Source organism: Mesorhizobium sp. WSM4815, assembly GCF_055811575.1.
This window is the reverse complement of sequence record NZ_JBVVQS010000089.1, coordinates 56,231-171,573: the sequence shown is the minus strand read 5'-3', so window position 1 is coordinate 171,573 and position 115,343 is coordinate 56,231. Positions and strand designations below refer to the sequence as shown.

Genomic DNA, 115,343 nt, shown 5'->3' with positions numbered 1-115,343 from the left:
GCCGCCCGCAAGGCTCTTGGCGACAGCTATCAAATCCGGCTGAACGTCGAAATTTTCTATCGCGAAGAGTTTGCCTGTGCGTCCGAACCCCGACTGGACCTCATCAGCCACGAACACTATGCCGTGAGCGTCACAGATTTGTCTAAGAGCTTTCAAGAAGTCGGCAGGCGCCGGCAGAAATCCACCTTCGCCCTGGACTGGCTCGATGACGATGGCGGCAACTTCTGATGCCGCCAGTTCCGTCTCAAACAGATTGCGAAGGGCAGAGAGGGCGTCCTGCGTGCTTATTCCACGATATGAGTAAGGGTAGGGAACACGATAGATTTCCCCTGGGAATGGACCAAAGCCCTCCTTGTAAGGGTTCACCTGAGCGGTCATTCCGAGTGTCAGGAGTGTTCGTCCGTGAAAGCTACCGCTAAAGACAATAATTCCCCGGCGACCCGTGTGATAACGAGCGATCTTGACCCCGTTCTCGACTGCTTCGGCGCCGGTTGTCACGAGCAGGGTTTTGGCCGGACCCATCGGCGCAAGAGCATTTAGTCGCTCGGCCAGGGCAACGTAGCCTTCGTAAGGGGCAGTTCCAAAAAAGGTGTGAGTGAAGCGATTCAGCTGATCGCGAACCGCTGCTACGATTGCAGGATGCGAATGACCGACAGCGAGGGCACCCATTCCACCCACGAAGTCGATGTAGCGCCGTCCGTCAGCGTCCCAGAGCTCTGCGTTAACAGCTCTATCGGCGAAAATTGAAAATGCGCAGGCTACACCACGGGGAACGGCCGCTATGCGCCTGCTCTCGAGTTCGCGGTTTGTCACGCTCATGCCTTGTTCCTCTATAAATGGACAAAATTCCGGCTGCGGCCCTGTTTTAGGCGCCAACGTGTCTGGACTTACTGATTAGCAGCGTACGATCAAAGAGTTAGCGTCGAATAGCACGTATCGAATGCTTGCTGCGATGCAAAAAACTAGTCTGTCGGTTGACTTTAATGCGGATGGCTTCCTGCGCCGGATTGGTAGATTTGCACGATTAGGGAACGCTCCGTGGGATGGGTTGCGCATGTGCGGGGAGGGGGCCGACCGGGGTGGAAGCGCTGCCTGCGTTCGTCAGATTGCCAGCCTTCGGGCATGCTGCTCCCGCTCGCCGACACACCGCGCACTTGGACCGACTGGACAAAAGGCAGAAACGCAGAGATGAGCGGAGCGGCTGGCGCAGATGCGGATATGGTCTCGCCAGCGACGTTTGCGGCGCTGACCAATCGCACCTTTCGTTCAATCTGGCTCGCGACTCAAGACTCCAGTCTCGGCTGGTTGATGGCTACGATTTCGACTTCCGATCTTGTGTTTGCGCTGGTGCAGGCTTCATCGACGGTGCCCGCATTCATCCTATCTGTGTTCGCCGGGGTTCTCACCGACAATTACAGCCGTCACGGTGTCATGTTCGCCGGCTGGTGCATTATGGCGGCCCCGTCTGCGATGCTGACCGCATTAGTGGCGCTGGGCTTCGTCGACCCATGGATGATCCTCGGCTTCAACACTGTCCGGACCGTGGGGCCGGCGCTCGGCGGCATAGTGGTTGCTTCTTTTGGCCTTCTTACGGCTCTCGCGGTGACCACGCTCGGCTACCTGGTCCCTCTTGGGACCATATGGCGCTGCAAGTGGAAGGTTCGCTCCTCACCTCTTCCGCGCGAGTCGATGAGGACGGCGATCTATGACGGGCTCCGCTTCACGGCCATGTCTTCGGAAATCAAGACGGCGATCGCTCGCGGAACACTCTTTGGCCTGGCGAGCATTGCCATTCTCGCGCTGCTGCCGCTCGTTGTGCGTGATCAGCTTGGTGGAGGGCCGCTGGCCTATGGTGCGCTCATGGCAGGCTTCGGGACAGGCGCGGTGAGCGCCGGCATCTCCAGCAGCCTGTTCCGGCGGATATTGTCTCAGGAACGACTGATGATGCTCGCATGCCTCGCCTGCGCGGCATGCTCCCTGGCTCTTGCGCTGACCTCCTCAATCGCAGCGGCCGCAATTGCGCTCGCCCAGGGCGGCGCGGGTTGGGTGACGACCTGGTCCGGGATTGGTGTGAGCGTGCAGCTGGCGAGCCCGCGCTGCGTCGTGGGACGCACGATCTCGATCTACTATGCCCTGATAGACGGCGGCATCGCGACCGGCAGCTGGGTGTGGGGCACGGTGGCCCAGAACCATTCTCTCACCTGGGCGCTGGAGGGCTCCGCTGGGGCCTTGCTGCTCGTTGCTGCAGCCGGTGTCCCGTTTCCTCTTCGAGAGCGTCGCGACTTCGAGCCAGATTCTCTGGAACAGTTCGACGCCCCGGCTGTCGCTCTCAATCTGAAGCCGGGAAGCGGGCCTATCGTCGTCAAGGTTGAGTACCTGGTACGAGAAGAAGATGTCGATGCTTTCCTGGACCTCATGAGCGCTCGCCGGCATGTACAAAGCCGCGTCGGCGCCCGGCAGTCGGTGCTCCAGCGCAACCTTCAGAGGCTTTTGCACTGGACTGAGACATTCCGCACCCCGACCTGGACGGACTACCTTCGCCTGAACCATCGCCTCACGCCCTCAGACAGGGAACTGGACCAGCGTGTCTGCCATTTGCACGCGGGGAAGCTTCCACCTCAAATGACACTTCTGATCGAGCGCCCGACAGGCTCTGATCGTAAAACCGAGTCTTGGATGCCTTTCTTTCCTCGCCGGTGAAATAGCCGACCAGTGTATATTTGCGAAATTAGCCAGGAGGGGACTATGAAGGAAGAAAAACGAAAATTCGCTCTTCATCTGGGCGCCGCAACGGCGACGCGCCAGACGATTCTCTCTGCGTCATTCCTTAAGAAGATTGAAGCAGGTCAGGTACAGAAGCTGCAGCCACACAACCCCGGTGACGTCGTTTATGATGCTTACTTCTTGGTGTCTCAGGCGAAGACGCCACGCTGGATGCAGATTTTATCCGGTACGTTCAATGTGCCGCAATTCAGGAAGGGAAGTCCGGCCTCCGTGATCGTTTTTGAGGAGGCGGGACGTATATTCGCGGTGACCTTCGGATATGGCTCAAAGCTCTTGAACGAATACCAGGTCGAAGGCGACTTTGGTATTAAGGTAGCTATTAACGCTGTTGCGGATACGGCATTGAAAGCCGTCCATAAATCAAATGTCGCCAGCGCTATTCAGCAGTTCGCGCAGTCTGCCTTCAAAGCCCGCTTCGGCTCATTCGGCGGGCAGAACAAGTTCGAGATTCTGAAACGCGTATCCGGCGCGGTGGCTGCGGACGACGACCTGAATTCTGTGGTGGGCGCGGCGGGCCTGTCTCTTACAACGAAATTGAACTTCGCTGATATCAAACAGATCGCAGGCAAAGCTCTTACTTTCTATACCTCAGACGCATACAAGAAGACCGCATTTTCAGTGGTTGACGAACTTAAGCCGGTGCTGGCTTTGGCGGAGGTAGAGCGGCTCGATGCCCTGCTATTGCAGAGCGTTCAGAGTCAGCAGAGTACCTTCGAAATATGCCTCCCCCAGTTGAATTTTGAAGATAACGGATACGTAAAAATATATGGCTCGGGTTTGAAGGGGGATTTTCCGGACGTCAGTCTCGATCTTTATAAATCATCGTTCGACAATCTGGCCGATATGACTCTTGCGGACCTGAAGGACGATAGCGTCTGTCTTTACAACGATGAACACGTCAACGTGGGGAACTGGTCGGTTTACAAGTGCCTGATAGGCGGCCTCGATGATGCTAAGGGGACCCGCTATGTACTGAACGATGCGCACTGGTACATTCCATCGCAAGCTATTGTTCAGTTGGTGGAGAAATATTTCGAAGATCGTAAGACACCCTCAGACCCGAAACTCGCGACCTTTGAGGTTACGGAATGGGAAAAGGAGATAGGCAAGACGGGCAAGACCAAAGCCGTGCCCGTTTACGAGCGCGAGGAGGTTTATAACAAGCGGGTCGCGAATGATGCAGGATATGTGCTGTTCGACCAGATATGGCATGAGGCAGCCGATGGCGCTTTTCAAAAGCTGGAAGTCTGCGATTTATACGATCCTGAAAACCTTCGGATGATCCATGTGAAGCGCACATCGCGTCAGCCGAGCATGGTGTCTTACCTGTTTGAGCAGGGACAACGCGCTGCCGATCTGTGGCAGCGAGATGACGTAAGAACTCAGTTTATCGCCCGTGTCAGAGCCGAAGCAGGCGATAACGCCGCTGACAGGCTGGCTGCAGTCGCCCTTGAACCTGGCGCATTGATCATAGAATTTGCAATTGCCGATCATGAAAATGCGCAAGGGCATCACACCATTCCGTTCTTAGGCAAGCTCTCTTTCGAGAACAAGGCGCGCGATGTGGAGCTTCGTGGGTTCAAGTCGCGGGTACGGTTCATCACATTAGAGAAGCCTCACGGGATTTGAAAGCAGAGCCCTTTAACCCTTGTGCACGTAGACACGGACCTGCTCGAGATCGGCGTAGCAGTCCCGGATTGTCAGACTGAACTCGTACGCATCATCCGAAGGATCTATTGCCTTTACCGGTCGGCCGTCCGCGGAGCTGCCCAGGTTGCCGTCGACGTCGACCAGCTTCTCTGCGATCTCGTCAATCATTCCTCGTGCCGGCGCATACGAAAACATGTCCCGCAAGCTCACATACTGCGGATGGAGTTTTTCGTTGGTGACGATCTGATCAAACAGTTTCATTGGTTAACCGTCTAGTGAAAGCCAAATAGCTACCGGTCATCAAAGCGGGTCGTTCGAGTGCACTCGGCGTATACCCGCTAGGGCTCAAAACACACGGCCACGTACTCCGGTCGACCATCTCGCCGTCGTCACTATAAAATTTCACACACTCGCAGAGGCAGGGCGCGGCAGGTAGTTACCCGCCATCAAATCGACGGGCAAGCCTTGCGGATCATAGCTCGAACCGCAAAAAAGTTGCCTCAGAGGTGACTTTATTTCGGCTGTCCAGCCCTTCAGGCTTGCATATAACACTGACCTTGTAGCCCACATTGGAGCGAGGCAGATGTCGTTCAAAGGCGTTATTCCGCCCGTCACAACGCCCTTTCATGCGGACGGATCGATTGACCGCGACGGCTTCTGCGTCATGGTCGAGCACCTCGTCGCGGCTGGCGTTCACGGCATCATTGTCGGTGGCACGACAGGCGAGTACTACGCCCAGTCACGCGATGAGCGCGTCGTCCTGCTGAAGCTTGCAAGGAGCATGGTGAAGGGGAAGTTGCCCCTGATTGCGGGCGTCGGTGCCATCCGCACGGAAGACTGCATCGAATATGCGCTGGTTGCAAAGGACCTGAAGTACGACGGCATCCTGATCGGTTCGCCCTACTACGCTGTCCCCACGCAGCTCGAACTTGCCAATCATGCCCTTGCGATCGACAAGGCCGCCGATCTGCCGGTGATGCTCTACAACTATCCCGGACGCACCGGCACGATGATGGATTTCGAGTTCCTGGACCGCGTCGGTCGCAGCTCCAATTTCTGTGCGATCAAGGAGTCGAGCGGCAGCATGAATCAGCTGCACGCCCTGGCTCGTGACTATCCGCATATCGACCTGTTCTGCGGGATGGACGATCAGGCGCTCGAATTCTTCGCCTGGGGCGCCAGGGGCTGGGTCTGCGGAGCTGGCAACTGCCTGCCGGCTGAGCACCTCGCCCTGTACGAAGCGTGCGTTATCGAGAAGGATTTCACCAAGGGCCGGCAGATCATGTCGGCCCTTCTGCCTCTGATGAGGCTTCTCGAACAGGGCGGCAAGTTTGTCCAGAGCATCAAGTTCGCGTGCGAGCTGGCTGGACTGCCGGCTGGGCCCGTGCGCCGGCCGATGCGGGCACTGGACGACCAGCAGAAGCGGGAGCTCGAGTCGACGGTCCGCACCCTAAAGGCAGCCATCGCGTCGATCACTGCCAAATCCCAAAAGAGGGCTTCCGAAAATGTCATCGCTATTAACGCGTGATGAGTACCAGAACCTGGCCGACAGCTTGCCACTGCCGACCAACGCAGTGATCGACGGCAAGGCGCGGGCAGCGCAATCTGGGGATACTTTCGAGACTGTCAACCCCGCGACTGGACTAGTCATAGCGAGGATAGCTTCCTGCGCCCAGGCCGACGTCGATCTTGCTGTCGAGAAAGCACGACTGGCGTTTGAATCGGGCGCCTGGTCGCGTGCGCATCCGAGCGAGCGCAAGCGCGTTCTGCGGCGGCTCGTGAAATTGATGAAGCGAGACGCCCATGAGCTTGCAGTGCTTGAGACGCTCGAAAGCGGCAAGCCAATCTATGACGTCGTAACCATAGACATTCCTGAGGCCCTGCATTGCCTGGAATGGCACGCCGAAGCCACCGACAAACTCTACGGCCAGACGTCGCCTTCCGGCGATGATGTCGTGTCGATGATCGTACGCCAGCCGCTGGGCGTGGTCGCTTGCGTTCTGCCTTGGAATTTCCCGATCCTGATGCTCGCATGGAAGATCGGGCCGGCTCTTGCGACCGGCAACTCCGTCATCGTCAAGCCGGCCGAGCAAACGAACATGTCAACATTGCGCATTGCCGAATTGGCGCATGAGGCGGGGATCCCCGCCGGCGTTCTTCAGATCGTAACCGGTCCCGGCGAGATCACCGGCAAGACACTCGGCATGCATGCCGATATCGATATGGTCGCATTCACGGGATCAACCGACGTCGGTCGGAAATTCCTGGAATATTCCGCCAGGTCCAACCTCAAGCGCATCGTGCTCGAATGCGGCGGGAAAAACCCCTGTATCGTTCTGGATGACGCCGAGAACCTCGATGTTGTAGCGCAGCATGTCACCCAGGCGGTCTTCTGGAACATGGGCGAGAATTGCTCGTCCAATTCGCGCCTCATCGTGCACGAGAAGATCAAGGACCGTCTGGTGGAAGCGGTCCTCCACAAGCTCAGGGAATGGCCTCTGGGGGAGCCGTTGGACCCAGGCAACCGGCTCGGTGCCATTGTCTCGAAGGAGCAGTTCGACCGCATTATGGGCTACATCAAGAAGGGGCGGGCGGAAGGCGCCAGGATCGTGACGGGCGGGAACGCCCACAAGCACGGCAAAGGCTATTTCATCGAGCCGACTGTATTCGACGATGTCACGCCCGCAATGGCGATCGCTCGAGAGGAGATTTTCGGACCGGTGCTTTCGGTCATTAAGGTCACCAACTCTGATGAAGCGGTCCGGGTCGCAAACGACACGCAATATGGGCTTGCAGCCTCGATCTTCACAGCCAATCTTGGCAAGGCACATCGTATCGCGCGAGACATCCGCGCAGGAACGGTGACCATCAATTGTTATGGCGAAGGAGACATCTCGACACCCTTCGGCGGCTTCAAGTTGTCAGGCTTCGGGGGACGAGACAAGTCATTGCATGCCCACGACCAATATACCGAACTCAAGACCATTTGGGCGGACATCTCCGATCCTAAGGTCTCGCGTTCGGTAGACTAGCCCGATCGCATCGATGAGCGACCACGCGGCTGTCCGCACGCCTGCGGACACGTCCCTGTCGGGCTGGTACGGTATTCTGCCGCCTCCCAAGGCACCTGAGGTGCTGCGCGGCCGTCACAAGGCGGACTGGCTCATTGTAGGAGCTGGGTTTGCCGGTTTGGCGGCCGCGCGGCGCCTCTCACAACTGGTGCCGAACGAGCGCATAGTAGTGGTCGACGCTCAGCGGGTCGGCTGGGGTGCTGCCGGACGCAACTCCGGCTTCATGATCGATCTTCCGCATGAGCTCGGTGGCGCGCACTACGGCGGAAGCCAGGACCACGACCGCAAGCGCATTCGCACGAACCGGGCCGCGATCGAGTTCTCTGCCTCTACGGCGGATGAATACGGATTGCAGAAGTTCTTTGTTCGGGCCGGCAAATTTCATGGGGCGGCAACGGACCGCGGTCTCTCTGTCCTGCGCGAATTCGAGGAGCACCTGACGGGGTTATGCGAGCCATTCGAGCGGCTCGACGCGTTGCAGTTGAAGGAAATCACCGGAACCGACTTCTTTGTCGGCGGTACCTTCACGCCGGGAACAGTAATGGCACAGCCGGCCGGCTTCATCCGCGGGTTCGCCGAAGGCTTGTCTGGCGGCGTTCACATATTCGAGAATTCGCCGGTGACATCTTTGCAGACCGGAAAACTGCACACTGCCAAGACAGTTGAGGGTGAAATCACTGCGCCGCGGTTGATATTGACGGTCAACGGTCATCTTGAAAGCTTTGGCTTCTTCAGGAAACGCCTGCTGCATGTGTTCACCTACGCCAGCATGACAAGGCCGCTCTCCAAGACCGAACAGGCGCTTCTGGGCGGGGAGCCGCATTGGGGCTTGATCCCGGCCGACCCGATGGGGTCAACTATCCGGAGGATCGGCGACCGGATCGTAATCCGCAATACATTCAGCTATAATCCGGATATGTCCACCAGCGAGAAGCAGATCCGTCGGATCGGTGCTGCGCACGATCGATCGTTCCAGGCTCGCTTCCCGATGCTGGGTGAAATACCGATGGAATTTCGCTGGGGAGGTCACTTGTGTCTCTCCCTCAATTCGGCGCCCGCATTCGGCGAAATTGAGGAGAGGGTCTTCGTAGCCGGATGCTGCAATGGCCTTGGAACGGTGCAAGGCACGCTGTACGGGATGCTGGTTGCCGATCTTGCCGCCGGCAGCAACGAGCCAATGGTTGCAGACGCCCTGAACGAGCCAGCCCCGGTTCGGCTGTATCCAGAACCCCTGATGTCGATCGGAGCGCCGTTGAAGCTCTGGGCGATGCAGAAGCGCGCCGGCAGAGAGCTCTAGCTTTCTCGTTCTTGCGCCGCCGCTTCCCGGATCCAGTCACGGAGGCTTTGCGCGGCAGGGGACAATGTGCGATTTTCATACCAGGTGAGATAGTAGCTGCCAGGGGCGGGCAGCTCGAGATCCGTCAGTCTGACGAGTTTCCCTTCTTCAATCTGCGCCTTGACAAGGCGGTGCCAGCCGACAGCCACTCCTTGATCGGCTTGAGCAGCCTGAAGCGCCACGAAGAACTTGCCGAAGCGCCGGCCGCGGGTCGGCCCATGTGAGACACCCGCGCGCCGCAAGACCTCATCCCAGCCAGCCCAGTCGGGATCCACCCAGTCAACGTGCAGCAAGGGAAGCTCGGCCAACGACTCCGCCGTTGCGTCGCGATGCCTACTTGCAAATCCGGGCCCGCATACCGGGTAGATAGTTTCATCGAAAAGGAGCTCCGCATCTTCATTCGACCAGGATCCGAACCCGTAGCGGATGCGCAGTTCGACTTCGGCGCGGCGGTAATCGCGAGGATTGTCCGAAATCAGGTGGTCAACAGCAATGTCCTGATATCGCGTCCAGAAGTCCGGCATTCGTGGTATCAACCACATCGATGCGAAGGCATCAGAGCAGGCGAGAGTGACGTTCTTCGCCCGATCGCCGCGCTTCACATTTCGCACGATGTCTGCGGCCCGCGAAAAACCGCTAGCCAACGCACCATAAAGGTCTTCGCCGGCGCCTGTCAGCACCACGCCTGTTCCCAGCCGAGTGAAGAGCGGAACGCCGAGCTCGTCCTCGATCGCTTTGATCTGCCGGCTGACAGCGCCGGGTGTGACATTCAGTTCCGCAGCAGCCAACTTGAATGACAGGTGCCGGGCAGACGCCTCGAAAACAGCCAAGGCAGTCAGGGACGGCAGGTCGTAATAGCGGCGAACCATCTCAAGCTCCAAAACACTTCGGTAATCGCGCCGTGCGACAATAGAGAAAGCAATGCTCAAGATGTCGTAAAACTATTAACAAGGCGATGCGCTGGCCTGCGTTTCGACTGATTATGGCTGCGATCCCTAACCCATTTGCAGCGAAACATAGCCAGACTGTGCGAACATGCTTCGCGATCTGCGACACTGTCCAATCAATGTCCGACGCGGCTTCGGCGTAGCATACACAGCGCGATGTCTGCGCTCGGCAACTCAAGAAGGGGGTGAGACTTTTGCAGGGCTGCCCCACTGGTCTTCGGCAGCTGTTCATAGATTATGAGCCGCACTTCCCCGTCAAAGATTGGCTTGAGCTATGACTGGCATTGAGAAGAAAACTGCGGTCATAACAGGCGCGGCGGGAGGCATCGGGCAAGCGATCGCTAGGCAGTTCGTTGCGCACGGCTTTCGGGTGGTTGCGGGCGACGCCGACCAGGCTGGCCTGGACACGCTCGAGGCCGAACTTAACCGAACCGGACAGAATGTCTGGAGCAAGGCCGGCGACCTCAGAGACAAGAGCTCTTGCGAGGATTTGATCGACTACTCCGTTCAGGCCACAGGGCGGCTGGACGTACTCATCAACAACGCCGGAATCATCACGCGAGGAAACATTCTCGAGACGACCGACGAAGATTGGCAGCGGACATTCGAGATTAACCTGACATCGATTTTCTATACCTGCCGGAAAGCCATAGGTCACATGAAGGGCCGCGGCGGCGCGATTGTGAACGTCGCATCCTGCTGGGGACTTTATCCCGGGCCTGGGCACGCAGCGTATTGCACCAGCAAAGCAGCCGTGGCGGCGTTTTCCAAGTGTCTTGGCCGAGACCATGCAGGTGATGGCATACGGGTAAACGCCGTGTGTCCGAATGAAGTCAATACCCCGATACTGCGTACCGGTTTTGCCCGCCGTGGCTTCAATCCGGACACAGCCATAGCGGAGCTCAACAACACCGTGCCGCTAGGCCGGATCGCTGAGCCGCAAGACATAGCCGACGTGGTATTCTTCCTATGTTCCGACGCCGCACGCTACATCGCTGGCACGGCGATCGAAGTGAACGGCGCCAAGCCTGTCTATTGAGGTTCTCCATGGCTGACAGACTCGCGGGTAAGATTGCAATCATCACCGGAGGTGGACGAGGGATCGGCGCCGGCATTACGCAGCGCTTTGTGGAGGAGGGGGCAAAGGTCGCCATCCTGCAGAGGAATCCGCCGGCTCACGCGTTGCTCGATGAACGAACCATCTATGTGGGGGCGGATCTCGCGAATTCCGAACAAATTCGATCAGCTGTCGAAACTGTTGTCGAGCGCCTTGGCGGCCTGGATATCCTGGTCAACAACGCTGGTATTATGTTCGAGAAGACGGTCGATGAGATGACTGAGGCGGACTGGGATCAGATGATGGATATCAATCTCAAGGCCCCATTCCTGCTGACGAAGGCGGCAATGCCTCACCTCCGCAAAAGGGCCGGTGCGTGCGTCGTCAACATAGGGTCGATCGAAGGCCTGGCGTCCAACCCTGGGCATCCTGCATATTCCGCCTCGAAAGCGGGGATTCATGGTTTCACCGCAGCAATAGCGGTCGACCATGGGCATGAGGGCATCCGGTGCAATGCCATTGCGCCTGGTTGGATCAATTCGGACCTCAGCGAGATCTACCTCGACAGCATGCCAGACAGTACTCGTGTTCGAAGGGAACTTCTCGCGATGCATCCGGTAGGACGTCTGGGAGAACCGAGCGACGTCGGCAATCTCGCTGTCTGGCTTGCCTCAGAAGAAAGTACCTTCGTAACCGGTCAGGTCTACGTCATCGATGGTGGGCGGACAAAGAAACTTCCGCTTCCAATCTCCTGAAACCGATGCGAGAGCCGCATTCTATCCCGGCTCCCGCTTCGGTTCAGGCCGTGGGATCCAGCTTCTCGCTAATTCGCCTGGTAATGCGATCGATAAGGATTGCCAGAACCACGACGGCAAGCCCCGCTTCGACGCCTCTCCCAACCTGCAGGCGAGAGATCGACCGAATGATTTCGTCGCCCAATCCACCGGCGCCGATCATGGATGCGATGATGACCATCGACAACGACATCATCACGCACTGATTGACGCCCGCCATAATAGAACGAAATGCCAGCGGCAATTTGATCATGAACAGCACGGCTAGTCGGCTCGCGCCGAACGCCTCGCCGGCCTCGATCATTTCCGGCTCGACCATCTTGAGACCGTGGGCGGTTAGCCTGATCGGGAGCGGCATGGCGAAGAAGATTGTAGCGACAATGCCAGGGACGGTGCCGACACCGAAGAAAAACACAGCTGGGACGAGCAGTACGAATGGGGGCATCGTCTGCATGAAGTCGAGGATTGGCTCGGCAACAGCATTCATGCGTTTGGATTCGGCGATCAGGATCCCAATAGGTATGCCGATGGCCAGCGCGGCAATTGCGGCTGTAAGTACTAGCGAAAGTGTCACCATCGCAGGAGCCCAAAGATTCATGACGAAGATGAAGGCCAGTCCGCACCCGCTCAGAACAGCCAGCGAGAGCCTGCCGAGCAGGCCGCTGCCGACCACAAAGATCGTGATGATCAACCAGGCCGGCGCGCTCGTCAGGATCGTTGCCAAGGGCTGCTGAATGCCCAGGATCACGGTTGAGATGAAGTCGAAAACAAATCCGAAGTGCGTTGAGAGGTAGTTGGTGAAGTCGTCGATCGACGCGGCAACCGTGCCTGCAAACTCCGAAAAATCCATCATGGTCACCCGTCGGTTGCTTTCTGGTCAGCTATTGACTGCACGTTCGGCCGTGGGTCTCCCGAACTGCGTCGGCAGCCGGATTGAGTTTTTCCGCCTTGGATGTCGTGCCGCCTATTGACGAATGGGCTGCAAGCGCCTTGAGCACGGATTTGCTGGTTACGGTCCCAACCGGAGTTCCGTCGTCCTTAACCACGACCAAAGTGCGTTGTTCTTTGGACAGCTCGTCGAGATAAGGCGCAATGAGATCGTTGGGCGACAGTTTGATGAGGTCGTGGGAAAGATGCTTCGTCCATTCCGAATTCACCAGCTCTATGGGGGGGCGGACAGCGTCCATGACCTGGCCGGCCGAAAGCACCTTGAAGACATCGATGCCCCGCACGAAGTCCCTGACATAATCGTTGGCAGGGGACAGGACCACGTCCATGGGTCGCCCTTCCTGAACGACCTGTCCCTTGAGCAGAATGGCAATACGGTCGCCGATGGTTGCCGCCTCATTCGGATCGTGAGTCACGAACACGATCGTCTTGTTCAGCGTATTCTGAAGCCGAAGCAACTCCTGCTGCATTTCTTCTCGAATGAGAGGGTCCAGCGCGCTGAAGGGTTCGTCCATAAGCAGCACCGGCGTGTCCATCACCAGGGCGCGCGCAAGGCCCACGCGCTGCCGCATTCCACCACTGAGGTTTGATGGCTTGCGTTTGTCCCAACCGCTGAGGCCGACAAGCTCAAGGGCCTTGCCCGCGCGCTCCCACCTCTCCTTGCGGCCGATGCCGGCAATACGCAATCCGAACGCGACGTTATCGATAACCGACATGTGAGGCAGCAGCGCGAAGTGCTGGAACACCATGCCGATCGTCGTCGATCGTATACTGCGAAGCTCTTTCTTGTTGGCCTTGGTGATGTCCTGTCCATTAACCAGGATCCGGCCGGCTGTCGGGTCGATAAGTCGGTTGATGCAGCGAAGCATGGTCGATTTCCCGCTGCCTGACAAACCCATGATGACGAAGATCTTTCCAGCCTCGACCGTCATGTTGATATTATTGAGAGCTACGAAACCGCCGCCTCCGTCAGGACCGATTGCGCCCGAACGCAATCCGTCCAGCTTAAGTTCGGGATTGTCGCCGTAGATCTTGTAGAGATCCTTAATCTCTATGGCTGGTTTTCGGGTGCTCATGCAAGGCTCCCGCGCGCAAGAACAGATGGCGGTGCAGGGGACGCGCCGACCCCTGCACCTGCACTCTTTGGGAGGATACGGGCTACCGGATCAGGCGAGCCACGGCTCGATCAAGCCCCTGCCTTTCATTTCGCCGATCCACTTGGCAGCGGCATCTTCAGGCTTCATGCCTCCGTCGATCCAGCCCATGATCTTCGCTAATTCATCATTCGGGATACGGAACTTCGTCAGAAATGCCTGGGCCTTCGGAAAGTTGGATTCGAAGTCCTTTGTCGTGACGTGAAAGCAATAGTATGGCTCTGCCATCATCGTCCTTTTCGGGTCTTCGAGGTATCTCATCTTGAATTTGCTCCACATCGGGAGCGGCTCCCAGGTGGTAACCACGATCGCCTCGTTTCTGGAGTAAGCGCGCCTGAAGGCCGCTTCCATGGCAGCTTGGCTGCCCGGGACCAGGTGGAGCTTGAGAGCGTAAGCCTTCACCGTCGCGTCCGCAGCCTGCATCAGGCCAGAGCCGGCGTCGATGCCGATGATACCGCTCGGAAACTTGTCGGCGTGATTGTTGAGCTCCGCGATGCTCTTGATGTCCACATATTCCGGAACGGCAAGCCCTTGCGTCATCGGGCCTTCCGAAACGCCAGCGACTTTGATGACATCGGAGACTTTCTTTACATAGTCGGCCTGGCCGCCCTGGTAATCGCCCTTCAGCGGGCCCATCCCCTGCATATAGGAGTTCGAATAGAGGTCGGCCTTCCCGGATTGAAGCGACGCATAGATCACGCCCGGCTCCGCCTGCAGCGGCTGGACCTTGTAGCCGAAATTGTCCTCGATGAGCTTTGCGCCGACATAGGTGATTGCAAGCGCGTCGGACCATGCTGCGAAGGCATAGACCAGCGGACGGGACGCCTCAGCCCTTGCGCCGGTCGTCAGACCAGTCATTGCCAACGCGGCGGCGCCGCCAACTTTCAGGAACGTTCTGCGGGACGTGCTCGTGCCGAGCATATCATTCACCAGATTTGTCTTTGGCATTCTAGTCCTCCTGCCGATACTCACTGATACCTGGATGAGTCCGAGGTTGTCGTTTCTGTTTCCCTCGCTTGATCCATGTTTGGGCTTTCCTGCATGCCCCATGCCAAGCAAGAATTGCTAGCACGGAACGGTAGAGGCCTATCGGCGCAAAAAAGTAGCCTCCCGATTGACTTAATTTCGGAGTGGGCCCGTCGCTCGCACCTCAGATTCTGCCTCGGGTGGAAGGTCAGTTCTGTCCGGGGTAATGGCTCTGGAACAAAACTGGATATGTGCTGTCGGGCGCTCGATAGCCCGCACGGAACTGCCCTCGACGCTCCCTCGACGCGAGTCACCCGATGAAGGGGCCCGACTGCCGCCGCGCTTTAGTCAACAGACGCGTGAGACTTTTGCACTAGGTCAAATCTTCGGACTCCGGCAATAGTTCCGGCCGGCTCAAGCGGGCCGCAGCGTTTGTTTGGAGGCCGGCATGACTGCTCAGCTACAACTTTCTCGTAGAGGAGGGCGGGAAGCGCGGAGGACGATCCGCACGGCGCCAAAGGTCGACATGTTGCCGACGCTGAAGCGCGGCCTCCCGGTGATAGAGCCGATGGACGCCGAGCAGGTTGAACGCATTCACCAGGCTTCTCTCGCGATCCTGGAAGAAGTAGGCGTGGTGTTTCGCGATCCGATCGCGATTGAGGACTGGAAGAGAGTCGGAGCGGACGTGCGCGCGGACGATCGCGTTCATCTCGACCGCGGCCTGGTCATGGAGCTCATCAAGACCATTCCCCCCAATGTCGAATACTTCGCGCGGGATCCAGCGAAGAATGTCGAGCTCGGAGGCGAAAACTCCATCTTCGTGCCGATGACCGGGGCGCCTTACATGCGCGACCTCGATGACGTCAGGCGTGGCCCGACCATCGCGGACCTTGGCACATTCCACAAGCTGGCGCACATGATGCCGGCGCTGCATTCGTCGGCGCATCACATTGTCGAGCCGATGGACATTGTTGTGGCGCATCGGCACCTGCACATCACCTATTCGTCAATGAAGCACTCTGATAAGATATTCATGGGCATGACCACCTCGCCCAAGAATGCCGAGGACGTGCTCGATATGTGCGAGATCCTTTTCGGCGAAGGCTTCCTCGAGCAGCATGCAGTGGCCACCGGGAACTGCAATGGCAATTCGCCGCTCGTGTGGGACCAGGTCATGCTGGGCGGCATGCGTGCTTTCTGCCGGCGCAATCAGCCGGTCTTGTGCTCGCCGTTCGTTCTCGGCGGCGCGAACACGCCGGCCTCGACCGCGGCGGCAGTGGCGCAGCTCAATGCGGAGGCGCTTTCGGCCCTCGCCTACACGCAGGTGGTGCGCAAAGGCTGCCCTGCGATCTACGGGCATTACCTGTCGACCGTGTCGATGCAATCGGGAGCGCCAATGGCGGGGACGCCAGAGATTTCGCTCATGAACTTCATGATCGGCCAGATGGCTCGCCGCTACAACGTCCCTTGGCGTACCTCGAACCTGCTCGGCGGCGCCAAGGTCTTTGATGCGCAAGCAGGCTATGAAAGTGCGATGACGATGATGGCCGTGCTGATGTCAGGCGCAAACTACATTTGGCATTCGGCTGGTTGGAATGAAGCCGGCATGCACTGCTCGATTGCAAAGTTCGTTGTCGACGCCGAAGTCTGCGCCATGGGCTATCGTATGACGCAAGGCATCCAGTGGGACGACTTTGATGAAGCCCTGGCTGCGGTCCGCGATGTCGGGCCGGGCGGCCATTACTTTGGACATCCGCATACTCAGGCGAACTTCGAGAAAGCCTTCTTTATCCCGAAACTCTTCGACAATAACTCGGTCGAGCAGTGGTACGCTGATGGCTCCAAGGACATCAAGCAACGCGCCCTTGAGCATGCGCGCCATCTCCTGGCCGAATATGAAGAACCTAAGCTCGATGTCGCAAAGGACGAGGAATTGCGCGCGTATATCGATCGTCGCTCGCGGGAAATTCCTGCCGTCGATGCGCTCAACGAGGAATACTGACCATTCTCATGCGCATTGACCAGATCAACGTCTATACGATCCAGCTGCCTGTCAAAGGCGGCACTTATCGAATGGCAAGCGATGACGTCGACGCGCTTGATAGCACCCTTGTCGAGGTTGTGACCAATGACGGGCTGACTGGCTGGGGCGAAACCTGTCCCGTCGGACCGGTCTATCAGCCGCATCATGCATTGGGTGCCCGCGCAGCGATCGCCGAAATCGCGCCGGGTCTTATGGGCGCGGAGATCACCTCGATCAGGCTTCTCGCCAAACGCATGGACGAGCGGTTGAACGGGCACGGATATGCCAAGGCAGCGTTCGACATAGCGTTCCTTGACCTCCTCGGCCAGCGGCTGGGAGTGCCGGTCTCGACACTGCTGGGTGGTGCGCTAGCCGACCGTGTTCCGGCCTACTATTCGCTGATTGTTGGCCCGCCTGAAGAAACGGCCAGGATTGCAGCCGACAAGGTGAAGGCGGGTTATCCACGCCTGCAGGTCAAAATCTCGGGGCGAAATCTCGAAGAGGATGTGGCTACGGTTCACAAGGTTTGGGAGGCGGTCGGCTACAGAGCGCGTATCGCAGTGGATGGTAACAGGGGCCTCACCATCGCTGCCGCGATTCTTCTCGACCGGCTTTGCCAGGCAATCCCCTTTGTTTTCGAGCAGCCTTGCAACACCATAGATGAAGTCGCCACGCTGAAGGGCAGGGTGATGCATCCGATCTATCTGGATGAGAACACCGAAGATCAGAATGCAGTGCTCCGGGCGATCTCCTTAGGCATCGCGGATGGTTTCGGCTTCAAGGTCACGCGCTTGGGCGGCCTCACGAAAATGACGACCGTGCGCGACCTTTGCGCCATCCGCTCGTTACCGCACAGCTGCGACGACGCCTGGGGCGGCGACATAATAGCGGCGGCCTGCGTGCACTTAGCTTCCACTGTGGAACCGCGCCGTCTTGAGGGCGTCTGGATCGCGCAGGAATATATCGAAGGGCATTTCGACGCGAAGAACCCGATCCTCATCGAAAACGGTCACATTGCCATACCGCAGCTGCCGGGCCTCGGTATCAAACCGGAACCCGGCATGTTCGGTGTGCCGGTAGCCACGTACGGATCCTAGTGAACGCACCCGCCAACATCAGCGCAATGACGTCCTTGGTCACGCCGAAAATTTCGGCGGAGGCCGATCGACCATTTGACGTGGTCGTTCTGGTTTTACCGGGGTTCTCGCACCTGGCGCTTCACGCCTATATTGAGCCCTTCAGCATCGCCAATATGGTGTCAAGACTGCCGCTGTTCCGGTGGCGAATCGCCGGACTTGACGCTCGGCCAGTCGAGGGTGCCAATGGCCTCTCGGTTGCTGTTGATGTCCCTATTGATGAACTGGTTTTGTCCTCGGACGATCGTAGACCGAACCAGCTCGCTATATTGACCGGCGAGCCGGTAGAACGGCAACTGACGGCTGAGCTCAACGGGTTTCTGAGAACGATGGCTCGTCGTGGGGTTCCGATATCTGCGGTCGGGACAGCGACATGGCTGCTTGCGCGGACAGGCCTTCTGGCAGGCACACGCTGCACGATCCACTGGTCGCGGCTTGCTGCTTTCGCCGAGGTGTTCAACCAACCCCGCATAAGCGATTCCCTGTTTGTGAAAGACGGCCAGTATTCAACCTGTGCAGGAGAACTGGCAGCCTTCGACCTGGCCGTCGACCTGATCGGCAGCCATGCAGGCGGATATATTGCACAGGAGGTCTGCCGCCACGCAATTGTCGAAGGCCAGCGCTCAGGATCAAACCGCCAGACCGGGCCGTCGGGTCTGGCTTTTGCCGGTGTGAGCGACAAACTCCTGATGGCAATGCGGATCATGGAAGAAAACGTGGAGTTCCCACTGGCAATGGACGAGGTCGCCCGACGGGCCGGAGTGTCACGGCGCCAGCTGGAACGCCTGTTCGCTTCCCATATAGGGCTTCCGCCGGTGCGTCACTATCTTCGAATCCGCATAGACCATGCGAAGCGCCTGATAGAAGGCACAAGGATGCCCTTCATCGACATTGCCATGGCGTGCGGGTTCATGTCTGCTTCGCACTTCGCAAAGTGCTTCAGAGCCTTCCATGGAATGTCGCCGCAGCAGTGTCGAGCGATAGTGCCGGCCTGGGTTGGGCCCGGCTTAAGATGATAGATTGGTATTGGAGCAAGGGAGAACAGCGGCACCTCAATCCATGCGAATGTCTGGAGCCGATCTGCCCACCAACAGACACGTTCCGGATCACAGCGGAAAGCGGCGGATTAGCTCATATCACTGGCCTCTTCCCGTGCCGACCGACGTTGGCCGTACCACTGGATTGATCGCGCGTTTCGCTGCCACCGACCATGATGTGACTCTCACCATTGAATGATGCAGGGGCGGCGATGTTGTCATTTTCATTGCGTAAGGATTCTCTGATTGAAACGCTGCATTGGAAAGGTGCTCCAGCATCTCGGAGATGGCCGTTCGAAGAGCCTGGCAGGTGCGGTTGGCGGTCACCGGCACGAAGATCGCCCAGACCTCGCGCCATTCTGCAGGGACGGTCAGTCGGCAAGTGCTGCGATCCGGGCCTTGGTCATGCGCGGGCTTTGTGGGTCTCCAGGCACGCGTGGTGCGCATTAACAGGTAGAAGGACAATGACAAAGGCCATGCCGATTGTCGTTGGGACACTCCTGGAAAGTCTGTCGGAGAGTGTCGACGAAACAGATTTCCGTGAAGCCCTGACCATCGCGGCATTGGGACTTGATCTACAGACGTTTGCCTATTTATCCCTGCGAGCCTAGGCTGATCTCGAATTATCCGCCTCCCTGGACAGCGCATTATCTGCGAAACCAGTATCAGAGAGTCGATCCCGTCATCATGCGTGCGCGAGTTGCCGATAGCCCCTTCCGATGGGAATCGGATCTTCGTGGCATTGAATTGTCGGAGGTTCAGCAAAGGCTGTTCCTAGAAGCGGCAGAGTTCGGCATCTGCTGTGGGTTGACGATCCCCATTGTTGACAGCAGGGGGCGTGCTGCAGCGATGACCTTTGCCGCGCGTGAGCTGTCCGGTTTGCTGCGCGCTGCCGAGCGGTATGATCAGGCGCTCCAATTCATGGCAACGTGCTTTCACATTCATGTTCGCCGCAAACTCTCGGCCAGTCGAATGGTGGACGGCATTTTGCTCACACCACGTGAATATGAGTGCCTGCAGTGGGCGGCTCGCGGCAAGTCCGCCTCGGACACAGCCTGCATCCTGGGCATCAAGTCGCGCACTGTCGCTTTCCATCTGGATAATGCCAGGAACAAGCTCGGCGTGCGCACAAAAGACCAGGCCGTAGCGCTGCTAGCTTCCTCACGATCTTCGTTTCTTTAGAAAACCGGCGTGCCTTGTGCCTATGCTTGGCCACTGGGCTGTTTCGGCTAGTGCACTCAAGTAGGCTTCTTTCATGATTCCACATATCGATCCCCGTGCTGTATGTTTTAACGTGAGCCAGGACACGCTCGGGCCGCGTTCCATTCGATCCTTTCCCACGCGGATCAGGACATCGGCAACTCGAGGAATTGAAGGCCTTTGCGTTTGCTGAGAGAACGCAAGGATTGGAGGGGCGTGGCGGACGTACCGTGCACCCGGCATCTACCCTTTGCCAGACCGCCTTTGCGCCGATTTCGGCGAGCAGCGGCCAACATAGGTGCTTTGTTTCCAGATTGCCTGCTGGCCTCCGCGCAGACCTTCACTAGGCACCCGAGGATGCAGCCCTACAAGAGCCCCGCGGCTAAGCTGGCCCGATCTCGCATCGCTGTCCAATGGTGATCACTGGGCAGACAGCGGGCTGGTCCGCAAGATTCAGGCCCCGGCGTGCGGCAAGCCAAAATCCATGGCGTGGATCATGAAGTTTTCAGAGAGAAACAGGCCTGAGCAGGTGTTTTACCCGCCAGTGCCAGCTTACGGCCGGCGACGGCAATACGGGAATGGAGATTCGCCGACATTAGGCTGGAATGGGATGCCTATTACCGCAAACGCTAGCAATGGAAGAACGCCAGAAGCAATTAACTTGGAAGCCGATCGGCGTGGTAACGCGTCCTCAACTTTCTCCAGGAGAGCTCTTAGGTTGTTCTGGGAAGATATTGAATTTATGACAGATTGCACCATAAACTAAAGGGGATTCTATGGCGAAAAATGTAAACGATGCATTCGAGATTCTAATTGAAAGGCTCAAGCCGTCGGAGGTCGAGACCATCAGTGCTGCCTCTCATAGGGCGAGTATCGACGCTTGCTTGAAAAACAAGTTCAATATGACGTCGATGTTTAGGTCAGGGTCGTTCGGCCACGGGACGAGCGTCAAGGGGTACAGTGACATCGACTATTTCGCGGTGATTCCTGCTGCTAACCTTTGGGGAAGCTCGAATTATTCTTTGCTCAAGGTCAAGGATGCGCTGCAAGCCCGATTTCCCCTGACGAACATTGCAATCCGCAGTCCAGTGGTGATCGTTCCTTTTGGTGGCGGTGCAGGAGGCGAGCATCATGAGATAAGCCCGGCTTACGCAAAGGGAAGCAACAACGGGCATACAGTTTACGCGATCGCCAATCGGGCAGATGGTTGGATGGATTCCAGTCCGAATGCCCACAACGCCTGGGTGAACGTGATAAACGACAAGCACTCAAAAAAGGTAAAACAGCTTATCAGGCTGATGAAGTATTGGAATTATGTGCAAGCGGCCGGAATAAGGTCGTTTTATCTGGAGTTAAGGACTGCCGAATATGCCAACACTGAGTCGTCGATACTTTACAGGATCGACGTGAAGCGTATGTTTGCCCGGTTGGTCAACAAGGGCCTTGCTGCGATGCAAGATCCGCAGGGCGTGTCTGGCTACGTCCACCCGTGCTCAGACGCTGTTAAGGAAGCCGCTCTCTCGAAGCTGAGAACAGCCCAGACTCGCGCGGAAAAGGCGTATGAGGCGGAAAATGCCGGCAAGCACTCTGAAGCTTTCCAATGGTGGGATTTGGTATTTGGGGGTAAATTCCCAGGTTATTATTGAGGGGAGTTGAAATGAAGCGGTCCGACCCTATTGGCGCTCGCTACTACAAACCACTGCGAGAACTCGAACGCTTCTCAGAGGCCCTTTTCTATGTCTCAGCGGCGTTATCAATTGGGACGCTGTTGGTCGACAAGGCGCTCTACCCTGGCGGCTACGCTGCTGTGCAGATTGCATTCGTCCTGACCGTCCTGGGCAATTTCGTTCTGGGCTTTGTTTCCCGCTTGTATTTGGCGCCGAGAGCTGAGGATAAGCGCCGTCAGGACCTCTTGTCGAACTCTTATCAGGTGAACCTGACCCACGAAAATGCGTCTGGCTACTACAATAACGACCAGGCCAATCCGGTGAAGCGATTGGCCGCCTCCGTCATGGAGAGCAGCTTCTTCACCAACAATATCCTCAGGGAAATGCTGCGGTTTGAGCGGCCCAAGGTGATTCTCTATTTCGCGATCTGGGTCGCTGCGTTGATGATCCGTTCTACTGATCTTGGAATAATCGCCGCCGCGGCTCAAGTCCTGTTCAGTGAACAAATTTTGACAAAATGGCTGCGGCTTGAGTGGCTTCGTATGCGGAGCGAGAGGGTTTATGAAAAGCTTCATAAGCTTATCAACACCGCGCCATCGTTCAACAAACTTGCCATGCACGCTCACGTCTTGGAGCACTACAGCGAGTATGAGACCGGGAAGGCTTATGCGTCCGTGACCTTATCTGACCGAAGTTTCCGAAAGCGGAACGCGGACCTATCGAAGGAGTGGGAGGCGATTCGAGCCGGATTGCAACTGTAATCCCGGATGGCTGTGGACAGCGATCGTCGCCCGCCGCCGCGTTCTGTTGTTGGACACCTGGACCTATCATTGCAAGTCCCGCCGCCGCGATCAGGCCGACATCGCAGCCCGGATCAAGGAACATCTGCGCCACACAGGTCCGCTATGGATACCGGCGCGTGCACGTAATGCTCACGCGCGAGGGTTGGACATAACGTGAAGCGAACCTATCGAATTTACAAGGACTTGGGCCTGCAACTCAGGAGCAAGACGCCGAAGCGGCGTGTGAAGGCGAAGCTGCGGGAAGGCCGGGAGGAAGCCGTCGGCCCGAACGACGTCTGGGCGATGGACTTCGTCCACGATCAGCTCGCGACGGGCAAGAAGATCCGTGTGCTGACGGTCGTCGACACGTTCTCCCGCTATGTGCCTGTGCTCGACCACGGTTCAGCTATCGGGCGGAGGATGTCGTCAGGGCACTGGAACAGGTCTGTCCGAAGATCGGCTATCCGAAGACTATCCGCGTTGACCAAGGCTCCGAGTTCGTCTCCCGCGACCTCGACCTATGTGCCTACACGAAAGGCGTGACGCTCGACTTCAGCAGGCCGGGAAAGCCCACCGACAACGCCTACATCGAAGCTTTCAACGGCCGCTTCAGGGCGCAGTGCCTGGACGCCCATTGGTTCCTGACCCTTGCCGACGCCGCTGAAAAGTTGGAGGATTGGCGCAGATACTACAACGAGGTGCGCCCGCATGGTGCGATCGGGCACAAGGTCCCGATCTCGTTGCTCAATCACAATGGCGCCGCCAGCCCGCCATCGTGAAAGGCCCGGAAACTCCACCTTCCGGCGGTCCAAAGAACGGTATCGGAGCAAAACGGCCGAGGCTCTAATCGCCACTGGATGAAGGTTCAGTGGCAGGTCACCTGCGCATGCTGTCGCCTCCTGTCGAGAATAAGCATTTTGGACGCGGGTGAGCTTGTCGATCCGGCGGGGGAAAGCGGCCATCGAGGCGAGCAAGCGCCAGATCCTAAACAGGCGTGGCACGCGCGCATAGAGCACGGAATGATCGAGCCGTGCCGCTTGCCGGCCGAAGGCGCAGGCCAACCACGACTTGCCGGTGACGATCTGGCCGGTGACGATCAGGTTGTCATGCGCTCTTGAGCCATTCGCCCTGGGCGAGCGCTATGGCGTTGTGCCGGTCGAGGCGCGCGCCAAAATCGATGTCCTCGATGCAGGCTTCGGGGGCATGAGGCCGATTAATCGCGACACGCTTTCGCCCCGAGCGCAGGCGTCATTCCTGCCGGCTCTCATGACGCAATTATTGCATCCGGTGGCATTGCAAGCCTGCACGCGAATCGATGATCGCTCGAGTTATTCAGCCGCCGAGGACTTCATCAATGCTCCTTGCGCGTAGCGCTGTCTTTGGCGAGCGGAACAAACCACGTTGATGGCGCACCGTTCTCGATGGCGGCGAGCGGATAAGGTTCGGTTCCTCTCGCAATGAGCATGCCGCATCCCGCGTCCATGGCTATCCTTGCTGCCATCAACTTTGTCACCATGCCACCCGAACTATGGCGGGCGCGGGAATGACCCGCCATGGCCGCTATCTCGGGGGTAATGCATCGTACCTCTGTGACCAGAGAAGCCAACGGATTGTCGTGTGGGTCTTCCGTGAACAGGCCATCGATGTTAGAAAGCAGAATGAGAACGTCGGCGTTTACCATCTGCGCGACCCGTGCCGCGAGCCGATCATTATCGCCAAAGCAGATCTCGGCCGTTGCGGTCGTGTCGTTCTCGTTGATGACGGGTACGGCGCCGAATTTGAGAAGCTGTCGAACGGTCGACCATGCATTGAGGCGGCGAGGCTCGTTCTCTATATCTTCGCTGGTCAATAACATTTGTCCCAACGCAAAACCATGGCGCTTTAAACTCTGTTCGTAGGCAAGCATAAGTCGAACCTGACCAATCGCGGCCGCCGTTTGCTTCTCCTCAATCGAAAGAGGCCTGTCCAAGCCTTTGAATCGGCTTGATCCAAGCGCGACAGCACCGGATGTGACGATGATCACCTGCTGCCCACGTGAGAAAAGGCGTATGATATCCGCAATCAGCGTTTCAAGCCAAGCACTTCGTATATCGCCGGTCACTTCATCGACAAGCAGTGCTGAGCCAATCTTGACTACCAGCCGCTGAGCCGAAACCAATTGGACCGATCGTGTGGTTGCTGCCACTGGGTGTCGCTGCAGTGACAGTGAAGACATGATTTTCCACTTTCTTCCTGGCGATACACCAGCGAGTGAGCTGTGTGGCCTCACGAGGACAACTAGCGTCTTGGACGGATCTAGCCGGAGTTGCGGCGACGCCCTGAATCTGGTGAGGAAACTACCACCCCTGGTCGATTGGCGGTCATGAAGATTGTGTAAACTTGTTGTAGCGGCAGTTCATGGTTCATCACCGAGGGGCCAACATGACTCGCTCCGCACTGAAGGGAATTGGCCGCAGCTAAAGCAGGACGGACGAGGCCGTTCTCGATGCTACCTGCAACCAGGGCGGTGGGGCGGGTGCTCTCGTGATTTGGGCGGATGGATGGTCTCCAACCCGATGCAGGTGAGGCGGCCGCCTATGCAAAGAGCAAAACCGTCGAATTCGCTGGCGCGGCTTCACTCCAGCAGCCTTCTACTGAGGTTTTGGTTGTGAGCGAACAAACCGGATTCGCAGTCTCGTCGCCCCGCTTAATCAGGTTTGCGGTATGGTATGCCTGAAGAACAGAGCAGCCAGGCCGGAACGCGCGCTCGGCAACATGCATCAGTTGCCGACTAGCTTAGCCGTTCTCGGTCTCATACGTTCGCTCGAGGGGTGACGGAGCGCGCAGCTCGATCATTCAGCGGCGAACAGCTCCTTGTAGCCGGTCGTCACCATCCAGTTCGCCCGATCGATATGGCTGCGAACAGCGTTACGGGCGCGCACCGGTTCAAGAGCCGGGTCGATGCCGAGAATGAGATCTGCCATCTCCTCTATGCTGGCATTGTCGGCGCAGGCGTCGAGGATCATCAGATAGACCTTGAAATGCTCCCGGTCATAGCTCGTGAGGCTCTCCGACCAGGGGACCTCGTCGCGCAGTGCTGAGCTTTGAGTCTCATCTGTTCCCGCTGATCGATTCATGTCTGCCGCGAACCTCGCATGTTGATCGCTGGATTCAAGACAGCATATCCCAAAATGGGATAATCCGGAACCGGGATTAGTGGCTGAGCCGGTCTTTACCTGACCGGTTCGCCTACATGCCCAAATCGCTTCGATCTCCCCGCCACCAGCGGTTTCTGGACCAGCTGATATCGCTGCGCAAGGCCAAAGGCATGACCCAGGCGCAGGTAGCCGAGAAGCTTGGCCGGCCGCAATCCTTCGTGGCCAAGTATGAGGGTGGAGAGCGACGTCTCGATGTCATTGAGTTTCTCGACGTCACCGTGGTGCTTGATGCTGATCCGTGCGAGATTCTGTTGAGCCTGCGGTCATAGCTGGCGCCGGCGCGCCTCCCGGAGCACGGTTGGCGGGCGGACCAGCCCCGGTTTTCTTCGGCAATCTCAGGCGCCTCAGCCATCCAGCTCGCGCCCTGGCGCCGGTCGTCAGACCCGCACAACTTCTCTGTTGGGCCTTTCCCGGCGGAGCAGGGCAGGCGGCACTCCCTTTTAGGGCCGCGCGGCATCCCGCAACCCTTCGCTCCCGCTTCGGGTCCTTCTCTTCGTTCCGGTCCTTCGGATGCGGTCCGCCTGGACGGCGGCCCTTCCGGTCGCAACTCGCCGCCCACCCCCGCTTCCGTCCCGCTTCCGGGCAAAGCCGCGATCGCGGAGGCAAAACGAAGCATGCAAGACACAAGCGTACCGCCATCGAAGGCAGAGGCCGGGCGCCATGTCCTCAATTCCTGCTTTTGCGGCCGTCGAGCGTCGGAATCATTCCCGTTTCCGTCTTGCTAAGGCCCGTTGCGCAGGAATCGGCGCAGGCTCTCGCGGCTCTCCGCTCGCTTGCCGCCTCGATCATAGCCAACAAAAGGGGCGCGAGGATTGCTATAGGCAGAAGCTGCCGAAGCCATCATGGTTACGATTTGCTTTTTTGCAGCTCGGTTCGTTTAGCGTTCCAGTCGGGTGGGGTCTGACCGAGAATGTTGCGAACGAAGAAGTCCAGGAGTTTGCGGTCAGTATAGATGCCTGGCGCGCCGTGATCGGCACCAGGCACATAGACCATGTCGAAATCTTTTCCCGCCTTGATGAGTCGGTCGGCAAGCTGGAGCGAGGAGGACGGGTCGACATTGTGGTCCATTTCGCCCACGACGATCATCAGCTTGCCCCGCAGCCTGTAAGCATTGTCGATGGCGGAGGATTGGGAATATTCAATGCCGACTGGCCACCCCATCCACTTTTCGTTCCACCAGATCTTGTCTATCCGGTTGTCGTAGCAGCCGCTGTTGGCGACCGCGACCTTATAGAATTCGGGATGGAAGAGTAGCGCGCTCACCGCGCTCTGGCCGCCTGCGGACCCGCCGAAAATGCCGACATTGGAGATATCGTACCACGGATACCTCGCGGCGGCCGCCTTGTGCCATAGAATGCGATCGGGAAAGCCTGCGTCCTTCAGATTTTTCCACGCAACGTCATGAAAGGCGCGTGAGCGGTTGTTGGTACCCATGCCATCGATCTGCACAACGACGAAGCCCAGTTGCGTGAGCGGCTCTGTCCGTCTTGAGAAGGATTTTGGGACGAAGGAGCCCTGGGGCCCGGCATAGATATTCTCCACCACCGGGTACTTCTTCTTCGGATCGAAATTGGCGGGCCGGTGGATCACGCCCCAGATATCAGTCTTGCCGTCGCGCCCCTTGGCGTGGAAGCTGAGTGGCGGCTGCCAGCCGGCGGCGACGAGCTCGGACATGTCGGCGGTCTCCACCTCCATGAGTTTGACATCGTCGCTGGCGCGGTAGAGCATCATGCGGGGCGGCAGATCGATGCGTGACCAGAGATCGACATAGTAGCGGCCGTCGGGAGAGAACTCGACATGGTGGTTGGCCGGCTCGGGCGTGAGCTCAGTCAGCCCCTCACCGTCGAAGCCGATGCGGTACGCATGGACGAAATAGGGGTCCTCCCCCGGGTTCCTCCCGCTCGCCTCGAACCAGATCTGGCGCTTGACCGGATCGACATGGTTGACCGCCCGGACCACCCATTCACCGAAGGTGATCTGGTTCTTGAGCGCGCCCGTCTGGCCGTCGAACAGGTACAGGTGCTCGTGCCCGTCGCGCTCGGACGCCCAGATGATCTCCTTCCCGTCGTCGACATCGTAACGAAAGATTTTCCCGGTACGGCGCTGGTTCATCACCAGCGGCCGGTAATCAACGAAGGTCGTGCTGGTCTCTTCGATCAGCGAGCGTGCGCGCCCTGTGGCGGCGTCTACCTCGACCAGCCGATAGAGCTGATGGCCGCGCTGGTTATATTCGAAAGTGAAGCCGCGACCGTCCGCCCACCATTGGAGAGCGGAAAGTTTGAAGGGGTTGGAGAACAGGGCGTTTTCGATCACGATCTGGCGGCGGGCGGCAATGTCGAACAGGACCGGCTGGGGCAGCGGAAGGACATCGCCCGGCTTGGGATAGACCATTGCCGAATATTCGCGCTGCAACCGGTCCGTCGACGAATTGAGGTAGGGGACCACCCGCTTGTAGCCGGGGCGAACGCGGTAGGCCGCGAGATGGCGCGAGTCCGGCGACCAACTCAGTGTCGAAAAGACGTAGTAATTGCCCTCTGATCCATCCCGGCTCAGCGCAACATTCTGCAATCCGTCCTTGCTGCGCAGGAAAACATTGTCGTTCCTTACATAGACGATCCATTTGCCGTCGGGCGAGACGCTCCTCTGGTCGGGGTTATTCTTAGCCGGGGGGGTGTAGTCGTGGCGGAGCTGAAAGTCCGGCGCTTCCACATCCAAGTTTGTGCTGGTGCAGGCATAGCTTGCAACGTCGCAGCTCCACCGGACCTGCTCAATCAGGAAGTCGAGCCTGCGACCATCCTCGGTCAGTTCGAAACGCTGGAAGGGAAGATCGCCTGCCTGATAGCTCTTATGGCTCGCTTCATTTAGCGCCGCCGCCAGACGGGCCTGATCGAAGGCGGCCCGTTTCAAACCCGTGGCAGCATCGACCCGCATGAACTGCTGCTCGCCATGGGTAGTCCGGCGGTACACGAACGCGTTGGCTCCAGTCAGCCAGAACGGCCCCTCGGGGACATTCACGGTGAGCCCGCGATAGCGATCGTTGATCGTCAGCGCCCGCTCCCAATCGCTCGGCGCTAGCGGTGGATGTGCACCGTTCGAACCGTTGGCCAGCGCCCGAGCGGTTGCCGATCCCGATGCCCCTTGAATTAATGACGCGAGCGCCAAAGCGCCGATCTTGACCATATCTGTTCACCGCTTTCGGTTTTCGGAAGGCGCATTGTTGGATCTGGCTTTTCATCGCCACTGTGCAGCAGCGCTGAGCGTTGCTCGAAGGGGGCAGCACGCGGGTGCAGCCGAGACGGCAGTCAACATGACCCGTGCGCCCTACGCGGATATCCAGGAACTGGCCGGGTGAGCCAGACTGAAGAGTTGGCAGCCGAGCCAGCAGGGTATTTTCCATGTCCACAATGATGGAAAATTCAAAGCCCGATGACGCTTGCAATCACACTCCCTTCCTGTTCCTGCACCGGAAACGGCCGGAACGGGGCCAGGCACAAAGCGTTGGCTATCGACATTCTCTGCGTGGCTGTCGTCAGTCCGTTGATCCGTGTCCGGATGAACGATCAATATGCGCGCCAAAGGAAAGTCCCTTTAGATCAAGGCGATCGGACCGGCTGTGTCGGATGACCGACATTAACGTCGCATATCCGACAGCTCGGATAACCCCAAGTCACATTGACCTTGGGTGTATGTCGGGTTGACAAGAGTGGACCGTCGGGCCGACGGCAAAGGGCGCACGAGGCGCCCTTCATTCGACTCGGGCTGCGTAAGCCGCCTTCGCCTTCCGTTGTCAGAAATGGTACGTGACGCCTGCGCCTATCAGCCAGGGATCGAGCTCCGCCTTTCCCGTCTGCTTCGCGCCGGCCACCGTGACGTCGAAGTCTGGCTTCAGGAAAAGCTTCTTCACGTCGAAGTTGACGCCCCAGTGCTGGTCGACCATGTAGTCGAACCCGACCTGCAGCGCGGTGCCGAACGTGTTCTTGACCTTGAGATCATCGGCGCTGCTGGCTTGCTGATGATAGAAGATCGTATAGTTCACGCCGGCGCCGACATAGGGCTTGAAGGCGCCGAAATCGGTAAAGTGATACTGCAATGTCAGCGTGGGCGGCAGCAGCCAAACCTTGCCGATATTCCCCAGCCCGCCAATCGAGCCTTGGCCTGTGATGTTGGCATAGGTGGTGCCGAGGATAAGCTCGGCTGCGACGTTGTCCGTGAAGAAATACGAAATATCGAGTTCCGGCGTTACGGTGTTCGAATAGGAAAGACCGGAGCCGGGCACCGCGTTAACGTAACCCGAATCCTCAGTGATAACCCCCAACGCGCGCAGGCGGATCTGCCAAGGGCTTGGCCATTCCGTGAACAAGGCACCCTTATCCGGGTCGCACGGTTCTGCAAGGTCTGCCGCGGCCGCCTGCTGTCCTACCAGCAACAGGACGACGGCCGCTGTGAGTCCCCGCAACACGTTCATTCGCTTTGTTGCCATAATGTTGTTTCCTTGCTCGTTAGACTTCACTGTGAATAGTCCTGCCGTGTTGATTGCTATCTACAGAATACTGGCGCGCATTATTCGCAAATTCTGCGCGCATTGTTAGACCTGTACTCACTTCGTCGAAGTTCGCCCTTGTTGACCTGCCGGTCGCCAATGAACGCTATCGGCGTGCGAGCCGATCGCGCTGCCAAGGAAATTGTCGCACAAGGCAATGAATGCGGGCCCCGCTCGGATTGTCCTTGCCGTAGCTTGTGCCCGCCTGCGCTGGTCCGTAGAAGTAAGCGGGATAGGCATCGTATTAACGTAGCCCGAATATGTCCCCGAGGCGGCGCAGGCGGAACTGCCCAGAGCTTGGCTCCTAGATTGGTGTCGTAGACGGGCACGGGTAAGGGGGAGGCGGAGGGGGAGGCGGAGAGGCGCAGGGGGCTTTTGGAGTCGCGATAGCCTGCTGTGCCAGCAGCATCAAGACGACGGCCGCTGTTACTCCCCGCGCCACCTTCACTCGCTTTGTTGCCATGATATTTCTCCTTGCTCTTCAGAAATGGTAGACTGCAATAGTCCTGCAGTACTGATTGATATCGACAGCGTGCGGGCGCGCATTTGCGCAAACCGTGCTCGCATTATTTGCACCTTTTCGCAGTCCTCGACCTCTACTCACTCATTCGACGCCCGCCTTTCTCGAGCTCCCGGTCGTCTATGAAAGCTATCGGCGTGCCAGCCGATCGCGCTGCGAAGGAAGTTGATGCCAAGACTGATGAATGCAGCGCGCTCCCGATTGTCCTTGCCGTAGCCGTGGCCGCCCGCGCCGGGCTCGTAGAAGTACGCGGGATAGCCAAGGGCCTGCAGCTTTGCCGCCATCTTGCGCGCGTGGCCCGGATGGACGCGGTCGTCCCGCTTCGTGGTCGCGAGCAGGATAGGCGGATAGGGCTGTCCGGGCGTCGCGGCGTGATAGGCGGAGACTTCCTTCAGGAAAGCCCAATCGTCAGCCTTGTCGGGATCGCCATATTCGTCGATCCAGCTCGCGCCCGCCAGGAGCTTGGTGTAGCGGCGCATATCGATAAGCGGAACCGTGCAGAACAGCGCGCCGAAATGCTCAGGATAGCGGGTAAGCATATTGGCGATCAGCAGGCCGCCATTTGAGCCGCCCTCGGCGGCAATCCGCCTCGGCAGCGTGATGCCCCTTCGCACGAGATCGGCGGCAACGGCGGCGAAATCGTCATGGGCGAGACGCTTGCCCTCCCTACGCCCGGCATCGTGCCAGCGGGTGCCGAACTCGCCGCCGCCGCGGATGTTCGCCACCACACACGTGCCGCCGCGCTCGAGCCACAGCTTGCCGAGCGGGGAGTTGTAGTGGGGCAGGAGCGATATGCCGAACCCGCCATAGGCGGAAAGGTGAACCGGGGCATCTCCGTTCCCATCAGCCGGACCGACCTGCGTATAGGGGATCATCGCACCATCGATCGAGACTGCCTCGTGGCGCGTGACCACCAGTCCGGATGCGTCGAAAGTCTCCGGGCTGCGCTTCAGGATTACTGAAGCGCTGAGAGGCGGCGCGGCATTGAGATCCAATAGGAAAAGCTGCGGCGGCGTGATCGGATCCTGAGCGCAAACCAGGACCTCTCCATTGGTCTCGTGATCTTCCGCATCGAGTGACCAGAGGTGAACAGTCCCTTGCTCGGGCACTATGTCAAGGGCTTGGCGTGTCCATTCCTGCGGGCCCGGGGTGAACACCTCGAATCTCGGAGCGAGGTTCGCCAGGTACCCGATAATGAGCTTCCCGTCGTTCCAGAAGAATGACTGCAGACAGCGCCTCTCGGCTGGTTCAAACAGCGTACTAAAACGACGCTCGCCGGCCAGGAAAGAGGAGAGCGAGATGCCGATCAGCGCGTCGGCGGCATAGGTAGTCCCTCCAACCGTCCAGGGTTTGCGCGGCTTTACCCCCAGCCAGTCATCGAAGCCATTCCACCAGGCGTCCCGAGGAAGGTCGATCTCAACCTTCGGCCCGCTTCTATCGCCAATGCGGACTATCTTCTCGAAGTAGGCCGGCTGCTCGACGAACCACAGGCGCTCGCTCTCGGCGGTACGGTCCAGATGGCCAGACACACCCAGGGTTTCGGAACCGGTCTCGAAGATTACCGGCGCGGTGAGGGGATCTGCGTCACGCTTCCACAGTCGCACGGTGCGTGCGTAGCCGCAGCGCGTGGCCAAACCATCACCAAGCGCGCTGGATAGCAGAAGAGTGTTGGGGTCGAGCCAATCAATGTCGCCCTTGGCCTCGGGGAGATTGAAACCGTCGGCGACAAAGCTCAGAGAGCTGAAGTCGAATTCGCGATGCACGACCGCGTCGCTGCCGCCGCGCGAGAGGCGCAGAACGGCTCTTTCCCGTCTCTCCGGCTCGATGGACGCGCCGCCCCAGACCCAGTCCTCTCCGTCGCTAGCCGCGAGGGCGTCCAGATCGATCAGTAGCTCCCACTGGGGATCCGCGTTCATGTAGACGGCAAGCGTGGTCCGGCGCCACAGTCCGCGAGGATTTCTGGCATCTTGCCAGAAATTGTAGAGGTACTGGCCGCGGCGCGTGACTAGGGGAACCCTGTCGGGTCGGTCGAATACCGCTGTCAGCGCCGCCCGGTCGCGCTCGAACTGCGCTCCACCGAAGTGCTTCAGGGTCTTTGCCGACTGGCCCGCCGTCCACGCAAGTGCCCGTTCGCCTTCTACATCTTCAAGCCAAAGATGGGGGTCATCGTCGGGTGCACTCACAGTTGGGCGGAAATCGAATTCGGTCATGTCCGGACAACCAGAGGAATGAAAGCGCAATGGCTTCCGTCTGCTCGAGAACGCTCAGTGTTGGCGGCGGCGCCCGCATGTTCGAAAAGCGTGATCATCAGGTTGGTTCTTTTCAGTCGGTGCGGCGTCGCAGTGCTTTTGCGCATAGGATTGCAACCGTCGTGCCAACTGGGAAAATCGTTTCGGAACAATGTGACCGCTCTGACAGCGCTGTGTCAGATGTCCGACATCGTCGAGAATCCGACAACGAGTGGACCGCGCAACCACCCGATCGACCTCCTGCGGGGAGTTCGGTGACGCCGCGTAGAGCTCAAGCAGGGAAGCTCACAATGAACTTGGTTGGCCTCCGCCATCTTCGCTCCGGAACGCTTCACGCAGCTGGATTCAATTGGCAGATACAAATGAGGTGACGGACGCCGTGAGTGACCGAGCCGGCTGCGCCTTTGAGTCTGGACACCGGCAGCGGTAAAATCGGAGATCCGAGGAAAGGGATGGGGCGCCGCTCGGCCGACCTGATGGTTGTCCAGGCCATGCAAGCAATCTTGGCCTGCACCGTCCTCTTGATTGCATTGTTGAAGTCTGCCGATCGCGCCAGCAAGCTGCTTTCCAACGGACACATTAGAGTGGTCACTAGGCCAACTTCGGCTGCTGGCGAACCGTCGTTCAATGCAAGCTACGAGGGTCAGGAGACAGGGAAGCTCGGGCTCGGCGTGCTCTCGGCGAGGCAGCCAATCATCGACGATGTCTCGCTGGCGCGCCGTATTGGTATACCCGCAACAACGGCAGTGCGGTGGCAAGTCTGCCTGGGAAATCGGCTGCAGCAGGGGCAAGCCGAGCCCGGCCGTGCTCCATCTCGAAACCGCCGGCAAAGAAAGCCCCGCGTTAGCACCGCCAAAAGAAGCGATTGCGCGCCTCGCCGGTTCGTTTTTGCGGTTCCCCTGAACAGTCGGCTTAACCTGTACAACTATACAGGCTGCCATAGGGTGAAACTTGGTCTCCAATGGTGGAAATTCCCCCGAGGAGACCCTGCGATGACTGAGCTTATAGCGCCGGCGCTACGACAACTTGCCGAAAACCAGCATGCAATCCACCGCCAAGCCACTGCACCTTCAAGGAACGTCTGGAACGGGATGCAGGAGCCGATCACCCGCGCGAATTCGATTCCCTTGGCGTGCTCAGGCCGCGCTGGCTGTCGCTGCGCGGGTTCGACGGTGTTCTTGCTGTTTGCGCGCGCCTTCTGCCCTCCAAGGTGCCAATGGCACATTCTTCGACCAAATGGCGTCATCGGGGTCTGGTGGCCCCGGCGCCGGTGCTTTGCCAGGTGGCATGATGTTTCGACCTCCCTGGGGGCGGGCAGGGGGGCACGGTCGTGCCTACAGTTCTCGTGACTGGCGTGGATGAGGCTGATTGGCGGGATGAAAGGTCATACGACTACACCACTGGTCTGACGCCGCGCGAATGGGCCTGGGAGTTCTTACGCCGCAATCCAGCATTCCGGTGTGACGTGTTCGCTGCAAGCGAGAAGGCCAATACTTTGTCCCACCGATCCTCGCTCGACGTGGTCACGCCGGCGGGTGACCTGTCACGCTGGGGTGTTCTGTTTCGCCGAGTCTTTTGGTCGCAATTCGCTCGTTTTCTGGTCTCCGTTCTGTTGCGTCCATGTGCTGCCAGTCATTGCAGAACAGCTGTCTGCATCGTGGGCGACATTGCCCTTCGAGCTCTCGGCATTGCCATGTCGTGCGACGGTCCTGCTGGCGCCCGACAAGGGCCAGCATGTTCTTCTTCGCAATGCGGAACATACGCTCCAGCTCGCCGTCTCTGGCGCGGATATCTTGCACCCTGTTTGCCTCCGCACTGAGGCGATCTGGCCAGCAATGCTTTCGAAGCCCCGCCTGAGGGCACTCGAGTGCCTCAATGCTCTAAGTTTGAATCAACACCTGCCTGCCCGATTGTTTCCGCCGGAAAGACGCGGTCCACGTCTAACCTTCGTTCTTCGTGCGCTCGACGGCTCACTTGCTGGGGCGTCACATCGCGAACTCGCCGAAGCGCTGGTTGGTCAACGGCGCGTCCATGCCGACTGGAGGGATCCTCGCGATCATCTGCGCGACCGCATTCGCCGCGCCGTCTCGCGTGGCCGCGTCCTCATGAATGGAGGGTACAGAGATTTCCTTCTTTAAAAAGTGACAGTCCGCCCTGTGCGTCAGCCGGCGAACAGTTCGGAGCTAAAACCCGTCACCACCGATTGGCCGCTCGACATGGCAGCGAACGGCCTTCGAGGGCGCTCTGGTTGAGGCATCGTCGATGCCAAGAGGCACGTTCGTATTGTCCGATAGCCGACAATGTCGGCTACGCAAGGTACAGGAACCTGACTCTCGGGTGTTTTTAAGCGCTTTTTGACCTGGCACGGTACATGCACGCTATTCAGCAAAACACGCGGACTGAGTGGTTCCCACCTCCACGAGAGTCGCTGAATTACGCCACCTCCCAAGGCGTACCCGGCCCGGCAGCGAGCTCAGTCTCCTGCCGGGCATCCGTGTTCAGATGTACTCGCGTTCAGAACTTCAAATTAGAGGCGCAATGTTTCGCTTCCGGCTATGCGAACTGGTGCAGAAGAATTGTCAGACTTCGAGCGCGGTCGTTGTGGCTCCGTATTCACGGCAGCGACTATTTCGGCCATTGCGAATTCGAGATCCGCTGGAGTAAATCTGGAAAGGCTCACTCGCAGCGTAGACTTAGCATCTTCATAGCTGATCCCTCATCGTCGTGAGCATGCGACGGAGCGGTGGAGCCAGCGCGGCAGGCGGAACCTGTGGAGAGACAGATTCCGCGCATCGCCAGGCGCTCGACAATCGCATCGGCCTCACACCACGGGATGGTCAAGAGCACGTATTTGGAAGGCGCGGAGCTTGAATCCCATTAATACGTACTTGCGGCAGGCGGATTGCAACTCCCGTTCAAAGTTGTTTCGAAGTGCGTCGATGCCACTCGCTACACGCAGCCGCCGAGCCGCCTGTTTCGCGGCAACGGCCAGTCAGGCGGCTGCTTCGAGGCTCAACCCCTCCCTAATGTACAACGCGCTTGTTTCGGGCCTTGGAATTTATGCGCCGATGGGAGAGCAGATCGACTTCGACGAACTCGTCTGTCAGATCGATGGGTATACGACCAACAACCTGCGTGGCGCCCACGTGTAGGATCGCCTCCGGAGCGAGGCTGGAGCGAGGCGGCGACGATATCGGTCAAACTCCAATGGGTTGAACGACACCCGTCTCGTTGTTCGCAGCCATGACAGAAACGAAGGCGGTGTCGGACGTGAGTGTCGCAGCGAACGCATCTGGCTCGATCCAACCTGACCCATTCGCTGGACGTAGCCTACTTCGGCGCGCGAGACTCTTCGGTCGACTCTTGCTTCTTAGAGGTCAAGACCGGCCTGCATTGGGCTGCATGGGTGTACTTCGACTAAGTTGTCACGCTTATCAGTTATTTTCTGGATGCGGACAGCTGTTCCTCCAGATAATTGCCCAGGTTGACGGCCGCCATTGGGAACGTAGAGGGAGCGTTCGGTCTTCGTGTAGGGGTGCGTTCGGCTTATTGGTTCACGATGATCTGGCCCAGATCGGCAAGGCACTCGACCACGTGGTCCGGTCTGAATGGAAACCGCTCTATGTCAGCCAGTTTGGTCACCCCAGTAAGCACAAGGGCTGTCCTCAGGCCCGATTCCAGCCCGGCGAGCACGTCGGTGTCCATGCGGTCACCGACCATGATGGTATCGCCAGCTCGCACTCCTAGCCGGTCGAGCGCGTTGCGCATCATGAACGGGTTCGGCTTCCCGACGAAATAGGGCTGACGGCCGGTGGCCTTCTCGATTAGTGCTGCGACTGCACCGCATGCCGGATGGGAGCCCCGCTCGGTCGGGCCAGTCGCATCCGGATTGGTGGCGAGAAAGCGCGCGCCCTTCGCTACAAGCTCGGCGCCAGTTGCGATCTGCTCGTAGTGGTACGAAGTGGTGTCTCCGAGGACCACGAACTCGGGGGCAAACTCCGTTATCCGGCAGCCTGCCTGCCGCAGGGCCTCGACCAGACCGTGGTCGCCGATGACATAAGCAGATGATCCGAGCTTTTGCAGTTCCACGAACCGCGCAGTGGCGAGCGCCGATGTGTAGATGTGTTCTGGCTGCACGGCGAAGCCAACCGCTCTTAGACGCTCGGCATGATCTTCGGGCGTGAAGCGCGAGTTATTGGTGAAGATCTGAAACGGCTCACCCTTGGCGACTAACCCGGCGACATAGTCGACCGAGCCAGCAATCGGTTGGCCGCCGCGGACCAGGACCCCGTCCATGTCGAGCAGATGCGCTATAATCATTGGATCTCACCCCTCAATGTCTCTGTGGATGCGCGGCCTGGGTACGTCTACTGTATTCTCCAGGCGAGCACGCCGGCGACTTTAGCGATTCAGAGCGATGCGCGAAGGGCGCTCAATTGCTTGTGCGGCAATAAGGAGGTTGCGGCGTAAACTTGCCGCGGTTAGATAGGATGAGCAACGTACCGTCCGGTACCGGCGCCTTGGCTCGTCGCCGTAGATGCGGTTCAACGTAGCTGGGCGCTTAGATGCACACTTAAGGCGCGCAGGCCGGGATCGCGATAGACGACCCGAATCAGCCGCAAGAAGGTTCGCCAAAGCGCTCGATCATCCCTTTGGTTCATTCTGCGCCTGAGGTGTCCATCCACATAGAGATCAGATTCCGCCTATGCAGAGATATTTCATTTCGAGGTAGTCTTCGAGCCCGTGGCGGGAACCCTCCCGCCCGATGCCGGACTGCTTCATCCCGCCAAAGGGCGCCGCTTCCGAAGACATACGCCCCGTGTTGATGCCAACCATGCCATATTCCAATGCCTCGGCCACGCGCCAGACACGCTTCAGGTTCGAGGCATAGAAATAGGCGGCTAGGCCGTAGATCGTGTCGTTGGCCTCACGCACAACCTGATCCGCCTCGTGGAAGCGAATGATCAGCGCCAGCGGCCCGAAAGTCTCCTCTTGCGCAACCGCCATGATGCTGGAGATTTCCGTGAGGACTGTGGGCTTGAAGAAGGTGCCATCCTTGCCAATACGTTCGGCCCCGCATCGAATTGTCCCACCCTTGGCAACGGCATCTGCGATGTGGGACTCGATCTTGGCCAAAGCATGCAAGTCGATGAGCGGTCCGACGTCCACTCCGGCGGCGAAGCCGTCGCCAACCGACAAGTACCGGACTTTCTCCACGAACTTCTCGACGAACTCATCGTGAACGCTCGATTGGACGTAAAGGCGGTTCGCTGAAACGCAAGTCTGGCCGGCGTTGCGGAACTTCGCCTGGATCGCGCCGTCAACCGCAGCGTCGATATCAGCGTCGTCGAAGACGATGAAAGGCGCATTGCCGCCGAGCTCGAGGCTGACCTTCTTGATCTGGTCCGAGCACTGGCGCATCAGCAGCCGGCCAACCTCGGTCGAGCCTGTAAAGCTGATCTTCCGGACCTTGGGATTGGAGCAGAGTTCGCGTCCAACGCCAGCACCTTCGGACGCATAGATCAGGTTGACGACACCGTCGGGAAAGCCGGCTTGGTGCGCGAGGGCGAACATTGCGCCTGCCACGAGCGGCGTCTGTTCAGCAGGTTTGAGCACGATCGCGCAGCCCGCCGCCAGGGCCGGCGAGATCTTGCGCGCCACCATCGACGCTGGAAAATTCCACGGCGTAATCGTGCCGACCACACCGATGGGCTGCTTGATCACCAGCATCCGACGGTCTGTCGATGGTGCGGGGATCGTCTCCCCATAGATGCGATTGGCTTCTTCGGCGTACCATTGCAGATACGCGGCCGCATGCGAAACCTCCGACTTGGCTTCGGCAAACGGCTTGCCCATCTCTGCAGTGAGTATCGCTGCAAGATCACCGGCGTGGTCAATGATCAGCTCATGCCATCGCCACAGAACGTCACTGCGTTCTCGGGCGGTCAGCCCCGCCCATCCAGGCTGCGCTACGTAGGCCTTGTCGATCGCAGCGCGTGTCTCCTCCACACCCATGTCGGGAAGTACTGCCAGCACTTCGCCGCTCGACGGGTTGAGGACCTCGATTGTCTGCTCGCTAACCGGCGTGCCGAGCGCCGGCAGGCGATCGAGGGCGCCAAACAGATCCGGGGATGTCAGGTGGCGGATCATCGGCAGGCACAGGGGCAATACCGGATTCCTCTCAAACGCGGCGGATATGTATGTCGACAGGGCGCCGGCGTGTACTCCGCACCTGCGGGTTCCTTATAGGGCCTCGGCCAGACGCTTGGTAGACCATTCCACTCAACTTGAGAGGGAGAATTCTTGAACTCTTCTGGTCGATGGCTTGCGGTTCTCACCATGTGCAAACTGAACAATGGACATCGGATAGGGCCCCTAGTACGGCCCCTCCACTGAGCATCTATCACTAGCCGGAACTTTTGAGCCCTTGCCAAGCTTTGTCCGGGAGGTCCCGTCTACCACGCTGGGAAGTGCGGTCCTTGGAAACCGGCATATCAGTTAGATCATCATCTACGCAAACCCATCGATGCGTTCGTGGACAATCGCGCGCATTTGCTCCGCCATCTTCGCGCCTTGAGAGCCGTCTGATAGAGGCGGCGGCAATTCGAGGTGGTTGAGAGCGCGTGAGAGGGCTGCAACGAGATCGTCGATGCTGCTATCCGCATCGGCTGCCTTGATGCCAGCCGTGCTCGCGAAAGCCTTGAAGTCGGCGCGCCGCAGACGATCGTCTCTGCCGTTCAGCTTGAGGGCCATCCGGTCTTTTTCGAGATGTGGAAACACGCGAGTCGTGACCGCGTCGTAGAGCGGAGCCATGCGGACTGAGCTGAACTGCGCGCTGCCGGGCTCTGCGATTTTCAGCAGTGCTATGTTCTTCAGGTGCATGTCGCCATCGGCGATCAGCCAGGCGAATAAGGATCGCCTGAGGACAAGCAGGACGTCGTCTTCGGGGGAGGTCGATAGCGGTCTTAGTGCCCGCGCGATTCGCTCCATTGTGCCGTCGTATTTTGCTTCCGTGGGCACACCGAGCACTGAGCAAAAATCCTCAAGCGCCAAAAGGTGCTTGTCGTCAAGGCTCGTTCTAATGTCGAACCGCTCGATGAGGAGCGCCGGAGGCATCCCGTCAGGCATGGGGACGAGCGCCGTCGCGGGCGTCTTGAAACCGGCCGCGCTGCCCAAAGCGAGCGACTGCCATTCGATAACCGGCAGGGGTTCAAATCCACCTGTACCGGCAGGCTTGAGGATATGGGTGAACGGTTTGCCGGTACTGGGGGAGAGAGTACCGTCGATATCGAGGAACATCGGCGCTTTGATCTGAACGCCCGATAAACGGGGCGTATCGGTACGCTCGAAAATCTGCGCCAGATTGCGCTCGAAGCTCTGCTCCAGATCGCCCCGACCCGGCCCTGCATACTGGCCAGTGAAGATAGAATTTCTAGTGAAGCCAGTGAGCCGGGTTAGCAGGAGGTCGGGCGGCAGGGCGGAGAGATCGCTCGCACGCTCGACGATGGTGATGTTGGACATGTAGCGTTTGCCCGAGCGCAGCGTCGCGCGCTCGTCGCGGTCATTCAACACCGACTCAAGCCAGCCTTCAGGCAGCAGCGAGAGGATGAAAGGAGGGAGCTTGCCCGGCGTGGTCTGGCGAACAAGTGGCGGGCCATCCTGATCGTCTGGATTCCAGCGCCACTCAAAACCATCATGTTTGAGATTGCCGAGCGGAGCGCCGTGCCACGCTACGATCAGATCGAACGCGGCTTCATTGCGCGCAGGCTCTGCGGTCACTGGACGGCGCAGCAGGAAGCGCTCAGCGTGCTCGCCTTCGCGATACCACTGATTTTCGCGGGCAAGCGCCCATGTCGCGTCGGCAGCGCCGTGGGCGCTGCCGTATTCTTCTATGAGGCGGTTCGCGATTGTCTCGCGCATCGTCTCATCGATGGATGCCGCGTGTTCGCTGCGCAGGCGGAAAGCTTCGAGGAAGCGCTGGCGCAGCGAGGAGACGTCGATCCGGAATTCTCCCATGCCATCATCGACATTCGCTTGAGCGACTGATGGGTGGTCGGGAGCTGCGTTCTGAATGATTTCCAGCGAGCGCAAGCGCGTGCGCTGTATTCGTCGCCCGCTCAGGAACAGACGGCCATCGCGGGTCGGGCCGAGAAGGACAGCGCTCGCCGCCGAGAGGTAAGCGTTGGGATACAGGTATTTGGCGATGCGGACGGCGTGTTTGAGTATCGTGGCCTCGATATCCTCCCCGGCATCGACATAGATGCCGCGCATTAGCTGGACGAGCTTGCCCGTTTCAGCCTGATAGTGGCTGCGGGTTTTATCGATGTTTTCCCCGACGAGGTGAAGGGTCATTTTCTAACTTTCTCGTATGTGAAGTACGGGAAAGTTAGCATACTGAGCTCCAGATGTTAAGAGAATTGAACTTTCACGTATTTCAAATACGCGAAAGTTAATACCTTCTCGGACGTCGACGGTCTCTCGCTCGGCAGTCGAGCCGCCGGGCGAGAGCCTAGTCTGCGGGCGAGCAGGCAGAAATCAAGGCGTTCATCCTGCCGCACCATAGTCGAATCAGCCAAACGTATGTGGGCGGAGTCCTTCAGCATCTATTCTTAGAGCGCGGGATTATTCGCTGTCACGGGACACCAGTTAGCCGCGGGCCAACGCCCATAATGGCGGGCTCGGCCGACAGCAGTTTCTTCGCCGCCGCCCTGACCTGGTCGAGCGTCACCTGCTCGATGAGGGCAGGGCGGTGCTGGATGTAGTCTATGCCGCGCTTGTCGAGCTGCAGCCTGAGAAGCGTGGCTGAAACCGCCGTGGAGGAACCCAGATTGCTCATAGCATAGGCCCCGATCAGATACTTTTTGCTCGCTTCGAGCTCGGCCGCTGTTGGCCCGGTGTCCACCAGCTCCTTGATTACTTGTCTAATCAGGTCGAGCGTCTCCGCCGCCCTGTCGGCGCGCGTCGACGTGGTCACGACAAGCGTGTTGGAATGCTGGTGGCCTTCCAAACTAGAGGACACACCGTAGGCCAGGCCACGCTTTTCCCGCACTTCCTGGAACAGACGTGAGGTGAATGGCGAGCCTCCGAGTATATCGTTAATCAGCTGCGCGGCATAGAATTCCGGGTCGCTGCGTCCGACGCCGGGAAAAGCCAGCTGGAGAGAAGTCTGGGGCAGGGCGTATGCGACCAACGTCCACTGGCCGAGCTTCGGGGTGACATCAGGTACCTGGGCGAGCGCCTGCTTCTGAGGCAAATCGCCGAACAACTGGTCGAGCCTTGCACTCAGGGCTTTGGCATCGATGTCGCCGACAACCGCCACGTGCAGCCCCTCGCGGGCGAAAGCGGCCTTGTGGAAGGCGCTTAGATCGGCGGGCGTTATGCGGGCCAGGCTTTCCTTGGTGCCCTCGGGCGGCCTCGAATACGGATGCGCGCCGTAGAGCCTGCGCCGCCATGCATCCCTGCCGATCGCGTGAGGTTCGCGCTCGTTGGCAATAATGCCGGAGAGAAGCTGAGCGCGGATTCGGTCAAAGGGTTCCTGATCGAAGCGGGGCCTGTTCAACGCGAGCCTGATGAGATCGAAAGCGGCGTCCTGGCGCTGGGAAAGCATGCGCACCGAGCCATAGATGCCGTCAGGCCGCGCGTGGAAGCTCATCTCAGCGCCGGCATCATCGAGCCGCACCTGAAAGGTGTCGCCGCCGTGATCGCCTGCGCCCTCGTCGAACAAGCCGGTCATCAAATTGGCAAGCCCCTCCTTACCGGCCGGGTCCTGGCTGGTGCCGCCGTCAAACACGAACTGGAGCGTGACGATCGGCAGCTTATGGTCTTCCACCAGCCAGGCGGTGATCCCCTTTTCAGATTTCACCTCCTGGATGTTCGCCGCAGCACGGGCGGTACACGCTGGCAGGGTGAGGAAGAAAATAGCAAGGCAAAGGACAGCCAGCCAGGAGGCGAGGCGCCAGCCTTGTCCAAAAGGAGAGGGCAATGCCTGTGGAATGGCCCTGCGGAATTGGTTCGTCATCATATCAATTTTCCTTGGGCAGGAGATAGCCGGTGGTCGAATGGTCGGACACGAGGTAGCGGGCGGCAACGGCCTTAACCTGATCGGCCGTGACCTTGCGGATGCGGTCCGGCCATTCCTCGACGTCTTTCACATTGCCGCCTGTGGCAAGCGTGGCGCCATACATGCCAGCGACGGAGACCTGCTCGTCATGGGCGAAGATGAACGAGCGGATATAGCGGTTTTTCGTCTTCTCCAGTTCGTCGCTGGTGATGCCGTTCCTGGCGATGCTCGCTATCTCGGCGTCGACTGCGGCCTCGATATCCGCAAGCTTCGCCTTGCCGCGCGGCCAGCCACGGATGCTGAACTTGCCAGCATCCAGCATGGTGCCATCGAAATCAGCGTCGGCCGCTGCGGCTATGCCCTGCTTCACAACGAGCTCCTGGTACAGCCGGCTGCGGTTGCCCCCGGCGAGAATCTGTGCCAGCAGGTCCAGCGCCTCGGCTTCGCCGGGCTCGGCGGTGCGATAGGACGGCACCACCCAATATCTGGAAAAGGTGGGGACCGAAACGCGGCCATCCCTTAGCGTCAATGTGCGCCTGGTGTTCTGCACCGGCTCAGACGGGCGTTCGCGTGGCGGCAGATCTGGTCCACGCGGGACCTTGCCATAGGTCTTCTCGGCCAGCGCCTTCACGGCCTCGGGCTCGACGTCGCCTGCCACCACCAGCACGGCGTTGTTCGGCCAGTACTTGTCATAAAAAGCCACGGCGTCGTTGCGGTCCAGCTTCTCGATCTCGTGCATCCAGCCGATCACCGGGATCCGGTAGGGTTGGCTCTGCCAGAGCGTCGTGACGACCTCCTCATCGAGAAGCGCCTCCGGATTGTTATCGACCCTCAAGCGACGCTCCTCGCGGACCACGTCCCGCTCGGTGTTGATGACGTCATCCGTGAGGGTGAGATTGCGCATGCGATCAGCCTCGAAGCTCATCATCTGCTCCACTGCCGAGGGCGCCACTCTTTCGTAGAAGGCAGTATAATCGTAAGAGGTGAAGGCGTTTAGCGAGCCCCCGATCTCCGCCACCGCGCGGTCCAACTCGCCGGCGCCGTGATTGGCCGTCCCTTTGAACATCAGATGCTCGAAGAAATGCGCGATGCCGGATTTGCCCGGAGGTTCGTCGGCACTGCCGACCTTGTACCACACCATATGGGTGACGATGGGCGCGCGGTGATCGGGTATGACGACCACCTCCATGCCGTTGTCGAGCAGGAAATTCGCTATGTCATAGGCGGCCGCCGGAGACGGCGCGGTGGTCAGAAATGCCAGCGCGGTCGCAAAAAGTGCGCCCCGCAGCCAAGCAGACGGTGGCTTCGGTTGTGGTGACCGGGCGATGGACAAGGTTCGCAGGGAAGTGAGTTGTCCCTCAATTTGAAGGTGCTGCGTCCCTGTCGCCCCCACTGGGAGAAGGTGGATCCGTGGGCAGCGCCGGTCCAGACGAGCCCTCACAATGCTGCCAGGCCCGGCTGGGATGTCAGTTTTGAGTAGGTCGGCGAAAGGTGGGGCGGCATTTTTCTGTGTGGGGATCATGGGACGACTCTCCTGCGCGTTTTGCATGACCCCGCAGGAACCGTGCCAGATGAGAAAGCCGTTTCGGCGATGCGATTCAACGGACTCTGTGTTGCCTACCTCCGACATTGTCCGACGTCAGACACCGCCGACTGGGGAGCCTTGCCGCTTAAAGAGGTGGCTAGGTGAAATACCCTTAGGACTGCGGCGAAGATGGTGGCGTTAGCGCGCGCCCGTAGTTGCTGGTCCGCGTACTCTTGCTCACATCGGCCGATCGCAGGTCCCTAACAGGACTCCAAACCAGCGATAGACGCGGTTCTGGAATTTACCGGAGCGTTTCAGAACTTGTGTTTGCCATTTGAAGCGCCAGCGCGGGAGACGCTGTCCGCGACAGGCGGTCATGATGGAGCTTGCGAGCCGCTTTAGCGATTTGACCGGGCTTTTGCTATTTTAGCTTTTGCTGCCCTAAAGTCTCGGATATGAAGCGGACCTGGCTTATGGCCTGCCTACATTGAATGGTTACAAAGGAATACACTATGGCGACTGGAACGGTGAAGTGGTTCAACAGCACTAAGGGATTCGGTTTTATCCAGCCTGACAACGGAGGTCAGGACGTTTTCGTCCACATTTCCGCTGTCGAACGAGCAGGCCTCTCGACCCTTAATGAGGGCCAGAAGATCAACTACGAGGTCGAACAGGACCGCCGTACTGGCAAATCATCCGCTGGCAGTCTCAGCAAAGCTGGCTGACCTTTTTCTGCTTCTGCCCGGCAAGAGCCGGGCAGAAGTGCCACTGACCGCGCCATAGGAGCGGGCAAGAACACGGATCCCCGCCGACTGGGGCAGCGGATTGTAGCAAGCTGCTAAATTCTACTGCCACACGATGTTGCAAGCGAAGAGGGGCGGGTCCCAGCCCTCTTAATTTCTGCAGCAGATGCTTATCGCATTCTCGATCGAGCGTGCCGGGGAATGAACGAGCAATTCAGCCAGCCTCCAGCGATCGACACCTCCTGGATCAAGCGGGCAGGGTACATTGGCCCTGAGGGGACCTGGACCCATCAAGCCTCGCTGGACCTCTTTGGTGACCAAGTTGAACTCGTTCCGTTCAGCGACGGATTGTTCGAAGCATATGAGAATGGCTGCGTCGACGTTGCATGCGTCCCAGCTACGACCTCTCTGGTCGGAGCCACTCCCTACCTCGACCAAGTCTTGAGCTTGAGGTCTCCCACGATTATCGCCGAGTACCCGAAGGTCCTGAGCTACAGCCTCATGGCCAGCAAGGATGCGAGTTTCTCGATGATCGCTAAGGTGGTGGGCCACCCCGTGGCCTTGCAGGAGGTGGCCGGGTGGCTCGACGAGAACATGCCCAATGTCGAGCGAGAGAGCTGTACGGGAGCGACATCTTTCGTCGCTAAGCAAAAATCTCCCTCGATAGCGGCATTTGGTCCTGCGCTTGGTGCCAAGCTGTACAATCTGCAGATATTGCGAACAGGAATTGAAGAAGGGCTGCATAACGTTACGCGGTGGTGGGTGCTCGGGCACAGGACCCCTGCGCCGACAGGATTTGACCGGACGACACTTCACCTCCGCGTTTCAGAGGAAAATCTCGGTTGTGTTCTGAACAGGTTCTCGAATGACAATTTAGCCGTTCTCAATGTCTATCAGCGTCCGACCTGCGAGCGGCTAGACACCCATCAGTATGTCATCGATGTCGCTGGACACGTTTTGACGCACCCGGCGCTGGCCGCGTTGGCGGAGATTGATGGCCTGAGAATTCTCGGATCGTACCCACGTCGCTATTAGTTGTGGCTAGGCTAGGCTAGTTTCCGTCCATAACCCCAAAACTGTTGATCTTATCACTGACGAATAAAAGCCTGCCGCATCGAACTTGATGCGATGTACACGTAATGCGCGAGCGATGGACGAGATCATCGCGCCGACGGTCTTGTCGTTCCGCCAGTTTCTTGCCTGCGAAACGGTAGTATTCATAGGCACAGATGTCGACCGGCCGGGCATCTCACAAAACCAGTGACCGTTGTATGACTGTGACGCGTTGTGGGCGGCACGCTCGTCCATTCGGGAACGTCCAACACTTCAATCCGCGCAGGGGCGCCGTGACCGGGGCCTGCGGCAGTTTTACGAGCGTGCCGTTTGGCACGAGCTTATCGCTTTGGCGCCCCTCACGCTGCTTGGCTGTGCTTATGGGACAACCCGGTCGAGAAAAGCATCGAATGCGGCAGCAACAGCGCGAATCACGAAGCGATGCTCCTGCCGCACCCGGATGAGACCGTTTTCGATGTCCACTACCCCGTCCTCGGCCAGCTTCGCCAGGCGTTCAGTTGAATCGAGAAAGCGGATTGGATCGAATCCATATGCCGCACAGATTGCCGGCACATCGGCCTCCAAATCGCACATCAGCCGCTCGATGATTGCGGCTCGCACGCGGTCTTCGTCTGTGAGCCGGTAGCCTTTTGACGTTGCCAGACGGCCACCTGCTATGTGCCGGCTGTAGGACTCGTGTGTCACCTCGTTCTGGACGTAACCATCGCCGACCCGCCCGATAGCCGACGCGCCGAAACCGATCACGGTTTTGCAGGTGTCGGCCGAGTAACCCAGCGAGTTACGGCGTAGCCGACCGCGGGTCTGCGCCAGCGTAAGTTCGTCGTCCGGCAAGGCGAAATGGTCGAGGCCGATCTCTCGGTAGCCGGCCGCAACCAGCGTATCTGCCACGGCCGCAGCCTGTTCGGCGCGGGCGACGCTGTCCGGCAGAGCAGTCTTCTCGATCAGGCGCTGATTCTTGATCACCGATGGAATATGCGCGTAGCCGAACACCGCAAGTCGGTTGGGACGCATGGCGGCGGTTGCCGCCGCAGTCTGGACGCAGGACTCTACCGTCTGATTCGGGAGACCGAACATGAGATCGACGTTGATGCCGCTTACTCCATGCCGGCGCAGCTCTTCGACGGCAGCGGCCGTCTGCGCCTCGCTCTGGACCCGGTTGATCGCTTTCTGAACAATTGGATCAAAACTCTGCACCCCGAGACTCGCGCGGCTCACATTGGCTGCTCCCAGTGCCTCGGCGATCTCGCGCGTGAACGTGCGCGGGTCAATTTCGACGGCGATCGTAGCGGGCTCCCTGAACGCGAAGCGGCGGCGCAGGAGTTCGATCATGGCCAAGAATTCCGCTGCCCCGATCAGGGTCGGGGTTCCACCGCCGAAATGCACGTCGTTCACGACGAGCCTCTGCGGCACTTGCTCCGAGACCAAACGGATCTCGTCACGCAGATCGGCCACATAGTCGAGGATCGGACCATGGTTGCGGGCAATCGTGGTCGGAAAGCCGCAATACCAGCAAATCGATCGGCAGAACGGAATGTGGAGATAGAGCGACACCGGATCGTCAGCCGGCAGACCTCTTAGCCATTCCTCATAGCTTTCTGCGCCGACCGCTGCGGAGAACTCCGGCACAGTCGGATAGATGGTGTACCAAGGCAGGAGAGCCTCGCGATGTTCTTTCAGGATAGAAGTCTGCAACAGTTTCCCTCCCAAGTTGACAACTGTCCTCCTTTTACCCCTGCGATCTCCTGTGTCTCTGCGCTATGTCAATTCCATTCCGCTTCGCGCCGTGTAATCACACCGTGCAAGGAAAAGGCGGGATTTGATCCCGCCTTTCGATGTTTCGCTCACATCATGCCGATCGAGCCGCCAGCCCCACAGCGGGTCTGGATGAGGAAGAAGTCACGCTGGTACCTTCTTTCTGGACCGCTTCTCCGGCGCCGAGACTTCAGGCTCTTTCGGTTTGCGGCCGAGTCCCATTGTCTTGGCCAACGCAGAGCGGGCAGCCGCATAGTTCGGCGCGACCATGGGATAGTCCGCCGGCAGACCCCATTTGGCGCGATATTCATTAGGGCTCAGCCCGTAATGGGTCGACAGATGACGCTTTAGCGATTTGAATTTCTTCCCATCCTCAAGGGAGACAATGTAGTCCGGCGTCACCGATTTTCTGATCGGGACCGCCGGCGTCAACACCGTCGGCTCTTGTGCCGAGACGCGACCGGCCGCCGTGCCCTTCAAAGCTTCGTGCACTTGGCCGATCAGGGCTGAAAGGTCCCCCACCGGAACGGGATTGTTGGAAACATAGGCTGAGACAACATCTGTGGTAAGCTGGATGAGGTTGTCGATGTTTTTGAAGTCTTCTTCTGGCATGAAACTCTCCGGTGGATTGGTCTGCGGAGCGTCGCTTCTAGTGGTGATTTCCGGTGAAAGCAACAAATGTCACGACAGGATTGTTCGTTGCTCGTCCAAGATTGAGGTCTATAGCACCACATCACGCGGTCGTGACACTGATCTGCCTGGTAGTCGCTGTCCCATAACTGCGCCAGTGTCCGCCTTTCCGTTCCGATCTCGTCCGTCTGAATTGCAGAGGGAAGACGCAGAAACCTTGTAAACCATGAGCCGTGCACTCGATGGGGGCAGAAAAGCTTGCGCGTATGAAACAGGCTGGCGTTGCGCCAGCATGTGGCGACAGGCCACAGAACCGACCAAACCCTCAGGCGAACAAACAGCGACTGCGCGCGCGCCACCATTGAATCCGCCGTCGGGCGATGAATCGCAGTCAATGTCTCCGCCGCTCGATTGGCTTGGTCGACAGGCACGATTCCCTCGATCCGCTGATCTAGCGCAGGGCGTTCGCAGGCCGCATGTGGAGAATGGTTTCCGTGCACATCGTAAGGACTCCATTTATGAAAATTCTATTCCCTGCGGTGGCTGTTGCGCTTGTGGCAGCCACAGCTTTTGCTGCGCAGTCCATTCCGCCAGACCTCAGAGAAACGGCACTGGCCACCTTCAAGCCCTTGCCATTCACGCCGGCGCTCGCCAACAACCCGAGCACGCCGGACAGGATTGCCCTCGGCAAGGCACTGTTCTTCGATCCACGCCTCTCGTCCTCAGGCGTTTTCTCCTGCAACTCGTGCCACAACCTGGCCACCGGGGGCGACGACAATCGTGAAACTTCGATTGGCCATGGTTGGCAGAAGGGGCAGCGCAACGCGCCGACGGTGTTTAACTCTGTCTTCAACAAATCACAGTTTTGGGACGGTCGCGCCGAAGACCTGAAAGCTCAGGCCAAAGGGCCGATACAGGCCGGTGTCGAAATGGCCAACACACCGCATCGAGTGGTCGAGACGTTCAAATCGATGCCGCAATATGTGGAGTTGTTCCATTCAGCTTTCCCGGATGAGGCCAATCCCATCACCCTCGACAATCTAGTCAATGCACTCGCAGACTACGAGGCGACACTGGTCACGCCGGCCCCCTTCGACGCCTTCCTCAATGGCGATGAGACCGCCATCGGTCCCAAAGAGAAACAGGGCCTGGCCCTTTTTATCGAAAAGGGCTGCTCGTCCTGCCATTCCGGTGTCAATATTGGTGGGGAAGGCTATTATCCATTCGGCCTCGTTGAGAAGCCTAGCGCCGACATTCTGCCGGAGAACGACAAGGGACGATTCGCCGTCACCAATGTACCCGAGGATTCCTATGTTTTCCGCGTGCCGTCGCTGCGCAACGTAGCAATCACCGCGCCATACTTTCATTCGGGCAAGGTCTGGGACCTGAGCGAGGCCGTCGCCATCATGGGCACCACCCAGCTTGGCCAAGAGCTAACGCAAATCGAAATCGATCGGATCGTTGCCTACCTTAATTCGCTGACCGGAAAGCGACCGGAGATCACATATCCCATCTTGCCAACTGAAACGCCCACAACACCTCGACCTCGATCCTAGGCATTGGGAAAACAGGCGATCGCGTCGGGGGCCAATGAGCATTCCTTGACCGATCTGGGCGAATGGCCACAAGCGCAGCCGTCCGATTGGGCCGTGATACGTCGCGGCACGATTGAGCGTCGCATGTTGGTGGCATGAGCCACTGCCTTGCACCAGCGATGCCCCTCGCGGGGAGATCGACGGCAGCCAGGGTGGCGTTCCCGTCAGCACCTCCGCAAAGTCACATCGACCAGTCGCCCTGCCAGTCCATCACCACCTTGCCGGAATTGCCGCTCTTCATCGCCTCGAAGCCGGAAATATAGTCGTCCACGCCGATGCGGTGGGTGATCAAACCACTGACGTCGAGCGGACCCTGCACCAGGGCGATCATCTTGTACCAGGTCTCGAACATCTCGCGGCCATAAATGCCCTTGAGATGCAGCATCTTGAAGATGACCTTGTTCCAGTCGATCTCGAAGCCGGTCGGCGCGATGCCCAAAATGGCGATCTTGCCGCCATTGTTCATGGTGTCGATCATGTCGCGGAAGGCGGGTGCCGCACCCGACATTTCGAGGCCGACGTCAAAACCTTCGGTCATGCCGAGCGCCGGCATGATATCGCGCAGCTTTTCCTTCGACGCGTCGACCACATGCTGGACGCCGAGCTTTTTCGCCAGCGCCAGCCGCACCGGGTTGATGTCGGTGATGACCACTTTTCGCGCACCGACGCACTGCGCCACCAGTGCAGCCATGATGCCGATCGGCCCAGCGCCGGTGACCAGCACGTCCTCGCCGACCAAATCAAAGGACAGTGCGGTGTGAACCGCATTGCCCAGCGGATCGAAGATTGCGGCGATCTCGTCGGGCACGTCGTCGGGGATCGGCACGACGTTGTGCTGCGGGATCGCCAGATATTCACCGAAGGCGCCGGGCCGGTTGACGCCGACGCCGAGGGTGTTGCGGCACAGATGCCCCCTGCCCGCCCGGCAATTGCGGCAATGGCCGCAGACGATGTGGCCTTCGCCCGAAACACGCTGGCCGACCTTGTATTCGGTGACCGCCGCGCCGAAGTCGGCGACCGTGCCGACGAATTCGTGGCCGGTCACCATCGGCACCGGCACGGTCTTCTGCGCCCACTGGTCCCAATTGTAGATGTGGACGTCGGTACCGCAGATCGCGGTCTTCCTGATCTTGATCAGAACGTCGTTCGGGCCGATTTCCGGCACCGGCACTTCTTCCATCCAGATGCCCGGCTCGGCCTTGGCCTTGACCAGCGCCTTCATCATGTTCGACATCAGAATCTCCTTACACGTAGTGTGGTGCGACCAACCGCTCGACCGCACGGACCGCCATATCGCCACCGTGCTTGCCGGCAGCCTGAGCAAGGAGCGTGAGCGGGCCACTTCCTCCCGCAGACCTGGCAGGCGCCTTCCCCAGCTGGTGAAGCTACCGGCAGGGCAGGAGGTTCACCGCTTCTACACAGCCTAGCGGGAGCCGATCTTCTTTGACCGCTCGACCGACGGGCGGTTCAGCGCTCCCGACGGCTCCTATGGCGTTCTGATGAGCCCACCAGCGCGAAGCCATGATTGGTCTTGGGATCTGCAATGTCCTCACCTGAAGCTGTTAGCTGGTTTCGGTTTGCACTCGCCACAAGCGAGCGTAAGCGCCTTCAGTTGCCACCAAATCAGCATGCCTTCCCTCCGCAACAACCCGCCCCTTGTCCAAGACCACTATCTTGTCGGCGCAACGGACGGTGCTGAGTCGATGAGAGATGATGACTATGGTCTTGCCGCCCCGACGCAGATCCTCAACCACTCGCAGGACAAACGCCTCGGCGACCGAGTCGAGAGAGGAGGTTGCTTCGTCGAGGATCAGGATCTCCGGATCCCGATACAGAGCCCGAGCCAACGCAAGGCGCTGCTTCTCGCCTCCGGAGAGGCGTACGCCGCTTTCGCCTAGATAGGCCTGGAAGCCACCGGGCCAGCGCTCGATCACCTCCCGCAGCCCTGTTTGATCGCAGATTTGGAGAATCTTTTCGACGTCCGGCTCGAACTCGCCAAGGGCGATGTTGTCGATCACCGAGCCCGAGAACACGTCGACCGATTGCGGCACCGCAGCCACAACCTTACGCAGGGATACGGTCGAGAGGTCCTGGAGGGCATAGCGGCCTATCCGTATGTGTCCACCCTCAAGCGGGTAGACATTCTGCAGCAGCGCCGCAAGGGTGCTCTTGCCCGAGCCGCTTTCCCCCACCACCGCTGTCATTTCCCCCTGACGGAAGGTGACGCTAAGATCCTGGAAAAGCTCGAGCTGGCTACCATGGCGGAACGTGACCTTCTCCAGGTGGATGTCGCCAATGTCGGATTTGTCGGCATTGATGCCGCCACCGCTTCCCGGCTCTAGGTCGAAGATCTCGAACAGGCGATCCGCCGCGATAAAAGCATCCTGAACGATCCGGTTGGTCTGAATCAGACTGGCAACCGGCCGGGTGACATAGCCCAGCAAGGTGTAGCAGGACAGTAATTCGCCGGGCGTGATGGTTTGATCGAGGGCAAGCGTCGTTCCGAACCACAGCAGCACGATGGTGAATAGAGTTGCGAGGAAAGTCGAGGTACTGTCTCCAAAGATCGAGATCAGGCCGGAGCTGTAGACGGAATGAAGCATCTTGATGAAGCGGGTCTCCACCTGGAAGTTCGCGAAGCTCTCCATGCCGGAGATCTTGATCGTGGAGACAGCTCCGAGTGACTCCACCAGTTGCGTTTCAAGTTCGGCAGCGTTCTCCATCATGGCGCGCTGTCGATTCCTATGCAGCCGGTTGATGGTCCAATAGACGGAGAGGTACAACGGGATGGAGGCCGCTACGACCAACGCGATCTTCCACGAGTAGATGAACATCAGTCCTAACGAGAACAGTATCATTAGCACGTCGACGAACATGTTGATCGAGACGTCGTTCAGGAAGCTCCTGATCTTCACCGCGTCATTCATGCGGGAAATGATTTCGCCCATGCGCATCGTGTCGAAGAACTTCTGAGGCAGGCTTAGGATGTGATTGTAATAGCCAAGGATTAGGTGGACGTCGATCTTCTGTCCCGTTTGCAGGACGAGCCGGTTTCTGAGGAGATTGATTACGACCTGTACAGTCAAGATCAGCAGCATGGCGACGCTCATCAGGTTGAGCAGATTTCGGTTGCCCGCTGTAATCACATGATCGACGATTTTCTGGACGTAAATGGCCGTCGAGAGCCCAAGGATCGTCGTCACCAGGGCCCCGGCGAGAGCCTGCGCCATCGCCGCCTTGTGTGGCGCAAGCAGACGTACGAAACGACCTAGGGGTGAGCTGGTCTCGTCGCGGCGCTTGAAGGTGTCTGCCGGAACCAGGAGCACCAGGGCGCCAGTCCATTGCTTTTTGAATTCCTCGTGCGCCAGCTTGCGGATTTCACCATAGGCTGGGTCCATGACGATGACCCACCTGGCATTGATCGCCTGGACTACGACGAAGTGATGCAGGACCTCGTTGACGATTACGTGCGCGATGGCGGGCTTGGGGATCTTGTATAGGCTGTCGAAGCCACCCTTTACCCCCTTGGCAACGAAGCCCAGCTTCCGGGCCGCTTCCATGAGGCCCAGCACAGTAGTGCCGGAGCGGTCGGTCGAGGCATACTGCCGGACGCGCGACAGCGGCAGCTTGTAGCCATAGAAGGCCGCGACAGAAGCAAGGCTGGCGGCCCCGCAATCGGTGATGTCGCGCTGCTTGAACTTGATGGCTTTGCTCGACATAGCGGCTCGCTGACTTTTTGGAAAATGAAGGATCAGTGGCTCGCCAGGAGCGGATTGAGCCAATCGTCGGCCTCGTTGTACAGGAGTCCCAGGACACTGCGGTCACCCAGGAGGAAGCGGGCCCGGACGGTCATGCCTTTCTTCAGGTTACCGATGACCCCGTGCTTGAGGGCGAGGTGGCGGCGAGAGAGCGCGCAGCGGACCTTGAAGACCGGTCTCCCGTCGTGCAGGGTGAAGTCGTGCGCCACGTCGAGCACCGTCGCGTCAATGACACCCCATTGATTGTAGTTGAAGGCATCCACTTGGAGACGCACCGACTGGCCCGGGCGGACAAAGCCGATGTCGTTGGGGGAAACGAAGATTTCCGCCACCAGTTCACCATCCGGCGAAACCCAAGCGACGGTTTGCCCGGCCTGGACGTAGCTGCTGGAAGCGAGGCCCGAGAATTGCTCGAGAGCGCCTGATACGGGGGCTCGAATGAGAGTCAGGTCCCGTTCGCTCTCAAGCTGATGCACGGTGGCCGTGAGTTCCTGGAGGCGCAGGTTAACGTCGAACAGCTGCTGGTTCCATTCGGCCAATTTGCGCCGGGCGAGGATCTCGCCCTGGATCTCGACATTCTGAAGTGCGAAGGCGTTTTCCTCAACGGACTTTGCCGGTGCTACAGCAGCGGAGAGCAGTCGCTTAGCACGCTCAAGTTCCGCGGCCGCATTATCGCGGGCATTTTGGTTCTCCCGCAGCAGGTTGAGGAAATGGGCGCGCTCGGCCGTGGCTGACTCGGTTAAGAGGCGGATCGGGTCCTTGGCTTGCGTGCCGGAGGAGATCAGGGTTTCGAGGTCACTGGCAAAATCGCTCTTCGCGCGAATATCGCCTTTAAGCGCCCTGAGCTTTTCCTCAACCACCCCATCATCGAGGGCGAGGATCTCTTGCCCCTGAGCAACCAGATCGTTTTCGGCGGCAAGGATGCGGGAGATGCGTCCGGAGACCGGCGCCACCAGGGGCGTCTTCTCGACGGCGGGTCGAATAATACCGGCACTTTGGAAAGATACCATTACTGTGATGAAAGGCAGCGAGACCAGCGCCGCAGCCACAGAGAGCAAAATAATCTTGTAGATGATCAAAGATCTATATGATCCTCGAGAAAGGATGCTCTCTGCAGTGCAGTTGGCAAGTTCAGGAATAAGTGAGATATTGATCACGGTCTCGCTGGTCACAATGATATTGATCTATGATGTTGCCAATCATCCACCATGTCTTCGGCGCGTACTACATCAACGAATCCTACAGCAGAAACTGAGGCTATGAACCAAGGGCCACCGGAAGTCGATGATCCCGCTTCTCGGGTTAACTCGGTCAAGCCGTATACTGATATGTCGGTATCCATTGTTTTCCTTTCCAACATTCAACGATGAAAGTCGGCGATCATTCTGCAGCTCGGCAGCACTCCCCCGCGCCTAAAGGCGGCAATACCCATGCCGACTACGCAAATAGAGGCCAAAAAGGCGTTCTGTAGCTTATTCCAAACCCAACTGAGAGTGCGTCGGCCGTACATCACGCATACGACAAACCAGGCGACATCTGCCTGGAGGTGACCGAGGTCAACCCCAGGCGGCGCGAATATTATGGATCTTCTTAATGATGCTTAATATATGTTATCACGGCTGCTATACCCAGTGCTATCGCAGCAACTCCGCCAAATACTGCCGACGCCAGCCAGAACCACCCTCCGGACGTTGCACATGCTTCTTCGCGCGTTAACTCGGTCACACCATAGGCTTGCAGATTGGTCTTCATTTTTTCTCCTTTCTTAGAGCTTGAAATGTAAGGGTGAATCAGTGATTTGGGTCGGCGACTTTTGCCCCTATGCTTACAGCTGCAAGGCCGAACGTCCCCAAAATCGCGAAAGCTATTGCCCAAAACATCCCTCCCGAAATTGCAGATGCTTCTTCGGGAACCAATTCGGTCACACCATAAGCTGACATTTCCGCCTTCATTTGTTTTCTCCTTTCCCAGAGCTCAAAATAATACGATGAATCAGTAATGCACGCTCGGCGGCGTGTGCCGCCGTCCAACGAGAACATCAAGAGTCGTGCCAACTGCACAGGAAGCTCCGGAACAGCGCTTATGCTTTTTTGTTTCGGCGGCTTAATTGAGAGCGCGGCGGCACGCCGGGCCGAACATCACGCTGTCAGCGCGACAAACCAGGCCACAGCTGCCTGGAGATGACAAAGGTCAACCCCAGAGCAGTCGCGAATATTATGGATCTTAATGATGCTTAACATATGTTATCACGGCTGCTATACCAAATACTAACGCAGCAACTCCGCTAAATACTGCCGACGCCAGCCAGAACCACCCTCCCGACGTTGCACATGCTTCTTCGCGCGTTAACTCGGTCACACCATAAGCTTGCATATTGGTCTTCATTTTTTTCTCCTTTCCTAGAGCTTGAAATGTAAGGGTGAATCAGTGATTTGGGTCGGCGACTTTTGCCCCTATGCTTACAGCTGCAAGGCCGAACGTCCCAAAATCGCGAAAGCTATTGCCCAAAACATCCCTCCCGAAATTGCAGATGCTTCTTCGGGAGCCAATTCGGTCACACCATAGGCTGAGATATCGGTCGTCATTGTTGGCCCATTCTAGTGCTGAATAAGAGCATGAATCAGTGATACCGGTCGGACGCGTATGCCGCCATACCACTAGAACATCAAGAGTCGTGCCAACTGGGTAGGAAGCGCCTCAGAAAAACTGTTCTGCACGTTATCAATGGCTTCACTGAAAGCGCGGCAACACGCCGGGCCCAAAATCGCCGTGTCGCTAACTCGACAAACCCGACAGTAGGGGCCAACCCAAGGTGCGTCGGTCTCCTTAGGTCGGCGCTGAGGTCCGGGTTCGTACGTCGGGCCGCGACCGGGACATCCATTGTGCAACCGAAGCTACGTCATCGAAGCGACGAGTCCGGCTGTAACGGACTCGACTGGATCGGCCGCTATCTCGATGGTGCCGGTGCTCAGGCGGCATCCTCAAGCGTTGGCCCTCGGTGAAGTGTCTGTTGGCCGCTGGCGCCTGTGAGAGGCTGCAGCTCATGGACAAAGCCGTCTTCCTTCATTTCGTGGCGAAATCATCCGTCCTTCGGACGACCAGAAGCGCTTCCAGATCCTGCCCGCCGCTGAGTCGTCGCGCGGACCTTCGGCTGGACGACAAGGGTGGGGGGCCTCGCACGCGTCTTCGAGCAGTGCGCGGCTTTTCGATGCCGTTCCTTCTGCCTTGAATTCGATCCGCGAATCCCGCTGGTCACATGTTTGCCGGTCACACTGGCCCAGCGACCTGCGCCCGCTCTTTCTCCCGCAGCGCGCATGCGGCAGCGACCATGTTCATGAGGGCAGGCCGGACCTCCTCCCATTTCCTTGTTTTGAGGCCACAATCCGGATTCACCCACAGTTGGCCGTCCGACAGTCGCGCGCGGGCAAGTTGGGCGAGATGTAAAATTTCGCCGACTTCCGGGATACGTGGTGAGTGAATGTCGTAGACGCCAGGACCGATGTCATTCGGATATTTGGACTTCGTGAAGGCGTCTAGCAGTTCCATTTTGGAGCGCGACGTCTCAATCGAAATCACGTCCGCGTCCAGTTCAGCGATCGAGTCGATGATCTCATTGAACTCAGAATAGCACATGTGGGTGTGAATTTGGGTCGCGTCCGCTACACCCGTTGAAGCGAGCCGGAAGCATTCGACAGCCCAGCCGAGATAATGTTTCCAGTCGGACTTCCGCAGGGGCAAGCCTTCGCGAAACGCGGCCTCATCGATCTGGATCACCCTTGCGCCAGCTCTTTCCAGGTCGGCCACTTCATCGCGGATGGCGAGCGCGATTTGGCGGCAGACCTCGGCGCGGGGTACGTCGTCGCGCACAAAAGACCAGTTAAGAATGGTCACTGGGCCTGTGAGCATGCCCTTTACCGGCTTTTTCGTCAGCGACTGGGCAAATTGCCACCAGAGGACCGTCATCGGATTGGGCCGCGATACGTCGCCGAAGATGATGGGAGGGCGCACGAGCCGGGAGCCGTAACTTTGCACCCAGCCATGCTGGGTGAAGGCGAGGCCGGACAGCTGCTCGCCGAAATGCTGCACCATGTCGTGTCGTTCGAACTCGCCGTGTACCAGCACGTCCAGCCCGATCTCCTCCTGCCAACGCACAGCCGCCTCAGTCTCCTTCTTCAGGAAGGCCTGGTAGTCGACATAGCTCAGCCGGCCCTTCGCGTGAGCGGAGCGCGCCCTGCGCACCTCGGGCGTCTGCGGGAAGGACCCGATGGTCGTCGTCGGGAACGGCGGCAGGCGGAGCGTGTCGGCCTGGACTCTCGAGCGCTTGGCAAATGCGCTCTTTCGTTGCTTCATGACGCCGTCAATGCTGCTAATTCGACCGTGGACGAGCGGATCATGGACCTTTGTAGACATTGCGCGCGCGGCGGCCGCCTCGGCAGAAGCTTTCAATGAGCCTGCTACGGCCTCCCTGCCTTCGGATAAGGCTTGGGCCAGCACGAGCAGCTCTTCAGTCTTCTGGGCGGCGAATGCCAGCCACGAACTGACGTCCACATCCAGCGCGGTCTCCATCCGCAGGTCCATCGGCACATGAAGCATCGAGCAGGAAGGCGCAATCTCGACGCGATCCAGCGGCCAGCCGGCAACGACCGGCTTGATGCGGTCGAGAATGGCAGCCAGGTTCGCGCGCCAGACGTTGCGGCCGTCGATCAAGCCAAGTGAGAGCACCAGATCCTTCGGTGCGAGCCGACCAACCGTCTCCAACTGCTCGGGAGCGCGCACGAGATCGAGATGTAGGCCCGCCAGGCGCAGCGAAAGCGTGGTCTCGAGATTGTCCCCGAGCGGCCCGAAATAGGTAGCCAGCATAATTTTCAACTTGGGCGCGGCTTTCGACAGCTGGCCATAGGTGAATTCGAAGGCAGCTCGTTCGATCGGGTTAAGATCGAGCACAAGCGCCGGCTCATCAATCTGCACCCAGTCCGCCCCCGAGAGCTCCAGCGTCCGCAGGAGTTGCTCGTAGACGGGCAGCAGCCGCGGTAGGAGCGCTATCGGATCGAAACCCTGGTCGGGAGACTTCGCCAGCTTGAGGAAGGTGACCGGTCCAAGGATGACCGGGCGTGTATGGATGCCAAGCTCTTTTGCCTCCAGAAAGTGATCGACTGGGTTCGTCGACGAGAGCGCGAATGTCTGATCCTGGCTCAGCTCCGGCACGATGTAGTGGTAGTTAGTGTCGAACCATTTGGTCATTTCCATCGCGGTTACGCGCTGCCCCTGAACTGCATGCCCGTGACTGGCGTGTCCACAACCCGCAGTATCGCCTTGCGTCCCGCGCGCCATCGCGAAGTAGATGTCGAGCGGGACCTCGCCGCCCGTCCAGCCGTAACGAGCTGGCACGGCGCCGACCATTGCTGCGGTGTCGAGCACATGGTCATACAGTGAGAAGTCGTTCGACGGGATTTTCGACACGCCGCGGTCGTGCTGCTCGCTCCAGCTGGCGGCACGGAGTGCCTTCGCCGTCGACAGAAGGTTGGCAGCAGAAGATTTTCCGGACCAGTAGCTTTCGAGCGCGAATTTCAGTTCTCGCCGGCGACCGACACGCGGCATGCCAAGCGTTGCTATGGGAACTTGCTGGGAGACATTCATTCCATACCCCGATGGTTGCGGCGGGGACAAGGAAGGCGCTAGCAGGCCGGCATAAACGCCGAGCTGCCGCGGCCACCAGACACCCCGCCCGTGACGTTGTTTACCGTGGCAGGTCTCCTGGCTCGCGGGTCACAGCCTCTGCCCCGTCTTCCCGGGGCAGTTCGCCCCAGTGACATTGATGGGTTTGGCTCGCCGCTTACAGTTGCGGGGGCAGCGCCGGCATTGCACCGGCTTCCCTCTTAGCTCTGCTACGGCAACGCCTAGCGGAGAACCACGACACGCGGACAATCGCAGCAGCCCGCTTTGTTGTCAATGAGGTATAAAGAAATGTTTATGTGTTTATGTGAACTGTTCACCTGCGGCTCCCAATTCGGAGGTCGCCGTAGAGCTGAGCCTTCTGCGCCACTCTCCGGTGTGCGCAGGCTGTGCCTGGCCGCTCGGGCAATCTGCCATTTGTACGATCCCGTCCCAAAACGACTTCGTCAAAAATGGCGCGTGTTGGCCATTCATGATCGGCAGTACTGGCCCGAAGTGCGACAACGTTCCTGAGCCTCAACAACCAGAAATTTGGAGAAAAACCGCCATCCTTCTCGGACTGGTACGCGTTCGATTTACACGCGCTCGTCTGGACAGCCTGCACAACAGGAAGGTGGGCAACACGTGGCGGAAATGCCGCCCTACAGCGAACCCGCCTGTTCAGCCTCGCGGCGCAAATTCTGCCGGGGTCTGGGGCCGATCTGCTGGATCACCAATCCGGCCGCCAGTGAGCCAAGGTCGCCGCAGGTCTGCAGGTCGCGGCCTTGCGTGTAGCCATGCAGGAAGCCGGCGGCATAGAGATCGCCGGCGCCTGTCGTGTCAACCAGTTCCTTGATCGCGGTCGCCTTGATCACCACGGTCTCGCCGCCGCGCACGATCACCGAGCCCTTTTCAGAACAGGTCACGGCGGCGATCCTGCAATCCGTGCGGATCTGCGCCAGTGCCTCGTCGAACGAGGCGGTCTGGTACAGCGACTTGATCTCGTGGCTGTTGGCAAACACGATGTCGACGGTGCCCGAGCGCATCAGCTCCAGAAACTCCTCGCGGTAGCGGTCGACGCAGAACGAATCCGACAATGTCATCGACACTTCGCGCCCGGCTGCGTGGGCGAGCTTCGCCGTCTGCCGGAACGCTTCCTTGGCGCGCGGCGGGTCCCACAGATAGCCCTCGAAATAGGTAACGGCGGCGCCCGACGCCTTGTCCGCCTCGACATCCTCCGGACCGAGCTCGACGCAAGCGCCGAGATAGGTGTTCATCGAGCGCTCGCCGTCCGGCGTGACGAAGATCATCGAGCGCGCCGTCGGCGGTTCGCCATTGAGCGGCCTGGTGTCGAAGGCGACGCCCTGGGCGTGCATGTCATGGGCGTAGATCTCGCCGAGCGTGTCATTCGAGACCTTGCCGAAGAAGGCGGCGCGGCCGCCGAAGCTGGCGACGCCCGCCGCCGTGTTGCCGGCGCTGCCGCCGGAGGCTTCGATGGCCGGGCCCATGCGGCTGTAGAGCAGCTCGGCGCGCCTCATGTCGATCAAATTCATCGCGCCCTTGATGATGCCGTTCGTCTCAAGGAATGCCTCGTCGCACTGGGCGATGATGTCGACAATGGCATTACCGATACAAAGCACGTCATAGTCCAGCATCTATTCATATCTCCGCCAAAAACCCACCCTCTGCCGCGCCGGGCGCGGGCGGGTTTTTGCAGGTGTGGAATGGAGTTGCCGTATGCCGCTGCATCCAACATCGGCGCATCACGCTGCTGCCGGTCCTGCCTCACGCAGCAGGTCCTCAGCTCTGTCCGTCCTTTCCCACGTGAACTCCGGCTCTTCGCGGCCGAAGTGTCCGTATGTCGCGGTCTTGCGGTATATTGGGCGTAAGAGATCAAGCATCTTGATGATGCCTTTCGGTCGGAGATTGAAAAGCTCAAGAACGACGCGCTCGATCCTTTTTTCGTCGATCTTTGCGGTTCCGAAGGTATTGATCAGGATAGACACCGGCGCGGCCACACCGATCGCGTAGGCAAGCTGAACCTCGCAGACATCCGCAAGGCCGCTTGCAACGACATTTTTTGCGACGTACCGCGCCGCATAGGCGGCCGAGCGATCAACCTTGGACGGGTCCTTGCCCGAAAAGGCGCCGCCGCCGTGACGCCCCATCCCACCGTAGGAATCGACGATGATCTTGCGTCCGGTGAGCCCGCAGTCGCCGCGCGGCCCACCGACCACGAACCGGCCTGTTGGATTGACCAGGAACCTTATCCCCGTCGTATCCAAGTCGTGGGGCAAGACCGGCCTTATGATCTCCTCAATGACGCCTTCGCGGACTGTGGCTTGTGAGACCTCCTCGTCATGCTGCGTCGACAGGACTATGGTATCAAGCGCTACCGGGCGCAAACCCTCATAACGGACGGACACTTGAGATTTAACGTCCGGGCGAAGCCAGCCAAGGCGTCCGGTTTGGCGCACCTCTGCCTGTTTTTTTGTCAATTCGTGAGCGAGTTGGATTGGCAACGGCATCAATGTTTCGGTCTCGTTGCACGCGTACCCGAACATGAGGCCCTGATCCCCCGCTCCCTGCTCGAGATCCTGCCCTCGTCCCTCGTCGACGCCCTGGCTGATGTCAGGCGACTGCTCGGTCAAGGCCAAGATCACGGCGCAACGCCGGCCGTCAAAGCCGATCGCATCGTCGTCATATCCAATGTCCAAGATGATATCGCGGGCAACTTGGCTGTAGTCGATCTGCGCGTCGCTGGTGATCTCGCCAGCCAGAACGACCATCCCTGACTTCACCAACGCTTCACAAGCAACACGAGCCGTAGGATCCTTGCGGAGGATCGCATCGAGGACGCCATCTGAGATATTGTCGGCCATCTTGTCGGGATGTCCCGCGCCGACGGATTCGGAAGAGAACACGAATTGTCTGGTCATGGAATGTCCTCGCTTCAAACGTTGGAATTGGATGTGACAGTTGATCTGGCCGTCTTACCTGTCGGAGATGCCAGGCACGTCGAACGCAGCGCAGAAGTCGGCAACGTCTCTGCGCACCCTGGCATGCACGTCCGAATCATCGGGCTGGCGACAGACCAGGTCGATGAAAGCGGCAATCTGCACCATTTCCGCCTCGCGCATGCCCACAGACGTCACTGCTGGCGTACCTAAGCGTATGCCGCTGGTGAGCGCGGGATGGCGCCGGTCGCCCGGCACCATGTTGAAATTCGTAATGATGCCCGCTTGCGACAAGCGCTCGGCATAGGCTTTCCCGGATAGCGGCCGGTCCCGAAGATCAAGGATCAGCATGTGATTGTCAGTGCCCCCCGTGACGAGCTCATAACCTCGCTGTAGAAGCGCCTGGGCCAGCGCCTTGGCATTTTTGACGATCTGCTGACCGTACACACGGAAGGACAGGTTCCCTGCTTCCTGCAGAGCGACAGCTAGCGCGGCAATCGTATTCATGTGCGGTCCGCCCTGGAGGAGAGGGAACACGGCACGGTCTATGCGTTTGGCCAGATTGTGTTTGCTCTTGGAATGATAGAGCGCCTGATAGCGGTCTTCATTCCTTGACAAGATGAAGCCACCGCGAGGGCCGCGGATCGACTTGTGAGAGGTGCTGGTGACCACATCGCAATGGCCAACAGGATTCGGATGCACTCCTGCGACAACGAGGCCGGTGATGTGGGCGATGTCGGCCACCAGATAGGAGTTCACCTCGGAAGCGATTTCGGCCATTGCCTCATAGTCAAAGATACGCGGATAAGCAGTTCCGCCGACCCAAATGAGCTTCGGTCGTTCCCGTTTGGCCGTCTCGCGCAAGCGGTCATGGTCAATCTGCTGCGTCTTTTCGTGCAGCCCGTACGGAACTCGCTGATAGTCAGTGCCGGAGAAGTTGACGACCCAACCGTGAGTCAGATGCCCGCCGCCGGGGAGGGTCAAGCCCATCATCTTGTCTCCCGGACACAACAGCGCTCGACAGACAGCCTGATTGGCCGGCGAGCCGGAATAAGGCTGCACGTTGGCGTGTTCACAGCCGAATAGCGCCTTCAATCGCCCGATGGCGAGGTTCTCAAGCTCATCGACGATCTCGTTTCCGGCGTAGTAGCGCGCGCCGGGATATCCCTCGGCATACTTGTTAGTGAAAATAGACCCGGTCGCTTCCAACACCGCCGAGGACGCGAAGTTCTCGGAGGCGATAAGTTTGAGGGTCGTCCGCTCCTGGCGCTCCTGTCTTACAAGCAGCTCGTGAACGCGAGAATCTACGGCAGCCAGGTGAGGCCACCCGTAAGTGTCAGGCTCCGCGATGGCGCCGCCAGTCGAATTGTTCATATCAGCTTCGCGCTCCATTGGGACTAAGTTTCAGGACAAGCAGGCGGCCACCTTGGACCGCGCCCCCTGTATCGCCTCCAGGCGCTGTAGGTCTTGTGTGTGATGGCCATCGCCGTGGGGCAGGAGATCAACCAGCAATTGAACCAAGCCGCCGTCCGAGCCTCCTGCTTCGAGGTGGTACGAAGGCCAGGGGCGCTGTTCGTTGCCGAGAAGAAAGCCGGCTCTGGCGAGCTGGCGGACGTGTGCGACCACGTGCTCGCGAGACAGACTCAGAACTTCCGCTAGCTCGCAGACGGTTAGGTCCGCATGCGCACAAAGGCCCAGGATTCGAAGTCGATCAAGATGAGCCGCGGCCTTTAGGCGCATGACCAGTGTCACCATCGGCCGGCACTCCTTGTATTGACTTCGTCCATTTGGCGTCCTCCCACTAATTTCAGAGGCAATCTTGCCGTCCGGCGAGGTCAATACGCCCGACCGCATCGCAGATCGTTTCCGATACGCCACGGTCTCGACCCGCGGCCCAAATGACAGGCTCAACGTACATATTCTCAGCGGTTTAGAGTGCTAAAAGTCCGCGATTTTCTTTGAAGGATCTGTTGCGACACGTGCATACCGGCTAGGATGCGCCCCAGCACAACGGCGGCTGCGCGGTAAGGCCGGCTTGCGAAGATGCGGCGAACGGCCGAGGCCTTCATGCGCTGGTCCCCGCGCGATGGGCAGGACGCTCAGCATCGACGGGGATGAAAAATCCATGTTGTCCATGGCTCCGATCTCTATCCCGATGGACCACATCCCTGGGAAACCAATATCCTGCTCGAAGTCGCCGCCGTCCACGGCGAACTCAAAGCATGGCTGCGGCGCAAGGCTCAATGCAGCTGACGATTGGCTTCATTGATTCTCAACAAGTGATACAAATCCTCGGACTGTAACCCCTTAGTCCCGAGATTTCGTATCAATGCCAGAGCCCGCTCCCCAGCGCCAAATCGCCCACGCACTTCTGACAGTGCGCGGAATCGCGCGTCTCGCGGAGCTGCGCAACGCCGGCGTAACAGCGGCCACGATGAGTCGCATGGAACGGGATGGGGAGGTGCTCCGGCTCGCACGCGGCCTCTACCAGCTCTCCGATGCGCCGCTCGACGCCAATCATAGCCTAGCCGAGGCTGCCAAGCGCGTACCCAAAGGCGTTGTCTGCCTTGTGTCAGCCCTGGCATTCCACCAGCTGACCGATCAGCTTCCGAGACAGGTATGGCTGGCCATCGGCCCAGAAGGACTGGGCTCCCAAACCCAACGGCACACCCATTCGCATCGTGCGTTTTACCGAAAGTCTGCTCAACGACAGCGTCGAAACTCATGTTGTCGAGGGCGTGACCGTAAAGGTCTTTGGGGTTGTCACAACAATCGCGGACTGTTTCCGATATCGCAACAAGATCGGCCTGTCGGTGGCGATCGAGGGCCTCCAGGAAGCGCTTCGCCAGCGCAAGGCCACGCCCGGCGAAATTGCCAGGCAGTCCGAGCGTGGCGGTGTCGCCACGGTCATCCGGCCGTATATCGAGGCGCTGACTGCCAACTGGCTAAAGAGATCAAGAACATCGGCGCCTCGGTGCGCGCACGTCTGCTGCAACTCGCCAAGGTAAGTGGCCAGAGCTTCGATCTGGTTCTGACCCGCTTCGCCCTCGAGCGGCTGCTTTTCCGGCTTAGCCAGTCACCCCACGCCGACCGTTTCGTGCTGAAGGCGCGATGCTGATGATGAGCTGGTTCGATGATCCGCACCGCGGCACCCGCGACCTTGACCTGCTGGATTTTGGCGATCCGAGCGCGGAGCCAATGCTGGCGACCTTTCGGGAGGTCCTGGCGCAGGACGCCGGCGATGGCGTCGAGTTCGACGCTGACGCACTCCGGGTCGACCGCATACGCGAGGAGCTGGAGTATGGTGGTCTCAGGCTGCGGACGACGGCCTCGATCAGCGGCGCCCGGGTCAGCCTGACGATCGACATCGGCTTTGGCGATGCGCTGGAGCCTGGTGCCGAAGAGCTGGACTATCCTTCCATGCTCGACTTCCCATGCCCCGGCTGCGGGCTTATGCGCGGGAAACTGTCATTGCCGAGAAATATCAGGCGATGGTGGCGCTGGGGCGGGCGAATAGCAGGATGAAGGACTTCTACGACATCTGGATTCTCAGCCGATCCTTCACCTTCGACGACGACGCCTCGCGGTCTTCCCGCACCACGCCATTCCACACCGTGCGCTTTCCCGTTTTACGGGTAAGCCCCGCATATTTCGCGATGCCCATGGCCTCAAGCCGTCTGGCCATCTCCATTGCATAACAATGGGTGCAGCCTGCCGTAACGATCGAGCACCCTGCGACCGGGTTCCAAGTGGAGTCTGTCCACTCTATCTGAGTTCAGTCATCTTACCCTCCCGAGCATTCCTTGACCCGCCGCCGCATCAGACCGCTCCGCGTATCGGATTGACGACCTCGAGCCCGGCAAAGTCTTTTTCGTTATCCGTTACCAGCACGCACTCGTTCGCTCCGGCGACAGCGGCGATGATCATGTCGAGCTGGCTGCGCGGCTTGCCGGCCGCTTTTCCTCCTGCCATCAGCCGCGCCCAGATCAGCCCGGCTTTGTCGTCGAACGAGAGGATGCGGCCCGCAAACAGCGCCGGCGGCCCCTCAGGCCCAGAGAACCACTTTTCAAGTGCGTCGCGTTTTTTCCCGCGCGGCTTCTCCAGAACCCCGCGAAGAATTTCCGCAACGGTCAGCGAAGCGATAAACAAATCCTCGTCACGCTGTCTCGACATCCATGCCAGGAGCGATTCCGACGGCTGCGATTTGACGACATTGCTGATGATGTTGGTATCGAGGAGGTAGCCTGTCACAGGTCGATCTTCCGCCCCTCTTCATGGGGGCGGGAAAGATCGAGGTCAGCTCCCACCAGCGGCGAACGACGCAATGCGGCGAGGATCCCGCCAGGCTTGGGTGGCTCGCCCGCGATGGTCTGGCTGACAGCAGCGCGCAGGCTAGAGGCATCCGGCCCATCTTCGGCCAGGCGGCGAGCCAAAGATCGAATGAGGTCGCGATCAGCATCGCGGCCAAGCACTTCGAAGCGCGCCAGGCCGCGCTCGCTGAGGCGAGATCGATAGTTTTGAATGGCGCGTTTTTGCGAGCTGCCCATAGTTGCCTCCGACATATTTCCAGTAATATAACCAGAACGCAGGGTTTGATCAAGGCGCGGGCAGTCCGGGCGGTGCTCCCTTGCGGTTGGATGGCATCGGTCTAGGATGCGTGATATATGTTGCGCGACGGTATTTAACGAGCGTCAAGCAGCCGCCGGGAGGCCGCGAGGTGCAAAATCGTCCAACTGGTCCCGATAGTTTACGAAACTTCAAAATTCTCTCGTTGCCAGAAAACATTTGGCAGTGAAAGGGCCGTCTGTCTCTGTCACCATCAGATCGATGGGCAAGTGCAGGCGAGAGAGCGGCCGCGATCCGAACGGGTCATCTCGGCTTTGACGGAGAAATAGCAGCCGAGCATCGCCGCACGTTCGAGACTCGCTTTTGCTTCCGGTGAACCGGTGAAGCACGACGGTGCCGCGATCCTGCGGGAGATATTGTTCCTGCAGGTGCCGCCGCTGCTCGCCTTAAAACTGTCAGAAATGTGTGGCGAGCGCCCAGACACCCGTATCACGATTCACTAAGGCTCAGGTGTTCAGCTCCGCGCTTCCGACGCGACCAGGCTCTGAAGCCGCACCTCCAAGATAATAGGTTTTCCGTTTGCCGGATGGAGGCGGTCAGAAACCCAACGCTTTGGCCAGCGTCGGTTCAAGAACCAGATGCGGCCGACCTCCCTTTTCGCGAAGCTCCATTGCCCTGATGATCTTCGTGCCTTCGTGGCTGTGCTTCCAGTCCCGAGACGCTTCGGCCGCGACGATGAGGTAGTCGGTCTGGCCGCAGACGGTGTCCTTCCAATCACCGCCGCGTTCGCAAATCATCGCAGCGATTACCTTTCGCGGGCCGATGACGAATTTTCCTGTCAGGACGAACATCCGGCTCGGAATCACGAACTGGCTTGCATCCTCCAAGGCGCCGTCAATGACACCCACATTGCCGAAGGTAGGCAGCCCCGTGTCTGTCGCGCTGTCGCCGACAAGACGGGCAATCCACCCGCATATGTCTTCTGCCTCGTCGGCGGTTATGCGACCGTCAGCAAAAGACCTTCTGGCAGTTTCTCCGAGAGATGCCACGCGGCTGTCTCTGCGCAGGACAACACTCGAGTCCAACCTGGACAGCAGTTTTTCGACCTCTGCTGCCGTGATGGAGTTGTCGCAGGCGATACCGGCACAGAATCCGTAGAACTCGTTGACTTCGTCCTTGTCGTCAGCTGCGACAAACTCCCGTGAGCGTATGCCGATTATTGTTTCAAGGACGGCGTAGATCTCTTCGGGCGCGTTACCCCAAATATCCAGATCTCGGATGAGCTCGGCAGCATCATCGTCGTGAAGAAGGGACAGGAACTGCTCAGCTTCGACCCTGAGTGGCGGCATCTCCGCCCGCTCGACCCGCTCGCTGGCCATCACGCCCTTCAAGAACCCGAGCCAGTACCCCAACGCCTTGCGGTGATTTGCCTGCGCATGGACTCTACCGAGCGCGGCCCCTTCGTGTTCGAGTTTACCGCTCCTTCCGCGGAACACTTCAACCATTGTCGCCCCCTCGACTCTACTTTTCGATTGTAGCAGACATCACAACACTCATCTATCCGACGACTAGACAACGCGTGCCGAAACCGGAAGACTTAATCCCGTTAGCTCGTTGCTTTCGACAAGGATAGGGCCAGGTTGCCACCCCCAGGAACGGCGTAAGCGGCCGACCAAAGAAGACGCTCTGGACACACCAAGGATCAGGCCGCCTGAACCCGCTCCCGCTCCGCCTCCGACGCGCTCTGTCCCTCGCGCAGCCGTGCTCGTCCTCAAGGGACGCTCCGCTCAAGCCCTTGCGGAGTGCGCGCGCCTGCGCTTGACGGGACGCGCGACGGCGGCTCCGGAGATCAGGCTTGGTTCCAGATCGCTTCGTGCGGGAAGCTAAAGCTCGGAAACCGCCTTTCGCCTACTGCGCCGACACTGTTCTGTCCCTGGCCCTGCCGTGCTCGACGATGTCACCTTGGATTGCATCTGCCGAATTCTCGCGTATCCTGCGGCTGCGCATGTGAGCACAAGGTGGCGCCTGGCGCTTCGACGAGCCACCCCAGCGAGAACCAGCGTCGGCATGGCGACCGAAAATGCTGAGGCAAGAGACCGCCACTCCAGAAGGAAACGTTCGTCATGGATTCCCATGCCGTTATTGCGTCCCTGCCAGTCGCCGGGGCCGACCGTACTGTGCTTATCGAGGCTGCCAACGCCGCGTTCGAAAGGGTCGTTGAGCGGATTGAGCCGGACAACGAGAAGCTGACTCGCACCCTTTGGGACGCCGAGTCCTATATCGATAATGAAATCACGGCAGACATGTTACCGATTTCACGGGACGAGGCTGCGTACCTAGTCGACGTGTTCCTGGTGCATCATGTCATTAGACTAACTGTCGAAGCAGACCAGGAGGCCGCTGAATCCCGGCCGTGAACCTCCCCGGAGGCAGCTGGATCTGCCTGCTGCAATCTCGCGGGCAGCGCGATCAATGCACTGACCTTTGCCGCCACCTCTTCAAGGGTGGCAGTGAGGCGGTTTATCTGCGAGGCGGTGGCGGCCCGTTCCGGGCCGTAGCGGGTGACGAGATATTCCCGGTTCTGGCTAAGGGACTGAAGATGCTTGGCCGTCTTCGCGCGAAGGCGCAGGCCCGCCTCCAGTGCGTGCTCCGTGCGTCTCGACAGGGCGTGCTGCAGTTTGCGGATCTGATTGGGATTGTGCCCACGATGGAGCAAAAGCGCGGTCAGGTGGAGTTCGATCGCATGAATCGCCGCCAATCTGAACGGCGCTCTGGTGAGCGGCTTGCCGGGTCGTCCGAGCTCAAGGAGGTGGTTTGCCGCCTTGCGGTTTTCCTCTGCCAGCTCGTGAACCTGCTGTGGCGACGCTAGCTCGCCGGGATATTTGCGTTCTTCGATAGCCATATAGCGCAACATAAAGATGCTGATTTCCTGTGCATATATTCAGCGCGAAAACAAATCGAGTTTCTTGCTGAGTGACCGGGGCCACTACACGCGTCGGAAGGCGGGGCGGCCCGTTCTGGCACTGCGGCGGTCAGGCGAGAAACGGCTGACGGAAAGGCGCTACAGCAGGCCGGATCCGCTCATCTCGCGGATCCTGACGTTGCCTCCCGTCCGGCGGCCGGCCATCGCGTTGGCTCCCGAGTAGCGGCGCGATGGAGTGGCCGTTCCGACAGTCCTCTACCTAGACTTAGACTACTAGGGAGACGGCGCCGCCACTTCGTCCTCCATGTCGAGCGATTTTTCGACTGCCTCCGGATTCCGGGCGATGGTCCAAAGGAGAGTATTCGCCGCTGCATCCGGTTCCGAGCGACCTTGCTCCCAGTTCCGAAGCGTTGCCAGATCGAGGCCATACCTCACGGAGAACGCCTCCTGGGACAGCTTGGTGCGATCCCGAACTTCGCGAACGCTTATCGGCCGCGGCGCATGAACCTTCGCGATCACTCCTGCGGACGAGAGTTCGTCCTTAAGTGCCCGCAGGTCGTCGACGCAAGGAACAGTTACGAACGCCTTGCCGTGATCGACCATTTCCGTGAGTACCGCATGGGCCGTCCTCAGCGGCAGCTGTCTCCTGACAAGAACCCGAGCAGCCTCAGGAGTATTCGCGCCGTGTAGAAAGCTGAGGCTCAGCCGGACGGGAGAGCCTGACGACACCCGGACGACGTCCCGGGTTCGCACCCGTTGTCCGAACCGCTCCATGAACTTCGATGTAGTCGACATTAAGCTTCTCCGCGATCACTCGACCGAGCTTGCGCAATTTGGATCAACCCCATTGGACCTGGGCATCGCCCCCGATATGCAGGTCACGGACAACCAGATGGTTGCTGCCCATCTCCACGTCCCCCAATAGCTGAAGCACGCCATCGGGCTAGACGACATCAAAGAGGAGGCAGGGTCCTCCGAAATGTCAGCGTCCACAATGAGTTCGATATCATAGCTGCACACGCGATCCCTACGCAAGTTGCTTATAGAAAGCATGTCAGGTGCTGGCGAGGGTCAAGGCCTCACCGATCTTCGAATTGGCGCGATGCTGGCAACACTCGCCGGCTATGTTGTCTAAAATCGATTTTTGTTAATGGGACCTGCGAGGAACCCCGATGACGAAGATAGCTGTACGTATGCGTCGCGGCCAAGGGTCGGTGGGCAAGCGGACGAGAACCTTTCCCAAACTGGCTGAGAAATTGCAGATGCGTCGCTTGGCCAGGATTAACGCCGTCCTGCAGAGGGCGGAAGAATCCGGCCTGCGCGCTGAGAAGGACGGCAGGATTGCGGGACGGGTGAGTGCTGATCTAATTAAGAAGGCCAAAGCTCGAAGCGGATTGACATCTGATACCGAGCTCGTCGAATTTGCGCTGGCAAACGTGGCTCTGGAAGACAACTTCGCCGAGACCTTCAGGAAAACACGGGAAACTGTGGATCCGACGCTGAAGCTCGGATTCTGAATTGACCGATTTCGACTTTGGTGCGGCCGTAAGATGGTCGCGATTTGATTCCCAAAAACCCTTGAGCCGCGGCCCCGAAATGGAGCTGCCGATCATCGGCAACCTCGTCGGGCCTGAAGTTGCGGGCGAGGGCGGCAATGACTCGGGCCATCTTCCGCAGTCGCCTTACCCGGATGCCTCATTCATCCATGCAGGAAGGTCGAAGACCTGCGGCAGCCTGATCCCGTTCCAAAAGCTCAATGCCAGACGTCCCGTTTGGACAGGCAGGCCGCGTCATAATTTGGGTGGGATATAGCGTCCAGATTTGGCCATAGCCCATCTTGATCTGTTTCTTTGCAATCAATATGATAAGAGCCAATTCGGTCAGAAACTCGAATCTTCTCTCTGACAGGAGCTAATGCCATGGAAGAGGTCACGCGAGCGGTTCAAATGCGTACGAAAAGAGCCAAGGAAGGTGCTTTGCTCACTTCGAAGGAATTCGTTGGCTCTGGAAACCGTGCGGCAGCCGATCAAGCTCTGAGCAGACTTGCGAAAAAGGGCGAACTGGCGCGCGTCTACAGAGGAATGTACACGCCCTCAAGGAAGACGCCGTATGGATATGTGCTGCCGGAAGCGGAAGCCATCGTGAAGTCGTACGCTTCCTTGTCAGGTGAGAAGGTCGTCAATTCCGGTGCTACGGCGGCGAACCAGCTGGGCCTGACGACACAAGTTCCGGTTCAAAAAGTCTTTCTCACGACCGGAAAGTCGAAGAACCTGAAACTTGGCCGCCGCACAATACGCCTCAAGCACGCGCCCGCTTGGATCACGAGCCTGCCAAAGAACAGGTCGGGCGAAGCCATCCGGGCAATCGCGCACCTTGGCCGAGCTAACGGTGTCCACTACGCGAAATTGCTCAAGAACAGACTGACCCCCGAGGAATGGACTCGCGTAGTCGCCCTCAAGGCGAAAGTGCCCGCTTGGCTCCATACGGCGATCTCGAAAGCAGAAAATGAGCGGTGAATCCTTCTTCGATTTGAAACGTGGCCAGCAAAGAGACGCTCTTCTGGCCGCTTCGGCAACATTGGGACGCGAGCCGCATATCCTTGAAAAGGATATCATGGTCGTCGCGACGCTTGACGCTGTCTACACCTCCGCATTTAGGGACCTCCTGTATTTCAAAGGGGGTACTTCGCTTTCCAAAGTCTATCGGCTGATTGACAGATTCTCTGAAGATTTGGATCTGACCTATGACATGACAAAGTTCCTTGATGGTGGGAACTTCGATGAGGACGGCATTCCTCCGAGCGGATCGCAGGCGAGCAAACTAACTGAGATGGTCAGGAAGCGCTTGCCGGAGTGGATTAAGGGCGAATTCGCTCCGATGATGGCGCGAGCCATGGCCGACAAGGGCATCAAGGTGACCTTGGCCTATAATTCCTCGGAAACGCTCAATGTCGACTTTGAGAGTCGTTTCGATGGTCACTCTTACGTTCGCTCATCGGTTCTCTTGGAGTTCGGCGCTCGGTCCACAGGTCGGCCGGCCGAAGAACACGCAATAATTTGCGATGCGGCTCAGGCGAACACAGGTCTCGTGTTTCCGACCGCGTCGGTCCACGCGATGGCGGTGGAGCGCACCTTTTGGGAGAAGGCGACAGCGGCTCACGTTTATTGTCTTCAGCAGAACCTCAAGAAAGACCGCTTCTCGAGGCACTGGCATGATCTCCATTATATCTACAAGTCGAAACATTGGGCATCTGCGCTCGAAGACGCGGAGCTCGCGAGGAAGGTCGCGCGCCACAAGTCATTTTTCTTCAAGGAGAAGGACAAGGACGGCCAGATCGTGGACTACGGCAAGGCGGTCTCCGGCGAGATCGTTATGGTGCCTTCTGGCACCGCCTTGAAAGAACTGGAGAAGGACTACCGCATCATGCAGGAAAGCGGCATCACAGCCGCAGACGCGCCGGATTTCGGGGCGGTCGTGCAGAGCTGCAAGGAGATGGAAGTTGCCATCAACAGTGCCTTGGGTTCGGCGAGGAAGAGGGCGTGAGCTGTGCAGGGCTGCCTGCTGTCCTTTTTGTATGAACGCGCCGGTCACCGTGGCATTGTCGGGAAAAGCATCTAGCGCGACGCAACTGGAAACGCTGGTCGGCAGTCCTGAAGCGCGGTTTCATCGCGATGATGGATGTGGATGCGCTGTCGCTCAAACAAGGCTTGACCAAGCACACCGACATAGGAAGCGTAATGAACCGCAATGCGAGGCGTGCCGCGCAAGCGCAGGCACGGACGGGAACTATTTGACCGTATCGCGGCGAGCAAAAGGGACACGCCCAGGTGCCGGAAACAGAAACGCCCGTGCTGCACGTCGACCTGATGCGTGCCGCAGGCCAAATATCCAGGAACCGCCTCATCGCCGGACCTCAGCCCTGTACCAGGCCGGGCCTGCTCAGGATCACGTGACGGACCGCCTCATAATAACGGACATAACCGGTGCAACGACAAATGTGCGGCGCAAGCGCCTGCTCGATTGTGCGTTCGACATCCGCCCTGCGGACCGGCTTCTCTTTGAGACGCTCAACCAGCACGGTTGCACCGGTGACAAAGCCCGGCGTGCAATAGCCGCACTGGAACGAAAAACGTTCGACGAAGGCCTGCTGAATCGCGGAGAGCCGAACGACATCGCCATTCGCGTCGCGTTCGGCATGCGCTTCGATGGTGCGGACAGACTTGCCCTTGAAGAAATGCGCTCCGGTGATGCAGCTGCGGATCTCGCGGGAACTTCCTTCCGGCCCATCGAGAATGATCGCGCAGGCGTGGCAGATGCCTTGGCCGCAGCCAAGCCGCGAGCCCGTAAGGTTGAGATATTCGTGCAGGAAGTCGATCATCATGAGATCGTCAGGTACGTCGAACGGACCGACCTTGCGATTGTTGACGGTCATCGAAAGTGGTCGTGTGGCAACGGTCACGGCAGGGCCTGCAGAATCTTCTCTGGCGTGATCGGCGTCTGATAAAAACGCTTGCCGATGGCATGGTTAACGGCATTGACGATCGCCGGAACGATCGCGATCATCACAACCTCGGCCATTCCCTTTGGTGGATCGATATCGGAAAGCGGCGCCAATACCTCCGATGTCTGTGTCCAGACCGCGACATCCCTGGCATGCGGCAGGCGATACCGGTTCCAGTTCCACGTCCCGTCGCCGGGACCGTCTTCATAGAGCGGCAACTCCTCGAGCAAGGCGTGGCCGACGCCCATAGCCATGCCGCCTTGGAGCTGACCCGAGACAAGTTCCGGCACGATCTGAGTGCCGCATTCGAGGATGGAATGATGCGAAAGGAGCTTCACGTCGCCTGAGGCGGTGTCCACTGCGACTTCGGCGATCGTCGCCACGCCCGTGTAACAGGTGCCAGCGGCGTTCTGGCGCTGTACCGGCGGATAGAAGACCTGGCGCCGGTCGAGAAAATGGAAGCCGCCGCAGGTCATCAGCGCCTTCAAACCAGCCGGCGCGCTTTGGCCATAGCAGACCGAAAGCGCGTCGACCGGCAAGCGGACGGCGCCGACGTTCGGCACATCGAACACCGCCTCGGCCCATTGCCCGCGATTGAAGACATGGACGCTGACCCCCGTGACCAGGCCGAGCCTGTGCGCCGCCGCCGCGAGTTGTTCCAGTGCGAGCGGCTCCATCCCTCCAGCCGTCAATTTGCCATCTGCGATCCGCACGTCCGCCATGTCAACAGCGAGCGGCCCCGCCCGCCCGCCGCCCGGTCCACTAGACCAGAGCGCGACCGCAGCCGGCCAGAGCGACAGGTGCAGCAGCGCGCGCGCCGCCATCCGCGTGGCGTGGCCGATGAAATAGGCGCTGTTTGAGGCGCTCATCGGTGAAATAAACGAGGGCGTCCAGCGTGGATTGCGTGCCAGCGCGTCCTCCCTGTCCTGCGGCGTCGTATAGGGCTCCTCGGTGGAGACGAGAGGCATCTCGGGCCAGTCGACGATCCCGAAGGCGCAGTCGTCCGGCACCCGGCCGATGATGTCGGCGACCATCACCGCCTGCGAGGTGGTCAGGCCCGTGCCAATATCATTGCCGTTCTGGCGCATGGTGAGCCGGCCGGACGGATCGAATGACAGCGTGGTCACCGCTGCCTCGGCTCCGGTGCCGTAATCCTTCTGCACCTGCGCGAAACCGATGCCATAGCGCTTACCCGGATTGGCGGTATCGAACGCCGCTTTGTTCGTATCGCGATCCCTCCACAACGGATGGGCACGAGCCCGCTCCAGGATCTCCTCGGTCCTTAGCGCCCCGCCGGCAATGGCGCCCTGCGAGTTCTTCATGCCGGTCTTGAACGCGTTCTTGAGGCGAAGCTCGATCGGATCGATGCCGAGCAGTTCGGCGGCCTCATCAACCATCATCTCGGTCGCGGCCATGGTCTGCAGCGTTCCGTACCCGCGCGTCGAGCCAGCATCGACAGCGCGCGAAGCGCGGACTTCGACCGAGAAATCGCTCTTCGGCAGATAATAGATGCTCTGCGCCGCGCTGGCCCCGACCTTGCCAACGTCGGGCGAGAAGTTGCGCCGCCCTCCGGCATCCATGCGATACCTGCCTTTCATGATGCGGAAGGCGTGCGTGGAGCGATCCACGACAAGCGTATTCTCCATCCAGAAGGCATGGCGCTTCAACCCCATCTGGAATTGCTCGAGGCGGTCGTTGGCAAGACGCACCGGGCGCCCGTCGCCATAGAGGCCTGCCAGGATAGCGTAGTAGGGAAAGATGGAATGATCCTTGGTACCGTATCCGACCGTGTAACCGATCGAAAGGTCGAGCGCCTTCACCGTGAACCGCGATTTCGACAGCATTTCCAGCGTCGAGGTCGCCACCTCATAAGGCGATTGGGTCGCGATGAGTGCGTGCAGGGTCGAACTGCCCGGCTCGAACCAGGCATTGCCATTGTCGGGTTCCATCGCGCAGGCGTCGGTCGACTGCGAGAAATAGCTTCGCTTCAGGACCAACGCATCGTCGCCGGTTGCTGTGATCTCACGCTCGATCTCGCCCGCCGCCCACAGGGCGCGGGCCGCCGCATCGCCGCTCTGATCCGGCTTCGGCCAGACGACCCGATCGCCGTCGAAACTGCCGTAGATGGTGGTGTCTTCGAGCGGATCGGTTTCATTCGATGTCGCGCCGCCGATGCGCACGAACCGGCTGGCGCTGTAATGGGGTGGCGTGTCGTAGCCGCCGACCGCGCCCCAGCGCACGATGCCCTTGGCGAAACGGACCAGCCGCTTGGCCGCGTCGAACCGCGCGAAATCCTTGTAGATCAAGAGCGCGACCGGCTGACCGAGCAGGCGCGGAATGCGTCCCTTCGGCACCAGGAACATGTCGCCATAGAAGCCGGGAGCCGTCGTTTCTGGCGGCGCAAGACCATCGCGCACAAGGTCTTCGCCGGCTATCAATTGGTCGGGCTTGAGACCTTCGCCCAGCAGTGAGAGGTCCAGCCCGTCCAACGGGGCGTCGGCCCAGGTGCCGCGGATCAGGAAGGCGTGGCTCTGTTGGTGCGGCCAGCCCGTTATGTCCCGGGCGCGAAAATCGCGGGTGAAGGTCTTGTCCCCCGTGACCTTGGCCACGGCGTCGATCCTGAAACGCGGCCGACCGTCCGGTCCGATCCAGTTTGGCGAATGGCCGGGCGAATTGGCAATGGGCGCAGCCGATGCGGGCCGGCCCAGAAAACGGATCTTGACCGCGATCCCCGCGCCAGCCGCCGCTGCGATGAACTGGCGCCGCGAAACCCTGCCGCTCATGCGGTCTCCCCGAAAGGCCGAGAGCCCGACCCTACACCCGGCTGGCTCGCCTCACCTGTATACTGCCGACTCGGGGCCGTTCCGCCATTCCGGCATCGCTGACAAACGGAACGGCCTTGCCCGGTCATGAAAATCGCCGGGCCTGTTGCATCAGTCCGCAATATTGAAGCGCATGACTTCTGCTTCGAATCCGAATGTTTGGATAGCATGTCCTCTGTTGTGAGCCCGTCCGAAGGATCTGGTCGAACTCGATGGGGTCGGGCGACGCAGGCTGGCTTGTGGTGGTGTGTCGCCAGGCGCCCCACGGAATCAACATTGCGAGTATTTTCCTTCCTGCATCGGACTGTCGTGATCGGGCGGCTAATTTCATAGCCAAGAGTGGCCGCCCACCGGCAGAGCTCCCGTCATACCCAGTAGCGTTGCGCGGTTTCCGGGACGTCCAGTCACGTTTGCAATGCGCGTGTTGGAATCGGTGAATCTGCGACACATCACCGCCGCGGTTTGGCCACGGAGTTGCCGCAATATCCCACGACATAGCCGGCGTTGCCTGAGACGGTTCGGTCCGGCACCGGCTCAACCAAGCCCCCCCGCTCTAGGGTCAGTGCCGGATCGAACCACTCTCTTCCGACCCCCGAAATGCGCTCAGCAGAAGCAAGCTGATCCGCTTCAACGATGCGTGGTCTCCCAAATCGCATGGGGCGGCAAAGACCTGCACAGCAAAATGGTTTGAGGCGCGCCTCGGCTTCAGGCGAGAGGCAACTCTGGCCGGCTCTACGATGCCTTCGTTGTGAGAGCTCGTTCAAAGTAGCAAACTGTTGCTGGTCGCTAAGCAGGCTTGCATACCCATCGCCTCTGTCGATGCTCCCATCATAGTTGGTGCCCTCAACCATGCCTGATGATCCAACGATTTCGTCATGGCGCAGTGATCGTGGTAAATCTCGGTCTCTGTGCCTGGGATCGGCCCCCCGTTCCCCAGGTCGTGGTCGAAATCAATGTTGGAACCGTGTACAGCCGCTTCTCAGGCCTTCACACGTGAAAACACGCTGACCGTCTACGTTGCTCTGCGTATCGGGGTCCCCCAGGACGTGGAATGCCGCTTTGTAGGATCGACCTCTAACGATATCAGGCCTGGGTCCAACCTCTGGCAGCCAGACAAAGTTGACAGCGCAACCGACGCAATGATGCCTGTCATGTTCATTTCCCCTCACTGTGTATCGCGGTTCCGTGCATCGTTTGAGGATCATCTGCTGCACTGAGCGTGCCAAAAAGAAAAGGTTTCAATTACACGGTTTAGGAGCCGCCCTTGTCCGTCGGACCTCTGACTTTGTTGCAAAGCCGACACTGGTCGTCATGGCTGGCGACAGGGCTTGGGATCTTCGGTCGCGACCACGCAAGCCCAGAGCCGACTCGGCGGTGAGGCGCGGGGGCATAGGCAAAAACGTCACAAGTACGTGCCCATGCTCCCTCTGGCGAATACATCATTGCGGTCGGATCCACTCGAGAAATCTGGCCTGACAGTTAGCGTAGATCGTTTGCTTTGGCATCGCGCAGAAATGTGGGTGGCGAGAGTGTCTAATGCCGATCGCGACGGTAAGCTGAAGCGTATTTGAGCCTTGATAGGGCTTTCAATTCAGGCTGCGCCCATGAACAGGCATGGTGGCGGCCAGGATGGCTGCATTCCGGCAGTAATGCCAATCGCTTCTCACAAGCAGAGCGCGTCGGCGCCACTTGCACCCTCATTCACCCCCTTGCACCCGATCGTGTAGGACCGTGCAAGGTTGGCCCCAGACTGCAGCGTGAAGAACTGAACCCGTCTTTAGGGAATTGAAATTTTCTGTGAGTCCTGCACCGTCGAGGGGCGTGGAAGGCGAGGGATGATGCAGCCAAAGCAAGTTATATCGATGGTGCGCCTGCAAAGATGCGATTGGGGCAGCGCGGCAATTGCAGCCGGTCATGTTGCTGCGGAGGTGGCGCTGAATATATGCCGTCCGTTCCGCGGTGGCTGCCAGGCGACTCCCGTTGAGAAAACCCAGGCCCAAAGGCATGGAAGAAGTCGCGATCGCTTAGGCGTTGGTTGGCTCGCCACCGGCTGGTGCTGACGACCGCGGCACTCATAGACGACACACGGCCGAGTGAAGGACGGGGCGGCATTGCGCGACCGTGCGGCCCGCCCACGCGCGATTTTTCCTCGTCGGACCTTTGCTCCTCGCCTAGCGCCGGCTGGGTCGGGAGATTGCCACGGGCCTCCAGCAGGAATGCCTTAGTCGCGGGCATGGCACAGTGATGCTATTGGCGCGGCGCTGCGCAAATTACCGGTCAGGTCGCGACTGTTTTCCTTGCCGAGGGAGCACGACAACTCGGCCGCGGCTGATCAGCCGGAGTGGGCGATCCTCGTCATGAAATCCTCGAGCATGCAAACCTGCGCTCAAAGGAGAAGCTGCTGCGGCGGACATCATGCCGGGCTCTTGCAAGGACCGGAAGCAGCCAAAGAGTCGGCGACGGCGTGCCATTCATGCGCTCAGGCAGAACTCACTCATCGCATTTGATGCCAGCCTCATCATCTTTGGCTTAGACGGGGCTGGGAACCCTCTGCCAGACTACAACTGTAACATCATATCGGTTCAGCAGGTCAAGCTTCGGTGGTAACCTCATTGCGTAGAATAACGACTTTGGAGACCGAGCATGGATCGCGATAACAAACGCGCACGCGCAGCTGCAAGTTCATCCCAAGGCGGGAGGGAACCCAGTAACATCCTGTCCCTTCCAGAGGGGCCATTAAGCGAGGTAGCAGAACGGCTGGTAACCGCTAACCCACGCGATACAGCGCGAAATCTTGCGGGCTTCAAAGACCTCGGGAGGCGAGCGCGAACAGCCGTTCGGGGCACTCAACCCGGGTCAGAAACTGAACTCGCAAAATTTGAAAGGCGGGGCAATCAGCTCGGACAATCAGCCAGAGAGCTGACCTGGAAATTGACATCCGAATTGGGGTACCGGCCGGATAACGTAGCATTGGAGCAAGTCAGAGCGGTCAGCAACATAGCCAATTACCTAACGCCACATATGCAAGATGCTGTTGTCAATCGCATTGGCAACATGGAGCCGGCCTCGCAAGCTCTCGGAGCTTTTAACGTTGCGCCAAACTTCGGTAAGTTCAATGAGGAAAACAAATCTCGCATTCTTGATCAGGCCGTTGAATTGGCTTCTGATCCGGATGGCAACATCAGGACGGTGGCACGCAATGCTATTATAGCCGCGTATCACCAGTTCGATGCAAATCAACAGGCCCAAGCTCACGCAGTTCCCGGCATGGAAAACATCTTGCGGCAAATGCCTCCGCCGCAGCATGAGGCAGAGGAACGAAATGCGAATCTGGACGGCCACATAGCAGGTCTTGAGGCTGCAGCCCGTGCGACAGGCGCGCAAATCTCCTATGAACAGCTGCAGCGGGGTGGTCTAATCGGGCAGGCCATAAACCGCAACTACAGTCACGCCCGAGCGGACCTACTGGAGGCCACCAGAAACAGGGATCGCGAGGGCCGTTGAGGTCTCGGCCACGGTATAGGGACGCTTTCTCTCCCGAATTCCGTTTACGGCCTTGCCGTTTCCAGGTCGCTGGCCGTTGACGTACCTGCTTAGTGTAACTTCAAAAACCACGTCTTCCGGGTGGTGCGATGCAAGCGTCGCACCACCCGCTGCGGCATCGATCTGTCGAGTGGCGACATCGCGCGCGACGTCGGTTCGGTGTCTGAAGCAAGCGCAGCATTAGCTACGGCTAATCGGCAATGGAACAATGCCTTCAACAAAAACGACGCCCCCTAACATAGCCGTTAGCATCGCCTGCTCACTCGCCTTGGGCTTCTGTGCGGCAAGTCTGTACGCAACCTTCCGCCACGGCGGTGGCGGCGAGGCTCTGATGACGTTTGATGTCCGTGCCTTTTGGTTTGAGACGCCCTTCTATCTGGGTTTCGCAACCCCCGTTTTCTATCGGGGCGCGGCTATCGTGCTCTCGACATCCGCGGTCGTCTTGCTGATTCAGCAGATCGTATTGCGCCGCAAGCTCGAACACCACGGGACGGCTCGTTGGGCTCGAGTGGATGAAATGCGACGCACCGGATATCTGCGACGATACCGTGGCGTGACAGGCCCGGTATTTGGGAAGACGAGTGGCCCTTTCTGGCCTGGCTACTACCTGACCAATGGCGAGCAGCCTCACAGCCTCATCGTTGCACCGACCCGCGCTGGCAAGGGCGTCGGCATAGTCATTCCAACGCTACTTACATTCAAAGGCTCAGTGATAGCTCTGGATGTCAAAGGGGAGCTCTTTGAGCTCACCTCGAGGGCGCGCAAAGCCGCAGGCGACGACGTGTTCAAATTCGCGCCGCTGGATTCGGAGCGGCGCACAAACTGCTACAATCCGCTGTTGGATCTTATAGCGCTGCCGCCACAGCAGCAATTCACCGAAGCCCGCCGCTTGGCCGCAAACCTGATTACGGCCAAGGGGGAGGGCGCGGAAGGTTTCGTCAGCGGCGCGCGAGATATCTTTGTCGCGGGGATCCTTGCCTGCATCGAGCGGGGCACGCCAACAATCGGCGCCGTCTATGATCTCTTCGCCCAGCCGGGGGAGAAGTTTAAGCTCTTCGCGCGACTCGCCATGGAGACCCAGAACAAAGAGGCACAACGCATATTCGACGACATGGCGGGGAACGACACGAAAATCCTGACCTCCTACACTTCCGTGCTCGGCGATGGCGGGCTCAACCTGTGGGCGGATCCCGCTGTAAAGGCAGCTACAAGTCGCTCGGACTTTTCGGTCTATGATCTTCGCCGTCGCAGAACGTGCATCTATCTTTGTGTTGGTCCGAACGACCTTGAGGTGATCGCGCCTTTGATACGCTTGTTTTTTCAGCAAATCGTTTCAATTCTGCAGCGGTCGCTGCCCCGCCGGGATGAAAAGAACGAGGTTCTCTTTCTGCTCGATGAGTTCAAGCACTTGGGTAAGCTGGAGGCGATCGAGACCGCAATTACGACCATCGCGGGCTACAAGGGTCGCTTCATGCTCATCATCCAGAGCCTCTCCGCACTGACGGGGGCCTATGGCGAGGCTGGCAAGCAGAATTTTCTCAGCAATACCGGACTGCAAGTGTTCATGGCCACTGCCGATGACGAGACTCCGAACTACATTTCCAAAGCTATCGGTGAATACACATTTCAAGCCCAATCGATTTCCTACAGCCAGGCGCGAACGTTCGATTGGAACATCCAGAATTCACATCAGGGTGCACCGCTGTTGCGTCCCGAACAGGTGCGGCTACTTAATGACGAGTACGAGATCGTTCTCATCAAAGGTCTGCCACCATTGCAGTTGAGGAAGGTGCGATATTTTTCGGATCGCATCCTGAAACGCATCTTTGAAAGCCAGACAGGCGCCCTCCCGGAGCCGGTACCCTTGACGATAGCAGACGAGGGGCTCTCCGCAGAATCTCAACTCGATGACCCGCTGCGTGGATCGGCGCAAGACTTTGACGATACAGTTTGATGTGAGGCTAGTGTGGACCCGCGAAATAGTAATCCATCCCGTGTAACAGCTTTGTCGCAGGTGCAGGACGCCGGGTTGGAAGAGGGGCAAGCGGACCAGGCCCGGCAAGTGGGCGATGAGCAGCACCTTGCCGAGGCCCGGAGGCTGTTCGATCAAGCTGACGAGTCGCCAACCAATCCAGAGGAGGTTCTGCGACTGGAACAGGGGTTGAGCGAAGTGCTTCAGCGACGGCAGGATAATCTCGCCGCCTCGTCTTTTTTCAGCGACCCAGGGATGCCCGCTGGACCGGGTGACCACAACAGCATCGTGGCGGACGCTTTCGTAGCGGCCGGCTCTGGGCACGCCGGAGTTGAGGCCGCCGCCCCGCCAGCGTTAGCTGCCAGCCAACAGCAGATCCGGCCCTGGCCGGATGCGCTTGACCAGGGCAACCATCTGCCACCCGGGTGGATCATCATCAACAATGAACATTCCACAGCGCTATTGAGGCCAGCGGAGAGGCAGAGGGCCCTGAATACGCCGCAAGCCGCCGCCATTCAGCAGCCGCTGAGCGAAATCGGCCATTCAGGCGGCCGCGTGCCGATGCAGCCCCCCATGCAGCAGTTGGGTGAATTGCCATTGGAAGGGGTACCCGTTCAAGGGACTGGGTCCGAACACATCGGAAGGCTGCATGCGGAGGCCGCGCCCTCCGCAAGGTTTGAGGCACCCCCCGCTGCGATCGAGAACTCCATAAACATCTCATTCGCCATCCCCGAAGGCTTCTCCCATGTGACTCAACGCGTCCCAGACGCAATGCTCTCTTTTCAACGCGTCCCAGACGCGATGCTCTCTTTTCAACGCGTCCCAGACGCGATGCTCTCTTTCTTGGGCCGCCATGACCCCTTGCCGGATGCGGGCCATGCCCGGCACGTGAGCTTTGAGCAGCACGTGGCCGAGCCGCGCCGAGCCGAACCTGTCGCGAGTGGCGCCCGTGCTACCCGCTATCGCCATCTGTCCGGCGAACACCGGGACGTGATTGATAAGGCGATCGCCCACGCTGCGGCTCAGCAACACCATAGCGCGGCGACGCTCCGAATATACTCGCATGCGCTTCGCCGATTGGCGAATGATCTCGGCGCTCGCGGCCAAGCGACTGATCTAAAAAATCACCAATCCCTGGTCGATCACCTAGATACTTTCTTTCCGCAAAACGTTGATATAAAGACGGCGTTGAACGTCCTGCGTGCGTATCATGAGCCGGGCTATTCAGCGACTGGCCGGTGGCCAGTGCCGGTGCCCTCAAAGGCAGACGCGCATGTCTTAGAACAAGTGACCAGTGACAGCAGCTTGGCCTCAAGCACCCGTGCTATCTATGGTCGTAATCTTCGCAAATTTTCTGAGGCGCTTGAGAGTCGGGGCCAGACGATCTCTGGGCTGGATCACTATTCGCGGATCGAATTCGCCGAGAGGTTGTTTCCAGGCAACCGCTATCTCCGCTTAGCGCTGGAACGGGTTCGCGATGCGGAGCCCGCGTCAGACGTTTCCGAGGCTCGGAGGCTGTTCGCTCAAGCTGACGAGTCGCCAACCAATCCGGAGGAGCTTCTGCGACTGGAACAGGGGTTCCGCGAAGTGCTTCAGCGACGGCAGGATGATCAAGCCGATTCGTCTTTTTTCGGCGACCCAGGAAATCTCGCTGGACCGGATAACCTCAACAGCAGCGTGGCCGACGCTTTCGCAGCGGCCGGCTCTGGGCACGCCGGAGTTGAGGCCGCCGCCCCGCCAGCGTTAGCTGCCAGCCAACAGCAGATCCGGCCCTGGCCGGATGCGCTTGACCAGGGCAACCACCTGCCACCCGAGCGGGTGTTTATCAACAATGAACATTCCACAGCGCTGTTGCGGCCAGCGGAGAGGCAGAGGGCCCTGAATACGCCGCAAGCCGCCGCCATTCAGCAGCCGCTGAGCGAAATCGGCAATTCAGGCGGCCCCGTGCCGATGCAGCCCCCCATGCAGCAGCTGGGTGAATTGCCATTGGAAGGGGTACCCGTTCAAGGGACTGGGTCCGAACACATCGGAAGGCTGCATGCGGAGGCCGCGCCCTCAGCAAGGTTTGAGGCACCCCCCGCTGCGATCGAGAACTCCATAAACGTCTCATTCGCCGTCCCCAAAGGCTTCTCCCATGGGACTCAGCCCGTCCCAGACGCGATGCTCCCTTTCTTGGACCACCATGGCCTCTTGCCGGATGCGGAAAACCCGAAATGGAACTACGAGATTAAAGGTCACGGCTACACCGCCGAGAGGCCAGAAGGGGGCAACGACTTTTGGCTCGTCGATCGCGGTCCGATGAGGGAAGCTGCAGCGGCAGCAGTACTGGCAAAGGCCCCAGAACCCGCCTCGCCAGCGAACGCCAGGCTGTCAGACACCTATCGCGGTGTTCCATTAGTCAATCTGACCACCTCCTCCGATGCACGGATCGCAGCGCTTCCGTCAGGTTCGTCCAACCTCCCCGAGGGGGTGGTGCTCGGTGCCGACCTGCTGAGCGACGCCCATATCCACAGGGATTACCGGTTGCTGGAGCAGGACCTGCAGGAGGCCCACCCAGCGCTCGCCGCCCGAACGCGGCTGGTGGATCCCTTGGTCTCCCAGCAACTGCGCCGTCACGACCGGGACCCGCAACTTACATTGCTGTCCATCTATCATCACAACGACGTCGCAGCCGACTTCGTGTTCCTGCCGGTGAACAGTGGCAACCCTTTGGCTACGGTGGCAACTGATGGACGCAACGAGCATTGGTCGCTGCTGCTCGTTGATCGCCGCGACCCGGAAAGAGCGGTCGCCTATCACTACGATTCCATCCATCAGAGCTATGGACGGGGATACAATGACGCGCCTGCACGAGAGCTCGCAACAACACTGGGCGCGACCACCCTGGTGACACCCGCCATGGCCCGGCAGAACAACGGTGTTGATTGCGGAGTCTTTGTGGTGGACGGCACGCGCGCGCTGGTTCAGAGATTGGCGAACCAAGAGTTTCCGGAACGGCTGCGGCCGCTGCACCTCGACGACCTCGTCGCCGATCGGCGGGCGCTGCAAAACCGACTGAGGCAGGGCCGCTTGCCGCACGAGCTTGCCGCAATCCCCCCGGAAGCTTTTGGAGCCGCGTCGCAGGTGCAACAAGCCGTGTTGCAAGAGCAGCAAGCCCGACAAGTCGCGCCAGCGCCGTTTGAACGGCGCTTGGGCAGGACTCGCGAGGCCCAGGACGAGCTGACGAGTACACTCGACAGGAGCAACCTCGTGAACAGCGGGGGCGTCATCATAAACAATGAACACTACACAGCGCTATTGAGACCGGGGAAGAGGCAGAGGACTGATAATCCGCAAAGCCTCGCCATGGGGCGGCAGCCGAGCGAAGCAACCACGACGTCCATCAACCAAGCCTCCGATCAAGCCCGAGCCGACCTAATGGCTTCCTTCAGAAGCAGAGAGCGCTCCGACGCGGGGCGTTGAGCTCCATGGCTGGGGTCAAACAGAACGGCTCTTTTGACGACAGAGGCGCTGATCCGATCTCCGGACCGGTAGCTCTCGCCGTAATTGATCAGGCTGGCACTGCTGGAAGGCGATGTAGGCCTGGAACTCGCCGATCGCCCAGACGCTGAGACGGATCGCCGACCTCTATAAAGATCGAGGACGATATCCGCGGCCGATCGGCCGATGAACGCCGCGCGATGCGTCAGGAATATAGCCGCGCTATTGTCGCCGATTTTGAACCTTGGCTGCGCGAAAAGCTCGGCCTGATCAGTCAGAAGACCAAGCTCGCCGAGGCAATCCGCTACACGCTCTCACGCTGGGAAGGCCTCTCGCGCTTCCTTGACGACGGCCGCATCGAGATCGACAGCAACACCGTCGAGCGCTCAAGCCGTCCGATGGCGCTCAACCGCAAGAACGCGCTCTTTGCAGGTTCAGACGGCGGTGCCGAAAACTGGGCAGTCATCGCGTCGCTGATTCGAAACCTGCAAGCTCAATGGTGTCGAGCCACTCGGCTATCTCGCCGACGTCCTCACCAGGATCGTCAACAGCCATCCGAACAGCCAGATCAACGACCTGCTGCCTTGGGCCTGCATCCGGGCGCCCGAGCTCAAAGCCGTAGCCTGAGAACAGCGCTCTGATGACCGCTGTCAACGCTGTGGGCGCACAAAATCATCCGATCCGGGGAGCGGCCGTCGTGCTGATGATCGCGTATGGGAGGAGGCGGGAACTGAAGGACGTCGGTGATCAAGCTCTGATGCGCGGGTTGGCTACCGCATTCCCGATGTGCGTCCGGGGCTGTTCCTATCTTACTGCGGGCGTCGGTCAATTTTGCCAGCCACAAAGCGTCTGACGGGCATTCCCCTGCCGTGGGCCCGCCTCCGCCCATGCGCGAGGTGTACACTGCCGCGGCGAGAGATCAGGTGGAGCGTGCCTCCCTGGCGACGGCCCACATGAAGCCGACTAGTTCGCGGGCGATCGCCGTGCAGACCACCGTCGTTCGCTTGCCTCGCCCGACCAGCTTTCGATAGCGGGTCGTCAGGCGGGCTTGAGCCTTCCATGCGATCTCACGGACTTTCGGCGGCGCCTGCTCCAGCCGGTACAGCTTCGCTTTGCCGATCCGGGGAGGATGTCGATACGTCCAGGCGCTCTCGACCAGCATGTGACGAACGCGGCCATTGCCTGCCTTGGTGATGCCGCCACGCCTGATTGTCTCTCCAGTCGATCGCTCGCCGGGAACGAGGCCGAGATACCCCATGAGCTGGCGAGGGCTCTCAAAACGGCTTACGTCGCCGATCTCGGTAGCGAACGTTACGGCGACGATCAGATCGACCCCACGCAATGTCTGGAGCGCTCGCACGATCGGCGCCAGCGACCAGTTCGGGATGAACTCTTCGATCACGCGCTCAAGCCGTTCCACACGCTCTTTCGAGACGCGCACCGCTTCGACCATCTCCTGGAGTGCGATCTGATGTGCAGGATAATCGATCCGCTGCTCCTGCAACCAACGCAGGTAGCGCATGGTCCAGTTCTTCGTGCGTGGATAGGCACGCCCATGCTTGAGCATGAAAGCGCCCACCTGCTGGCGATGGACCCGCAGCGTCTCGACCGCGGCCGCCCGGGCGCGAACGAGATCGTGCATGGCTTCGTGGTCTTCATCGGGGACCCACACCGCGGTCAGCTCGCCGGCGCGCAGCAGCCTTGCCAATGAAAGAGCATCCCGGCGGTTCGTCTTCACCCGATCGCCAGGTTTCCTTGGAATCAGCGATGGCGCGACTACGGTGCATTCATGGCCAAGGGAACGGATCAGCCGGTAGAGGCCATAGCCGGTTGGGCCCGCCTCGTAGCAGAGGTGGATCCGATCGAACCTGGCGGCGATCCGTAGGATAACGCGGCGCATGCTCGTATCCGATGCGTCGACCTCGCCGAAGAAGCGAACCTCTCCCTCCCGGCCGGCTTCCGCAATCGCGACGGCATTCCTCTGCTTCGCAACATCGATTCCGACAAATGCTTCCCTATAATCTGCCACGGCTCGTCCTCCTGCGATGAGGATCGGCTCGGCCCGCCCGAGCAACCCTCGGACGCGCAGTGTAGGGCGAGCCACCTCATCGGCAGAAGCGGACATACGGTCTTACGCTTGATCAGCCTCGTCAGCCAATCTCCAGAACGGCTCCTGTCACGCGGCCAAGGTGCCTCCGTAGCTAACGTCTACGTCAGCGTTGAAGAAGTACCCTGCACCACGGCATGTCTTGACTAGGCGAGGATTGGCCGCATCAGCCTCCAGCTTGCGGCGCAAGCGCATGATTAGGACATCGATACTTCGATCGTACACCTCTTCTCCACGCACACGGCTCGCGAGCAAAAGCCGTTCTCTGGATAGCACGTTGCGGGGGTTCTCCAGAAATGCGATCAAGAGATTGAACTCACATGCGGTAAGCTTGACCTCGCCACGCTCCGCACAGATCAGTCGCCGCTGCTTCACGCTGAGCTTCCAGGCCCCAAAGCGAAATGAGCGCTGATCTCTGGTCCGCGGACTAGAAATGCGCTCGCGTAGCGCTACTCGAATGCGGGCCAAGAATTCGCGCATCCCGAAAGGCTTGGGAATGAAATCGGTTGCGCCGAGCTCCAGTGCAACCACTTTTTCCGCCTCATCAAGCCGGTCGCCGCTGATCACTATGATAGGAACATCCGATTTTGTTGCCAGATTGCGGACGATCGCAAGTCCATCCTCCCGGCCTAGGTTAAGGTCCACAACCACGAGATCGACTGGCTCATATGAAAGAACATAGTCAAACTGCTTGCTATCGTGGACTGCGGTCACCTTCAGGGCATGCATCGTGAGATACTCGGCGATGAGGCGCCGCATTGCGGCATCATCATCGATAACAAGAACATGTTTCAACGGCACACCTTCAATCTTGAATCCCCTTGTCTAAACCTGTTTCTGAGCAACCCTGGGGCACCGACGCAGAACAGCTGCCCCTTGATATCACTCGCCGTTGCCTGCGGCCAATGTGAGGCCGTGCTCGTCCTGGTCTTTTCATCCGTGGCGAATTGACCGCACCCAGGCAGCCCGTGGCCACCAGACAGGTCCAAGCGCCGAGATGACCCTGCCGTGTGGTCCTTCGCTTTTTCGCTTCGAGCTCCCCCGTTGGTGCAGGCCTGCCAATACTATTCGAGTTCGACCTCATGGATGCCAAGTTTCCTGCTATGCCCTTGCATCCTTGTCATCCTGGAGTTTGCGGACCTGGATCATCTCGACATCCTCCGGCTCGTGGATCCAGCTCGGACATGGTTGAGCAGCGCGGCGTTTGGTTGATCGGAAAGGCGGTCGGCGGAAGAAGACCGTGATTCGCTGCAGCGGCCTTGTGCCAAATAGTATGTCTCCTGCCAAGCCGGCTTCGTCCAAGGTGGCCGGCGGCCCAAATGCTGTTTCGGGCGACCGGCAGGTCGCCGATTGCGGTGAACGTCCGGGCTAACATTTCTCAGTTACTGCAACTTCTCCATCTGGAGGGTGTCACTATGCTTGTCCATTGCGCCGTCGGACTCCGTTAATGGCGTGCGGTTTTCTGCCGATGGGACTGTGCATGATCCACCCGTTGGCGGCGCGACCGATCAGCTGAACCAGGCTCGCACCAGGTGGGCTGCGCCGCCACGTATTCCCAGTTGACCCTCGCCCCCGCGGATTTGCCCCTTCGAGCCAGCTTCGCGGACGAGCTCGCGGTCTCAAACAATGATCTGAGTGTGCAGGGCCGCGCATGGCTGTCTCTTAAAGCACCGGCAGCATATCGGCAAAGTTGGGCTGCTTTAGCGCCTTCGTCGATTCCCCACGGTGATCCCGAGCCTGAACAAACCCGCCAAGCTTCCCATTTTGTCCTTGGCTTAGCGCTGACAAAAGGTCCCATCACCATCCATGACGCCGAAGTCGCGGGCCACGGTCCAGGAGCAACGGACGGCCGGGACGAGCAATCCCGCACAGGAGTCATCGTACCAAGATGCTCCAGATGTCGCTGGCTGATCGGGCCGGCGCCACCCCACGCATGCGCAAGCTGCTCCACCCACGCTGACACCAACACGGTCTTTGCTTCAGTTGAAACCGAAAAGCTGAAATTGAACATCACAGAGTAACAAACCTCCCCGATAAGCGCGTGCCGGACAGGGGCAGAACTCGTGCGGCGGCTTGGAAAGGTAGGTAATAGGGAATGTTTATTGCAGCTTGGCCCCTGGCCATCGTCCTGTTGACATCCATGTCACTCCCAGCCGAGCCCGCGCCACTTTCTCCCCGTGAGTTCCACAGCCTGTCGCGCAAATGCGCTCCATGGGTTGCGCCGTCCACCCTCGCCGCGATTGCCAAGATTGAAAGTGGCTTTGAAACGCTGGTGGCTCATGACAACACCACAGGTGAGCAGCTTCGCTGGATAGATCACCTGGAAGCCACGCGGGGCATCAAGCACCGCCTCGAAGCACAACATTCTGTCGATGTTGGATTGATGCAGATAAACAGCAACAACTTTCCCATGCTCAATCTCACGCCGGAAAAAGCTTTCGAGCCCTGCGCCTCGCTTTCGGCTGCCGCCCACTTACTTGAAAGCCGGTATGCCGGCGGCACGACTGCTGTGGCACAGCAACTGGCGCTTCGCCGTGCCATCTCGGCCTATAACACGGGCGACGTCACGCGTGGCTTCACCAACGGTTATGTACGCAAGGTCGAGTCGGCCGCAAAGGACATGTCAAGTCTCCTTGAGCGAACGCTGGAGCCGACCGCTCAAGATGTGCCAGGCCTTGAGGCAGCCGGTCCGAAAACCGTGCCCCCTCTGCTCGAACAGAGCCAACAGACTAATGAAAAGCAGCCCGCACAAGATTCGTGGGACGTTTGGGGCTCCTATCAGCGAAACCGCTCCGGGGCCGATCCCTCCGGTCCGACAGGCAGCCAGGCTGCGGACGAGCGGGAACCCTCGAACCCGAACAAACTCGTATTCGATTGAAACATGGAGATACAATGATGAAGCCACTCAAAATACTTCGTGCACTTAAAACGCGTGTTCCTTCGCCTTTTTCCATGCTGCGCATGGCGGCTGAATATGTACCGGCCGCTGCTGCGGGCGTCGCGTGGACGGTCTTCTCCAGCGGGCCGGCCGCGGCCCAGGTGACCGGAGGGACGGATCCTGCCAAGATGGTCCAGAATATCTGCGCCTTCATACTTGGTCCCTTCGGACAATCACTGGCCGTGCTCGGACTCGTGGCCATCGGCATCTCCTGGATGTTCGGTCGTGCTTCACTTGGCCTGGTTGCGGGTGTTGTTGGAGGAATTGTCATCATGTTTGGCGCCAGCTTCCTGGGCAAGGCGCTCATAGGCGGTGGCTGATGAGCGACCGGTTGGAAGTGAGCACCCTCTATGTGGCGGCGACACGCCCCGCACTGTTTCTGGGGGTGCCGCTGACACTGGCCGGAGCGCTCATGATGCTGGCGGGGCTCATCATCATTATCCTTAAGAACCCGCTTTATGAAGTCGTGCTCGTGCCACTCTGGTTCGGAGCACGGCTGATTGTTGAGCGTGACTATAACGCCGCAAGCGTCGCGTTCCTCTATTTGCAAACGGCCGGCAGAAGCGTGGACGGGCCGGTCTGGGGCGGCGCGAGCGTCAGCGCCAATCCGATCAGAGTGCCGAAACGCGGAAGAGGAATGGTGTAATGTTTGGCGCCAGTGGCCGGACCGAGAGATCTGGCGAGATCTACCTTCCGTATGTCGGTCATCTAAGCGATCAGGTTGTCCTTTTGGAAGACGGATCGATCATGGCCATGGCACATGTGAACGGGCTGCCGTTTGATTTGGAAGACGCTGAGATGCGCAACTCGCGCTGCCGCGCGTTCAACACTCTCTTGCGCAACATCGCAGATGACAATGTCTCGATATACGCTCACCTTGTGCGACACAATGATGTGCCGGCGCCAGCGCCGCGCCAGTTTCAAAGTGCATTCGCTGGCAGTCTGAGCGAGGCCTACGAGCGCCGTGTGCTGTCGGGAAAGCTCTTTCGCAACGATCACTTCCTCACTGTCGTCGTGTTCCCCCGCAGCGCAATCGGCAAGATCGGCTTGCGGCTTTTCAAGTCCCCCAGCCGGAATGACAATGATCTAGCCGCCCAAATTCGAAGCCTGGAAGACCTCTGGCAGATCATTGCTGGCTCACTGGGCGGTTACGGTCTGCGCCGGTTGGGTATTCGTGAGAAAGGCAACGTGCTCTTCACCGAAATCGGTGAGGCGCTTCGGCTGATAATGACGTGCCGGTTTCTTCCGGTTCCGATGGTTACCGGCTCACTCGGCGCCTCGATCTACACTGACCAGGTCATCTGCGGGAAGCGGGCGCTTGAGATTCGAAGACCTGGGGATAGCTCCGTGGGATCATTGTTTTCATTCCGTGAATATCCGGCGACGACGCGGCCAGGCATGCTAAATCCCTTGCTGTCGGCCAACTTCCCGCTTGTGCTCAGCCAGAGCTTTTCCTTCCTCACACGGCCACAAGCTCATGCGAAGCTTAGCCTTAAGTCCAGCCAGATGACGAGCGCCGGCGACAAGGCTCTCACCCAGATCAATGAACTTGCCGAGGCAGAGGACGCACTGGCAAGCAACGAGTTCGTCATGGGTTCGCATCATCTGAGCCTGTGCGTCCATGCCGAGAGCCTCAACAGCCTTGCAGATCGCGCAGCCAATGCGCGCGCAAGGCTGGCCGATGCGGGCGCCGTTATCGTCCAGGAGGGTATCGGCATGGAGGCCGCATACTGGTCCCAACTTCCGGGCAACAACAGGTGGCGCACACGCCCCGGGGCGATCACCTCGCACAATTTTGCCGGGCTTGTGTCATTTGAAAACTTCCCAAGCGGTTCCACTTCCGGCCACTGGGGCAAAGCGGTTGCGCGCTTTCGCACGAACGGTGGAACTTCATTCGACTACATCCCCCATGAGAATGACGTCGGCATGACGGCGATATTCGGACCCGTCGGCAAAGGCAAGACGACGCTGATGACGTTTATCCTCGCGATGCTTGAGCAAAGCGTGGTCGATCGCGATGGTGCCATCGTATTTTTCGATAAGGACCGGGGTGGTGAACTGCTGGTTCGAGCCACGGGAGGGACATATCTGGCGTTGCGCAGAGGCACTCCGAGCGGCTTGGCCCCCCTGCGTGGACTGGACAACACCTCCGCCTCGTTGGATTTTCTGCGCGAATGGTTGATGGCCCTGATCGAGAGTGACGGCCGTGGTCCGATCTCGCCGGAGGAAAGCCGTCGATTGGAACGTGGCATTGTTCGTCAACTTTCGTTCGACCCCGTCATGCGCTCACTTGCGGGCCTACGCGAATTTCTGCTGCACAGCCCCTCCGAGGGCGCAGGAGCACGGCTGCAGCGGTGGTGTAGAGGGAATGCGCTTGGATGGGCGTTTGACGGCGATGTGGACGAAGTAAGGCTGGATGCCTCCATTACAGGCTTCGACATGACGCAGCTCCTGGAATTTGAGGAGGTCTGTGCGCCGGCCGCCGCATATCTTCTGCATCGCGTGGGCGCTGTTGTCGATGGCCGTCGGTTTGTCATGAGCTGCGACGAATTTCGTTTCTATCTGCTCAACCCCCAGTTCTCGGCTGTTATCGACAAGTTCTTGCTCACCGTCCGCAAAAACAACGGGATGTTGATACTCGCAACGCAGCAGCCTGAACACGTGCTTGAATCGCCCCTCGGAGCTAGTCTCGTTGCACAATGCATGACGAAGATTTTCTACCCATCACCGACGGCGGACCGAGCGGCGTATGTCGATGGCTTGAAGTGCACTACGCAGGAGTTCGAGGCAATCCGCCACGGAATGGCAATTGGCAGCCGCAAGTTTTTGCTCAAGCGCGACAGCGGGAGTGTTGTTTGCGAATTCGATCTTGGGCAGATGCGCGAATATGTAGCCGTACTCTCGGGGCGGGCCAACACCGTGCGCTTTGCCGACCAGCTTCGTGACCAGTACGGAGATGCCCCAAGTGGGTGGCTCGACAAGTTCATGGCTCGTTACCACGAAATTCAAGACTGACGGAGGAATATTCATGAGATTTGCCAAGCTTGCAGCAACAACGCTTGCTGCTTCCTTTCTGCTTAGCACACAGGCCCGGTCGCAATTTGTCGTCAGCGACCCGGTAACAGAAACACAAGTGACCTTAACAGCGATTTCCAATGCGGCGATCCTTGAGAGGTCAATCACGACGCTCGCTACCACGATCGAAATGGTGGATATGCTAAAGTCGTCATTCGGTGTCACGGGACTGCTGGGCACACTGAACCAAGGAAATCACTACCCGTCGAGCAATACGCTGGAGGGGCAGATGTTTGATGCTCGGGCGCCAGTTTCGACCATGGCGCGTAACATTGCGCAGGACCCAACTCGGAGAGTCACCGGCACCGATGCAGAAGCGAAACTGTTAGAGGGGCAAATCGCTGGTGCCGCCAATGCCGCAGCTCTTGCAGCCGACACTCTGGGCGTAATGGACAAGCGCCTTAAGGCTAACGACAACACGCTTGGTCAGCTTTCCAGCTCGAGAAATATTGTGCAGGCCACCGTGACCAACGGTCTGGTCCTCAAGCAGATTCATGATGCGATTATCCAAAATGCCCAGGCCACGAGTCTGCTGACGATGGCCACTGCACAAGGCAGCCTTCACGCCGCGGAGGAGGCCGCCACGCAGCGTCGCGAACGCCAGGACACCGCCAAGATGTTTAGCATCCTCCCGTAAACCACGCAGAGTTCATTCGGCTCAGCTGCGCTGATCAGGGACAAATCAGGCTCACGCCATGAATTTCAAAATTCCCGCGCCATTCACGGCTATACACACGATCTTTCATGAGGCCTTTACGTTAGGGCTGCACGAAGTGCTTGAAAAGATCCAAGAGGCGGTCAGTGCGCCTCTGGTTGCGTGTGTCACGCTTTGGATAATAATCCAAGGCTGTCTGGTCATGCGTGGTCAAGTCGATGCGCGCGGGGGTATCTCGCGCGTAATCATGGTATCGATTGTCGTTGCTCTTATCTTAGGGCAGGCCAACTACCAGCAGTACATTGAAGCGGTCTTCGACGACACGATCCCGAGGTTGGCTCACCACATCAGTGGCAGCGACTTGCCCTTCATGGCGATCCCCCAGAAGCTCGACTTCATGTTTGCTTCAAGTCAGTATGTCTTTCAGGTGATTGCTTCCGAAATTGGGCCTATGAACGGCCAGGACATACTTGCTTTCCAGGGAGCGCAATGGATTTTCTACGGCGCGCTGTGGACAGCGTTCGAGATCTACGATGCCGTTGGAATCCTGACGAAGGTGCTCTTGGCGATCGGCCCCCTGGTCCTTGTAGGCTACCTTTTTGATCACACTCGAGACATAGCCACCAGATGGATCGGCCAACTGCTCTCGTACGGGCTGCTGCTTCTCCTCCTCAATATCGTTGCAACGATAGTTATCGCTGCCGAAGCAGCCTCGCTGGTATTCATGCTGGGGGTGATCAAATTCTCGGGCACGACAGCAGCCAAGATCATCGGGCTTTACGAGCTCGACATGCTTTTCCTGGCTGGTGACGCTCTGATCGTCGCGCTTCCGACGATCGCCAGCAGCATCGCCGGCGGCTCTTGGGCAGGTGCGAACCAACCTCTTAACAACCTCAATCGCCACTTTGCCAAAACGGCGGGTGGTTAACCAATCGACAAGCGCGGTGCCAAAAATGAAACTTTATCTACTTTTGTCAATCCTCGCTTTGGCGGCCTGCAAGACAACCGATCGGCTTGCGACCTGCACGGGTGCGCCATTCCAACTGAACGTGGGACAATGGGAAACCACCCCTGAGGATCTTCAGGTCGAATGTGCGGAAGAGCCCAAGTGAAATTTCCTGAACATGCCCTTCTGGTGGAGAGAGAAACGCTAGCCGCCCACTACAAGAAGGTGGAAGCGTTTCAAACTTCACGAGCGAAGTCTGCGCGGCGCCTGTCAAAGGCCCTGATAGCCTTTGCCGCAGCGGCGGTCCTAGGAAATGTTGCCCAGGCATTTACCATCGCTGCCATGGTCCCGTTGGCCAAGCTCGTACCTGTGTTCCTCTGGGTACGGCCGGATGGGACCGTTGACAGCGAAGTGTCAATCTCTCGACTGCCGGCAACCCAAGATCGAGCCGTCATAAATGCTTCGCTGTGGGAATATGTACGCCTGCGCGAGGGCTACACAGCAGATACAGCCCAATATGGCTATGACCTCGTGTCCAGTTTCAGCGCACCGGCTGTGCAACAGCAATATCAAGATTTCTTCAACTATCCGAATCCCACCTCGCCGCAAGTCACGGTCGGCAAGCGCGGCAAGCTCGAGGTCGGGCATATTTCCTCAAACGACATCAGTCCGGACGTTCAACAGATCCGATACAAGCGTACGCTTGTTGTCGATGGGCAGATGCCGATAGTGACCACCTGGACAGCTACCATCCGCTACGAGCGCTTGACGGGTCTGCCTGGCCAATCGAGACTCACCAATCCGGGAGGTCTACTCGTCACGTCCTATCAAGCCTCGGAAGATAGCGTATCGAACCTGGGCTATGCGCAGCCATGACAAAAAGAGCATTTCTCGCGCTGGCCTGTTCACTTTTCCTAACCATGGAAGCGTGCGCGGAAGACACGCCACTTGCCGGCAAGCATGATGCGCGAATGCGCTACCTGGCTTACCGTCCCGACGAAGTGGTGCGCCTATCGACCGCAGTGGGGGCAACGCTGGTTGTCACATTCGCGGCCAACGAGACCGTCGCAGCCGTGGCCGTTTCCAACAGCAAAGACCTGGCTGCGCTCCCGCGCGCCAACTATCTCTTTTTTAAGGCTAGCCGGATGCTCCCGCCGCAGCCGGTCATCGTGCTGGCCGAGAGTGAGTCCGGTACACGGAGATACGTCTTCAGTATTTCAACGAAAGCGATGCCAAAACTCGATGAGCAGCAACCTGACCTATATTACAGTGTGCAGTTCACCTATCCTGCTGATGAGGCTGCTGCTCAGAGAAAGGAAGCAGAAAGGCGCTCGATTCTTGGTCAGGCCCGGGCGAAAGTGCTGCAAGACGAGAGAGTTCAGGATCTGTTGAATCGGCCCGCCGCAACTGCCAGTCCGGACGAAAGCAATTTCCACTACGTCGCAAAGGGCGATCGATCGCTGGCGCCGCTGGAAGTTTTCGATAACGGCTTTACGACCGTATTTGGCTTCGCAAGCAATTCCCGCATACCCTCCCTCTACGTTATCAATCCCGACGGCAAAGAAGCCGCTGCCAATTACACGGTCAAAGGGGACTATGTTGAAGTATCCGCAGTCGCCCGGGAATGGCGTCTGAGAGACGGCAATACGGTCTTGTCCATTTTCAACAGGGCTTATGATCCTGTGGGACGAGCGCCAGTGACCGGTACAGTGACACCCGACGTGTGGCGCGTTTTGAAAGGCTCGGGCCGATGAATGAAACCGGCCCACAGTCGGGACATGATGTCCATGCATCCGGATCGATGGTCTCGGAGCCGGCCCGCCGGCATGTTTCGGGATTGCAGAAGTTGGCCGTCGCTGCTCTTGTTCTCGTCTCATCTCTATCGCTCATCTGGCTCGGAGGTCGTCCCGGCACACAAGACGATCCGTCTCAGCCAAAACCGCCAATTGTCGCCAACGCCGAGCCATTCCGCCCTGTGCCAATTGAGATTGCTCCCGAACCTCCAGCACCCGTACAGGCGGCCCAGGCGGCAGATGCTGCGCCATCCACGCCGCCCCCACCGGCGCCAGCTGATCCGCCGCCCGAGGAAACGCCAATTTTCGCCTACAGTAGCAGCAGTCAAATGCCCAATGACGGTCAGCGGAGCGAAGACAACCATAAGGATACTCCCGCGACCGCGGATGAGATTTCAAACGGTGGCGATCTGTCAGGCCGATTGAAGCCAGATATACAGGAGCCGAGCCGGGCCACACTTATGCCGCACCCTGATCTCGTGATTACTCAAGGAACGATCATTCCCTGCATTTTGCAAACGGCAGTCGACACAAATTTACCCGGCTATGTGAAGTGCGTCTTACCAAAAGACGTCCGCGGCGCCACCAACAATGTCGTGCTCTTGGATCGCGGGACGACCGTGATTGGCGAGATCCAGCGCGGTCTCCAGCAGGGGGATGCGCGTGTCTTCGTGCTGTGGACGCGCATCGAAACACCTGACCATGCCCTCGTTTCGATAGCATCGCCGGGCGCTGACGAGCTCGGCCGCTCCGGAATGCCTGGCACGGTGGACAATCACTTCTGGCAACGCTTTGGCGGAGCGATGCTCATGAGCGTCATCCAAGGCGCGTTTCAGGCGGCCGGTCAATACGCGGCCAGCTCTGGCGGAGGAAGCGGCATCAACAGCTTCCAGAGCAATGGTGGACAAGCCGTCGAGACGACACTGAGAGCGACGATCAACGTTCCGCCAACCCTGAAGAAAAACCAGGGAGATGCCGTATCCATCTTTGTGGCTCGGGACCTCGATTTCTCAGACGTATACGATCTTAGAGCGACTGCCGTGGCGCCAGCCCCCCAATATCGCAAACGCCGGAGAGACAACAATGCAATCGGAGGCTGATCCTCAATTGCGTTTGCTTCTCGAGCCCGTTCTGAAATGGCTTGAGGAGCCAAGGACCGAAGAGGTCGCTATCAACCGGCCTGGGGAAGCCTTTGTCCGACAGGCCGGCGTTTTCACGAAACATCCGCTGCCGCTGTCTTATGACGATCTGGAGGACATCGCGATCCTCGCTGGAGCGCTGCGCAAGCAAGATGTCGGACCGCAAAGCCCCCTCTGTGCGACTGAGCTGCCGAACGGAGAGCGGTTGCAGATCTGTTTGCCGCCCGCCGTTCCCTCAGGAACAATAAGCCTGACGATACGGCGTCCCTCAAGTCGTGTGACTGAACTCAAGGAAGTTTCTTCTCGCTACGAACACTCGCGTTGGAATCAATGGCGGTCACGAAAAGAGCGCCAGGAGCGGCAGGACGAAACGATTCTTCAGCACTACGACCATGGTGACTTGGAGCAATTTTTGCGGGCCTGCGTCTGCGGGCGGCTCACGATGCTGCTTTGCGGACCTACTGGAAGCGGCAAAACGACAATGAGCAAGACTTTGATCGATGCTATACCCCCCCAAGAGAGGTTGATCAGTATCGAGGACACGCTCGAGCTTGCAATCCCGCACGAGAATCATGTCCGGTTACTCTATCCGAAGGACCGAACAGGCTTAGGTGCGGTGACAGCCGAGCAACTGTTGCAGGCCAGCTTGCGCATGCGCCCTGATCGAATATTGCTCGGCGAGATGCGCGATGATGCTGCTTGGGCTTACCTTAGCGAAGTCGTCTCCGGCCATGCGGGATCAATATCAACTATCCACGGGGCTGATCCGGTCCAAGGCTTCAAGAAGCTCTTTTCACTCGTCAAGAGCAGCGCGCAAGGAGCCGCTGTGGAAGACCGCACGCTTCTTGACATGCTGTCGGCTGCCGTTGACGTCATTGTCCCGTTCAGTACCCAAGGCGAAGTGTATGAGGTGGGAGAAGTATGGCTCGCCGCTGATGCCCGGCGACGGGGAGAGACAGTAGCCGACCTTCTCAACAAGCACTAAGGTTGAAACAACGTCTCGGGATCGATAAGTCGGTGATGTGACGCGTCATTTTATTCTGCTTCGATGTCTTTTGAGAGGCCTTCCCGGATTGCTTGAGGCCCGAGCGAGCCGGCGGCATCATGCCATCATCATTGTACGAATTGCATGCTCCATTGTCCTGGACGAGACCGGCTTCGCTAGCCAAAGGACGAAGGCCTGATTATCAGATGTGACCGGCATGGGGTCGATTTCACCGACGACTATGACAGGCACCGTCATGAGGGTGGGGCATACGGATTCGGCCTGTCCTCGCTCGAGGAAAGGCATTTTACCCAAGATTAGCAGGTCAGCTGCTTTCCCGCTCTCGATCCAGCCGCAAAGACTTTCGAAGGTCGCGAAGCCGACCGGCTTATAACCCAGCGCGGCGACCTTGTCCTTGTAGATCTCCAACTCTGCTGGATCGGGCTCCACGACTGCAATGATTTCTCCGTTGCCGAGTGATCCCTCGCAGGGACCGAAAGCGATGTCAGCGCTGACTGGCTCCTCCTCGGAGGCCGGTAAGTAAATATCAAAGCGCGTACCTCGGCCAACAGCCGAGGTGACGTCAAGGCATCCTGCGAGCGCGCTCACGTGCCTGTCAACCGCGGCAAGACCCAGCCCGGTCCCGCCGACGCAAGAGCGCGTGGTAAAAAAGGGCTCAAAGACATGCGGAAGTATCGAACTTGCGATTCCTGGGCCATTGTCGCTGATGGAGATGAGAACGTAATCTCCAGGTCTCAAGGTTCCCTGAGCCAGCGGCTTGGTTTGGCACACCTGGGCGCGAGAAACGCTAACCTCGACACGGCCCTCGTTCAAGACAGCCTCCGACGCGTTCTTGCACAGGTTCATGAGAATCTGCTGTATCTCGGTTGGGCTGCCCTCGACCACCGTTTGCCACTCGTTGATCTTGAAGTTCAACTGAACATCCGCACGAACTGTGACCCGCAGCAATGGCGCAAGATCCATAAGAATTTCAGAGACATTGAAAGGCACTGCCACGCGCTGTCGGTTTCGGCTGAGTGACAAAATCTGGTCAACGATCAGCTTGGCTCGGTGTCCAGCTAAGATGATTTGATCGATGTGGTTACGAAGTCTTGAGGGACGACGCACAAGACTTTGGGCAATCTCTGAGTATCCAATTATTGCTCCTAAAATATTGTTGAATTCGTGTGTGGCGCCGCTTGCGATTGTGCCGACAGTCCTCAGCCTTTCCACATGCTCCCATCGACTCACCAGAAGGTCGCATTCCGCATTTACACGTTGCATTTCAAGATGGTTGCTTAAACGCACAATAGCACTGGCAAGAACCCGGAGGTCGTCTGCTGAGGGGAGTGAGCGATCTCCTTCAAAAACAAGGATGCAAACCACAGCCTGCTGATCGGAGGCCCGGCATCCAACAATTTGACACACACCGGAAGTGCCTATGGCGGTCCGAACCATTTCCGCCGCCGGAATGACGCGAAACACTGGCCGTCCGGGGCGGACAAGTGAAACGACTTGATCAATATGCGCGACGTTCCAGACGGGTATGCACGTGTTGGCCATAAAGCACTCGGTATGCCTGCTGAGACTCGGATCCACCAGAGCAAGCGCGCATTGATCCGCATCGAAAACGCGTTGAACGAGTCTAAGCGCTGCTTCGGCGGAAAAGCGCGCCGAGGCGTTCTTTGCTTTACTATCGTTGAAGCGAGCTTCGATCTCATTCAACGCCTCTTCAAGCTCCAACCGCCTTTTCAACCGGTTCGTCCGCAGATGCTGCCTGGAGGACCGAGTGATCGCAAGCAAGCAAAGGCATATGGACACCAAGCCAAAGAAAAGTCGCGTACGCTGCGCTTGCGCGTTGGCCAAGCTGTAGCCTTTCAGATGCTCTCGCTCCAGTTCGGCTGCCATGGAGAACGTGTCGAGGGATGCGATCTGATTGGCAGCTTCGTCCAACCTCCATAAAGAAGACAGGAAATTACCCAAAGCATCCGCGGCAGCTCGGGCCTGGTTCGGAGCAAATCGGTCGAGAGGCTGATCCATCTGTGATGCGAGGGTGAGCCCCGGTTCAGCCGAAAACACGATCAGCTTCGAAAGTTCAACCCTGCCCAAGGGTGCCCCCCCGAGGCGACCAATCGAGCGAGCAAGATCTGCGAGAGAGCTTTGCATAAGCTGATTTTGCTTGATCAAGGCTGAGATGGCAGCCTCTTTGTTTTCGATCGAGTTTATGAGCTGCGCGAGCAATTTGGATTGCCCGGAGCTCTCATCGGGCGAAACGTCGAGAGGGCGTTGCAAGTATTCACGATTCCTTTGCAATGCCTGTCCGGTAGAAGCAACCGAACGGTAGTCCAATGCCATATCGGTCCGAGCGCGGGCGACGTCGCGCCCGAGCAATGCATCGTTGATCTGAATCGTTCGCAGCTGGCTTAGGACCGCGTCGTTGATCTGGGGCCCCTGCGTCCCGACCAAGAGCGCAATCGAGGCAGCTAGGGCGATTACAATTGCTTTGTCGGAACTGAGCCATGTTCCCCAAGGAAACGGCGTTTGATCCGTGGTGCACGCCTTGCGAAGGTCCGACCTGAATTCCAGCTCCTTATAGGTTCGGTATGCGGCCGGATTTTGCTGGAACAGGAAAGCCACGCCTACCTCTCCCCTTATGAGGACGGTTTAACACCGTTGCCAAACTTGGTCTTGGTCCGCTTCCAGGACGAGATGAGCTCCCAAAGCCTCCGCGACGCGGAGCACATCCTCACGATCTTGGAAGCAGATGAATATAGCTCGCAGGCGGTGCTTCGACCCCTCACGGAGGCAGGGGCCTCAGCTGAGCCGTGCTCGCCGACCACATGCGGTTTGTAGCAGCTATAATCAGGTAGATGGTCCCAGCTATCTGGCTGAATCCGTGCTCATTGTCTCCACGACCGCCGATTGCCGTTCGATTGCTGATCACATGGTCGACCTCACCGGAGATCGCCTCGGCACCCGGGCCACACTGGACAAACATTCCATGCAACTACTCCGATGGCGCCCACCACGCCAAGTGACGCTTCATATTCATCATCGGACAGCCAGAAAAATCGATTGCTTCGATAAAGAACATCCACGACATGGATGCAATCACGCACAATTTGCGGTGCTGCTGAGGACGCCGGCTCGATCCGCCATATCTCGGCGTCAAATCACGCGCCGGAGAACTAGGCAACGTAGCACCACCGTGGACTAAAGATCGAGCTTATGCTGTCACGCGTTCCGTTCGATCAGGACCAAAGGCTTGCGCGCCTCTGGACGGTCCGCTGCGACTCAGACACTAATCCTTCAAGATGACCCAAACAGAACAAGAATCTTACTGAACCGAACTGATTTTGCAATGACGGTCGTTCTGAACCACTGAGGAAACTTGACGAATGCCTGGACGAAGCTTCCAGGCATTTCTCAGCCGTTCTTGCCGTGCCTCCGAAGCTCTCGATCTCGAGCGCTCATCGCAATGAGGGTAGCACAACAGGGATGCAGATGGGGCCGAGAGACATGTCCTGGACGAGTTATTCAGTGGAATTGCTAAGCGCTCTATGGAAGCCTCGCTGATCAGGCTATGAAGTCCGGCAACCAATGTCCGGGCATGATCGTCCGGAACCACATCTTGAACATCGTAAAGCCAGACACCGAGGCCTCCAGTCGGGCCTCCGACATTCAGGTTCGCTCCGTTAGAACGAGCTTTGGAATCGCAGCACGCCGCCGAGGCTGTTCCTTTTGCCGACATGAGCCGGGTTCATTCCGGAACGGTCGACGGCAGCGAACTTGGCGTAATGGGCATAATCGACTTCGGCTGTGACTGTGAAACCTGGAATGACCATATAGGCGACGTTTGCAGCCAGTCCTGAGTCCCTGAGCTGATCACCCGAGACCTGAAGGTTGAACGAAGTTTTCTCGGTTAACGTGTAAGTGGCGCCCGCCCAGAAAGCCCAATTGCCGCTCCAAATTTTGTAGATGCCGCGACCGTGAGCGGCGACCGCGTTGGTTGGGTCATCGTTGAGATTGCCAATGGAGCCGTAGCCGAACATTCCGAATAGCGACAGGTCATCTGTGACATTGACATCGACTCGGAGCTTGCCGGCCAAAGCTTCGTAGTCGCTGTCACGAGCGATTACGCCGGTGATCGCGCCCCAGCCCTGCGTCTGTTTCACGCCGAAGACGACGTGCGGAACATGGCTGTCGATAGTACCGACTACACCCGACCCTTGTTCAAGTGAAACCAGAGCCGAAAAGCCGTTATCGGCATCGAAGTAATACTGAGCCACGTTGGTATCGAAATCGCCGTACGGAACGAGTACGTTATTGAGCACGTTTCCGGCGTAGCCTGTAAACGTGTCGAAGGCCGAATCGTCCTTGCCAACTCGGAGGCCACCAAGCTGGATCCAGGCGGAAGTCAACTTGACGCCGCTGTTGAAGATATAGTTGTGAGGGCTTTCCGGACCCGGATAAGCGTTGTGGTTGCCGAAGTTCACGCGAGTTTCAGTATAGGTCTTCAGTGCGCCTAGTTCGGTCTCCTGGCGCGTCCAAGTTTTGAACGTGAAACGCGTGTTGTTTCGCCAGGTGCCCTGAGCCTCGCCAGTTCTCACATCGGAGGTTCTTATCCCGTCATACGATCGGACATCGCTGAGGCCGACGTCGTAACGGATGTAGCCGCCGATGCGCACGCAGGTCTCGGTGTCGGGGATATGGAAGTAGCCCGAACCGTAGACGTCGCAGATCTTGACGTATTCGGTCGGAGCCGGCGCGGAGACTTCGTCCGTCGCGCGAGCGACGGAAACGGAGATCAGGGCCGCAACTGAGCCGAGAAGAAGGCTGCTTACGTTCATTCTGGATCTCCAGTTCAAAGAATAAAAGGCGGACGCGTCAAAGGGCGAACCGGCGGCCTATCCCAGGACCAAAAACATGTGCATCTCGCTTCTCTTTGAGGAATGCGCGATACTAAGTTGACTAGAGGAGTTCCGGTGTGAGTAAGCCAAGTGATACTTGTACTGTGCTTTATCGCAGTTCGATTTATGGAAGAAACAACTGTGGTTGGCTACCAACTGCCCGAACGAGGTGAGATTCGACCTCCGTCCGGATCCAAGAAAGGCAAAATCGCCTATTGCCTTGCCGCGCTTCCCACAACCGTTCCTCAAATTCTTTCAGTACACCGGGGGTTCAGCATTTCTGAACCAATATTCATCTCCGTTAGTTGTGGGTTGGCCGTCGGCGTTCGATGCGGAGCAGCAAGCGACGTGCCATCCTGAAGAGGTAGCTCCGCGCTGACACTTGAATTGGCCGGCGCAACTTCGTCGCGCTCCCTTCTTTTTGCTTTTTGGGGGTCAGGCTGAGCACCGAGCAGACGTTTTGGGACAGGCTCGTATGTTCGATATGTGACACTTTCGTGCGATACCGACAGCACCTGTTTGTTGTGAAGCTCGGGTCGAGACAGCATGCGGCGGCGCCGCTCGGTACGTCAGGCGGGAGCCCCGCTGCAGCACACATCTGGATCGTGCCAAGGATGGCCCGTTTCGTTTTGCAGCGGCGCAATCGTTCACACCCCCGTGCGACTCACCTAGCGCCCATTGCGGATCGGATGGATGCTGCTCACGAGAGTAGTGTGGTTGGTTGCAGGGCCACCGCCTTGTCGATCGGTCAAACAGGCAAACTCTCGACAGATCACGGTTTAGGTCTTATACAAGCGCCCTAGAATGAGTTAAGGTCGTTTGTATGAGACAAACATGCGCTCAACAGTGACAGATACATTGCCTCCCAGAGTCAAGAGGGCGCTTGGCAAGCTCGGCGCCGACATTGCGCTCGCCCGTAAGAAGCGCAGCCTGACCGTGATGATGATGGCGGAACGACTGGGTGTCGCAAAGAGCACCTATCTGAAGATCGAAAAAGGAGACCCGACTGTCGCTATGGGGGCCTACGCCATGACCTTTTTCGTTTTGGGCTTTGATGAGGCTTTGGCGCAGATCATCGACGCACATCGCGATGAGCAAGGCCTGCTCCTCGACGCCGAACGTTTGCCCAAGAGGGTAAGGGTGCGGAAGCCACCGGGTGCAATATGAGACGTTCTATTGCTGTTCACATTGGCGAAGAAGCGATGCCACTGGGTACGTTGCGCTATGATCAGCAGGGTGCGCGCGAGAGCGCTGCCTTTGAATATGATGGAGGTTGGCTGAGAGCAGCGGAAGGCTTCTCGATCGAACCCGGTCTGCCACTCGTTACTGGCCCTCAATTCCATCGAAAGACCGGCGACGGATCCGTGTTCCACAACGCGATCGCCGACACGGAGCCGGACGGATGGGGCCGGCGTGTCATCCAGCGCGACCACGCCAAGCGTCGCCAAGAGGTGCGCCGGGCGGGAAATGTCGCCGAAACGCGGCCTCTGAACGCGATGGATTACCTCTTGGCAGTGGACGACATGAGCCGCATTGGTGCGCTCCGGTTGAAGGACGAAGAAGGGCGTTACCAAAGAACGACCGAGGAGGGTCGACGCACTACGCCGCCGCTCATTGAAATCGGTCAACTCCTCGCAGCCACGCACGCCGTCGAGACGAACACCGAGACGGCAACGGATCTCGCCTATTTGCGTGGACGTGGCACGTCTCTTGGGGGCCTTCGTCCGAAATGCTCTGTCGTCGACGATGACGGACGCCTCGCTATCGGTAAGTTTCCGAGCGTTGCCGATGATCGATCTGTCACAAAAGGCGAAGTGCTCGCTATGAATTTGGCCAGAAAAGCCGGCGTGGATGCTGCTGAGACACGTCTGCTCGACAGCGACGGCGCCCCTGTCGCGCTCATACGGCGTTTCGATAGGACTCCGAACGGCAATCGACTCATGTATATCTCGGCCGCCACGATGATCGGCGCAGAGTCAGGGGACGTTGGCGAGCATAGCTATACTGAACTCGTGGATGTGCTTCGTCAGCACGGCAGCCAGCCAGCAGCCAACATCGAAGAGCTTTGGCGGCGCATCGCGTTCTCGATCCTTATCACCAATGTCGATGACCACCTCCACAATCACGGCTTTCTCCATGTGCATCGCGGGCAATGGCGCCTGGCGCCTGCATTCGACATCAACCCGTTCCCTGAGCGCGTGCGAGAGCTGAAAACCTGGATATCCGAAGAAACTGGGCCCGAAGCGACTGTCGACGCACTGATGTCGGTAATCGCTTATTTCCGGATCAGGAGCGATCGAGCGAAGACGATACTCGCAGAAGTCGAAAAGGCGGTCGCGTCATGGCGGGAGGAGGGGCGGGCGCTTGGGATGACCCCCCAAGAACTCGATAGCTTCACCGACGCGTTCGAACATCGGGAACGGCAAGCCGCCCAAAGGCGCAGCAATGATCCCTGAAAGCTCGCCGTTCGCGGTTAAGATGGCGTCCTGCAAGGGCGTCAAGGCGACTGGTGCTCCGTCGCCCACCCTCACTCCATGTCCGGCGCCGAAAGGTCGAGCGCCAGCGCCGTCTTCGAACAGGCCTGGTTCCGGCTGGCCCAGCGCCAGCCGGTAGCGAGTCAGATCCTCCTCTGCCAGTCTCTGAGCCGCACAGCGCTGCTCAAGCGCACGTCGAACGTGATGCTGATCGGCTTGTGCGCAGGCGCGACCACCAGCGCTCGAAACCGATGCCCTCCTTCTTGCCGTCGCGCGCCGCATCGAAGATGGCCCAGAACGGACCGTTCCTGCCCCCGGCCTCGAGCCCCGCGGCGGCATGGGTATTCGCGAGAGAGCGCCGGACGCATAGGCTCCGCGTACTGGGATGCGGCCTTCGCGCTGCTTCAAGTCGACCGGCGCGGCAGATCCCAATGCGCGATGCGATCGCTTTCGTGATCACGTCACCTCGGAGGACGAGAAAAGATTGTCGAGGCACGGGTACGAGCTGCCTCAGTCGTTCGTTCGATCGAAAGCACTGTTTGCGGAGGACGCTCTCCATCATGCAGTGCCAGGAGACGCTGGCCGACTTCCTTGTCCGCTGCCGTGAGCCGATGATTCAGGCGAAGAAAGTCCATCCAGGTTGGCGTGCGGAATGTCTCTGTCCAAATCGAAGGCGTTTGAAGATTTCGCTGGAGTGTCCAGTTTCGCGCACCGGCACGGCTCTGAACATGGCGCCTTGCGCGCATGTAGCCCAGAAAGGTCTCGATATTCTCTTCGGCTATAAGATACTCGACCTTGACGACTATGGGGCCACTCCTCGGCTTCAACTCGAGTGCCAGCTCCGGCGGGTGAAAATCCGAACTTTCCTGATCCGCTTCTTCCCATGGACGGACCGGGAACAGTATACCCGCAGCTGCAACCAGCAACAGAGCGCCTGCGGCGCCCTCCAGAGCCCAGGCTAAGGAGTAGTCCTGTGCGACAGTACCCCAGATCCAGCTGCCGGCCGCCATACCCCCTGCGCTCAGGGCGTAGTATATCGACAGTGTGCGGCCGACGACCCACCTTGGGCTTGCCAGCTGCACCGACACGTCGATGCCGGTCCAGGTGATAAGCCAACCCGCGCCACCAAGTGCCAGCGAAATGGCCGCCACGGCGACCGAGGATGTGAGTGCAAGGGAAAGGCAACATGCTGCACAAGCAACAGAGGCGAACGATACCAGCCTGTTTTGAGACGTGATCCGCCTTAAAAAGCTATTGCTCATGCCCGCGACGAAAGCACCCATGCCGAAGCCGGCCAGCAAGATGCCGTAGACGATTGGGCCGCTTTTCAGCTGATCCCGGACGACTAGTGGGAGTAGCGCAAGTATGGAGATGCTTGCCAGCCCGAAAAAGGTTGCACGGGCAATCGCTGCCCTGATCTCCAAGGACAATACCGTGAAGCGCACTCCGTCATGAATTGCCATCGTCATTCGCTCACGAGGGAGAGGCGAAGTGCGAACCTTCCATTTGGTACGCCATATCGCGCCGAGAGGGACCAGATCGCTCAGCGCGGCCAGGGCGAAAGCGGCGAGCGGCCCAAAGAAGGCCAGCATCGTCCCACCCAAAGCGGGTCCTATGCTGCGTATGATGTTATATCCGACAGACATCAGCGTCACTGCGGCCGGAATGTCGCGCTTGTCCAAGATATCGCCGACCGAGGCATGCCAGGCCGGATCATTCAGAGCGAAGCCGCAGCCAGCCAGAAAGCCCAATCCAAGTAGGAGCCAGGGATCGACAAATCCCAGGCCCACCGAAATCATCAGCGTCGTCGATGCCAAGGCTATCAGGAAGTGCCCCGCAAACATCACCCATCGGCGGCTGAAGTTGTCGGCGATGGCTCCGGCAAGAATTGAGAGGAAGAATACCGGCAATGTGGATGCGGCCTGCACGAGTGCAACCATCAGATCCGAAGCGGAAATCGTGGCCATCAGCCAACTGATGGCCACCGTTTGCACGAGCCACCCGAGGCTGGATATTTGTGTGGCCGTCCAGATCGAGCGAAACACCGGGTTCCGAAATGGAGCCAGCGTTGTTGAGACAGGCAGATGAGCATTTTTTTCGGACTGCATGACGGTTGATGCCTTCGAGGGGCCGGTTATTCAATTCACGGCTGCCACTACTGCCGTTACGATGTTGGCCAATAAGGGCCGACATATCGAGGATGACTTCATCGCAATGAGGAGTTGGATACCTCCGCTCTCTAGACTGGCGCAAACCACTCCTCGCCCAGCAAGGTAGCCTTGCCGATCGTCCTGCTCGAGAAAATCGTCTGCAGGGTTTTCGCTCTCGCGTCACCGAACCAGCGCCCATGCAGCTTGCCGGCGACTATTTTTTTCGCATTGGGCCCGTTTTGCTAGTGTCATTCGTGACAAATCCTGTGCATGGCCGTCGTACCGCTAAATTCCGAGGATGAGGGCGCCTCCGGTGAGACCGGCACCCGCCGCCGCAAGGAGAACCTTTTCGCCCGGCCGAAACGGCTGCGCCCGATGCGAAAGCGAGAGCGAGAGCGGGATGGTCGCGGCGGAAGAGTTGCCGTACTCGGCGATCGTCTTGACGATTGCTTCATCGGCGATTCCGAGGTTCCTCCCGACCACATCGAAAATGCGGGCATTGGCCTGGTGTGGCACGAACCTGTCGATGTCTTGCGACCGCATTCGGGCAGCAGAGAGCGCGTCCTGCGAGCAGCGAGACATCATCTCCACGGCCTTGGCGAACACTTCGCGGCCGTTGGCGATCGTCATCCGGGTCTGCCCGAGGTCCATGCCGCCGTGGAACGGTGTGTTGCTTCCTCCGGCGGGAATCTGGATCAGCCCATAGCGCGAGCCGTCCGAAGCCAACGCGGCACCGAGAATGCCCCGATCCGGCTCTTCGCACGGGGCAATCACCACGGCGCCGGCGGCATCGGCAAACAGCACCGCGCTTGCGCGCTCGACTGGATTGATGCGGCGACTGAGGATGTTGGCGGCGATGACCAAGGTCGCTTTGCCATGGAGGCGGGTGAATCCGTCCGCAAACATCAGGGCATAGATGAAGCCGGCGCAGGCGCCTGTGAGATCAATCGCACCGGCGCGGCCTAAGCCCAGGCGATGTGCTATCAGCGGCGCGCTGGGCGGCAGAAGGTGATCGGGCGTCGAGGTGGCGAGTAACAGCAGGCCGATGTCGCCACGGTCGAGGCCGGAATTCGCCAGTGCCATGTCACCGGCGTGCGCGGCAAGGCCCGACAGCGTATCCTGGTCGGTTGCCCAGAAGCGCGAGCGAATTCCGGTGCGCTGCTCGATCCAGCCGGGTTCGAGCCCGAGACGATCTTCGATTTCCTGGTTCTCCACCTTTCGCGCCGGCGCATGATCTCCAAACCCGAGAAAGCGCGACGATCTGCTCATGCGCTCGGACCGAAGCGTTCGCCGGCCTCCTCGATGGCGTCATAGAGCCGGTCGAGCTCCTCGCCGGTGATGCAATAGGGCGGAAGGAGATAGAGCACATTGCCGAGCGGGCGCACGAGCAGGCCGCGCTCGAGGAAGAAAGCGCGCAGCTTTGGTCCGATCTCGGCCAGATAGCCGGCCGAGCCGGCGCGCAGATCGAGAGCTGCGATCGTGCCGGTCGCCCGGCAATCTGTGAAGTTGGCATTGTTGCGAAAGCGTCGAAGCCCGACGGCCTGCCCGGCGCTCAAGGCCGCAATCCGCTCGGCCACCGGCTCGTCCCGCCAGATCTCGACATTGGCGAGTGCTGCCGCGCAAGCGATCGGATTGGCGGTGTAGGAGCTCGAGTGGAAAAAGGTCTTCTGCCGATCTTCGGAGTAATGGGCCTGGAAGATGGCTTCGGTCGCGAGTGTGGCCGCCAGTGGGATCGCGCCTCCGCTCAAGCCCTTCGAGGTGCATAGTATGTCCGGAGAGATCAGCGCCTGCTCGCAGGCGAACGTGCTTCCGGTGCGCCCCCAGCCGGTCATCACCTCGTCGGCGATCAGCAGGGTGCCGGAGGCCTCAGTGATCTTTTTCAATTCGGCCAGAACCCAGGCCGGATACATCAACATGCCGCCGGCGCCGAGCACCAGCGGCTCGACGATCAGCGCGGCGGCGCGGCGGTCGCGCGAGAAAGCCTCGAATCTATCCAGCGTTTCCTGCTCGCGCCCTGCGGCCGGAAACGGAATGGTGTCGACCTCGAACAGCAGGGGTTCGTAGGCGGCGTTAAACACGCCGCGGGCTCCGACGCTCATCGTGCCGATCGTGTCGCCATGATAGCTGTGTTCCATGACGACGATGCGCGAACGCGGCGCGCCGATGTTGCGGTGATAGCCGAGCGCCATCTTCAGCGCGACTTCGACGGACATGGATCCGCTGTCGGAATAGAAGACCCAGTCGAGGCCTGCCGGCACTATTTCGATCAGGGCGGAGGCCAATTGCTCTGCCGGCTGATGGGTGAGACCGGCGAAGATCACCTGGTCGAGCATCTCAGTCGCATTCCGGATTGCTTCCATGATCCGTGGATGGCGGTGTCCGTGGGTGACCACCCACCAGGAGGAGATTGCATCGAGGATATGCCTTCCGTCATTCGTCTCTAGCCAAGCCCCTTCCGTGCGGACAACGGACGGCATGGCCGGCTCGATCGCGTGCTGGGTGAATGGATGCCAGACCGGCGACCGCGACATCATTCGCCTCCGGCAATCTTGGCGAGGTCGAAGCCGGCAAACATCGCCTTCCGCAGAGTTTCGCGCGTCAACGGAACGAGGTGTGGCAGCCTGCCGAGCTGACCCACCGCGCCGAATTCGGTGATTGTCCTTTGCGTATCGGCTACCTCTTCGCCGATGAAGGCGATGCCGATCAGCGGGATGGAGCGAGCCCGCAGGGCTTCGATCGACAGCAGAGTGTGGTTGATCGTGCCGAGCTCGGTGCGGGCGCACAGAATGACCGGCAGTTGCCATTCAGCGAAGATGTCAATAAATCTTGTCTGTCGGTTGATCGGCACCATCAGTCCGCCAGCGCCTTCGATGACGAGCGGTGTCGGCAGGACCGGATATGCAAGATCGGCAGCGTCAATCGAGACGCCGTCAATTTCGGCTGAACGATGCGGCGACAGCGGGCTCTTCAAGCGGTGAGCTTCCGGCAGCACGCGCCCTGACGGCAGGCCGGCGAGCCGTTCAACCGCCTCACTGTCGGTCTCCTCATCGAGACCCGATTGCACCGGCTTCCAGTAAAAGCCGTCGAGCAGCCCGGCGAGCCCAGCCGAAAACACGGTCTTCCCTATTCCCGTGTCCGTTCCGGTGACGACGATACGCGTGGTCATCCCGTGCCTAACACCTCGACGAGCGTCTCGACCATGGCCGAAATGTCAGGCTTGCCGACATTCAGCGTCAGCGAAATGCGCAGCCGCGACGTGCCCTCCGGCACGGTCGGCGGGCGAATGCCGCGTATGTCGAAGCCGCGGGCCTGCAGTGCCGCCGCTATCACCATGGTGCGGCTGACATCGCCAATGACAAGTGGCTGGATCTGCGAGCCGCTGCGCGCCACGCCACAGCGCTCGGCCAGTTGGCGGCCCGCGAAGGCAATGTACTCATGCAGCTGAACGCGGCGAATCGGCTCGTCGATCAGGATTGCGAGCGCTTCGCGCGCCGCCACCGCCATTAGCGGCGATGGCGCGGTGGCGTAGATAAAGGGCCGGCAGCGGTTGACAATATAGTCGCACAGCACTCCCGGCCCAGTGACGAGTGCGCCGGATGCGCCGAGCGCCTTGCCGCATGTGTGGAGCGCGACAATGTTGTCGCGGCCCTCGAAAGCGGCGGCCAGCCCCCGGCCGTCCGGACCCCAGACGCCGGTGGCATGTGCCTCGTCGACCACTATGAATGCCTCGTACCGATCGGCAAGCCCGACCAGGCTCTCCATCGGCGCCCAGTCGCCATCCATGCTATACAGGCTTTCGACTGCGATCCAGATATGCCCCATGCCACCTTCGGCGCGCCAGCGCCTGATCGCGTCCTCAAAAGCATCTATGTCGTTGTGCGTGGCCGGCCTGAACTCGGCGCGTCCAGCCCGCGCCCCTTCATGCATGCTGGCATGCGCGAGTTCGTCGAGGATCAGCAGGTCGCCCTTCTGCGGCAGGGCGCTCAGCAGGGCGAAGTTGGCGATGTAGCCGCTGCCGAAGAACAGCGCCCGTTCGGCCCCGAAGAACGCCGCCGCATCTGCCTCCAACGCCTCATGCTCCGGCGCGTTGCCGCGCAGGAGCCGCGATCCGGTAGCGCCGACCGGGGTGCCCCCCTCGATTGCCGCCCCGACTGCATCGCCAAGTCTCTTCGACGCAGCAAGCCCGAGATAATCGTTGGACGAGAAGTCGAGCCCGGCGCGCGGCGCCAGCGTCCGCAGCCGGCCCTTGCGTGCCAGACCCTGCAAGGTTGCTTCATAGCGGGCAAGCGGCGGCTCGTTCATCTTGCCTCGCCTGGCATCGGCTCTATGCCGAGACGCCTAAATAGACGATTATCCTTGTCCTCGCCCGGATTGTCCGCCGTCAGCAGCATGTCGCCGACAAAGATCGAATTGGCGCCGGCAAAGAAGCACAGCGCCTGCGTTTCTTCGCTCATCGCCGTCCTGCCGGCGGAGAGCCTTACATAGGACTTCGGCATCATTATGCGGGCGAGCGCAATGATGCGGACGAATTCGATAGGATCGATGGGCTCGGCCTCGGCAAGCGGCGTGCCTTCGATGGGGATGAGCATGTTGATCGGCACGCTTTCCGGCGGCTCGGGCAGGTTCGCGAGTGTGACCAGCATGTCGATGCGATCGGCCTTTTCCTCTCCCATCCCGACAATGCCGCCGCAGCAGACCTTCATGCCAACCTCGCGCACGTGCCCAAGTGTTTCCAGCCGGTCGGCAAAGGTCCTGGTTGAAACAACCTCGCCGTAATAGCGCTCGGACGTGTCGATGTTGTGGTTGTAGTAGTCGAGACCGGCCGCCTTCAGGCGCTGCGCCTGACTGAGGTCCAGCATTCCAAGCGTCATGCAGGTCTCCATGCCGAGCGCCTTCACGCCTTCGATCATGGCGACCACGGAGCCCATGTCGCGTTCCTTCGGACTGCGCCATGCGGCGCCCATGCAATAGCGGGTGGCGCCGGCGTCCCGCGCCTTGATCGCTTCGGCAATGACACGCTCCACCTCCATCAGCTTGGATGCCTTCAGGCCGGTTTTGTTATGCGTAGACTGGCTGCAATAGCCGCAATCCTCCGGGCATCCGCCGGTCTTGATGCTGAGCAGCCGGGACAGCTGCACCCGGTTGCGATCGAAGTTCTGGCGGTGGATTGTCTGAGCCAGGAAGAGCAGGTCATTGAACGGCATCCCGTGGATAGCCTCGGCCTCTTTGCGGTTCCATCGGGATAGTGCCCCCTCGATCGATTGCATCGCTTGCTTCACGTCGCACTCCGAGTTCGTTCCAATCGTCGTCGTCAAAAGCTTTGTCGCTGGTCCGACAGCACATGCAGGAGTCTGTCGACCCTCCTCGGGTTCGCTACGATCGTCGATCAGCCCGATGAGCCTGAACCAGTTGAAGGGTGCGCCGCACAAAGATGCAGGCTCGCATGGAGCAGTTCCTGCGTCGGCGCGCTCCATCGGAGGTGGGAATGCTTTTCATTCCATCTCCATCAGTTCAAGCGCGCGCTGATGCGCCGGCATATCCAGGCCGATGTCGAGGATGG

The 115,343-nt window shown here is 59.1% G+C and carries 87 protein-coding genes, 7 pseudogenes and 1 riboswitch (2 of these 95 running past the window's edge); of the genes and pseudogenes, 46 read left to right on the top strand and 48 right to left on the bottom strand.

Annotated features, from left to right (window positions below; all coding sequences use genetic code 11):
• Positions 1-819 carry the 5' portion of a 4-aminobutyrate--2-oxoglutarate transaminase gene (gene gabT / locus AC0L2B_RS12425; protein WP_473745526.1) on the bottom strand. It extends 477 nt beyond the left edge of the window, so only the first 819 of its 1,296 coding nucleotides appear in the window; the start codon lies at positions 817-819; the stop codon falls past the left edge of the window.
• A 369-nt stretch (positions 820-1,188) separates the two neighbouring features.
• Between gabT and AC0L2B_RS12420 the strand changes: the two genes are divergently transcribed.
• Positions 1,189-2,700, top strand: a complete 1,512-nt coding sequence (locus AC0L2B_RS12420) for an MFS transporter (RefSeq protein ID WP_473745540.1) — start codon at positions 1,189-1,191, stop codon at positions 2,698-2,700.
• Positions 2,701-2,745: 45 nt separating this feature from the next.
• Complete coding sequence (locus AC0L2B_RS12415) at positions 2,746-4,413, top strand: TIGR04141 family sporadically distributed protein (protein ID WP_473745525.1); 1,668 nt, start codon at positions 2,746-2,748, stop codon at positions 4,411-4,413.
• Between the two features lie 12 nt (positions 4,414-4,425).
• Here AC0L2B_RS12415 and AC0L2B_RS12410 read toward each other — a convergent pair whose 3' ends face one another.
• Positions 4,426-4,695: a hypothetical protein gene (locus tag AC0L2B_RS12410; protein WP_473745524.1), complete on the bottom strand. Its 270-nt coding sequence runs from the start codon at positions 4,693-4,695 to the stop codon at positions 4,426-4,428.
• A 322-nt stretch (positions 4,696-5,017) separates the two neighbouring features.
• Here AC0L2B_RS12410 and AC0L2B_RS12405 point away from each other — a divergent pair, with 322 nt between their 5' ends.
• Genes AC0L2B_RS12405 through AC0L2B_RS12395 form a run of 3 tightly spaced genes read left to right on the top strand, consistent with a single transcriptional unit; the run spans position 5,018 to position 8,802 of the window.
• Positions 5,018-5,962, top strand: a complete 945-nt coding sequence (locus tag AC0L2B_RS12405; RefSeq protein ID WP_473745523.1) for a dihydrodipicolinate synthase family protein — start codon at positions 5,018-5,020, stop codon at positions 5,960-5,962.
• Complete coding sequence (locus tag AC0L2B_RS12400; RefSeq protein WP_473745522.1) at positions 5,940-7,466, top strand: aldehyde dehydrogenase; 1,527 nt, start codon at positions 5,940-5,942, stop codon at positions 7,464-7,466. Before AC0L2B_RS12405 ends, AC0L2B_RS12400 begins: the two co-directional genes overlap by 23 nt.
• Before the next feature lie 13 nt (positions 7,467-7,479).
• Positions 7,480-8,802 (top strand): NAD(P)/FAD-dependent oxidoreductase, encoded by a 1,323-nt coding sequence (locus AC0L2B_RS12395; protein WP_473745521.1) that lies wholly within the window; start codon positions 7,480-7,482, stop codon positions 8,800-8,802.
• On the opposite strand, the gene AC0L2B_RS12390 is transcribed toward AC0L2B_RS12395, so the two are convergent.
• On the bottom strand, positions 8,799-9,710 hold the full coding sequence (locus AC0L2B_RS12390) for a LysR substrate-binding domain-containing protein (RefSeq protein ID WP_473745520.1): 912 nt from the start codon (positions 9,708-9,710) through the stop codon (positions 8,799-8,801). The genes AC0L2B_RS12395 and AC0L2B_RS12390 overlap by 4 nt on opposite strands.
• Before the next feature lie 352 nt (positions 9,711-10,062).
• Here AC0L2B_RS12390 and AC0L2B_RS12385 point away from each other — a divergent pair, with 352 nt between their 5' ends.
• Positions 10,063-10,827: an SDR family NAD(P)-dependent oxidoreductase gene (locus tag AC0L2B_RS12385; protein WP_473745519.1), complete on the top strand. Its 765-nt coding sequence runs from the start codon at positions 10,063-10,065 to the stop codon at positions 10,825-10,827.
• Positions 10,828-10,835: 8 nt separating this feature from the next.
• The gene (locus AC0L2B_RS12380; RefSeq protein ID WP_473745518.1) at positions 10,836-11,600 is read left to right on the top strand and encodes an SDR family NAD(P)-dependent oxidoreductase; all 765 of its coding nucleotides are present in this window, start codon (positions 10,836-10,838) and stop codon (positions 11,598-11,600) included.
• A 43-nt stretch (positions 11,601-11,643) separates the two neighbouring features.
• On the opposite strand, the gene AC0L2B_RS12375 is transcribed toward AC0L2B_RS12380, so the two are convergent.
• From AC0L2B_RS12375 to AC0L2B_RS12365, 3 genes are all read right to left on the bottom strand, one after another.
• Positions 11,644-12,492: an ABC transporter permease gene (locus AC0L2B_RS12375; RefSeq protein WP_473745539.1), complete on the bottom strand. Its 849-nt coding sequence runs from the start codon at positions 12,490-12,492 to the stop codon at positions 11,644-11,646.
• A gap of 28 nt (positions 12,493-12,520) precedes the next feature.
• Positions 12,521-13,663 (bottom strand): quaternary amine ABC transporter ATP-binding protein, encoded by a 1,143-nt coding sequence (locus tag AC0L2B_RS12370; RefSeq protein WP_473745517.1) that lies wholly within the window; start codon positions 13,661-13,663, stop codon positions 12,521-12,523.
• A gap of 90 nt (positions 13,664-13,753) precedes the next feature.
• A complete protein-coding gene (locus tag AC0L2B_RS12365) occupies positions 13,754-14,791 on the bottom strand; it encodes a glycine betaine ABC transporter substrate-binding protein (RefSeq protein ID WP_473745538.1) in 1,038 nt (345 codons plus the stop codon).
• Between the two features lie 364 nt (positions 14,792-15,155).
• Between AC0L2B_RS12365 and AC0L2B_RS12360 the strand changes: the two genes are divergently transcribed.
• From AC0L2B_RS12360 to AC0L2B_RS12325, 8 genes and pseudogenes are all read left to right on the top strand, one after another.
• On the top strand, positions 15,156-16,709 hold the full coding sequence (locus tag AC0L2B_RS12360) for a trimethylamine methyltransferase family protein (RefSeq protein WP_473745537.1): 1,554 nt from the start codon (positions 15,156-15,158) through the stop codon (positions 16,707-16,709).
• An 8-nt stretch (positions 16,710-16,717) separates the two neighbouring features.
• Positions 16,718-17,827 (top strand): mandelate racemase/muconate lactonizing enzyme family protein, encoded by a 1,110-nt coding sequence (locus tag AC0L2B_RS12355; RefSeq protein ID WP_473745516.1) that lies wholly within the window; start codon positions 16,718-16,720, stop codon positions 17,825-17,827.
• Entirely contained in the window at positions 17,827-18,882 is a 1,056-nt protein-coding gene (locus AC0L2B_RS12350; protein WP_473745515.1) for a GlxA family transcriptional regulator, read from the top strand. The genes AC0L2B_RS12355 and AC0L2B_RS12350 overlap by 1 nt, the downstream gene beginning before the upstream one ends.
• Before the next feature lie 497 nt (positions 18,883-19,379).
• Positions 19,380-20,085: pseudogene (locus AC0L2B_RS12345) on the top strand (LuxR family transcriptional regulator).
• A gap of 794 nt (positions 20,086-20,879) precedes the next feature.
• On the top strand, positions 20,880-21,749 hold the full coding sequence (locus tag AC0L2B_RS12340; RefSeq protein ID WP_473745514.1) for an SMODS domain-containing nucleotidyltransferase: 870 nt from the start codon (positions 20,880-20,882) through the stop codon (positions 21,747-21,749).
• Between the two features lie 11 nt (positions 21,750-21,760).
• Positions 21,761-22,531, top strand: coding sequence for a hypothetical protein (locus tag AC0L2B_RS12335; RefSeq protein WP_473745513.1), 771 nt, complete (start codon positions 21,761-21,763; stop codon positions 22,529-22,531).
• 324 nt (positions 22,532-22,855) lie between these two features.
• A pseudogene (locus tag AC0L2B_RS12330) lies at positions 22,856-23,064 on the top strand (integrase catalytic domain-containing protein); the annotation flags it as partial.
• 27 nt (positions 23,065-23,091) lie between these two features.
• Positions 23,092-23,331: an integrase core domain-containing protein gene (locus tag AC0L2B_RS12325; RefSeq protein WP_473745536.1), complete on the top strand. Its 240-nt coding sequence runs from the start codon at positions 23,092-23,094 to the stop codon at positions 23,329-23,331.
• A gap of 207 nt (positions 23,332-23,538) precedes the next feature.
• Here AC0L2B_RS12325 and AC0L2B_RS12320 read toward each other — a convergent pair.
• Positions 23,539-23,613: pseudogene (locus AC0L2B_RS12320) on the bottom strand (ATP-binding protein); the annotation flags it as partial.
• A 7-nt stretch (positions 23,614-23,620) separates the two neighbouring features.
• On the opposite strand from AC0L2B_RS12320, the gene AC0L2B_RS12315 reads away from it, so the two are divergent.
• Positions 23,621-23,923, top strand: a complete 303-nt coding sequence (locus AC0L2B_RS12315; RefSeq protein WP_473745512.1) for a hypothetical protein — start codon at positions 23,621-23,623, stop codon at positions 23,921-23,923.
• On the opposite strand, the gene proB is transcribed toward AC0L2B_RS12315, so the two are convergent.
• The gene (gene proB, locus AC0L2B_RS12310; RefSeq protein WP_473745511.1) at positions 23,904-24,737 is read right to left on the bottom strand and encodes a glutamate 5-kinase; all 834 of its coding nucleotides are present in this window, start codon (positions 24,735-24,737) and stop codon (positions 23,904-23,906) included. The genes AC0L2B_RS12315 and proB overlap by 20 nt on opposite strands.
• A 646-nt stretch (positions 24,738-25,383) precedes the next feature.
• Positions 25,384-25,668, bottom strand: a complete 285-nt coding sequence (locus AC0L2B_RS12305) for a DNA -binding domain-containing protein (RefSeq protein ID WP_473745510.1) — start codon at positions 25,666-25,668, stop codon at positions 25,384-25,386.
• 116 nt (positions 25,669-25,784) lie between these two features.
• Here AC0L2B_RS12305 and AC0L2B_RS12300 point away from each other — a divergent pair, with 116 nt between their 5' ends.
• Positions 25,785-26,018: a helix-turn-helix domain-containing protein gene (locus tag AC0L2B_RS12300; protein ID WP_473745509.1), complete on the top strand. Its 234-nt coding sequence runs from the start codon at positions 25,785-25,787 to the stop codon at positions 26,016-26,018.
• A 577-nt stretch (positions 26,019-26,595) separates the two neighbouring features.
• On the opposite strand, the gene AC0L2B_RS12295 is transcribed toward AC0L2B_RS12300, so the two are convergent.
• From AC0L2B_RS12295 to AC0L2B_RS12285, 3 genes are all read right to left on the bottom strand, one after another.
• On the bottom strand, positions 26,596-28,929 hold the full coding sequence (locus AC0L2B_RS12295; RefSeq protein ID WP_473745508.1) for a S9 family peptidase: 2,334 nt from the start codon (positions 28,927-28,929) through the stop codon (positions 26,596-26,598).
• Positions 28,930-29,536: 607 nt separating this feature from the next.
• A complete protein-coding gene (locus tag AC0L2B_RS12290; RefSeq protein WP_065011139.1) occupies positions 29,537-30,229 on the bottom strand; it encodes an OmpW/AlkL family protein in 693 nt (230 codons plus the stop codon).
• 660 nt (positions 30,230-30,889) lie between these two features.
• Positions 30,890-33,019, bottom strand: coding sequence for a prolyl oligopeptidase family serine peptidase (locus AC0L2B_RS12285; protein ID WP_473745506.1), 2,130 nt, complete (start codon positions 33,017-33,019; stop codon positions 30,890-30,892).
• Between the two features lie 1,369 nt (positions 33,020-34,388).
• Between AC0L2B_RS12285 and AC0L2B_RS12280 the strand changes: the two genes are divergently transcribed.
• Together AC0L2B_RS12280 and AC0L2B_RS12275 are read left to right on the top strand one after the other, a co-directional pair.
• Positions 34,389-34,877, top strand: coding sequence for a transcriptional regulator domain-containing protein (locus AC0L2B_RS12280; protein ID WP_473745505.1), 489 nt, complete (start codon positions 34,389-34,391; stop codon positions 34,875-34,877).
• Positions 34,878-34,893: 16 nt separating this feature from the next.
• Positions 34,894-35,196: a DUF2285 domain-containing protein gene (locus AC0L2B_RS12275; RefSeq protein ID WP_473745504.1), complete on the top strand. Its 303-nt coding sequence runs from the start codon at positions 34,894-34,896 to the stop codon at positions 35,194-35,196.
• A 1,408-nt stretch (positions 35,197-36,604) separates the two neighbouring features.
• On the opposite strand, the gene AC0L2B_RS12270 is transcribed toward AC0L2B_RS12275, so the two are convergent.
• The 5 genes from AC0L2B_RS12270 to AC0L2B_RS12250 all read right to left on the bottom strand — a co-directional run bounded on the left by AC0L2B_RS12270 (position 36,605) and on the right by AC0L2B_RS12250 (position 44,667).
• Entirely contained in the window at positions 36,605-37,378 is a 774-nt protein-coding gene (locus AC0L2B_RS12270) for an HAD-IIA family hydrolase (RefSeq protein WP_473745502.1), read from the bottom strand.
• 372 nt (positions 37,379-37,750) lie between these two features.
• Positions 37,751-39,208, bottom strand: coding sequence for an NAD-dependent succinate-semialdehyde dehydrogenase (locus AC0L2B_RS12265; protein WP_473745501.1), 1,458 nt, complete (start codon positions 39,206-39,208; stop codon positions 37,751-37,753).
• 360 nt (positions 39,209-39,568) lie between these two features.
• Positions 39,569-41,410, bottom strand: coding sequence for a type II toxin-antitoxin system HipA family toxin (locus AC0L2B_RS12260; protein ID WP_473745500.1), 1,842 nt, complete (start codon positions 41,408-41,410; stop codon positions 39,569-39,571).
• 280 nt (positions 41,411-41,690) lie between these two features.
• Positions 41,691-43,076 (bottom strand): M16 family metallopeptidase, encoded by a 1,386-nt coding sequence (locus AC0L2B_RS12255; protein WP_473745535.1) that lies wholly within the window; start codon positions 43,074-43,076, stop codon positions 41,691-41,693.
• Positions 43,077-43,080: 4 nt separating this feature from the next.
• Complete coding sequence (locus tag AC0L2B_RS12250) at positions 43,081-44,667, bottom strand: M16 family metallopeptidase (RefSeq protein WP_473745498.1); 1,587 nt, start codon at positions 44,665-44,667, stop codon at positions 43,081-43,083.
• Between the two features lie 488 nt (positions 44,668-45,155).
• Here AC0L2B_RS12250 and AC0L2B_RS12245 point away from each other — a divergent pair, with 488 nt between their 5' ends.
• Positions 45,156-45,368, top strand: a complete 213-nt coding sequence (locus AC0L2B_RS12245; RefSeq protein WP_008874821.1) for a cold-shock protein — start codon at positions 45,156-45,158, stop codon at positions 45,366-45,368.
• A gap of 219 nt (positions 45,369-45,587) precedes the next feature.
• Positions 45,588-46,421 carry a prephenate dehydratase gene (locus AC0L2B_RS12240; RefSeq protein ID WP_473513472.1) on the top strand — a complete coding sequence of 278 codons (834 nt, stop codon included), beginning with the start codon at positions 45,588-45,590 and terminating at the stop codon, positions 46,419-46,421.
• A gap of 396 nt (positions 46,422-46,817) precedes the next feature.
• Here the strand turns inward: AC0L2B_RS12240 and hemN are convergent, their stop codons facing one another.
• Together hemN and AC0L2B_RS12230 are read right to left on the bottom strand one after the other, a co-directional pair.
• On the bottom strand, positions 46,818-48,152 hold the full coding sequence (gene hemN, locus AC0L2B_RS12235) for an oxygen-independent coproporphyrinogen III oxidase (RefSeq protein ID WP_473513504.1): 1,335 nt from the start codon (positions 48,150-48,152) through the stop codon (positions 46,818-46,820).
• Between the two features lie 204 nt (positions 48,153-48,356).
• On the bottom strand, positions 48,357-48,824 hold the full coding sequence (locus tag AC0L2B_RS12230) for a Ros/MucR family transcriptional regulator (RefSeq protein WP_065011147.1): 468 nt from the start codon (positions 48,822-48,824) through the stop codon (positions 48,357-48,359).
• A gap of 536 nt (positions 48,825-49,360) precedes the next feature.
• Between AC0L2B_RS12230 and AC0L2B_RS12225 the strand changes: the two genes are divergently transcribed.
• The gene (locus AC0L2B_RS12225; RefSeq protein WP_095780368.1) at positions 49,361-50,398 is read left to right on the top strand and encodes a cytochrome-c peroxidase; all 1,038 of its coding nucleotides are present in this window, start codon (positions 49,361-49,363) and stop codon (positions 50,396-50,398) included.
• 220 nt (positions 50,399-50,618) lie between these two features.
• Here the strand turns inward: AC0L2B_RS12225 and tdh are convergent, their stop codons facing one another.
• The 10 genes from tdh to AC0L2B_RS12175 all read right to left on the bottom strand — a co-directional run bounded on the left by tdh (position 50,619) and on the right by AC0L2B_RS12175 (position 64,178).
• Positions 50,619-51,671, bottom strand: a complete 1,053-nt coding sequence (tdh, locus tag AC0L2B_RS12220; protein ID WP_473745497.1) for an L-threonine 3-dehydrogenase — start codon at positions 51,669-51,671, stop codon at positions 50,619-50,621.
• Positions 51,672-51,999: 328 nt separating this feature from the next.
• The gene (locus tag AC0L2B_RS12215) at positions 52,000-54,156 is read right to left on the bottom strand and encodes a peptidase domain-containing ABC transporter (RefSeq protein ID WP_473745496.1); all 2,157 of its coding nucleotides are present in this window, start codon (positions 54,154-54,156) and stop codon (positions 52,000-52,002) included.
• A 32-nt stretch (positions 54,157-54,188) separates the two neighbouring features.
• Positions 54,189-55,274: an HlyD family secretion protein gene (locus AC0L2B_RS12210; protein WP_473745495.1), complete on the bottom strand. Its 1,086-nt coding sequence runs from the start codon at positions 55,272-55,274 to the stop codon at positions 54,189-54,191.
• A 511-nt stretch (positions 55,275-55,785) separates the two neighbouring features.
• Complete coding sequence (locus tag AC0L2B_RS12205; RefSeq protein WP_156768246.1) at positions 55,786-55,947, bottom strand: hypothetical protein; 162 nt, start codon at positions 55,945-55,947, stop codon at positions 55,786-55,788.
• Between the two features lie 38 nt (positions 55,948-55,985).
• Positions 55,986-56,147 carry a hypothetical protein gene (locus AC0L2B_RS12200; RefSeq protein ID WP_163603080.1) on the bottom strand — a complete coding sequence of 54 codons (162 nt, stop codon included), beginning with the start codon at positions 56,145-56,147 and terminating at the stop codon, positions 55,986-55,988.
• A 271-nt stretch (positions 56,148-56,418) separates the two neighbouring features.
• Positions 56,419-56,580 (bottom strand): hypothetical protein, encoded by a 162-nt coding sequence (locus tag AC0L2B_RS12195; protein ID WP_156768248.1) that lies wholly within the window; start codon positions 56,578-56,580, stop codon positions 56,419-56,421.
• Between the two features lie 882 nt (positions 56,581-57,462).
• The gene (metE, locus tag AC0L2B_RS12190; RefSeq protein WP_473745534.1) at positions 57,463-59,808 is read right to left on the bottom strand and encodes a 5-methyltetrahydropteroyltriglutamate--homocysteine S-methyltransferase; all 2,346 of its coding nucleotides are present in this window, start codon (positions 59,806-59,808) and stop codon (positions 57,463-57,465) included.
• A 114-nt stretch (positions 59,809-59,922) separates the two neighbouring features.
• Positions 59,923-60,123, bottom strand: a riboswitch (cobalamin riboswitch).
• 386 nt (positions 60,124-60,509) lie between these two features.
• Positions 60,510-61,502 carry an adenosine kinase gene (locus AC0L2B_RS12185; protein ID WP_065010978.1) on the bottom strand — a complete coding sequence of 331 codons (993 nt, stop codon included), beginning with the start codon at positions 61,500-61,502 and terminating at the stop codon, positions 60,510-60,512.
• 108 nt (positions 61,503-61,610) lie between these two features.
• A complete protein-coding gene (gene metK, locus AC0L2B_RS12180) occupies positions 61,611-62,786 on the bottom strand; it encodes a methionine adenosyltransferase (protein ID WP_065010977.1) in 1,176 nt (391 codons plus the stop codon).
• A gap of 54 nt (positions 62,787-62,840) precedes the next feature.
• Positions 62,841-64,178 carry a serine hydroxymethyltransferase gene (locus AC0L2B_RS12175; protein ID WP_065010980.1) on the bottom strand — a complete coding sequence of 446 codons (1,338 nt, stop codon included), beginning with the start codon at positions 64,176-64,178 and terminating at the stop codon, positions 62,841-62,843.
• A 102-nt stretch (positions 64,179-64,280) separates the two neighbouring features.
• On the opposite strand from AC0L2B_RS12175, the gene AC0L2B_RS12170 reads away from it, so the two are divergent.
• From AC0L2B_RS12170 to AC0L2B_RS12160, 3 genes and pseudogenes are all read left to right on the top strand, one after another.
• A complete protein-coding gene (locus tag AC0L2B_RS12170; RefSeq protein ID WP_473745494.1) occupies positions 64,281-64,463 on the top strand; it encodes a hypothetical protein in 183 nt (60 codons plus the stop codon).
• Between the two features lie 670 nt (positions 64,464-65,133).
• Positions 65,134-65,746 (top strand): annotated as a pseudogene (locus AC0L2B_RS12165) (type IV toxin-antitoxin system AbiEi family antitoxin domain-containing protein); the annotation flags it as partial.
• A pseudogene (locus AC0L2B_RS12160) lies at positions 65,746-66,382 on the top strand (nucleotidyl transferase AbiEii/AbiGii toxin family protein); the annotation flags it as partial. The pseudogenes AC0L2B_RS12165 and AC0L2B_RS12160, both read left to right, overlap by 1 nt.
• Here the strand turns inward: AC0L2B_RS12160 and AC0L2B_RS12155 are convergent.
• The 6 genes and pseudogenes from AC0L2B_RS12155 to AC0L2B_RS12130 form a co-directional block, all read right to left on the bottom strand.
• A pseudogene (locus tag AC0L2B_RS12155) lies at positions 66,382-66,573 on the bottom strand (DUF5131 family protein); the annotation flags it as partial. The pseudogenes AC0L2B_RS12160 and AC0L2B_RS12155 sit on opposite strands and share 1 nt — an antisense overlap.
• A 50-nt stretch (positions 66,574-66,623) precedes the next feature.
• Complete coding sequence (locus AC0L2B_RS12150; protein WP_473745493.1) at positions 66,624-67,055, bottom strand: PIN domain-containing protein; 432 nt, start codon at positions 67,053-67,055, stop codon at positions 66,624-66,626.
• Entirely contained in the window at positions 67,052-67,351 is a 300-nt protein-coding gene (locus AC0L2B_RS12145) for a hypothetical protein (RefSeq protein WP_082982646.1), read from the bottom strand. The genes AC0L2B_RS12150 and AC0L2B_RS12145 overlap by 4 nt, the downstream gene beginning before the upstream one ends.
• 615 nt (positions 67,352-67,966) lie before the next feature.
• Entirely contained in the window at positions 67,967-68,875 is a 909-nt protein-coding gene (locus AC0L2B_RS12140) for a BRCT domain-containing protein (protein WP_065010973.1), read from the bottom strand.
• 854 nt (positions 68,876-69,729) lie between these two features.
• Complete coding sequence (locus AC0L2B_RS12135) at positions 69,730-70,284, bottom strand: hypothetical protein (RefSeq protein WP_473745492.1); 555 nt, start codon at positions 70,282-70,284, stop codon at positions 69,730-69,732.
• Positions 70,285-70,566: 282 nt separating this feature from the next.
• Positions 70,567-71,088, bottom strand: a complete 522-nt coding sequence (locus AC0L2B_RS12130) for a helix-turn-helix domain-containing protein (RefSeq protein WP_141246647.1) — start codon at positions 71,086-71,088, stop codon at positions 70,567-70,569.
• Positions 71,089-71,465: 377 nt separating this feature from the next.
• Here AC0L2B_RS12130 and AC0L2B_RS12125 point away from each other — a divergent pair, with 377 nt between their 5' ends.
• From AC0L2B_RS12125 to AC0L2B_RS12110, 4 genes are all read left to right on the top strand, one after another.
• Positions 71,466-71,810: a hypothetical protein gene (locus tag AC0L2B_RS12125; RefSeq protein WP_065010969.1), complete on the top strand. Its 345-nt coding sequence runs from the start codon at positions 71,466-71,468 to the stop codon at positions 71,808-71,810.
• A gap of 1 nt (position 71,811) precedes the next feature.
• Positions 71,812-72,105: a hypothetical protein gene (locus tag AC0L2B_RS12120; RefSeq protein ID WP_245430182.1), complete on the top strand. Its 294-nt coding sequence runs from the start codon at positions 71,812-71,814 to the stop codon at positions 72,103-72,105.
• Positions 72,106-72,212: 107 nt separating this feature from the next.
• Positions 72,213-72,809: a DUF6088 family protein gene (locus AC0L2B_RS12115; RefSeq protein ID WP_065010967.1), complete on the top strand. Its 597-nt coding sequence runs from the start codon at positions 72,213-72,215 to the stop codon at positions 72,807-72,809.
• Complete coding sequence (locus tag AC0L2B_RS12110; RefSeq protein WP_065010966.1) at positions 72,799-73,836, top strand: nucleotidyl transferase AbiEii/AbiGii toxin family protein; 1,038 nt, start codon at positions 72,799-72,801, stop codon at positions 73,834-73,836. Before AC0L2B_RS12115 ends, AC0L2B_RS12110 begins: the two co-directional genes overlap by 11 nt.
• Positions 73,837-74,206: 370 nt before the next feature.
• Here AC0L2B_RS12110 and AC0L2B_RS12105 read toward each other — a convergent pair whose 3' ends face one another.
• Positions 74,207-74,725: a (2Fe-2S)-binding protein gene (locus AC0L2B_RS12105; RefSeq protein WP_082982644.1), complete on the bottom strand. Its 519-nt coding sequence runs from the start codon at positions 74,723-74,725 to the stop codon at positions 74,207-74,209.
• Between the two features lie 23 nt (positions 74,726-74,748).
• A complete protein-coding gene (locus AC0L2B_RS12100) occupies positions 74,749-77,577 on the bottom strand; it encodes a xanthine dehydrogenase family protein molybdopterin-binding subunit (RefSeq protein ID WP_473745491.1) in 2,829 nt (942 codons plus the stop codon).
• Between the two features lie 3,009 nt (positions 77,578-80,586).
• Here AC0L2B_RS12100 and AC0L2B_RS12095 point away from each other — a divergent pair.
• The 4 genes and pseudogenes from AC0L2B_RS12095 to AC0L2B_RS12080 all read left to right on the top strand — a co-directional run.
• Entirely contained in the window at positions 80,587-81,120 is a 534-nt protein-coding gene (locus AC0L2B_RS12095; RefSeq protein ID WP_473745490.1) for a hypothetical protein, read from the top strand.
• A 247-nt stretch (positions 81,121-81,367) separates the two neighbouring features.
• Positions 81,368-83,113: a type IV secretion system ATPase VirD4 gene (gene virD4, locus AC0L2B_RS12090; RefSeq protein ID WP_065010962.1), complete on the top strand. Its 1,746-nt coding sequence runs from the start codon at positions 81,368-81,370 to the stop codon at positions 83,111-83,113.
• Between the two features lie 51 nt (positions 83,114-83,164).
• Positions 83,165-86,593, top strand: coding sequence for a Ulp1 family isopeptidase (locus AC0L2B_RS12085; protein ID WP_473745489.1), 3,429 nt, complete (start codon positions 83,165-83,167; stop codon positions 86,591-86,593).
• Between the two features lie 127 nt (positions 86,594-86,720).
• Positions 86,721-87,238, top strand: a pseudogene (locus AC0L2B_RS12080) (IS66 family transposase); the annotation flags it as partial.
• Between the two features lie 292 nt (positions 87,239-87,530).
• Here AC0L2B_RS12080 and AC0L2B_RS12075 read toward each other — a convergent pair.
• Both AC0L2B_RS12075 and virG read right to left on the bottom strand, forming a co-directional pair.
• Positions 87,531-88,640: an IS110 family RNA-guided transposase gene (locus AC0L2B_RS12075; RefSeq protein WP_473745488.1), complete on the bottom strand. Its 1,110-nt coding sequence runs from the start codon at positions 88,638-88,640 to the stop codon at positions 87,531-87,533.
• A gap of 147 nt (positions 88,641-88,787) precedes the next feature.
• The gene (gene virG, locus AC0L2B_RS12070; protein ID WP_473745486.1) at positions 88,788-89,513 is read right to left on the bottom strand and encodes a two-component system response regulator VirG; all 726 of its coding nucleotides are present in this window, start codon (positions 89,511-89,513) and stop codon (positions 88,788-88,790) included.
• Between the two features lie 1,300 nt (positions 89,514-90,813).
• Here virG and AC0L2B_RS12065 point away from each other — a divergent pair.
• The 11 genes from AC0L2B_RS12065 (at position 90,814) to virB11 (ending at position 100,249) form a co-directional block, all read left to right on the top strand.
• On the top strand, positions 90,814-91,596 hold the full coding sequence (locus tag AC0L2B_RS12065; protein ID WP_065006391.1) for a type IV secretion system lytic transglycosylase VirB1: 783 nt from the start codon (positions 90,814-90,816) through the stop codon (positions 91,594-91,596).
• A gap of 74 nt (positions 91,597-91,670) precedes the next feature.
• Positions 91,671-91,976 (top strand): pilin major subunit VirB2, encoded by a 306-nt coding sequence (virB2, locus tag AC0L2B_RS12060; protein WP_404927828.1) that lies wholly within the window; start codon positions 91,671-91,673, stop codon positions 91,974-91,976.
• A complete protein-coding gene (locus AC0L2B_RS12055) occupies positions 91,976-92,302 on the top strand; it encodes a type IV secretion system protein VirB3 (protein ID WP_065006389.1) in 327 nt (108 codons plus the stop codon). The genes virB2 and AC0L2B_RS12055 overlap by 1 nt, the downstream gene beginning before the upstream one ends.
• Positions 92,302-94,671 carry a type IV secretion/conjugal transfer ATPase VirB4 gene (gene virB4, locus AC0L2B_RS12050; protein WP_473512899.1) on the top strand — a complete coding sequence of 790 codons (2,370 nt, stop codon included), beginning with the start codon at positions 92,302-92,304 and terminating at the stop codon, positions 94,669-94,671. The genes AC0L2B_RS12055 and virB4 overlap by 1 nt, the downstream gene beginning before the upstream one ends.
• A gap of 13 nt (positions 94,672-94,684) precedes the next feature.
• Positions 94,685-95,368 (top strand): TrbJ/VirB5 family protein, encoded by a 684-nt coding sequence (locus AC0L2B_RS12045; protein ID WP_065010587.1) that lies wholly within the window; start codon positions 94,685-94,687, stop codon positions 95,366-95,368.
• Between the two features lie 58 nt (positions 95,369-95,426).
• Positions 95,427-96,314 carry a type IV secretion system protein gene (locus tag AC0L2B_RS12040; RefSeq protein WP_065010588.1) on the top strand — a complete coding sequence of 296 codons (888 nt, stop codon included), beginning with the start codon at positions 95,427-95,429 and terminating at the stop codon, positions 96,312-96,314.
• A gap of 25 nt (positions 96,315-96,339) precedes the next feature.
• The gene (locus AC0L2B_RS12035; protein WP_082982598.1) at positions 96,340-96,498 is read left to right on the top strand and encodes a type IV secretion system lipoprotein VirB7; all 159 of its coding nucleotides are present in this window, start codon (positions 96,340-96,342) and stop codon (positions 96,496-96,498) included.
• Positions 96,495-97,208 carry a type IV secretion system protein VirB8 gene (locus AC0L2B_RS12030; protein ID WP_473616595.1) on the top strand — a complete coding sequence of 238 codons (714 nt, stop codon included), beginning with the start codon at positions 96,495-96,497 and terminating at the stop codon, positions 97,206-97,208. Before AC0L2B_RS12035 ends, AC0L2B_RS12030 begins: the two co-directional genes overlap by 4 nt.
• Positions 97,205-98,086, top strand: coding sequence for a TrbG/VirB9 family P-type conjugative transfer protein (locus AC0L2B_RS12025; RefSeq protein WP_065010590.1), 882 nt, complete (start codon positions 97,205-97,207; stop codon positions 98,084-98,086). The genes AC0L2B_RS12030 and AC0L2B_RS12025 overlap by 4 nt, the downstream gene beginning before the upstream one ends.
• Entirely contained in the window at positions 98,083-99,225 is a 1,143-nt protein-coding gene (virB10, locus tag AC0L2B_RS12020) for a type IV secretion system protein VirB10 (protein ID WP_065010591.1), read from the top strand. The genes AC0L2B_RS12025 and virB10 overlap by 4 nt, the downstream gene beginning before the upstream one ends.
• A complete protein-coding gene (gene virB11 / locus AC0L2B_RS12015; protein WP_065010592.1) occupies positions 99,209-100,249 on the top strand; it encodes a P-type DNA transfer ATPase VirB11 in 1,041 nt (346 codons plus the stop codon). Before virB10 ends, virB11 begins: the two co-directional genes overlap by 17 nt.
• 117 nt (positions 100,250-100,366) lie before the next feature.
• On the opposite strand, the gene AC0L2B_RS12010 is transcribed toward virB11, so the two are convergent.
• Together AC0L2B_RS12010 and AC0L2B_RS12005 are read right to left on the bottom strand one after the other, a co-directional pair.
• Positions 100,367-102,886: a two-component system VirA-like sensor kinase gene (locus AC0L2B_RS12010; RefSeq protein WP_473745484.1), complete on the bottom strand. Its 2,520-nt coding sequence runs from the start codon at positions 102,884-102,886 to the stop codon at positions 100,367-100,369.
• A gap of 1,058 nt (positions 102,887-103,944) precedes the next feature.
• Entirely contained in the window at positions 103,945-105,099 is a 1,155-nt protein-coding gene (locus AC0L2B_RS12005) for a porin (protein ID WP_065010595.1), read from the bottom strand.
• Between the two features lie 894 nt (positions 105,100-105,993).
• Between AC0L2B_RS12005 and AC0L2B_RS12000 the strand changes: the two genes are divergently transcribed.
• Positions 105,994-106,326, top strand: coding sequence for a helix-turn-helix domain-containing protein (locus tag AC0L2B_RS12000; protein WP_065010596.1), 333 nt, complete (start codon positions 105,994-105,996; stop codon positions 106,324-106,326).
• 35 nt (positions 106,327-106,361) lie between these two features.
• Positions 106,362-107,615 (top strand): type II toxin-antitoxin system HipA family toxin, encoded by a 1,254-nt coding sequence (locus AC0L2B_RS11995; protein ID WP_473745483.1) that lies wholly within the window; start codon positions 106,362-106,364, stop codon positions 107,613-107,615.
• 479 nt (positions 107,616-108,094) lie between these two features.
• Here AC0L2B_RS11995 and AC0L2B_RS11990 read toward each other — a convergent pair whose 3' ends face one another.
• The 7 genes from AC0L2B_RS11990 to nadC all read right to left on the bottom strand — a co-directional run.
• Positions 108,095-109,741, bottom strand: coding sequence for an MFS transporter (locus tag AC0L2B_RS11990; protein WP_473512892.1), 1,647 nt, complete (start codon positions 109,739-109,741; stop codon positions 108,095-108,097).
• 327 nt (positions 109,742-110,068) lie between these two features.
• Positions 110,069-111,052: a beta-ketoacyl-ACP synthase III gene (locus AC0L2B_RS11985; RefSeq protein ID WP_473512891.1), complete on the bottom strand. Its 984-nt coding sequence runs from the start codon at positions 111,050-111,052 to the stop codon at positions 110,069-110,071.
• The gene (locus tag AC0L2B_RS11980) at positions 111,049-112,314 is read right to left on the bottom strand and encodes an adenosylmethionine--8-amino-7-oxononanoate transaminase (protein WP_473512890.1); all 1,266 of its coding nucleotides are present in this window, start codon (positions 112,312-112,314) and stop codon (positions 111,049-111,051) included. The genes AC0L2B_RS11985 and AC0L2B_RS11980 overlap by 4 nt, the downstream gene beginning before the upstream one ends.
• Positions 112,314-112,949, bottom strand: coding sequence for a dethiobiotin synthase (bioD, locus tag AC0L2B_RS11975; protein ID WP_473512889.1), 636 nt, complete (start codon positions 112,947-112,949; stop codon positions 112,314-112,316). The genes AC0L2B_RS11980 and bioD overlap by 1 nt, the downstream gene beginning before the upstream one ends.
• Positions 112,946-114,085, bottom strand: coding sequence for an 8-amino-7-oxononanoate synthase (locus tag AC0L2B_RS11970; protein ID WP_473512888.1), 1,140 nt, complete (start codon positions 114,083-114,085; stop codon positions 112,946-112,948). The genes bioD and AC0L2B_RS11970 overlap by 4 nt, the downstream gene beginning before the upstream one ends.
• A complete protein-coding gene (gene bioB / locus AC0L2B_RS11965; RefSeq protein ID WP_473745533.1) occupies positions 114,082-115,050 on the bottom strand; it encodes a biotin synthase BioB in 969 nt (322 codons plus the stop codon). The genes AC0L2B_RS11970 and bioB overlap by 4 nt, the downstream gene beginning before the upstream one ends.
• Positions 115,051-115,275: 225 nt before the next feature.
• Positions 115,276-115,343, bottom strand: partial view of a carboxylating nicotinate-nucleotide diphosphorylase gene (gene nadC, locus AC0L2B_RS11960; protein WP_473512887.1) — the 3' end only. It continues 820 nt past the right edge of the window; only the last 68 of its 888 coding nucleotides appear in the window; its start codon lies off the right edge, out of view; it ends in the stop codon at positions 115,276-115,278.

Bases quoted from the DNA above. Each gene is read 5' to 3' on its own strand.
- AC0L2B_RS12175 (WP_065010980.1), bottom strand. From the start codon at position 64,178: ATGAACAATTCGACTGGCGGCGCCATCGCGGAGCCTGACACTTACGGG.
- AC0L2B_RS12240 (WP_473513472.1), top strand. From the start codon at position 45,588: ATGAACGAGCAATTCAGCCAGCCTCCAGCGATCGACACCTCCTGGATC.
- AC0L2B_RS12065 (WP_065006391.1), top strand. From the start codon at position 90,814: ATGTTTATTGCAGCTTGGCCCCTGGCCATCGTCCTGTTGACATCCATG.
- AC0L2B_RS12355 (WP_473745516.1), top strand. From the start codon at position 16,718: ATGCGCATTGACCAGATCAACGTCTATACGATCCAGCTGCCTGTCAAA.
- virD4 (WP_065010962.1), top strand. From the start codon at position 81,368: ATGCCTTCAACAAAAACGACGCCCCCTAACATAGCCGTTAGCATCGCC.
- AC0L2B_RS12185 (WP_065010978.1), bottom strand. From the start codon at position 61,502: ATGCTGGACTATGACGTGCTTTGTATCGGTAATGCCATTGTCGACATC.
- AC0L2B_RS12170 (WP_473745494.1), top strand. From the start codon at position 64,281: ATGGCCATCGCCGTGGGGCAGGAGATCAACCAGCAATTGAACCAAGCC.
- AC0L2B_RS12195 (WP_156768248.1), bottom strand. From the start codon at position 56,580: ATGAAGACCAATATGCAAGCTTATGGTGTGACCGAGTTAACGCGCGAA.
- AC0L2B_RS12420 (WP_473745540.1), top strand. From the start codon at position 1,189: ATGAGCGGAGCGGCTGGCGCAGATGCGGATATGGTCTCGCCAGCGACG.
- AC0L2B_RS12265 (WP_473745501.1), bottom strand. From the start codon at position 39,208: ATGATCCGCCACCTGACATCCCCGGATCTGTTTGGCGCCCTCGATCGC.
- AC0L2B_RS12035 (WP_082982598.1), top strand. From the start codon at position 96,340: ATGAAACTTTATCTACTTTTGTCAATCCTCGCTTTGGCGGCCTGCAAG.
- AC0L2B_RS12055 (WP_065006389.1), top strand. From the start codon at position 91,976: ATGAGCGACCGGTTGGAAGTGAGCACCCTCTATGTGGCGGCGACACGC.
- AC0L2B_RS12340 (WP_473745514.1), top strand. From the start codon at position 20,880: ATGGCGAAAAATGTAAACGATGCATTCGAGATTCTAATTGAAAGGCTC.
- metK (WP_065010977.1), bottom strand. From the start codon at position 62,786: ATGACCAGACAATTCGTGTTCTCTTCCGAATCCGTCGGCGCGGGACAT.
- AC0L2B_RS12000 (WP_065010596.1), top strand. From the start codon at position 105,994: ATGCGCTCAACAGTGACAGATACATTGCCTCCCAGAGTCAAGAGGGCG.
- AC0L2B_RS12130 (WP_141246647.1), bottom strand. From the start codon at position 71,088: ATGTCGACTACATCGAAGTTCATGGAGCGGTTCGGACAACGGGTGCGA.
- AC0L2B_RS12110 (WP_065010966.1), top strand. From the start codon at position 72,799: ATGAGCGGTGAATCCTTCTTCGATTTGAAACGTGGCCAGCAAAGAGAC.
- AC0L2B_RS12415 (WP_473745525.1), top strand. From the start codon at position 2,746: ATGAAGGAAGAAAAACGAAAATTCGCTCTTCATCTGGGCGCCGCAACG.
- AC0L2B_RS12270 (WP_473745502.1), bottom strand. From the start codon at position 37,378: ATGATTATAGCGCATCTGCTCGACATGGACGGGGTCCTGGTCCGCGGC.
- AC0L2B_RS12005 (WP_065010595.1), bottom strand. From the start codon at position 105,099: ATGAACGTAAGCAGCCTTCTTCTCGGCTCAGTTGCGGCCCTGATCTCC.
- AC0L2B_RS12290 (WP_065011139.1), bottom strand. From the start codon at position 30,229: ATGGCAACAAAGCGAATGAACGTGTTGCGGGGACTCACAGCGGCCGTC.
- AC0L2B_RS12140 (WP_065010973.1), bottom strand. From the start codon at position 68,875: ATGGTTGAAGTGTTCCGCGGAAGGAGCGGTAAACTCGAACACGAAGGG.
- AC0L2B_RS11995 (WP_473745483.1), top strand. From the start codon at position 106,362: ATGCCACTGGGTACGTTGCGCTATGATCAGCAGGGTGCGCGCGAGAGC.
- AC0L2B_RS12045 (WP_065010587.1), top strand. From the start codon at position 94,685: ATGAGATTTGCCAAGCTTGCAGCAACAACGCTTGCTGCTTCCTTTCTG.
- AC0L2B_RS12145 (WP_082982646.1), bottom strand. From the start codon at position 67,351: ATGGGCAGCTCGCAAAAACGCGCCATTCAAAACTATCGATCTCGCCTC.
- AC0L2B_RS12275 (WP_473745504.1), top strand. From the start codon at position 34,894: ATGCTTTCGAAGCCCCGCCTGAGGGCACTCGAGTGCCTCAATGCTCTA.
- AC0L2B_RS11985 (WP_473512891.1), bottom strand. From the start codon at position 111,052: ATGAGCAGATCGTCGCGCTTTCTCGGGTTTGGAGATCATGCGCCGGCG.
- AC0L2B_RS12040 (WP_065010588.1), top strand. From the start codon at position 95,427: ATGAATTTCAAAATTCCCGCGCCATTCACGGCTATACACACGATCTTT.
- bioD (WP_473512889.1), bottom strand. From the start codon at position 112,949: ATGACCACGCGTATCGTCGTCACCGGAACGGACACGGGAATAGGGAAG.
- AC0L2B_RS12215 (WP_473745496.1), bottom strand. From the start codon at position 54,156: ATGTCGAGCAAAGCCATCAAGTTCAAGCAGCGCGACATCACCGATTGC.
- AC0L2B_RS12285 (WP_473745506.1), bottom strand. From the start codon at position 33,019: ATGACCGAATTCGATTTCCGCCCAACTGTGAGTGCACCCGACGATGAC.
- tdh (WP_473745497.1), bottom strand. From the start codon at position 51,671: ATGTCGAACATGATGAAGGCGCTGGTCAAGGCCAAGGCCGAGCCGGGC.
- AC0L2B_RS12105 (WP_082982644.1), bottom strand. From the start codon at position 74,725: ATGACCGTCAACAATCGCAAGGTCGGTCCGTTCGACGTACCTGACGAT.
- AC0L2B_RS11980 (WP_473512890.1), bottom strand. From the start codon at position 112,314: ATGTCGCGGTCGCCGGTCTGGCATCCATTCACCCAGCACGCGATCGAG.
- AC0L2B_RS12400 (WP_473745522.1), top strand. From the start codon at position 5,940: ATGTCATCGCTATTAACGCGTGATGAGTACCAGAACCTGGCCGACAGC.
- AC0L2B_RS12390 (WP_473745520.1), bottom strand. From the start codon at position 9,710: ATGGTTCGCCGCTATTACGACCTGCCGTCCCTGACTGCCTTGGCTGTT.
- AC0L2B_RS12205 (WP_156768246.1), bottom strand. From the start codon at position 55,947: ATGAAGACCAATCTGCAAGCCTATGGTGTGACCGAGTTAACGCGCGAA.
- AC0L2B_RS12225 (WP_095780368.1), top strand. From the start codon at position 49,361: ATGAAAATTCTATTCCCTGCGGTGGCTGTTGCGCTTGTGGCAGCCACA.
- AC0L2B_RS12135 (WP_473745492.1), bottom strand. From the start codon at position 70,284: ATGTTGCGCTATATGGCTATCGAAGAACGCAAATATCCCGGCGAGCTA.
- AC0L2B_RS12025 (WP_065010590.1), top strand. From the start codon at position 97,205: ATGACAAAAAGAGCATTTCTCGCGCTGGCCTGTTCACTTTTCCTAACC.
- AC0L2B_RS12305 (WP_473745510.1), bottom strand. From the start codon at position 25,668: ATGAATCGATCAGCGGGAACAGATGAGACTCAAAGCTCAGCACTGCGC.
- AC0L2B_RS12125 (WP_065010969.1), top strand. From the start codon at position 71,466: ATGACGAAGATAGCTGTACGTATGCGTCGCGGCCAAGGGTCGGTGGGC.
- AC0L2B_RS12395 (WP_473745521.1), top strand. From the start codon at position 7,480: ATGAGCGACCACGCGGCTGTCCGCACGCCTGCGGACACGTCCCTGTCG.
- virB4 (WP_473512899.1), top strand. From the start codon at position 92,302: ATGTTTGGCGCCAGTGGCCGGACCGAGAGATCTGGCGAGATCTACCTT.
- AC0L2B_RS12260 (WP_473745500.1), bottom strand. From the start codon at position 41,410: ATGACCCTTCACCTCGTCGGGGAAAACATCGATAAAACCCGCAGCCAC.
- AC0L2B_RS12100 (WP_473745491.1), bottom strand. From the start codon at position 77,577: ATGAGCGGCAGGGTTTCGCGGCGCCAGTTCATCGCAGCGGCGGCTGGC.
- AC0L2B_RS12250 (WP_473745498.1), bottom strand. From the start codon at position 44,667: ATGCAAAACGCGCAGGAGAGTCGTCCCATGATCCCCACACAGAAAAAT.
- AC0L2B_RS12365 (WP_473745538.1), bottom strand. From the start codon at position 14,791: ATGGGGCATGCAGGAAAGCCCAAACATGGATCAAGCGAGGGAAACAGA.
- AC0L2B_RS12375 (WP_473745539.1), bottom strand. From the start codon at position 12,492: ATGATGGATTTTTCGGAGTTTGCAGGCACGGTTGCCGCGTCGATCGAC.
- virB11 (WP_065010592.1), top strand. From the start codon at position 99,209: ATGCAATCGGAGGCTGATCCTCAATTGCGTTTGCTTCTCGAGCCCGTT.
- AC0L2B_RS11990 (WP_473512892.1), bottom strand. From the start codon at position 109,741: ATGCAGTCCGAAAAAAATGCTCATCTGCCTGTCTCAACAACGCTGGCT.
- AC0L2B_RS12335 (WP_473745513.1), top strand. From the start codon at position 21,761: ATGAAGCGGTCCGACCCTATTGGCGCTCGCTACTACAAACCACTGCGA.
- AC0L2B_RS12360 (WP_473745537.1), top strand. From the start codon at position 15,156: ATGACTGCTCAGCTACAACTTTCTCGTAGAGGAGGGCGGGAAGCGCGG.
- AC0L2B_RS12410 (WP_473745524.1), bottom strand. From the start codon at position 4,695: ATGAAACTGTTTGATCAGATCGTCACCAACGAAAAACTCCATCCGCAG.
- AC0L2B_RS12405 (WP_473745523.1), top strand. From the start codon at position 5,018: ATGTCGTTCAAAGGCGTTATTCCGCCCGTCACAACGCCCTTTCATGCG.
- virB2 (WP_404927828.1), top strand. From the start codon at position 91,671: ATGCTGCGCATGGCGGCTGAATATGTACCGGCCGCTGCTGCGGGCGTC.
- AC0L2B_RS12230 (WP_065011147.1), bottom strand. From the start codon at position 48,824: ATGCCAGAAGAAGACTTCAAAAACATCGACAACCTCATCCAGCTTACC.
- AC0L2B_RS12245 (WP_008874821.1), top strand. From the start codon at position 45,156: ATGGCGACTGGAACGGTGAAGTGGTTCAACAGCACTAAGGGATTCGGT.
- AC0L2B_RS12385 (WP_473745519.1), top strand. From the start codon at position 10,063: ATGACTGGCATTGAGAAGAAAACTGCGGTCATAACAGGCGCGGCGGGA.
- AC0L2B_RS11970 (WP_473512888.1), bottom strand. From the start codon at position 114,085: ATGAACGAGCCGCCGCTTGCCCGCTATGAAGCAACCTTGCAGGGTCTG.
- AC0L2B_RS12380 (WP_473745518.1), top strand. From the start codon at position 10,836: ATGGCTGACAGACTCGCGGGTAAGATTGCAATCATCACCGGAGGTGGA.
- AC0L2B_RS12300 (WP_473745509.1), top strand. From the start codon at position 25,785: ATGCCCAAATCGCTTCGATCTCCCCGCCACCAGCGGTTTCTGGACCAG.
- virB10 (WP_065010591.1), top strand. From the start codon at position 98,083: ATGAATGAAACCGGCCCACAGTCGGGACATGATGTCCATGCATCCGGA.
- AC0L2B_RS12115 (WP_065010967.1), top strand. From the start codon at position 72,213: ATGGAAGAGGTCACGCGAGCGGTTCAAATGCGTACGAAAAGAGCCAAG.
- bioB (WP_473745533.1), bottom strand. From the start codon at position 115,050: ATGCAATCGATCGAGGGGGCACTATCCCGATGGAACCGCAAAGAGGCC.
- AC0L2B_RS12370 (WP_473745517.1), bottom strand. From the start codon at position 13,663: ATGAGCACCCGAAAACCAGCCATAGAGATTAAGGATCTCTACAAGATC.
- AC0L2B_RS12255 (WP_473745535.1), bottom strand. From the start codon at position 43,076: ATGACGAACCAATTCCGCAGGGCCATTCCACAGGCATTGCCCTCTCCT.
- AC0L2B_RS12200 (WP_163603080.1), bottom strand. From the start codon at position 56,147: ATGAAGGCGGAAATGTCAGCTTATGGTGTGACCGAATTGGTTCCCGAA.
- AC0L2B_RS12295 (WP_473745508.1), bottom strand. From the start codon at position 28,929: ATGGTCAAGATCGGCGCTTTGGCGCTCGCGTCATTAATTCAAGGGGCA.